Origin of the sequence: Brevibacterium daeguense (assembly GCF_021729135.1) — a bacterium.
GTDB lineage: Bacteria > Actinomycetota > Actinomycetes > Actinomycetales > Brevibacteriaceae > Brevibacterium > Brevibacterium daeguense.
On sequence record NZ_JAJTWW010000010.1, the window covers coordinates 1 to 100,307 of the forward strand.

The window sequence follows — 100,307 nt, forward strand, 5'->3', positions numbered from 1 at the left end:
GAGGCCGCCGACGTTCCTGTCGAGCTGCACCTGGTGATGACCGATGAGTCGCTGCTGGGCGGTGGTGCGGTCCCGGCGTGGATTCCCGGGGCACGGCCCGCTGCCGGCCGAGGCGGCCCGCCGGCTGGTCGCCGATACGCGGGCGGAGGTGTTCCTGCGGCGGCTGTTCACCGCGCCGGAGTCCGGGCAGCTGGTGGGGATGGAGTCTCGGCGTCGGGAGTTCTCCGGCTTGCTGCGGCGGATGGTGGTGCTGCGTGACGGGACGTGCCGGACTCCGTTCTGCGATGCCGCGATCAAGCACGTCGATCACGCCACGCCGCACCGGGATGGTGGCTCCACCAGCTGGCACAACGCCTCCGGATTGTGCGCGCGCTGCAACTACGCGAAGGAGAACCCCGGCTGGCAGCACCACGCCACCCCAGCTCAGCTGGAAGTGACGACCCCGACCGGCCATACCTACACCGGGCGCACTGGATCCCTGATCCCCGGCAGTACGTGTGACTCGGAAGAATTCTCGTCGGGTGCGACCGCGAAGGCACAGGCACCGCCAGGATCCGACAGCCCACCAGGCACGGATGGCTCAGCAGGCACGGATGGCCCGCCAGGGCCCCTACCCTGGACCAGCCTGCCCGAACCACACGGGTCCGAACCACACGGGTCCGACCCCGACGAAAGCGCGCTCGAATGCCTGCTGACGGACTATCTCGCCGCTTAGGTCAATCGGAATCAGGCCAGTGCAGCTCACACGGCCGGCCGGAAGAAGTAGCTCGTCCGCGTGGTGATCTGGCCGACGTCGTCGAAAGCGAAGAAATCAGCAAACCCGACGTGCGCTTCATCCCCTGTCTTGAGCACACCGTCGAAGCGACCCCGGACCGCGGCGCGATCTCCTTCGACCAGCACTTCGTCAAGGGTGTGAACCCCCGATTCGATGACCCGGGCACCGAGGTAGAACTCGCGAATCGCCGGACCGACGAGGGTGTCGTACCCGGGACGGTCATAGGTGCCGGCGGCTGCGAAGAGGTCCGCGGTCGCCTCGGGATCGCCGGCGTCCACGGTCGAGTAATACCGCCGGGCGAGCGCGGCCGTGTCCTGTGGTGCAGCGGTGTCCTGCGGCTTCGGATTGGTGGTCGTGTCCGGGAGCTTCGGATTGGTGGTCATGGATACTCCAGTGTTCCGGTGACGATGAGGTGCGCGGCGACAGTGGCGTGCGCCTATCTTTTGGCATCGATTCTATCGGCCGCGGCCTCCCGCGACGACTCCTCTTCGAAAGGCGCGACCACGAGTTTCCATCAGCCCGCGAGGTTCTCGTCTCACTGCGTGGACACTGCTGAGTCGGCCGTTTGCCCCGCGCTATGTGACCCGCATAACGTGGGCAGGGAACCTTCGAAGATGAGGAGCCACGGAAAATGTCGCATTACAAGGTTGTCAATCCTGCCACGGGTGAGACCGTCGAGGAATTTCCCACTGCTACTGATGATCAGATCAAGGACGCCCTGGCGCGTTCGCACAATGCTTTCTCGTCGTGGAAGAACACCCCGATCGAGGAGCGGACCGCGGTGCTGACGCGGGTGGCCGAGATCTATGAGCAGCGCTCGGAAGAGCTGGCCAAGATCATCCAGACGGAGATGGGCAAGGCCATTCCGGAGGGGCAGGGCGAGATCGCGCTGTGCTCGCTGATCTACAAGTACTTCGCGAACAATGCCGAGGCGTTCATCGAGGATGAGCCGCTGAAGGGCCCCAAGAACGCCGAGGCCTACATCGAGCGCCTTCCGGTGGGGTCGATCCTGGGCATCATGCCGTGGAACTTCCCGTACTACCAGGTGGCCCGGTTCGCGGCGCCGAACCTGGCGCTGGGCAACACGATCATCCTCAAGCATGCCCCGCAGTGCCCGAAGTCGGCTGCGGTGATGGAGGAGATCTTCCAGGAGGCCGGGCTCCCGGCCGACGCCTACATCAACGTGTACGCCACCAATGAGCAGGTCGCTGACATCATCCTTCCGGATCCGCGGAACCAGGGTGTGTCGCTGACCGGTTCGGAGCGGGCCGGCTCTGCTGTCGCCGCTGAGGCGGGCAGGAACCTCAAGAAGGTCGTGCTCGAGCTGGGCGGTTCGGATCCGTACATCCTGCTGGACACCCCGGATCTGGACACGACGGTCAAGACGTTCTTCGGCACCCGGATGGGCAACACCGGGCAGGCGTGCAACTCGCCCAAGCGGATGATCGTCATGGATGACCTCTACGACGAGTTCGTGGAGAAGATCGCGGTTGCTGCCCAGGAGGCGGCTCCGGAGGATCCGACCACGGACGGGTCGAAGCTGTCGCCGCTGTCGAGCGTGGCGGCCAAGGAGCGGTTCCTGGAGCAGGTCAACGCCACCGTGGCTGACGGGGCGACGATCCTGGCCGGTGAGGAGCAGTACGACGGGCCGGGTGCGTTCGTCAAGCCGGTCGTGCTCACCGACGTCAAGAAGGGCGGGCGCGGCTACTACGAGGAGCTGTTCGGTCCTGCGGTGATGGTGTTCAAGGTGTCCTCCGAGGAGGAGGCCGTTCAGCTGGCCAACGACACCCCGTTCGGGCTGGGGTCGGCGGTGTTCTCCACCGATGAGAAGAAGGCCGAGGAGATCGCCTCCCAGATCGACGCGGGCATGGTGTTCATCAACTCGCCGGAGCAGTCGCGGGAGTACCTGCCGTTCGGCGGCGTGAAGCGCTCCGGTGTGGGCCGCGAGCTCGGACCGCTGGCGATGGACGAGTTCGTCAACAAGCGCCTGGTCTTCAAGAAGAAGTGACCTGAAGCCCGCGAAGGGCATGATTCGCACGGCGAGGCGGGCAGGATTCCCTGTCCGCCTCGTTGCGTCCCGACAGCGAACCGGAGTGCGGAGATGAGGACGACGACATGACGTCGGGCGCGTGGCTGGTGCTCCTGGGCACGTGGCTGGTCGCGGTGGCCAGCCCCGGACCTGACTTCCTGGCAGTCCTGCGGACGTCGCTCAGCCGCGGCCGAGGTGCCGGCTGGGCTGTCGCAGCAGGTGTCACCGCTGGGATCGCGGTGTGGATTGCCGTGGCCCTGCTGGGCATCGTCGCCCTTGTGTCGTCGCATCCTGCTGCCGCGCTGGTCATGCGCTGGGCCGGCGTGGTGTTCCTCGTGATCTACGGCGGCTGGATCCTGTCGGGAGTCGTCCGGGAACTGCGCAGGCGCGCCCGTGTCGCCGAGAGCCCGGTGGGGAAGCCTCCTGCCGTGCAGACAGTGCCGACGATCTGGCAGTCCGTGCGCCTCGGGTTCCTCACGAACACTGTCGGGAACCCGAAGGCGGTGGTGTTCTTCGGTGCACTGTTCGCCTCGATCCTGCCGCCCGGGATCACTCTGGCGGAATCCGTGACTGTCGCGGCTGCGATGGTGCTGGTCGCGTTCCTGTGGTTCGGCCTGGTGGCGATCATCGCGAGCCGGCGGGTGGTCGTCGCCACGTATCAGCGGGCGCAGCTGTGGATCGATGGGTTCCTGGGAGTGTTCTTCGTCCTGCTGGGGATCCTGCTCATCCCGTGGCAGGGAGTCTGAGGCGGCTCCCGCTTGAGCAATCAACAGTCCGCCGCCGGGAGTTCACCCGACCGCAAGCCGCTCTTCGCGTGGCAATCGACTGCTCGTGCCCCTGCTTCGATAGCTTTTCCCAATGACTGCTCGCGAATGTCGCCGGATCGCTGAGATCCTGGCTGAAGAGGTTTCGCAGTTGGAGCCCGGAGCCAGAGTGGCCAGCGAACACGAGCTCATGGACCGATTCGGTGTGTCCCGCTCGATCGCGCGCAAGGCGATTGCCGAACTCGAATCCAGGTTCCTCGTGCGGCGGGTCAGAGGTTCCGGGACCTATGTGAACAATCGGGTGGACTATGTGATCTCCAATCGAAATCCGCCGTCGCTGCACAGCACGATCGCCTCGGCTGGAGGAGAGGTCCGGACCTTTCTCCTCAGTTCCGACGCTCAGGAAGTGCCCAGTGACATGGCCGAGCTCCTGGGCACAGCTCCGGGGGTCTCCGCGACCCGGCTGACTCGGCTGGGATACATCAATGGCGCGGTCGCGTCCTACTCCGAGGAATGGCTGGCACCCGGTGTCTCGGACTACGTCGACGTGAGCTTGGGCGTGATCGAGTCGCTGTACGAGGTGCTGCAGGCATCCGGGCATGCACCGCGTCGGGCGTGGAGCCGGGCGACCACGGCGAGTCCGCCTGCGCACATCGAACGGCGTCTGGAACTGGACTCCTCGGTTCCGACCTGGGTGGTCGAGACCCTGACGAAGGATGCGGACTCAGATGCCGTGCTCATGGCCAGCCGCACCTGGAGCCGCCAGGACAGCGTTCGGATGGTCTTCGAGTTCGCCGTCGAGGACGGCTGAGGCGCGCTTGTCCGCCAACTTGTCGAATCGTTTACGCGCACCGCACCGGACTTCACCTCGCGGTGGGGTTGCCGCCAGTTCCGATGTCCACACTCAGGGATGTCCTCGACGTTCTGCCCTGACAACGAAGGAATCCCATCATGGTGACAATCTCCCGCCGGTTCGCACTGGTCGCAGCCTCGGCTGCCGCCGTTCTGTCCCTTGCCGCCTGTGGCGGCTCCGCTGATGCCTCCACCGGAGGCTCCGACTCCGAGACCCTGACATTCGCCTCCATCCCCTCCGAGGAATCCTCGTCGATCACCGAGGAGTACGCCACCGTCATCGAGGTGATCGAGGCGGAGACCGGCGCGACCGTCGAGATGCAGAACGCCACCGACTACGCAGCCGTCATCGAGGCGCAGCGAGCAGGGCAGGTGCAGATCGCCAGATACGGACCCTTCTCCTACGTCACCGCAACCGATTCCGGCGTCGAGTCCGAGATCCTCGGCGTGCCGGTCGACACCCCGGACGAAGAGCCCGGCTACCGCTCCTACGGCATCGTCCCGGCGGGATCCGACATCAAGTCCCTCGAGGACTTCGAGGGCAAGAACGTCTGCTTCGTCGATCCCACGTCGACGTCCGGCTTCCTCTATCCCTCCGCCGGGCTCATCGAAGCAGGCGTCGACCCGGAGAACGACGTGAACCAGACCTTCGCCGGTGGACACGACGCCTCGGCGCTGTCGGTGGCAGACGGCACCTGCGATGCCGGCTTCGCCTTCGACACCATGGTCGACACCGAACTCATCGAATCCGGACAGCTCGAGGAGGGCGCCCTCGAGGTGATCTGGGAATCGGAGACCATCGCCGCCAGCCCCACCGTGGTCAGCACCGATGTCAGCGACGAGCTCAGGGAGCAGCTGCACGACATCTTCATCAACAAGCTCAACGTGGACTGGCTGACGGAGAACGGCTATTGCGATGATGCGGCCTCCTGCGGCCTGCCCGGCGAATACGGCTATACGCAGGTCGAGGACGACTTCTATGACGGTGTCCGCAAGGTCTGCGACATCACCGAAGCGGAATCCTGCGTCTCCTGACGTCGATCGGACAGCCGGGGTGTTCGGTGAGCTGCTGCTCTCCGAACACCCCACCCGCCTTGAAATCAGCTCTCGACAACGATGAGGATCACGATGCTCCCAGTTCACTCGGTCTCCCACCCGCACAGCAACGCCGAAGTCATCCGCTTCACCGATGTCACCAAGAGGTTCGGTGAGAACGTGACCGCCCTGGATTCGGTGTCCGCCGAGTTCCAGCCCAACCGGATCACCGTCCTGCTGGGACTCTCCGGTTCGGGCAAGTCCACCCTGCTGCGTCACATCAACGGCCTCCAGCGGCCCTCCGCAGGAGAGATCACCACGCTCGGCACCCGCGTCGACCTCGCAGGCACGGGACAGCTGCGCCGTCTGCGGCGCGACGTCGCCATGATCTTCCAGCACTTCAATCTCGTCGGCAGCATGACAGTGCTCGAGAACGTGTGCACCGGGCGACTGGGCTCCCTGCGCGGGCCGCGCATGGGCCTGTTCATGTTCCCCAGGACCCTGCGTGCCGAGGCGATGGAGCAGCTGGCCCGGGTGGGCCTGGCCGATAAGGCCTTCCAGCGCGCCGACACCCTCTCCGGCGGTCAGCAGCAGCGGGTGGCGATCGCCCGCGCACTCATCCAGCGGCCGAAGGTCCTGCTCGCCGACGAACCGGTCGCATCGCTGGACCCGGTGTCCTCGGCATCGGTCATCGATCTGCTCACCCGGATCTCCCACGAGGAGAACCTCACAGTCGTGTGCAGTCTGCACCAGGTGGAGATCGCGCTCGGCTTCTCCGACCGGATCCTCGGGCTGCAAGGTGGTCGGGTCGTACTCGACGAGGAGACCGCCGACATCTCTCCCGAGGATGCCTACTCCATCTATGACCGGGTCGCCAATCCTGCCTCCGTCGCGGACGAGAGCCGGTTCGAAGCGGCGCTGAGCTAGGGGCCGCGATGTCTGTCACCGCCACGCTCCCCAGGTCCGAGGAACCGTCGAACTTCACTCCGCCCGAGAAGCCCGCGCCTCCGGCTCAGAACGTGGCTGTCACCGTCGTGCTGCTCCTGGTGCTGGTCGCGGCGGTGTGGTCGGTCATCGATCTGAGAATCAACCTGGCGACCTTCATCGACAGCTTCCACAACGCCATCGCCTTCGTTTCGCGGATCTTCCCCCTGGACTTCCCTCCCTTCCTGGAAATCGTCCGGATGACCGTGCAGACCCTCGCGATCGTCGTGGTCGCCACAGTGCTGGCTGTCGTCATCAGCATTCCGCTCGCCCTGCTCGCGGCGGCCAACACGACACCGGGCGGGACCTCGCGGACATTCGGCCGCGTGGCCATCGTCATCGCGCGTGCCATTCCGGATCTGATCTTCGCCGTCATCCTGTTTCGCATCTTCGGTCTGGGTGCTCTGCCCGGAATCCTGGCGCTGGCCTTCCACTCCGTCGGAATGGTCGGCAAGCTCTATGCCGACGCCATCGAATCCATCGACGAGGGCCCGGTCGAAGCCATCCGGGCCTCAGGTGGGTCTCGTGCCCAGCAGATCATCAGCGGAGTCTTCCCTCAGGTCATGCCCCAGTTCATCGCGACGGCGCTGCACCGGTTCGACATCAACCTGCGCACTTCGGTGATCCTCGGCTATGTCGGCGTCGTCGGCATCGGCCTGGAGATCTCCAATGCCATGCGCACGATGAACTACGACCGCGGGGTGGCACTGGCGCTCGTCGTCCTCGTGCTGTGCATCATCACCGAACTCATCTCCGGTTCGATCCGTGCCAAGCTCATGGGTCACGAGGAGGCGAAGAAGAAGGGCGCCTACGGCCTCGCCTTCCGGATCGCCGATGCCTTCTCCCAGGGATGGGTCAGCAGCTCCCGCACCCGCAGTACTCCTGGACCCGACGGCCACACTCCGCAGACGATGCCGGACGGCGCCGTGCGCACCTCGCCGCCGTGGACTCTCGAGCGGATGCGCCGGAGTGCCTATCTCGGCCTGGTGCTGGTGGTTCTGGCAGTCTCCACCCTCGTCAGCGACATCTCCTTCGGGAGCATCGTCGACGGTCTCCGGGATCTGCCGCAGACCCTGAGCCTGTTCTGGCCGCCCTCGGCGGGCGACATGCTCGGCGATCTGGTGCACGGCATGATCGTGACCCTTCAGATCGGCCTGGCCGCCACCCTGCTGGGCGCCGTCATCTCGGTCCCGATCGGAGTCCTCGCCGCCCGCAATGCCGCCCCCAACCCATCGGTGCACAAGTTCTTCCGCATCACGATCGTCGCTGTGCGTGCTCTGCCGGACCTCATCCTGGCGATCATCTTCATCGTGATCACCGGGCTGGGTCCGGTGGCCGGCACCTTGGCTCTGGCGATCGGGTCCATCGGTCTGCTCTCGAAGCTGCTGGCCGATTCGATCGAGGAGACCGATGAGAGGGTCCAGGAGGCGATCCGCGCCAATGGAGCGACGCGCTCCCAGGTGTTCTTCGCCTCCACCCTGCGGCAATCCTTCCCGGCCTTCGTCGCCCACGTGCTCTACCAGCTCGACTCCAATATCCGCGCCGCCACTCTGCTGGGCATCGTCGGCGCCGGCGGCATCGGGTTCTACCTCATGGGCGCCTCGCGCGTCATGAGCTTCGACGTCGTGACCTTCATCATCATCATGATTCTGGTCGTAGTCCTGCTCGTCGAGGCGCTTTCGGTGTGGACCCGAAAAGTGATTCGGTGAGGCTCATTCGCCTCCGGCTTCACCTGCCGTTCACCTGAGCTGACAACTCCCCAACTGTTTACCTTCGCGTTCATTCCGCTTCCACCGCCCGGTGCGTTCGCCATCACCGCCGGTCACTCGAATGGGACATGAACCACCGACCACCGGACTGCACCGGGCCGCGCCCCGCGGCTTCGGCGAAAGGACCCCCATGACAACCCACGTGCACCCCCGCCGCAGCCGGGAGGAGCTGACCGAACTGCTCAGCGCTGCCGAGCCCGCCCAGATCATCGCTCTGGCAGACACGGTCATCGGCTCACTGGACGAGGACGAGCTCCACATCACCCGCCCGCCGGAGACCGGCACCATCGTGGCGCAGGTCCGCGAACCCCTCGCCGAGCAGCGCTTCATCCTCGGCGACCTGATCGCCTCCACCGCCGAGGTGGCTCTCGCCGAGGTCAGGGGCTGGGCGATGCGGCTGGGGGACGACCGACACGCCGCGCTCGCCCAGGCTGTGCTGGATGCCGAGGTGCTGCGCGCCGGCCCGGCGGCCGAGGAGATCCTGGCACTGGCCGACCAGGTCGCCGACCACAGGCATGCCCAGCGGGCCGCCGAATGGGAACGCCTGGTGCCGACCATCGTCGAATTCGAGGAGATCGCATGACGACTACAGCAGCTGCTCCGCACCCCACCCGGACCCGCCAGAACCTCGCTGTGCTCAGTCCGGCGACGGCTCAGCGGATCTTCCGGCAATGCCTCGAGGCTCTCGCCCGTCCCGGAGCCAGCTATGCTCTCAGCACTCCGGAGGCGCTCGCGGCCGCCGTGGCCGGCCGCCCAGCGGTGGTCGCCCCGGCGCTGGCGCTGGCCGACCTGATGACTCCGCTCGCGCCGGTGCCCACCGGCGCGCAGCTGGACCGGACCGGCGCGACCGCCCAGCAGCTGGTGACGGAGATCGTGCGTCTGACTGGTGCCCCGCGGGGCACCCTTCCCGAGGCCCGCCTGGCGCTGTCCCTGAGCGAGCCGGACCCGGCAAGCATCCGGCAGCTGGGTGTCGGCACGGCCTTCGCCCCGCACCACGGCGCGCTGCTCTTCCAGCACGTCGACGCGCTCGGTGAAGGCTCTGCAGCAGGAGGCGCAGCGATCCGTCTGCGCCTGAGCGGTCCCGGAGTCGACGGCACCGCGGAAATCACCGTCGACGGGGTCGGCTCCGACTTCTTCGCAGCCCGCGAAACCCTGGTCGCGAACTTCCCGACGGGCATCGACGTCCTGTTCGTCTCACCGGAGGGCACCGTCCTCGGTCTGCCCCGCACCACGAAAGTCGAGGTTCTCTGATGGGATACGCAGGCACCAACAAGGGCGGCACCTCGGCGATTCTGGCCGCCGAGGAACTCCTCCGCAGCAATCGCGAGGCGGCCGACGAGATCTCTGTGGACGCCGTTCTCACTGCCTTTCCGGCGATCATCGACCGCATCATGGGAGAGGGCGGGCTATGGCATGAGCGGACCGCCGCCGCCGCGTTCATCCAGGCCGGCGGAGACACCGCCGAGGCTGTTCACCTGCTGCGCGCCCACCGCTCGACGCTGCCGCGGCTGACCTTCAGCCTGCCGATCGAACCGGACGACATGGCGCTGTGCCGCCGTGTGGTCCCTGCTCACCGCAGCCCCGACGGGCCGCAGCTGCTGGGCGAGACGGTCGACTACTCGCCGCGCATCATCCGGCGCGGTGTCGGTGACCCGCTCGGCGGCGACGACTCGGATCTGGTCGTCGACGACGACCAGATCGGCCCCGCGAAGTACCCGGACCGCCCCGTCCAGCGCTACACCCGGTTCCTTGCCGCGCAGGGACTGCTGGTCGATCGCCGCGACGAGTCGGATCCCGAGCCTTACGACCTGGCACTCAACCCGATCACGCTGCCGGCCCCGCGTTCGGCGCGCCTGTCCGCGATGTCGCTCGCCGAGACCGGCGCGCTGGTCAACCTCTGGTACCGCGGCGTGATCGGCCCCGACGGCCATACCGATGAATCGGTGACCCTGGGCGAGGTCCGCTACGGCCGCCTCGGCGTCCGGGTCACTCACCCGCACACCGGCAACCCGGTGCAGGTGGGCGAGATCCGGGCCACCGAGTGCGAATCCATGGCCCACCTCGATGAGCGCGGAGAGGACGCCTCCCGCTTCGACGCCGGCTACGGCTTCGCGATGGGCCACAACGAGCGCAAGGCGATCGCGATGGCGAACATGGACCTGGCTGCCCAGCGCTATGCCTCCGGGCCGGCCGGCTGGCAGACCGAACAGGTCATCATGCACACCACCGACGGGCTGGCGGCCAACGGCTTCCTCGAGCATCTCAAACTGCCTCACTACGTCACCTTCCAGTCGATGATCGATCGAGCGCTCGCCGCGCGCGCCGAGGACGGGAAGACCTCCCAGCGCGAGCTAGCGGAAGACGCCGCGGAGCAGCCCGCGCAAGACGCCGCAGAGCAGCCTGCGGAAGACGCCACCAAGAAAGAGGTACTGGCATGAGCACCGCGTCCGTTCTGAGCGAGATCGACCGGGAACTCGAGCTCTCCGGCAGGCCGACGGTCCTTGACGAGCAGGCCAAGCGGGAAGTCCGCCGCGCCATGCTCTCGGCCGTGTGCATCCCCGGCTATCAGGTGCCCTTCGGATCGCGCGAGATGCCCGTGGCCCGCGGCTGGGGCTCCGGCGGACTGCAGGCGACCCTGGCCATGGGCGGGTCCGAGGACGTCGTCAAAGTCATCGACCAGGGCGACGAGGAGGGCGTCAACGCAGTGAACCTGCGCCGACTGATCCGCGGGACTCTGGGCTGCGGTACCACCGCCGACACCCGCGAGGCGTCGATCGTGCAGTCCCGCCACCGAATCCCCGAGGACCGAATGGTCGCCGGCCAGACGATAGTGCTCCAGGTGCCGAACTCCGAGCCGCTGCGAGGGGTGGAGAAATCCGTGCGCGAATGCAATCGCATGCACGCGGAGGCTGACTACTCCCGCATCTGGGTGGGCATGTACGAGGACCTCGTCACCGGGGGAGTCGTCAACACCGGTGCCGGCTATCCGGTGATGGTCAACGACCGCTACCTCATGGCACCCAGCCCCATTCCGCGCTGGGACGTCCCGCGGCTGAACGACAGCGATCATCTGACCATCCTGTCCCACGGTCGCGACAAGAAGATCTACGCCGTGCCTCCGCACACTCCGGTGGCGCCGGTGACATTCGACGACGTCCCGTTCGAAGTCGAATTCACCGAAGGCACCACGTGCGGGCTCTGCGGTTCCGCGGACACCTTCATGGTGCAGACCTCTGACGGCCGCTTCCTGTGCTCGGACGTCGAATGGTGCCGACGGGTCCGCGACCACGATGTCGATCCCGCCGAGCACCGCGTCATCGCCCCGCTGCAGTATCTGCCGGACGCCGGCAAGCGGGTGCGTGCCACGGCCGAGGACTACCTCGTAGATCCGGGCCTGCTGGCAGACGAATCCGCCGGCTTCCGGGACGCGGTCACCACCACGGCACCCGGCGCAGAATGGACGCTCAAGGTCTCCGGCCTGGGCAAGACCTATCCCGCCCGGCGCGGCTCCTCAGCCGTGGTCGCCGCCGCCGATGTCGATTTCGACGTCGCTCCCGGCGAGGCACTCGGCATCATCGGCGAATCGGGTTCCGGCAAGTCCACCGTCATGAAGTGCATCATCGGGGACGAATACCAGGCGCAGGGCGATGTGCGGCTGGCCGGCTTTGACGATGCCCGCACCAACATCCTGCAGCTCACACCCACCGAGCGCCGGAACCTGCGCATCTCCGCTCTGAGCGTGGTCTACCAGGACCCCGCGATGGGCCTGAACCTGCGCATCAGCGCCGGCGGAAACATCACCGAACGGCTCACCGCTGCGGGATGGCGCAACTACCGTGCGATCCGCCGCCGCGCGGCGGGTCTCCTCGACCGGGTCGAGGTGCCGCTGAACCGGATGGACGATGCGGTGGGGCAGTTCTCCGGCGGGATGCGCCAGCGCGTGCAGATCGCCAAGGCCCTTGCCACCGACCCGGACGTCCTGCTCCTGGACGAACCGACCACCGGCCTGGATGCCTCGGTGGCGGCGGGTGTGCTCGACCTCCTGCGCGAGCTCCTGGCGGAGCGCAATATCGCCGTCGTCGTGGTCAGCCATGACTTCTCGGTGATCGATGCGCTGACCGATCGTGCGATCGTCATGCACCGCGGCCGCGTCATCGAGACCGGGCTGACCGATCAGCTGTTCGCCGATCCCCACGAGGCCTACACCCAGCGGCTCGTGGCCGCCGCCCGGGGGTGAATCCGATGAGAGACAAGGAAACGACGATGTCCGACCCCACCGAGATCCTCACCGTCAGCAACCTGCGCAAGACCTTCACGATGCACGCCGTCGGCGGGCGCCGGGTCAGCTCCCTGCAGGGCGTCAGCTTCTCCGTCGGCGTGGGCGAGCACGTGGCGATCGCAGGCTCCTCAGGCGCCGGCAAGTCCAGCCTGCTGCGCTGCGTCTACCGCAACTACCTGCCCGATTCCGGGTCGGTCGTCCTGCACACGGCGACCGAGAGGATCGAGCTGACCGAACTCTCCGACCGCGCAATGGCACGGCTGCGCGGCCGCGAGTTCGGGTATGTCTCCCAGTTCCTCAGCGCGCCGCCCCGCACCGGGCCGCTGCAGCACGTCGTCACCGCGGCGCTGCGCCGCGGCCACAGCCGGGAGGAGTCCCGGTCCTTGGCGGAGACCGCGCTGCGCCGCCTCGGGATCGACGAGCTGCTGTGGGATATCGACTGCAGCGTGCTCTCCGGCGGAGAGCGCCAGCGCGTGAACCTGGCGGCCGGAATCGTGTCTCCGCCCAGGCTGCTGCTGCTCGACGAGCCGGTGTCCGCGCTCGATCCCGCCAACCGGGAGCGCGCACTCGAGGTCATCGACGAACTGGCGCACAGGAACGTCGCCGTGCTCGCCGTCTACCACGACATGCACATCATCCGCCGTCTTGCCCAGCGCGTCCTCGTGCTGTCCGACGGCAGCATCGCCGATGAAGGGCGCCCGGAGGACGTGCTCGCTGCTCGCCATGCCGCTCTCGGGGAGGTCGTGGCATGAACCCCACCGTCACCCGACACGCCCCCGACACCACGATCGAACCATCGGGCGCAGGGAAGACCGCCGTCACGGCAGCGCCACAGGTGTGGAGCCTGGGCCGACCGTCCGGAACGTACACCATCCGCAACGTCCGAGCCGTGCTGCCGGACCGCCTCGTGGACAACGCCAGCGTGTTCGTCCGGGACGGTCGGATCGACGGGATCACCGAGGGCGGGCGGAACGACTCGGCCGATGTCGACGGTGCCGACCTCCTGCTGACCCCGGGGCTCATCGACGTCCATTCCGACGCGCTGGAGAAGGAGCGGGCACCGCGGGCCAACGCCGAGGTGCCCCTCGACTTCGCGATGGCCTCCTTCGAAGGACGAACGGTCTCGGCCGGCATCACGACGATGTTCCACGGCGCCGGCTTCCAGCATCAGCTGGCTCGCGGCGTCGAGCGGTCGGTCGAACGCGCCCTGGAGACGTGCGGAGTGGTCGACGGCACCGCGTCCTACCGCGTCGACCACCGGGTCCTGCATCGCCTGGACATCCTCTCCGAAGGCGGCGCGGCAACCCTGGCGCGCCGCCTGGAAGGGCTGCCGTGGAGCGCCGCCGAGGCGCCGCCGCTGGTCTCCCACGAGGACCACACCCCCGGGCAGGGCCAGTACGCCGATGTGCAGGGGATGAAGAACACCTTGATCAGAGCCGATGGACTGTCCGAGGCCGAGGCGGAGGAGCGAGTGGCCCGGCTCATCGCCGAAGGGCAGGCCAACGCGCGAATCCGAGAGGACAACCTCGAATGGCTGGGGCGGCTGGCCGCGGAGGGCCGAATCCGCCTCCTGGGGCACGACCCCGACACCGCGCAGGCGATCGACGACCTGCACGCTCGTGCGGGTTCGGTGGCCGAGTTCCCCACCACCATCGAAGCCGCTCAGCGAGCCCGGGAGCTGGGCATGCTGATCGTCGCCGGTGCACCCAACGCCGTCCGGGGCCAGTCCCATTCCGGAAACGTGTCGGTGGCAGCCCTTGCCGCTGCCGGTCTGATCGACGCCCTGGCCTCGGACTACATGCCGACATCCCTGCTGGCCGGAGTCCATGTGCTGGTGGGCAGGGGACTCCTGACCCTGCCGGAGGGGATCTCCCTGATCACCTCGGGCCCGGCCGCGGTCGGTGGACTCGACGACCGCGGGGTGATCGCAGAGGGCATGCTGGCCGACTTCGCGCTGATCGACGACTCGATCGGCGCATGGCCGCGAGTGGTCACGACGCTCAAGGCTCAGCCATGAGCGCGGCCGGACAGGTGAGCGCGGTGACCGAGCGACACCGTGGCAACGACCTGGTGCCGTACCGGGCGCCCCGGCCCGTGATGGATCCGGAGGTGTCCCCGGTGCTCGCTGCGCTGGCCCACGCTGCCGTCGCCGGTGTGAACGAAGCCTGGGAGAACCACGGCCGCCGCGAGCTGGTGGAGGAGGTCAAGATGGGCGCTGACGGGACGGCGACCTATCGGATCGACGCCATCGTCGAAGACAGGATCGCGCAAGCGGCCACCGATCACCACGTGAATCTGCTCAGTGAGGAGATCGGCTTTCTGGACGGCGGGCACGCGGCGACACTGGTCGTCGACCCGCTCGATGGCTCGGCCAATGCGGCCGCCGGTGTCCCTCTGTCGTGCTTCTCCGCGGCACTGTTCGTCGACGGGGAGCCGCGCGAGGCGCTGAACGTGTGGCTGGAGAACGGACACAGTGTGTGGGCCAGGGCCGACACCCCGGTGCCCTACCGGACCTCGGGCACGTCCTCGCTGACGTCGGCGGCAGTCGGTCTGCTCCGGCCCAAGGTGCATTCCGGCGGAGACTCCACGGCGGCCTGGCTGCGGGTCAGCGCTGTGACGAGCCGCGTGCGGATTCTGTCCTCGAGCTGCCTGGAGGCGATGCTGGTGGCCGAAGGAAGCATTGACGCCTTCGCCGATCCCGGTTCCCAGACGCATCGCCTGATGGATCTGGCTGCGGCGCTGCTGTTCGTGCCGGCTGCCGGCGGTGCAGTGATCGACGCCTTCGGTCAGCAGATCGAGTTCGATACGGACCTGACTCGCCGCTGGTCAGGCGTGATCGCGGCGACTCCGGAACTTGCCGAGGAGATGGCGCAGGTGATCGTTGGGGAGTAGCTGCTGCCCGCTGGGTTTTCGGGTCAGCGATCCTTCGCCCACGCGTAGAGCGCGCGGTAGAGATCGACAAGTGAGCACCCGCAGTCCTCTGCCAGGGTCCGCATGGTCGAGATGTAGTGCGCGTAGTCCGCGCGAGCGGGGTTGCCCGAATCGAGGTGCCCGGCCGCATGCAGGGCGTCGGTGGCGCGGGCATCCATGATCGCGAAGCGCGTAGGGAACACTGCCGAGAGCACCGAGCTCGCCAGCGGCACTCCGACTCCGTCGAGGACTCGCAGCAGCGAGACCCGGAATTTGTCCGGAGTCTTCCGTGACACCGCCAGCGAGGTGATGAACTCGACGTCCTCGGCCGGATGCTGCTCCAAGCGGCTGAGCGCGGCCAGCCCCTTCCACTGCCCGATGCGCAGGAAGGCCTTGCGTTTCATCACGCCCTTCTTGAGAGCCCGCGGGCCGTCCTTGCGCAGCACACGGTCCTCCAGATCGGAAATCGGATAGCGCGGCGCGTACTCCTCGACGAACGCTCGATCGATTGTGAGCTGCTTTCCCGCTTTCCGAGCGCTCGCGGAACTGCGGGCAGAGCCGGACTTCGATGTGTCAGAGGTGGCATCCATGAACCGATTCTAGGTTCTCGGCGGACGGGCGGAAGCCCGATCAGCTCGGGCGGGTCGCCGGCGACTTGGTCAAGGACGGGTCGGTGACCGCGAGGTGACCGAGCGCGTCGTCGATCCGAGCGAGCACCTCGGCGTCGAGCGTGACACCGGCGGCACCCACGTTGTCCGCGATCTGCTCCGGCCGCGAGGCGCCCACCAGGGCCGAGGCGACGTTCTCCTGGGACAGCACCCACGCGATCGCGAGCTGCGCCATGGTCAGGCCGAGGTCCGCGGCGATCGGCTCCAGGCTCTTGACTCCGGTGAGGATCTCGTCGGTGAGGTAGCGCTTGATCGTCTCGGCGCCGCCGCGCTCGTCGGTGGCGCGGGAGCCGGGGGGCAGCTCGCCGCCCGGGGCGTACTTGCCGGTCAGCACGCCCTGCGCGATCGGCGACCACACGATCTGGGAGATGCCGAGCTCCACGCAGGTGGGCACCACCTCCGCCTCGATGACCCGCCACAGCATGTTGTACTGCGGCTGGGAGGAGATGAGCTGGAACCCGAGGTCCTTGGCCAGGGCGTGCCCGGCCCGGATCTGGTCGGCGGTCCACTCGCTGACGCCGATGTAGAGCGCCTTGCCCTGCCGGACGATGTCGGCGAAGGCCTGCATCGTCTCCGCGAGCGGGGTCTCGAAATCGTAGCGATGCGCCTGGTAGAGGTCGACGTAGTCGGTGCCCAGGCGGGACAGGGAGCCGTTGATCGACTCCATGATGTGCTTGCGGGACAGCCCGGAGTCGTTGTGTCCGCGGGGACCGGTCGGGTGGTAGACCTTCGTGAAGATCTCCAGCGATTCGCGGCGCTGCCCGCGGAGTGCCTCGCCGAGCACCGATTCGGCCCGCGTGTTGGCGTAGACGTCGGCGGTGTCGAAGGTGGTGATGCCTGCGTCGAGGGCCGCGTGGACGCACTGGGTGGCGATCTCGTTCTCGACCTGAGACCCATGGGTGAGCCAGTTGCCGTAGGTGATCTCCGAGATCTTCAGACCGCTGTTTCCGAGGTAGCGGAATTCCATGGTTTCTCCTGAGTTCGAGGCGGGCCGGACACTGTGTCCGACTCTAGTGCACCTCCTCGGAAGTGGGTCAGGGTCGATGCTGCGGGTCTCCAATCCCGCCGTCTGCCCGTGCCCGTCGCAGGCCCCTTTTCGGACGGAAGAGGCGAGCGAGCCCCGCATCGTTGACGGCGCTGTGGCGTGAACCTACGCTGAGAATCCGGATTCTCAGGACTGCCAGGTCAACGTCGATCCGAGCGAGGGGGTCCGTGCTGGACTCTTCGCCCGGTGGACGACTACGGGACGGGGTGGGTTGGCCCGAGGACCGGAACACTCGGCACTGGCTCGAGAGCAGGGGTCGATACCCGCGGTGGAGATTTCGGTCGACATCGTCGGGAGCGCATCAGGGAGCGCGCATCGTGAACGCGGAAGGGACCGCAAGAGTGGAACACATCAAGGAGAACGGGAAGGCGCTCCCGTGGTTTCAGCGATTCGCGTGGCCGTTCGTCATCGCCGGCGGCGTCCTGTCTTATGTCGCCCTGCTCCTGGTGATGGTGCTGACGCGCAACCCGGCGCTGTTCCCCGCACTGCTCGTGGTGGGGGCGCTGACGACGCCGTTGGCGGTTCTGCTGTTCGCGATGACCGGTCGCTACCGCACTCTCGCTCCGCCGTCGCTCATCGTGATGACGGTGCTCGTGGGTGGGGTCGTCGGAATCATCGGGGCCGGACTGCTCGAGGGCATCGCGGGTGCTTTCGGTATGGAGTCGGTGCTCTTGGTCGCAATCGTCGAGGAGACAGTGAAGCTCATCGTCCCACTCGTGGTGCTGATCCTGGCCTACCCCATGACGGCCTTCGGAGGAGTTGCGGTCGGAGTGGCATCCGGCACGGGATTCGCAGTGCTGGAGACGATGGGGTTCGGGTTCGTAGCGCTGCTCGAGCGTGGCGGAGGCATCGAAGCCGTCGATTCGGTGCTGCTGCTGCGCGGCGTGCTCGCTCCCGCGGGCCACGTCGCCTGGACGGGTCTGGTCTGCGCGGCGCTGTGGGGCATGCGGTCCTGGCGCAACCCGGCACTGGGGATCCTGGCCGTGCTCGGCGCCTACCTGAGCGTGATCGTCCTGCACGCGGGATGGGACACGGCGTTGTCGGAGGGTCCCCATGTGCTGATCGGCCTGCTGAGCGTGGCCGCGCTGATCACGGTGACTCTGCTGGCCAAGCGCCGCGCGACTCGGACGCAGGACGCCGTCGGGCCGGTCGCAGAGCGGGTGCTCTCGAAGACCATGGACCACGGCCCGACTGAGACCGAGCTGAAACAGGAGTGACATGGAACCCGTCGGAACCCTGATCATCCTGGGGGCAACCGGGGATCTGACCTCCCGATTGCTGCTGCCAGGGCTCGGACGGCTGCTCGCCGAACAGCCCGACAGACGGATCTGCCTGATCGGCGCCGACCGCACGGCGGTTGACGCGGGGCGGTGGGGCGAGGTCGTGCGGGCGGCCTTCACCGGAGTCGACGCTCGGGGACCGGCGGTCGAGTACGCTCTTGACCACTCCGACTACCTCGTCGCCGATGCTTCCTCCGCCGATGACCTGGCACGCGTGCTCGCCTCGGCCACCGGTGCTCCAGCCGTCTACTTCGCCCTGCCCCCGGCGGTGACGGCGCAGGCGATCCACGCACTGCGCGGCATCGGGGTGGGGGAGGGCACCGTGCTGGCTCTGGAGAAGCCGTTCGGGGTCGACGAGGCGAGTGCCGCCCAGCTCAACCGGCAGCTGACCGCGCTGGTGAACGAGAACCAGGTCTTCCGGGTCGATCACTTCCTGGGCAAGTCGACGGTCCTGAGTATCCTCGGGCTGCGGTTCGGCAACTATCTGTTCGAGCCGCTGCTGAACCGGGATCACGTCGCCGGGGTCGAAATCGTCTACGACGAGCAACTCGGGCTGGAACACCGCGCGGGATACTACGACCATGCGGGAGCCCTGGTCGACATGCTCCAGTCCCATCTGCTGCAGGTCATGGCCCTGGTCACCATGGAGGCGCCGCAGTCGGTGCATGCCACCGAGCTGCGCGGTGCCAAGACCGAGGCGCTGCGTGCGGTGCGTCCCTTCGGCGGGGATCCCGTGAGGGCCGGGCTGCGCGCCCGGTACATCAGCGGCACCATCGGCGGCCGGCGGCTCCCGTCCTATGTCGACGAAGAGGGCGTGGACCCCGCGCGTGGAACCGAGACGCTCGCCGAGGTGACCCTGGAGTCACGCACCTGGCGGTGGGCCGGCGTCCCGTTCGTGCTGCGCTCGGGCAAGGCGCTCGGATCCGCCCGGCACGAGATCGTCATCACCTTTCGCGAGGTGCCGCTGCTGCCCGCGGGGCTGACGGGGGCGGACACACCCACGGTGCTGCGGATCAGCCTGGACCCGGCCGCAATGGTGCTGGAGCTCAACGTCAACGGACCCGGCGACCCCTTCGTCCTGGACCGGGAGCAGCTCACCTCCCATTTCGGGCCGGGCCGGCTGAACCCCTACGGGGAGGTGCTGGGCGGTCTGCTGGACCGGGATCCCACCCTGTCGATCCAGGGCGAGGCGGCCGAGCAGTGCTGGCGGATCATCGATCAGTTCCGGGCTGCCTGGCGGGCCGGGGAGGTTCCGCTCGAGGAGTACCCGGCAGGTTCCTCGGGACCGGCGCACTGGCGTCCCTGACCGCATGCCCGCCGAACTGCCGGCGCATCGCCGCGATCATCTTCATCGCCGGCGAGTCGTCCTGACGCGAGGTGAACCGGGCGAACAGGGCACCGGCGATGCCCGGCACCGGAACCGCCAGGTCCAGGGCAGCCTCCACCGTCCACCGGCCCTCCCCGGAATCCTCGGCGAAGCCGCGCAGCCGATCCAGGTGCGCGTCCTCGTCGAGGGCATCCACCGCCAGATCGAGCAGCCAGGATCGGATGACCGACCCCTCGCGCCAGGAGTTGAACGTCTCCCGCGCCGAGGTGACGTGCCCTGCGGTCTCCAGGAGCTCCCACCCCTCGGCGTAGGCCTGCATGATCGCGTACTCGATGCCGTTGTGGACCATCTTGGCGAAGTGGCCTGCGCCGTGGTCCCCAGCATGGACGAAGCCGTACTCGCCGGGTGGTTTGAGCGAGTCGAAGATCGGCTGCACCTTGGCTACGGTCTTCTCCCGACCGCCGACCATGAGCGCATAGCCCTGGGTGATGCCCCACACGCCGCCGGAGACACCGCAGTCCAGGTACTCGATCCCGCGGTCCGACAGCCGCTGCGCCCGCGGGCCGTCGTGGGTCCACTTCGAGTTGCCCCCGTCAATGATGACATCGCCCGCACCCAGCTGCCCTGCCAGTTGGTCGATCACCGGGTCCACGGCCGTGTCCGGGACCATCACCCATACCACCCGAGGCTCGGTGTCGAGCTGCTCGACCATTGCGGGCAGGCTCTCGGCATCCGAGAGCGCGGCGTCCGTGTCGTATCCGATGATGGTGTGCCCTGCCTCCCGCAGGCGGTCGCGCATGTTGCCGCCCATCCTGCCCAGTCCCACGAGTCCCATCCACATGAGGGTCTCCATCCTTCCGTGCTCAGTCCTGGGGAGCAGAATGTGCCTCATTGTCCGTCCGCTCCGCCGTCGTCGTACCGCGTCCGACCGGAGCGGCAAGGGCAGCCGTCAGGTCCGGCGCCGCTGGATTGCGACCTTGAGCGCCTTGGTCTCGGCGGCGCGGCCGAAGGTGTCGTATGCGTCCAGCATTTCGTCGAGCGCAAAGTGGTGCGTCACGAACTTCTCCGCCGACAGCTTGTGCTGGGCGACGAGTTTCAGAAGCATCGGCGTTGTCGAGGTGCTGACCAGCCCGGTGGTCATCGTGATGTCCATGATCCACAGATCCTGCAGCGGCAGCTCCACGGCTTTGCCGTGCACGCCGACGTTGGCGACCGAGGCGCCTGGGCGGATGATCTTCAGGCAGGCGGCGAAGGTCTGCGGAATGCCGACGGCCTCAACGGCGACGTCGACGCCGAGCCCGTCGGTCATGTCTTTGACCTCGTCGATCCAGCCGTCACCGCTGCTGTTGTTGACCGAGTCTGTGGCTCCGAAGACCTTGGCCTGTTCGAGCCGGTTGTCATCGAGGTCGATCGCGATGATGCGGGACGCGCCGTACAGGCCGGCCGTCATGACAGCGGCCAGGCCGACCGGACCGGCTCCCACGACGGCAACGATGTCGCCGGGCTTCACCCGACCGTTGCGCACGCCGATCTCGAAGCCGGTCGGCAGGATGTCCGACAGCATGAGCGCGGCTTCGTCCGACACGCCCTCCGGGATCCTGTAGGTGGAGTTGTCGGCGAAGGGAACGCGCACCTTCTCGGCCTGGGTCCCATTGATCAGGTGGCCGAAGATCCAGCCGATCCCGCTGGCGCCTTCGTCGGCGAGGCAGTGGGAATACAGGCCCTGCTGGCAAAAGGAGCAGGAACCGCAGGAGCTGATGCAGGACAGCAGAAGGCGATCGCCTTCCTTGGCTCGTGAGACCGCCGATCCGACGTCGACGACTGTGCCGACGCCTTCGTGGCCGAGGATCCGACCGTCCGTCACCGCGGGGACGTCGCCCTTGAGGATGTGCAGGTCTGTGCCGCAGATCGTCGTGGTGTCGATCTCAACGATCGCGTCCGTCGGTTTGAGGATCTCCGGATCCGGCACGTCTTCCCAGGACTTCTGATCGGGGCCGTGATAGACGAGCGCTTTCATGGCTGTTCCCTCCGTGGGCGCAGCTGCATCATCGCAGCCAGGGGCTTCCAGCGTAGGACCGATTCCGGGGGCCGGACAAGAGCACCTCGGACCGCCCGCGGGCCGCGCATCGAGTGCGCCCTGTGGTGACGGCCGGATTGGAACGGCGGCGCTTCATCCGGTCACCGTCGCCAGGCGGATGCGTGCGCCGGCATCTGCCGCTTCTGCGGGTCTCCGCAAGGAGAATGTGGCAATGCGCAGGATCGCCCAGCGACCCTCTGGGGCAGCGCTTTCCATGCGTAACGTGGCAGACGCAGCCGAGCACTCGTGGCTGTGAGGAGCGATCGCCGGCGGAGCTGAGAGCGATCCCTGAGATCGACGGGTCGCGGCAACGGCGCCGCAGCCTGTCGATCCTCCGCCGGCGCAAGAACTGCTTCCCCAGGTTTCGTACGACAGGCGTTCTGCCGGGCCGGGCGCCGCACTGGTATTCAGCGCCCGGGTGAGACTCAAGGGAGAAATGTCATGACGTCCAATCGCGTGGTCGTGTACAAGGGACCGTTGGAGACAGCCATCGAAGACATCGACTATCCGAAGCTGGAGATCCCGGCGGAGGTGGCCGAGGGGATGGGCATCAAGCAGGCAGCACCGCACGCGGCGATCCTCAAGGTCGTGACGACCAACATCTGCGGCAGCGACCAGCACATGGTCCGCGGTCGGACGATCGCGCCGGTGGGGCAGTCGCTCGGGCACGAGATCACCGGTGAGGTCGTGGAGACGGGCGACGACGTGCTGTTCGTCAAGGAGGGCGACATCTGCTCGGTGCCGTTCAACATCGCCTGCGGTCGGTGCCGCATGTGCAATGAGGGCAAGACCGGCGTCTGCCTGAACGTCAACCCTGCCAGGCCGGGTGCGGCGTACGGGTACGTCGACATGGGCGGCTGGATCGGCGGTCAGGCCGAGTACGTGATGGTGCCGTTCGCGGACTTCAATCTCCTGAAGTTCCCCGACCGTGATCAGGCACTGGAGAAGATCCTCGACCTGACGATGCTCTCGGACATCTTCCCGACCGGCTACCACGGCGCGGTGTCGGCCGGCGTGACGACGGGCTCGACCGTCTATGTCGCCGGGGCCGGTCCCGTCGGACTCGCCGCTGCGCATGCCTCGCAGCTGCTCGGCGCCTCGGTCGTGATCGTCGGCGACATGAACGCCGAGCGACTGAGGCAGGCGGAGAGCTTCGGCTGCGCGACGGTCGATCTGTCGACGTCCGGGGAGCTGTCCGACAAGATCGCGGAGGTCGTCGGGGAGCCCGAGGTCGATGCCGCGGTCGACGCGGTCGGGTTCGAAGCCAGAGCCCACGGCGAGGGCGCCGGCGAACAGCCGGCGACGGTGCTCAATGACATCATGTCGGTGGCCCGCGTCGGAGCGGGGCTCGGCATCCCCGGACTGTACGTCACGGGCGATCCCGGTGCCGCCGACGACAATGCCAAGGTCGGCCAGATCGGGGTGAAGCTGGGCCTGGGCTGGGCCAAGTCGCATCACTTCCAGACGGGTCAGTGCCCGGTGAAGCGATACAACCGCAAGCTGATGAACCTGATCCTTGCCGACAAGGCGCAGATCGCCAAGGCCGTCAACGCGACGAAGATCAGCCTCGACGAAGCACCGGATGCCTATCAGCAGTTCGATCAGGGTGCTGCGAGGAAGTACGTCATCGATCCGCACAGCATGGTCGCCTGAACCGGGTGTCCACGGTCCGCAGACTGCGGAGATTGAAGGTCAGAGGCGATGACTGGTGAGACGGTGCGGCGGAAGCGGGACAGATCGCAGAGCGGTTTCTGGGGCGCGATCGTCGGCGAGATCCTCGGAACCTACATCCTGGTGCTCGGTGGCACCGGAACGGTGGTGGCAGTCCTGCTGGCGACGCCGGATGACGCCGCAGTGAATCGAACTGCGATCTCATTGGCGTTCGGATTGGCCGTCGTGGTCCCCGTGTACGCGTTCATCCACGTTTCCGGCGCTCATATCAATCCGACGGTGACCGTCGCGCTGGCAGCGATCGGCAGGTTCCCGTGGCGTGCGGTGCCTGCATACATCGTCGCACAGCTGGTCGGCGCTGTCCTGGCATCGCTGACCGTGTGGATGTTCTTCGGCGGCCAGGCGCGCAGCGAGTCGTTGATGCTCGGCGCCACCCCGGTCGGTGATCGCGGCTGGGTCATCGCATTCGTGGCGGAGGTGATCCTGGGCTTCCTGCTGCTGGTGGTGATTCTGTCCGTCGGGACCGACGACCGGGCCGCTCCCGGGATGACGGGGCTGACCGTCGGCGCGCTGGTCGCGGTCGGCATCTACGTGACGCTGACGATCTCGGGGGGTTCCTTCAACGCGGCGCGGACCCTGGGTCCCATGATCGTGTCGGGCCACTTCCCGGACTGGTGGCTGTACGTCATCGCCCCCACCCTCGGCGGCGTTCTGGGCGCGTTGTGCTACGAGCGCCTGGCACGTCCGGGGTCGCCGCCCGAGTAATGGTTCCATCGGACGGCGGTTCCTTCCTTCTCGGAGGGAACCGCCGTACGCTTGGTCCCCACCACCGTGGAGTTCCGAGGAGTGCGCCATGGTTGCAACATCCGCACAGTCACTGCCGGCTCGCCGTCCCCAGAGCCCCGCTGACACCGACCCGGACGTCGTCACACCGCCTCCTGCGAACCGGGCAGTGCCCGAGGTGCTCGCCAGCGCCGTCGGCATGATCCGGCTGCTGCGCGCTGGGCGACTGCACAGCCCACGGCAGAACATCGGCCGGACGCTGCGGTTCGCCGATGGCAGCAGCGCTGCGGTCTACCGGGAGACCCGGGTGGACGACGGCCGCGCAGCGGAACCGGCGCTGCTGGTGGTCGGATTCGTGCTGCGCGGCATCCGCGGTCGGGCCCATGTCGCGTTTCGCGTGGAGAGCTGGCTCAACACCCCGATGTTCGTCGGCTTCCCCGGTTTCGCCTCGAAGCTGTGGATGCGGCATGACGAGAGCAGTCGTTACCGCGGGATCTATGAGTGGGACGGCGCCGAGCGAGCCGCCGCCTACGTGAGAGCGCTCAGCTGGGTGCTCGGCGTGGTCAGCGTCCGCGGCTCGATCCGGGCCCACATCGTGCCGGGACTTCACCGGGACGATGTGCTTGCCCGCCCGGAGCTGCTGGGCGACGAGGGAGCGGACCGATGGTGGCGCCCGGCGACACCGGTCGGCGAGACATGAGCCGCCCCGATGTCCTCGTCGTCGGCGCCGGTCCGGTCGGCACCGCACTCGCGCTTCACGCGCAGCGACATGGCGCGGACGTCTGCCTGATCGAGCGGCGCACCCGGCTGGCACGGCCCTCCCGGTCCATGCTGCTGTGGCCGCGCACGCTGGAATCGCTGCATCGCCTCGGCGTCGCGGACGAACTGGTGGCGCACCCGGCCGCGCGCATGCCGACCCAGCTGCACCTCGGTGCGCGCACCGTCGACGTCGCCCTGGCGGAGCTCGCAGCCTCGGGGCGTGCGCGGCTGCCGCTGATGGTGCCGCAGGCGGAGATCGAATCGGTGCTGGACCGGGCGCGGGAGCGTGCCGGCATCCGGCTGGCGACCCGCACCGAGCTGGTGAGCCTGAGCCGCGAGGCCGAGGGGGTGCTGGCGCGCCTGCGCATACCGGGCGGGGAGCAGGGGCTGCGCTGCCGGTACCTCGTCGGCTCCGACGGCGCCGACAGCACCGTGCGCGGGCTGAGCCGGATTCCGTGGCGCGGGCACGTCTACGCGGAGGAAGCCGTGATCGCGGACCTGCGCCTGAGTGATCTGCCCCAGACCGCGGCCCACATCGGCGCGGGTCCGGCCGGCATCGGCTTCCTGTTCCCGGCCGGGGAGCACGGCGCGGACTGGCGCCTCGTCGCCACTCGCCGGGCCCGAGGCGCCGGGGCGCCTCCGGGACGCGACGGACCACCGGTCCCGGTGCCGGAGCTCCAGGGCGTGCTCGCCGGGGCCAACCTGCCCGGCATCGTCGACGACTCGGTGTGGTCCACCCGGGTCCGGCTGCAGCGCCGACGCGCGGGCCGGTACCGTGCCGACCGGGTGTTCCTGGTCGGCGATGCCGCCCACGTGTTCTCGCCTGCCGGCGCTCAGGGCATCAACACCGGCCTGCAGGATGCGGCCAACCTGGGGTGGAAGCTCGCCGCCGCCTGTGGCGGCTCCTCCGACCCGGAGCGGCTGCTGTCCTCGTACGAGGCCGAGCGGCGGCCGGTCGCCGGTCGGGTCGGCCTCCTCACCGAGGCGATCCTGCACGGTGAAGCCGATGAGCGGCTGCCGTTCCTGCTCGCCCGCACCCGGGTGATGCCGGTCCTGGCACCGCTCGCGCCCGCGCTGCTGCGCCTGCGGCCGCTGACGGCGATAGGGGGAGCGGTGCTGTCACAGGACTGGGTCTCCTACGCCGCGAGCCCGATCACGGCGCCCGGGACCGGCCGCGGGCCGCTGCGGGCGGGCAATCCGCTCCCGGACGCGGAAGCAGTGGTCCGCGGCCGGACTGTCCGGCTGCATGGGCTCACCTCCCCGCCGGGCATCCACGTGCTGCACGGCGCCGCGGTCCCGGCGCGGCCGGTGCTGGGACCCGTTCCTGTCACGTGCCACGAGCTCGACGGGTGGCCGCGGCGCCGGATCGTGGCCGTCCGCCCCGACGGCTACATCGGGTTCCGCAATGACTGGGCGGATCTGGAATCGCTGGATCGGTGGCTGGGAGTGGTCTGCTGTGGAGCGTGATCGCATGCTCGATCGAGTGAAAGCTCGCCCGACGCGTCATAATGAGGAAGAGACTCACCAGGAGGAGAATCATGACTGACACCATCGAGTTCAGAGCAGGAGCTCTCGGTCGGCTGGCCGTCGGCAGTGTGGCTGTCGGAGCGTTCGCCGCCGGAGCGCTTGCGGTCGGTGCCCTTGCGGTGGGCGCGCTCGCGATCGGACGATTGACGATCGGCAGGGCCGAGTTCAAATCGCTCAGGGTCCGACGTCTGGAGGTCGACGAGGTGGTGTGGGGGTCGCAGTCGACACCGGCCGAGGAGTCGCTCATCGGGGCCGAGGCGTCGACACCGGCCGAGGAGTCGCTCGGCAGCCGCCGCTGATCACTCGGCTCACGGCACGCTCCTCACCGGCACCACCAGCACCGGCGCGACGGTGTCGCCCAGCAGCGCGCGACTCACCGAGCCCAGCAGCAGACCGGCGAATCCGCCGCGTCCGCGCGTCCCGACGACGACCAGCGCCGCCGTCCGCGAGGCTTCGGCGAGAATGTCCGCGGGCGACCCGTCGACGAACTGCCGGCGGACCGGCAGCGACGCGTACTCATCGGCGATCACATCAGCGATGTGCTCGAGGTAGTCGGAGTACTGCTCGCGGAGTCGACCGAGTTCTGCGCGGTGCCGCGCGGGCAGCGGGAACCACGCATCCAAGGGGGCCGCGGCCACCAAGGTCAGGGGGCGCTCACACAGTTCGGCGGTTTCGGCTGCGGTCAGCGCGACCGTCGACGCGGCGGGGTGGCCGACGTCGATGCCGACCACGATCTCACCGCTGAAGTCCAGCTCGTCGTCGCCCCTCTCGCCGCACTCGAAGTTGTCGCCGGGTTCACGCGACGGCTTCTGCTCATCTCCGCGTGAGGTTTCCCCGGCGTCGGGTACCGCGGGGACGACGAGGGTCGGGCAGTGCGAATGCGCCGCCAGCTGAGCCGAAACGCTCCCGAGCTGCTGACCCGCGAAGCGGTTGCGGCCACGCTTGCCGACCACGGCGAGTCGGGCGTACCGGCTCTCATCGACCAGCACACCGCCTGCGCTGCCCTCGATCACGCGGGTGGCCACGTCGACCCCTGCCGCCGCCGCGCGCGCCGCGAACCCGTCGACGAGCGCCTGAGCGCCCTGCGTTGCCGACACCCCGTAGCTCTCCGAGAGTCGCGCATGGTGTGCGTCGGGAACATACGGGAAGGAGAAGGCCGTGACCACGCGCAGCGGCCAACCCTGAGACCTCCCGATGTCCAGCGCCAGCTCGAAGGCCCTCTCACTGTTCGCCGAGTCATCCACTCCGACCAGCACGACGGAACCGCTGGCGACGCTGCCATGAGCTGCGTGTTCCATGAGGCAACGGTAGGGGGTTCGCAGCGTTCCGGGGTACTGATCGGACGCGTGGAGTCCGCGGGGTGACACGACCGTGCGGTTTCCCGCATGTCGCCGCAGGAAACCGCAGCGACCGCCGAGAGGCGCTCGCGGGCTGTCGTTGTGCTTCACGTCACCGATACGGTGTGTGGGACCCCGGCACCTCGCAGTGCTCGGCCGTGTCAGAACAGCAGCAGAATCGGATGCGCGGAACCATCGGCGGGTCGCTGTCGACCGCATCTGGCCGCTCCGTTTCGAGGAAGAGCAAGAGGCACCGGATGAACCAGCTGAGAATCGGCACTGCGCCGTCAGCCGACCGCCACGAGGACCTGTTGACCGATCAGGACCTGTTGAACGATCAGGACTTGGTGAGCGATCAGGACTTGGTGAGCGCATGCATCGCCGCATGCCTGGAGTGCGCCAAGGTCAGCGAGGAATGCGTGGCGGCCAGACTGGCCGACCAGAACGCGGATCTCATGATCCTTCATCTTCACCGCGTCAGCACTGAGGCGTGCATCTCGGCGGCCAGCGCTCTGCGCCGATTCGGGCTCGGCGCGGACACTGCCCTGATCGTGCTCGAAGCATGCCGTGAGGCGTGCCGAGTCTGCGCCGAGGAGTGCGAGCAGACGGCGTCGGACGTCCGCAGCGAAATGTGCGCCGGCGCGAGCCACGGGTGCGGACGCCTGTGCGAGGATGTGCTCGACCGCCTCGGGAGGGCGAAGTGAGCGCAGGATGAACAGCACCGATGCGGCAGTGATCGCCCAGATTGCGCGGCAAGCACGCTCCGCAGTCCTCGAGGTCGGGGCGGCGGGATGCCGATCGGCAGAACGCCGACTGAGTCTGGTCGAGATCGATGCCGCTCACCACATGTGGTTCTTCACCTGGGCACCCGTCCGCCACCTCGCGGAAGAGCTCAGCGACCGCGAGGTGACGCTGACCTTCGGTGACGAGGTGCGAGGAGCGTCCATCGAGGGCCGGATCTGGGGCCATCGGGAAGTCGCAGCGAAGCTCGCTCGCTGGGGAATGGACCCACAGGCCGCCGAACAGCGCGCCGAACTGGTTCCGCTGGTGCTGGAGGTCGTACCCCTGGCGTTCCGCTGCTGGGGCGGTCGCAGGAATGCCGACTCCTTCGCGGACCGCCGGAGCCGCACCGCGCCTGAGGGCCACCCGGCCGATCCGTTCAGGGACCGGGTGACCAACGGGTTCGATGAGGATTCAGGACCGGGGCGGGTCCGGTGAGGGAAGCGTTTCGGAGAGTGTGACCACGAGCGCACCGGAGGCTCGGCCTCAGGCCGATCGCTATTCCCAACGCTGGTCCTCGATCGGTAACATCGTGATGTGGACAACATTCCTGACGGAACCGGAACGCGGCCGATCCTGGTCGGTTCCGACGGTTCCGAGAACAGCGAACGGGCATTCGAGGTGGCGCTGGCCATGGCGGTCAGACGGCAGCAGCCGCTGCTGCTCGTCGCGGTCCACTTCCTGTCCTACGAGGTCTACGGCTACAGCAGCTACCGACCGCCCGACACCTTGGAGAGCTATCGAAGAGCGGCGCTGGAGGAGACCGAGGCCCACGTCGCCGGACTCGTGGAGCGGGCGCGCGCCATGGGCGTCGACGTCAGCACTCGGATCGTCGAAGGGGACGCTGCCGGAGTGCTCATCGAGGACAGCCGCACAGCGTCCCTGGCGGTGGTCGGCAAACGCGGTCGCAATCGCTTCGCGGGCAGGTTCTTGGGCAGCGTGTCCGGCAGCCTTGCCGCCCACGGCCATTGCCCGACTTTGGTGGTGCCCGAGAAGTGGCAGAGAGCTGAGGCAGGCGCTCTGTTCGCCCCGCTGCAGGAGCGTCCAGAAGGAGCCGAGGCCGAACCGACGGAACTCGTCGCTGAGTCTTCGCATCCGAGGCCTGCACCCGGGCAGTTCGAGAACGTCGCCGATGAGCTGAATTTCGACGGCGAGGTCGTGTCCGGCATCGACCTCGGTCATGCGGCCTCGACAGTCGCCGGCCACGCCGCCGAGATGGCGGCGATGCTCGGCGCGCCGTTGACCCTGGTCGCGGCGATCCCGCTGAGCACCGGCGTCTTCTCGTATCCGATCCCCGCTCCGGACGACGCAGAGATCTCCCGGTTCAACGCCGAGAACGTCGAGCGGCTGGAGCAGGTCGCGCACGAAGTCGCTGCCGAGTTCGAGGGTCTGCAGGTGCGTTGGCGCCTGTTCGACGCGTCGGCGGCCGGTGTGCTGTCGGAGGCAACCAGGACAGCGGACCTCGTCGTCGTCGGCACCCGCGGGCGCGGAGGATTCACCGGTCTGCTCCTCGGGTCGGTGAGCCAGAAGGTGCTCAACCGCACTGCCTCGCCCCTCCTGGTGGTGCCCACCAGGAAGCACACGTAACCCGCCTGAACCGGCAGGCGAACCAGCCCCACAGACCGACCAGCCGCAGCGCAGTGCTGCGGAGGGCGAACTCGATGAGCAGACAGCAGAGAGGACGGGCATGAACCGGAAGAAGTGCACGAGGACCTGCCGGTGGAAGGATCTGAGCTCGGGTCAGCAGGCCGCGGTGCTGACCCTGGCGTCGGTCCAGGTCTCGCTGGCCGTGACCGCCTGGACCGACCTGGCCTTCCGGCCGTCCTCGGCGGTGAGGGGCGGCAAGGGCAAGTGGGCTGCGATCATCGCCGTCAACTTCCTCGGTCCCATCCTGTACTTCACCCGCGGCATCCGACGCTGACAGCTCGGCGGGCACCGATCGGGTGACCCGGCAGACCGGGCGTCGAGGACGCGACCGGAAAGGCAGACCGAGGTGAACACCACACGATCTCAGCCGACGGAGATCGCCGCCGGGGTGCACGTGCGGCGGACCGGCAGCGGCCGGTTCGCCTCGAACGTCTACTTTCTACGCTCCGCGGTGGGCTGGGTGCTCGTCGACACCGGCTGGCCGGGCTCGGAGCAGGCGATCGTCGCAGCGGCCGAGTTGCTGCACGGCACCGGCGCCCGTCCGGCGGCGATCGTGCTCACCCACATCCACCCGGACCACACCGGATCGCTGCCGGAGCTGGCCCGCCGCTGGGGAGTGGGGGTCCACGTGCACCCGGCCGAGGTGCCGCAGGCCCAGGGAAAGCTGCTCGACGAGTACGCCAATCCCCTGGACCGGCGGGTGCTGCGCCCCGTGATGCGCCTGCTGCCCTCCGGGGCGATGCAGGAGACCGACCTCTCCGATGTCGTCCGCACCTTCGACCCGGCCGCCGGCGTGCCTGGGCTGCCCGAGTGGCGGTGCGTGCCGACGCCGGGTCACACGCCTGGCCACATCGCCCTCCTGCGGGAAGCGGACGGCGTGCTCCTGGCCGGCGATGCGGTGCTGACCGTGGACGTGAATTCGCCGACCGGACTGGTGTCCGGCGCGCAGCGGGTCGGCGGTCCACCATGGATCACGACGTGGGATCGTCCGGCGGCCGAGGCATCGATCGTCGCTCTGGCGGACCTGCGGCCGCACGTGCTCGCTCCCGGGCACGGGCTCCCGCTCACCGGGCCCGAGGCGACGCGCCTGCTGTCGGACTTCGCCGCCGGGTTGCGCCGGACCGGACAGGGCAGGCACAGCCCGGGCAGTGTGGCCCGGAGCACACCCGGTTCGCCACGCCCGGCGCCGCTGACCGAGTACCGCCGGGTGTCCGCGGCGCGCCCCTATCTGGCGCTCGGCGGGTTGGTGATCTGCTACCTTGCCCTGATAGAGGTGACCAAGCGGATCTTCTTCCGTCCACGTGGCGAGACCGCGGTGACCCGGCCCGTAAGGGTTCCGCAGCATCCTTCGAAGCGGATCCGCCGTCGCGCGACCGGATTTGTGCTCCGGCAGGCTGCGCCGGCCCGCGTTCCGTACCTGTCGCGGGAGACGCCGACTGAGCCCTCGTCCCTGATCGATGCGGGAAGCTCCACACCTGCTCCCAATTCTGACCCGGACCCCTCGGGGTCCTCGTGATTCCCTCGGCACGCCTTTTCGGCCCCGTGCTGCGGGCCGGCGGCTGCTGGGAGCACGGGGCCTGCGCCGTGCCCGGCTGTGCCCACGAGCGCGACCGGCAGCGCAAGTGTCATGGGGAATCGCGGGACAGCAGCCGGCCGAGCCGCGGGATATCGGCGATGCCCTCCGCGTCCACGATGGCCAGGCCTTGGCTGGCAAGTGTGTCGATGCTGCCGACCATCACGTAACGGGGGACCCATGACGGCTGGTACTTCGCGTTGAATTTCCATAGCGATTCGATCGGGGCTCGGCGGGAAGCCTGCCGCAGGAGCGCCCGGGCCGCCCGTGCCGACCGCCGCTTGTTCTCACCGGCGACGATGCCTCGGAACAGGGCGAAATTCAGGCCGAGGCCGCAGCCTCCTTGGTCTCGAACATGGTAGATCGTCTCGGTGATGAGGAAGTCCATCACGCCGTTCGGCAGGTCGGCCTCGGTTCTTCGCCGCATCACGTCCAGCGACCAACCCTCGATGCCCTGCGCCGGCACCCATTGCACAAATGCCTGGACGCGCCCGGACGTGTCCCGGGCGATGCTGAGCAGCAAACCGGTGTCCTCCGGGTCGAACAGGCGGGAGAGCGTCATCGAGAAGCCGCGTTCGACGTCGCCACGGCGGCTCTGCGTCGATACTTCCCGCAGCTCCCGGCGCAGGTCCTCGTCCAATGCCGCCGGATCGTGGAAACTGGCAGAGTACCCGGCTCGCTGAACGCGGCGGTATGCGCGTCGGAGGCTCTTCATCGACGGTCCGTCCAGGGTGAAGGTGCGGCAATCGACGACAGCCTCGTCCCCCAGGTAGACACCATGCAGCCCGGTGGCCTCGTAGGTGGGCAACCACTGGGGAGAGGCACCCAGCACCGTCACGGACCAGCCGGAGCGCTCCGCATACGTCATGAATTCCATCCACACCTGTGCGCGCTCGGCCGGCGGGCCGATCGGGTCCGGGGACACCAGGCATACACCGCCGCGAACGATGTGCGCCACCAGGCTGTCGCCGGTGAAGAACCACTGCTTGTCATCACGCAGCGCGAAGTAGTCCAGCGTGCCCCCTCCATACCGTTCGACCACCACCCGAGCCCGTTCCCGCTCGGCGTGATGGGCGCTGCCGGTCAGGGGAGCGGGAAATCGTGGCGAGAGCAGCAGCCACAGCGCGCTGCCGAGGGCGCCGAGGCCGATGGCGACCAGCACCGGTGTCGCGAAAGGTCCGCCGAAGGTCACGGGCAGGGAGTTGTTCCCGCCCATCGTATGGACCAGGTCAGCGATGGTCTGGTCCACGTCGCGATGGTGGCGACGATCCACTCGCGCCGCCAATGCGACGGCGACGAGCAGTGTGACTGCGGTTCCTCCGACCCCGACCAGAATCGCCCGAGTGGTTGCCGCGCGACTGGGCAGCACAGGGAAGGCCCGATGGTTCGCGGCAAGCCAGACCGCACCAGCAGCCGCAAGCACCGCCTCCTCGATGTCGATGCCCTTCACGACGTGCAATACGACAGACGCCAGCAGGAGCACGAGCGAGGCAACCCAGGCCAGCCGGTGCCCCCGCCGCAGGCCCCGCGCCGCCAGCAGCAGCGCGAAGGATACGAACACCAAGGTCACAGCCGCCGTGCCCGGGACGATGAATGGCACCACCTGAAGGATCTCGGTCAGCATGCTGCGCAATGGCGAGGACGCCGCGGAGATCAACCCCACAAATGCCAGACCAGCGACCAGGTAGGCAGCGACACGTCGCGCACGGTCATGCCGATAGAACTCCGCCATGTCGTTCATCGTCCAACGCTCTCATGAGTCGGATTTCCTGGTGGGCACCACGAGAACCGGAGCGACGGCATCGCTCAGCAGCGCTCGGCTCACGGAGCCCAGCAGGAGACCCGCGAACCCTCCGCGGCCGCGGGTGCCGACCACCACCAGCACCGCGGTGCGCGATGCTTCTGTCAGGACATCCGCTGCCGAATGGTCGAAGAACTGCCGGCGCACCGGCAGTGTCGGGTGCTCCTGAGCGATCACGTCGGCGATGTGCGACAGATAATCCATGTATTTCCCGCGAAGTCGTCCGAGCTCCGCATCGTGCCGCCTGGGCAGGGGGAACCAGCTGCTGAGCGGGGCTGCTGCGACGAGGGCCAGGGAGCGCCCGGACGCCTGCGCGGCTTCGGCGGCTGTCAACGCGACAGTCGCAGCAGCACGATGGCCCACGTCGATCCCCACCACGATATCGGACGTGAAATCCGACCGGCTCTGGTCGCCCCCTGCAGCTTCACGCTGGTGCCTGTGCGGCTCCGCCGTTTCCCGCGCCCCGGTCCCCGACCGGTTCAGTCCCGGTTCCCCGGGAACCACAAGAGTGGGACAGTGCGAGTGGGCTGCCAGCTGGGCGGACACGCTTCCGGGACGCTGACCGGAGAAGCGGTTGCGACCCCGTTGCCCGACGACTACCAAGCGAGCGTCCCGACTTCCTTCCACCAGCACCGCGGCCGGGCCGCCTTTGACCGCTCGTGTCGAGACCGGCACTCCCGCTCGTGCCGCGCGCGCGGCGGCTCTGCCGAGGATCTCCTGCGCCGCCTGAGCGGCAGCGACGTCGTAGTTGTCCGACAGCCCGGGAAAATGCTCGTTCGGCACATATGGAAGTGAGAAGGCTGTGACAGCGCGCAACTGCCACCCGTGGGACTTCGCAGTCCTCAGGGCCAGCTCGAAGGCTCGTTCGCTGTCGGCGGAACCATCGATGCCGACGAGCACGACCGATTCGCGGGCATCTTCGCCCTCCGCTTCCTGTGCCATGGATCAACGGTAATGGAGGAGCGAGGCGAAGGGTAGGTAAGGGCAGACTCGGATGGGGCGGCCGAGGTCTATCCGAGCGGCAATGCGAGGGTGAAGCGAGTGCGCCCTTCGGGGGAGAGGCCTGCAGTCAGCGTCCCGCCGTGTGCCCGGGCGATCTCTCGGGAAACGTGCAGGCCGAGGCCGGAGCCGCCTGAGTCCCGCTGCCGGGAATCGTCCAGCCGCACGAACCGTTCGAACACTCGATCGCGATCTTGCGGCGGTATGCCCGCACCGTCATCGTCGACCTCGAGGACAGCGACCCCCGTACCCGCGTCCACTCCTGCGATCGCCGCGGCGGCATCGTCGGTCACAGTGAGGTCGTCGGCCTCAGCGGCCTGCCCGGAATCCCACGATTGCAGACGCACCGCCACGACCGAGTTCGCGTGACGGACCGCGTTGGAGAGCAGGTTGCTCACGATCTGTCGCAGGCGCCCGGGATCGCCGGTCACCCGTACCGGGGAGATGTGCACGTCGAATTCGAGGTTCCGATCGCCCTGCACGGCTTCGAGAGCGCCGGCGACGACATCGTCGAGGTCGGTGTCAACACGCTGGAAGCTCCACCCGCCTTCCTGTGCCTTTCCCAGGGTGAGGAGATCCTCGACCAGGCTTCCCAAGCGCTGCGTCTCCCCCAGGAGAGCGTCGTACCGCAGTGCTTCCGCAGTCTGCGCATCATCGGCACCAGCGGTCTGCTGCCCGGCAGCGATCTCGAGCGAAGTCCGGAGCCCGGCCAGCGGGGATCGCAGCTCGTGCGAGGCATCGGTGAAGAACTGCCGTTGCGCGCGGTCGGCCGCTTCCAGCCGACCGAGCATGCGGTTCATCGTCGTGGCCAGCGCCGCGAGTTCGTCCTGGGTGGGAGGAACCGCGACCCGATCCGTGAGCCGGGACGCGGTGATCGCATCGACTTCGGCAGCCATGCACCTCACTGGACGGAGCGCACGGCCGACCAGCCACCAGATCGCGGCAGTGCCCACGAGCCCGACGAGAGGAACGCCGATGAGGAGAAGAAAGGTGAGTTCCGAGAGAGTCCTGGCCTGCACCTCGGTCGAGACTCCGACGACCACCTCCACCGGGCGGCCGTCCAATGTCAGCGAGTGGCTCGCGACGACGAGCTGGTGCTCGTCGGTCGACTCCGTCAGCGGAGTCGTCTCGTACTCGGGGAAGGCGGCCTCCACGGAATCACCGGCGTCGACGACCTGCACGATGCTGCCGCGGGATCCGGCCTCCCTCAGCGCCTCGCCCAGCCGCTCCCGGTCTTCGATCGCGTCGGAGGGAGAACCTTCCGGGCTGTCCGAATCTCCGCCGTCGGATTCTGTGCTGTCGGATTCCGTGCCGTCCTCGTCCGTGCCGTCGAGGTGCGGTTGGCTCAGGCGATCGGCGATCTCCGTGGCCTGCCGGGCAGCCGCGTCGTGGGCTGCCGAGAGCATTGCCCGCTCAACGGCGATGTGGGTGAGAACAGCGGCGATTCCCAACGCCAGAACCAGGATGACTGCCCCGGCCAGCGCGGCCCGGACGCGGATTCCCCAGTGGTGCGGGCCCCGACGCCGTCGGCGATCGGACGGACTCTCCTGGGCTCCGGCTGAACCGCTCATGAATCCGGCTGCAGTCGATAGCCCATGCCGCGCACGGTCGTGAGCGTGGTCAGGCCGAACGGCACGTCGATCTTCTTGCGCAGGTAGCCGATGTACACCTCGACGATGTTCTCCGATCCCTCATACGCCGTGTCCCACACGTTGTCCATGATCTCGGTCTTGGACACGACCTCGTCGGCACGGCGGGCGAGGAACTGGAGGACCAGGAACTCCTTCGCCGTGAGTTGGATGGGCGTGTCGCCGCGGTGCACCGTCTTGCGGACGGGATCGAGCCGCAGCGAGCCCACTCGGATCTCGACGGGACGCTGTGGGGCACCGCGACGAATCAGGGCGCGTACGTGAGCCAGCAGCACGTTGAAGTTGAAGGGCTTGGTGAGGTAGTCGTCGGCACCGAGGTCGAAGGCATCGGTCTGGTCGTACTCGCCGTCCTTGGCAGTGAGCATGAGCACCGGCACCCAGTTGCCGGCTGCACGGAGGTCCTTGAGCACGTCGTACCCGTTCTTTCCCGGCAGCATGAGGTCCAGGACGAGGACGTCGTAGGGGTTCTCCGCGGCCAGCCAGGACCCGGTGATCCCGTCTTGGGCGAGGTCGACGACGAAGCCTTCCGCGGTCATCCCCGAACGCAGCGCTTCGCCCAGGACGCGCTCGTCCTCCACGATGAGCACACGCACGCTTCTCTCCGTCCGCGAGGCGCCGCGCGTCCGCCGATGGCCGCGGGCGAGTTGAACAGAATTCTAGGCGCTGGAGCGGTCGGATGCCGAGCGGTCCGGCTCCGGTTTCCGCCTTGTCAGGTGGAGCGCCAGCGCAGGACAGGCAGCCGCAACAGTCCGCTCATCGCGGCGCGAGGCGAACTCGCCGATGATCGGGTACCCCCATTCGTCGAGAGTGACGGCCTCGGGGAACAGACCGGCGCAGACCCCGTGCGCCCGACAGGCGGTGCGGTCGATCTCGATCATGGTCGCGCCTCGTGGAAAATCGCCCGTGCGGGCGCGGCCGCCTCGGCCGCGCAGCGCCCGCGGTGATGGCGGGCGATCTCGTCCGGGAAGGCGCGCAGCGCGCTTCGCGTCATGGCGGCCACGCCGTCGGGAAAGCCGCAGGCGCCTCGGCCGTCGATCTCCGCCAGAAGCGTCTGCAGACGCGGCAGCGTCGTGTCGCCGGTGCTGAGGCCGGACCAGTGGGATGCGAGCGAGTCGAGGCCGAACATGCACGGCCCGCACTGGCGCGCGGACTGGCGGGCGGCGTACCGGAGCCAGGCGGCGATCTTCGAGACCGGGCATCTGTCGGGCGGGAGTACGGTGATTGCTCCGGACCCGACTCCGGAGGGCGGACGTCCGCATCGGACCGTCGGCCCGGCGCCCGCCTCGGGAATGCCGCCGAGGCGTGCCAGCCCCTCGGGTGAGAGCACGGCGGCCGCCGCTTCTGTCGGATTGGCCCAGACTCCGCCGAGGCCCCCGATGCTCGTATTGGACACGGGAGCACCGGCGCCGGCGAGCAGTTCGGTCAGGCGGACCCCGGCTGTGCTGTCGAACACGGACACGATGCCGTTCCACGCGACGCTGAACAGCTGTGGGCCGGGGGCCGAGGGGGTTCCCAGCGAGCGGAACCACTCGGGGCCGTGCTCGGCAATCTGCGCAATCCGCCACACCGTCTCGGCATTGAGCACCAACGTCGGCGGGACGGTGACCCGGCCGCGGTCACGTCCGGTCGTGATCGCCGGCTCTCCCAGGCGACGTCGCTGCGTCAGAGGCCTGCTGTGATGCACAGGCCGGGCATCGGCTCCGGCGGCTGCCGCGGCAATGGCGGACGCTTCCGAAGCGACGTAACGATCCGGCACGGTCAGGACGTCGGTCCCGGCGGCGGCGAGCTCGTCGAGCGCGGCTCGGCGCGCCGGCGTGAACGTGGGGTGATCGGGATCGCCCGCGCGCAGCGAGCTCGCGTGGATCGCGAGCAGCGGCGGGAGTCCGCCGCTCCACGCCCGGATGAGGTCGATGCCGTGCTGGAGCTCAGCAGTCCGGTGATCGAGGACCCAGCGGTCCTTCGCCGCGCCGATCTCGCCGTCGCAGGCGTTCACGATGAGGCGGGCGTGAGAGGAGCGGGCGGCGTCGAGCTTGCGAGCTGCGGGGAACCCGCCGCCGCCGCGACCGCCGAGACCGGCTGCGGCGACCGCGCCGGAGAGTGTGCCCTGCCGCGGTGTCATGTCGGGGTCCTCTCGGCAGTGCGGCGGGTGACGTCGGCAGCGCGGCGCGTGCGTCCGGTGTCTTCCGCAGAGCGGTGGGGTGGGCGGAGTTCGAGCAGGCCCGGATAGCCGGCACGCGCCTGCCGGTCGCGATCGCGGTGGACGAGCCGGTGGATGAGAGCGCCGCCGAACACGCCGCCGCTGACCACGCATGCTGCGACTGTCAGTCCGCTCGCCGCCATGGCGAGACCATGGATGACCGCGAAGGCGAATGCGGCGTAGGTCAGGAAGTGGATGCCGCGCCACCAGCGTTCAGAGATGCGGTGCCGGACCAGCGACACCACGACGACGGTGATCGCAATGTCGAGAGCCATAGTCCCCAGCCCGACCCAGACTCGCTCATAGCCCGAGGCGAACGGCGCCACAGCTGCGATCCAGCCGATGTCGACATAGTCGTCGACCACAGCGGTGATCACATGGACGGCGAGGAACACGATGGCGCCGAGCGCGAGCGTCCGGTGGACGCCGGCGACCACGGCAGCCGCGCCGCCGGCGCGGCCGTGGACGGTCCGAGCCGCGGTGAGCATGCCGAGCACCATGACCGAGGTGAGCAGCACGAGAGCGACGAGCCCGGCGGAGCGGGAGATGAACCACAGGAGCTCTCCTGTCATGCCGCTGCCTCCTCGGTCGTGACTCCGTCGCAGCGGTTCGGGACCGCCGTGGTGGGCCACCTGATGGCGGTGCGTCGGTCGGCGCCGACCAGCAGTGCGTGCACATCGCGCCCTGCCAGCCAGTCCGGGGCGGCGTCTCCGAGCACGATGGCTGCGGTGCTGGCAGCGTTCGCCGCCACCGCGCTCGCGGCCGTGACGGTGGCCGTGTGCCATACCGGAAGGGCCGGCTCACCGCTGCGGGGGTCGATGATGTGATGCAGGCTGCGACCGTCGCGCTGCCAGCGGCGCAGCTGCGTGGACGAGGTCGCCATTCCGCCGGCGCTGAGCTCCACGGCGTCGACGAGCCGGTCGTGCGCGTCCATGATGCCGAGCGGGACACCGGAGCTCGGAGCGAGGCCGGCCAGTGCGATGTCACCACCGCAGTTGACAACGAACGCGCCGGGCAGCTGGGAGTCGCAGCGGGCTGCGATGGCGTCGGCCGCGAAGGCCTTTCCGATCGAGCCCACGTCGAGCAGGGTCCCCGCCGGGAGCGTCAGGCGCCGTCCGCGAAGCTCGACGTTCTGCCATCCGGAGGACCTCTCCGACGGAACCGGCGGCACCCAGGCCGCCCACTCGTGCGGGGCCCTGGAGCGCACCGCGTCGATGTCCACGTCGTATCCGGCGGCGAGCAGCCCGGCTCCCAGCGTGGGGTCGTTGAGACCGCCGGTGTCCGCCGCCGCCCACAAGGCTGCCCGGAGAACTTCGGCCAGCAGGGGACTGATTTCGGCGGTGACCGGCCCGTGCAGTGCGGCGCGATTGAGACTGTCGAGCTCGGAGACGTGGAAGCGAGACGCAGCCGAATCGAGTTCGGCAAGGAGGTCTTCGGCGATGGCGACAGCTATGGGACGCGCGGATTCCTCGCTGCACAGAATCTCGTGCTCAGCTCCGATCGCCCGGAAGCGCGCTGCGTGGAAGGTGGGAGCAGGGTCGCGCATCATGATCCGCTCGAAGAGGTGACGGGCGCCCGATGCGTGGAGCGGGGGGCGGTGTCGGTGGTGGTTCCGGGGGTGTGGGTCGAAGCCCTGCCCGAGGTGCCGGCGTCCTCTGGCCTCTCGACATCGGAGTGGGACCTGGCGGAGTCTTGCGAATGGTCCGATTCGTACTCCTCGTCCGACCCGTGCTCGTGGTCGTCGTACCTCTCGGTCCCGTGATCCTCGTCGGACCCGGACGACTCTGCACGTGACTGCGAGCCGTGGTCGGAGGCGCTCTCTGCTCCCGGTGCGGGAGCCGATTCAGCTGCATCATCATCGAATGACGTGCCCGTGCCGCCTGTGGTGGCCGCGAGACCGGCAGTCAGCCCGCCCGACAGGAGGGCCGCGACCGCGAGCACCCCGAACGTGGTGCGACGGATGGCGCGAGCTGCAGGCGAGTTGTTCATTGTCGTGTTCCTTCCGCTGGATGGTGCTCCAACGGTAGGACGCAGGACCTGAAGCAGACCTGAACCTGCAGGGCGGGAATCGAGGAGTGACCCGATATCGCGGACCCGTCACGGCTGTCCGTACCCGGAGGAGGGCATTCGTCGGTGGTCCTTCCGCGCCGGACTTCTGGGGCCCAGTGCCACCTCCCACACCTGGCCGGGACCGAGTGTTCTCGTCATCCCCTCGGCGCAGACCCGGATGGGGGCGGCCGAGCCCGAATGGAGTCGGATGTGCATTCGGCGGCTCGTCACGTCGATGGTCACCGGCTGCCCCCGATAGCTCAGTTCGAAGGAGGCGGAGTTCAGCTCGTCCGGCAGCGCCGGGTGCAGCCACAGAGCGTTGTCCCGGGTCTCCACGCCTCCATAGCAGCGCATCACCATGTCCGCGGTGCCGGCCATCGCGCCGAGGTGAACGCCCTCCCGTGTCGTACCGCCCTGAGTGTCGGCCAAGTCCGCCTCCAGCGCCTCGGTGAGGAGCGCCCAGGACCCGGCCCGGTCAGTGCGAGCAGCCACCCACGCATGGACGACCCGACTGAGCGTCGAGCCATGGCTGGTGCGCTCCAGGTAATAGCGGACAGTGCGCGGGATCAGTGCAGGAGGCAGCTCATAGCCGAGGCGGGCGAACAGACGGCTGGAGTCTGCGTCTGGTGACGGCGTTCGCCGGGCCGGTCCCCGACAGCGGCGGCGGACGGTGGTCGAACGCCTACCGACAGGCGGTGTCCGAAGCGGTCGATTCGGTGGTCTCCGGCCTGCTCGAGCGCGCCGAAGATGCAGGAGTCGACGCCACCGCCCGGACAGTCGAGGGCGACGCCGGAGGAGTGCTCGTCCAGGCGAGCCGATCGGCTCGCCTGATGGTCGTCGGCAGGCACGGACGGAATCGGTTCGCCGGCCGTTTCCTGGGGAGCGTGTTCGGCAAGCTCGCTTCGCATTCCCGGTGCCCGACGCTGGTGGTTCCGGAGACGAGGCACTCCTCCTCAGCCAGAGCGCCGGCGCCGGAACAGGAACAGGAACAGGCGCACACCGGTGCGCATGACGACGAACACTTTGCGCTGCTGGCGGAGTCGGGGCAGCGGTCACCGGAGCGCCGACCCTGCACCAACGTCCACCCTGTGATGAGCTTCGACCCCGAAGTGGTGGCAGGAATCGACGTCGGCGACAGCGGCCTCCCGGTCGCCCTCCAGGCCGCCGAGGCAGCGCGGGCGCTGGGCCGCCCGCTGACCCTGGTCTCGGCGGCACCGCTGAACGTCGAAGGTCATTGGTTCCCGAATCCGGTCGAATACAGCTTCGGCATTCCGGTCATTCAAGCGCGGTTCACGGGCCGGTCCTCATCGTGCCGATGGGGAAGAACGATCACAGCCATCCGACTCGTTTGAACACCAGGTAGAGCAGCAGACTGCCGGAGAGCATCAGCCCCAGCGCGAACGGGTATCCCAGCAGCCAGTGAAGCTCCGGCATGTGCTTGAAGTTCATTCCGTACGCGCCGGCGATCAGCGATGGGAAGAAGAAGATGCCGGCCCATGCGGAGATCTTCTTCATCTGCTCGTTCTGCTGGATCGACAGCTCGTTCAGCTGCCGCATGTCGTCGTTCTGCCGCTCGGCGATCAGCGTGGCATTGACGCTGAAGATCTCCCGGACCACGGTGCGCAGCCGCTCCAGGCGCTCGATCGCCGTGTGGATGTGGTCGGTGACATCGCGCATTCCCCGGAGCAGATCCTCGGGTGGGCGGTGACGATCCAGTGAGACGTGCAGCGAGGCCGCGAGGCCGCCCAGCGGATTCACTGCGCGACCGAGCTCGATGAGCTCGCGTGACAGGTAGTAGACGTCCCGCGACGGGACCGGGCCCGTTCCGAAGATGCGCTCCTCGAGGGAGTCTCCGTAGTCCTCCAGGGCGCTGAGCAGGGGCTCGTAGCCGTCCACCACTTCGTCCATGATCCGGTAGAGAGCAGACAGCTGCGGGAACTCGAGAAAGCGGGGGTCGCGCTCGAAAGCTCTGCGCACAGCCGGCAGGTCCACCGAGTCCGTATGGGCAACCAGGATGACGAACGCGGCACCGACGAACACGTGGAGTTCGCCGACTCGGACGTCGATGATCGCGGGATCTCTCGCGACATCACTCTCGGAGGGAGTCGGAGCGGCCTCGGCCGGGCGCAGCACCACGAAGTCGGTGGTGCCGTAATGCTCGTACTTGGGCCGCTGATGCGCCTCGGCCGCATCCTCGACGGCGAGCGGATGCAGATCGAAGCGCGCAGCGAGTTCAGCGAGGTCCTCCCGGCTGGGTCGCAGCAGGTCGATCCACAGGAAGGGCTGCTCGTTCGAGTGCTGGTCGAGCGCGAGATCGAGGGCGTCTGCCGCCTCGGCGACGCTCCGGGGATGGGCGACCGCGTCCGCCTCGATGTAGAGGACGAAGTGGTCGCCGGCATTGCAGCGGGTGGGCCGCTCCGAGTGTTGGTTGAGGTAACGCGGATCTGCCACTGCGATCTCCCGGTCCGGCGAACGTGTCTGCTGGAATTGTCCCAGATCAGACAGGAGTCAGGCTTCCTTCCGTCGTTCGACGGTTCTACTCTGGAAGGACCTGATCCGGTACTCGACGAAGAGGTCCACGATGAGAGTTCTGATCGGATACTCCAGTGCCCATGGGTCCACTGCAGAGATCGCCCGGCGGATCGCCGCCGTCCTGCGCGACACGCCGAAGGCCGAGGTGCGCGACCCGCTGACGGCCGAGGTGCGCGAGACGCTGACGGTCGAGGTGCGACCGCTTGAGGACGTGCACCGCCTGGAGGGGTTCGACGCCGTCGTCCTCGGCAGTGCGATTCACAGCCAGTCGTGGCTGCCGGAGGCCGCCGAATTCGTGGAGCGCCACTCCGCAGAGCTGCGTGCGCGCCCGGTGTGGCTCTTCAGCGTGGGGATGAGCGGCGCGCTGCCGCGCTTCCTGCGCGCTCCGGCGAAGGCGGCGCAGAACCGGAAGCTGGCCGAGGCACTGCGAGAGCAGGCTCGCCCTCGCGGCCACGGACTGTTCTCCGGAGTGGCCGCCGCCGAGGAGTTTCCCCGCTGGGTCAGGATCGTCCTGCGCGCCATCGGCGGGCGGTTGGGCGACCTGCGCGACTGGGAGGAGATCGACGATTGGGCCCGCGGCGTTCGCACTGAGGTCACCGGCCGAGGCGAACAGAAGGTTGGGCAGACCGGATAGCCGGCGGCAGGCCGCGCGGCGTGAATTCCCAGCGAAAGGTGTCGCAATGACCACGATGGCAGGACCACCACCACCGTATCCGCCCGCCGCTGCGGGCCGTGTCACCGCCAATCCCGGGCACTGGGTGCTGCTGATCCTCGGAACAGTGCTGACGATGGTCGGCCTGGGTCTGATGGGCGGCGGCATCGGCCTCTTCGCGTATCTGGCCGGCGGCCGCCGGCAGCAGTGGCAGCGGCCGACCGATGCGGATCTGCCGAACCCGGCGCAGCAGGAAGCACTCACATCACTGGCGCCGGGGCTGCTGATCGCCGGGCTCGTCAGCCTGCTCGTCGGGATCCCGCTGCTGCTGCTCGGGGCCAGGAGCCTCGGACGGAACCTCGACGAGCAGCAGCGAGGTGTGGCCCCGTTCGCCGCCGACGGAGGGCGGCCGGTCTACCCGGTGCGGCTCACCGGCTTCCTCGACCCGCAGCTGTCAAGGGCCCTGTGGCTGATCAAATGGCTGCTCGCGATTCCCCACTACTTCGTCCTGGCGCTCCTGTGGTTCGCCGCTCTGGTCACGACGATCGCCGCCGGCCTCGCCATTCTCTTCACGGGCCGCTATCCGCGCTCCTGGTTCTTCTTCTGCGTCGGAGTAGCGCGCTGGTCGTGGCGGGTGGGATTCTACGGATACTCAGCACTGGGAACGGACCGGTACCCACCGTTCTCGCTGGCGCATGCCGAGTATCCGGCGGACCTGGACGTCGCCTACCCGGAGCGGCTGTCCAACTGGATGGTGCTCGTGAAGTGGTGGCTGCTGGCGATTCCGCACCTGCTGATCGTCGGCATCATCACGACGCCGGGTGGCGGCTGGAGCTCCGGAGATGGCGACGGTCAGATGTCGTCGGGGTGGGGCTTCTCCCTGCTGGGGCTGCTCGTGCTCATCGCCGGCGTCATCGTGCTCTTCACGGGTCGCTATCGGCCGGAGCTCTTCGCTTTCATCATGGGGCTGAACCGGTGGGTCAACCGGGTGGGCGCCTATGTTCTGCTGCTGCGCGACGAGTATCCGCCCTTCCGCCTCGACCAGGGATCCGATGAGCCGCAGCCCATTGCGGGCTGGACGGCGCCCGGAGCGCCGGGCCGGGCAGGAGACCCAGGCGCGCCGGGAGGCCCAGGCGCGCCGGGTGGTCCAGGTGGTCCAGGAGCGCCGGGTGGCCCAGCGGCACCTGGAGGTCCAGCCGCACCTGGAGGTCCAGCCGCACCCGGAGGCCCAGGTGCGCCGGGAGGCCCAGGGGTTTCTGGAGGACCGGCCGCACCGCGCCCGTGAGACCGCCGGCCTGCCGCAGATGCCGTTGACCAGCAGGCGGTGCGCGGAGTCCGAGAGGTCGGCAGTACGGATTGTGAGACATCTATGACGGCAATCTTCCTTGCTGTGTAATATCCCTTTCGGAAGCAAGGTGCATTGCCGCTGAGACCAGCGGATTCGGCCCATCGGAACGGGAACCTCAGGAGCATCATGACTCAGCAGGACACGGCGAACCTGAAGAACCAGCTCCAGATCGTCGTGCACGCCGACCCCAGCAGCACGGAGATCGCCATCGAAGCCGAGGGGAGCCTGACCGTGGAGACCGTCGGTTCCCTGCTGCGTACCCTCGAGCGGGCGGTGATGCTCATCGGCTGCACCGGCATCGACGTTGATCTGTGGAAGCTCGACCGGCTGGACCCGGAGGCCTGGTCCGCGCTGGAGGGGTTCGCCGCGGCCGTCGGCGAGCATCCGCCCATCCGGCTCGACGAGTCCTGCCGTCCCAGCAACCTCCTCGGCGCATCGCAGGAGGCGCAGAGCCTGCCCAGGGAGGAAGCCCAGCGGCAGCTGCTCGGCAGCTGACTGGAACGCGGCAGCTGACGGGCTCGCCGCACCTGGCTGATCGCGGCAGCTGACCGGAGCACGGCACCTGACTGGAGCTCGGCAGCTGACCCGTATACTCGCTGAGCGTGACCACGCAGAATCAGCAGGGTGCTCAGCAGACCGCCACGCCGGTGCTCGAGGCGACGAGTGCCCGCCACCCACAGGTGCAGGCGCAGTACCAGCACGACATCGCCGCGGAGCGGAAGGTCTTCCCGGACCGGCGCCCGTGCCCGATGGGCAAGATGATCCGCAAGGCCCGGGAATCCGGTGTCACCGACCCGAGCGAGCCGATCCTCGGCGAGAACATCTATCCGTACGTGCACTTCGCCGACCAGCAGGTGCTTCGCCATCAGCTGCTGACTCCCAGCTACCACGTCGCGGATGTCGACCAGCTGCTCGAGATCGACAAGGAGGCGTGGGAGCGGTTCTACCTCCGGCAGGGCCGGCTTCGGCGTGACGGTCACGCGATCTTCATCCACGGCCTGGGTTCCTCGGCGATGTCGGTAGCAGGGCACGTGCATGCCCACGTATTCACCCTGGGCCCCAAGATCAACCTCTTCGACTACGACCAGGAGGCGGCTCGCGTGCGCATCCGGGCCGGTGAGTGCTGGCTCGTCGACACCGAGACGCAGGAACCGCTCGCAGCGCCGGAACAGTGGGCGCCCGAGGAGAGCGTGTGCGACCACGTCTACCAGGAACGGTTCGGCTGGGCGTAGGGTTTCGGCAAGGCCACCCGCGGCTGACGGGCATCCCAGTCCCGCCGGCGGCCGCGGAAGGGGAGGTGTCGGAGTGGAGATCGACTTTGTGAGCGATACTCTGCTGACCGAGACGGTCCTGCTCCTGTGCGCTTTCGTCCTCTCCGGGATGGTCGGCCTCGAGCGGGAGCTGCGCAACAAGAGCGCGGGAGCGCGCACCCACATTCTCGTCGGTCTTGGATCGGCGCTGTTCACACTGGTCTCCGCCTACGGCTTCACCCGAGTGATCGGCAGCGACGTGGTTCTCGACCCGTCCCGGATCGCCGCTCAGATCGTCAGCGGCATCGGCTTCATCGGCGCCGGAGTGATCTTCGTGCGCCAGAATATCGTGTCCGGATTGACCACTGCGGGATCCGTCTGGGTCACCGCAGCCGTGGGAATGGCCTGCGGCGCAGGGATGCCGCTGACCGCGGCCGTCACCGTTGCCCTGTATCTGCTGGCGACGACCTTGGTCACGCTGGTGATGCGGCGGATCCCGCGGGCCAGCCGGGACCGGATCTACGCAGTCCGGTACGCCGACGGCAAGGGCGTCCTGCGGCAGGTGCTGCGGACGGTCTCGGAGCGCGGATTCGAAGTCGCGTTGTCACACACCCGACGCGCAGAAGGGCCTGACGGGCCGGCCGTGGTCGCGACGTTGAGATTCACACCGCAGAAGGGCGCGGACGACGGCGACCTGTTCGAAGCGCTCTCGGAGATTCCTGGCGTGTTCAACGTCGAAGCCGCTCACGAGGAGAACGACTGACAGGTGCTCGTGCGCGCTGCCGAACTCACGGCATACTTGTGCCATGTCGTCTGATATCGAGATCGCCTCGCAGGCCACGCTGCGGCCCATCGCGGACATCGCAGCCTCCGTCGGGCTGACGGTCGAGGACATCATCCCCTACGGGCACTACGCGGCGAAGGTGCCGCTGGCCCACATCACCTCTGACGCCGAGGCGCCGGCCGGCCGCCTTGTGCTCGTCACCGCGATGAGTCCCACCCCGGCAGGCGAGGGCAAGACGACCACCAGCATCGGCCTCGCGGACGCCATCAATCAGGTGGCCCGAGCTGACGGCTGGGAGCCGGTGCCCGGCAAGCAGCCGGCCGTGCTCGCGCTGCGGGAGCCCAGCCTCGGACCAGTCTTCGGGATGAAGGGCGGGGCTGCCGGCGGCGGCTGGGCCCAGGTGCTGCCGATGGAGGACATCAACCTCCACTTCACGGGCGACTTCGCCGCCATCGCGCTGGCCAACAACCTCGCGTGCACGATGCTCGACAACCACCTGCACTTCGGGAACGAGCTCGACATCGACCCGCGCCGGATCTCGATCCGCCGGGTGATGGATCTCAACGACCGCGCCCTGCGGCAGACGGCCATCGGGCTGGGCGGCTACAACGGCGGCATTCCGCGTGAGGACTCCTTCGACATCGTCGTCGCCAGCGAGGTGATGGCGATCTTCTGCCTGGCGACCTCGCTGTCGGACCTCAAGCGGCGGATCGGGCGGATCGTCGTCGCTCAGACTCGCGCCAAAGAGCCGGTCACCGTCGACGATCTCGGGGCTGCCGGGGCGATGACGGCGCTGCTGAGGACTGCGCTTCAGCCCAACCTCGTGCAGACGATCGAGCACACCCCGGCATTCGTCCACGGCGGGCCCTTCGCGAACATCGCCCATGGCTGCAACAGCGTGCTCGCGACGACGGCGGCGCTGCGGTTCGGCCAGTGGGCGGTCACGGAAGCCGGTTTCGGCGCCGACCTGGGAGCGGAGAAGTTCCTGGACATCAAGTGCCGTGCCGCCGGTCTGCGGCCGGACGTCGCGGTCGTGGTGACCACGGTGCGGGCGCTCAAGTACCACGGCGGGGTGGCCAGGGCAGACCTCGAGACCGAGGACGTCGCGGCCGTCGAGGCAGGATTGCCCAACGTGCTCCGCCACCTCGAGAATTTGCAGGAGGTGTACGGGATCCCCGCCGTTGTGAGCATCAACCGGTTCCCCTCGGACACTGATGCAGAGGTCGCCCGGGTGATCGGAATGCTGGCTGAGCACGGCGTGACTGCGGTGGAGGCGAACCACTGGGCGCACGGCGGTGCCGGCGCCCTCGATCTGGCCCGCGCAGTCGTCGCCGCGGGGGAGCGAGGCGGCGACCAGCCGGGGGCGGCTCGGTACTGCTACGAGCTCGGGATGTCGCTGGAGGCCAAGATCGAGGCGGTGGCCACCCGGATCTATCGCGCCTCGGGAGTGGACATTCCGCCCAAGGTGCAGCGCAAGCTCGACCAGTTCCGGGACGAGGGGTACGGCGAGCTGCCCGTGTGCATCGCCAAGACGCAGTATTCGTTCTCGAACGATCCGGCGGCGCTCGGCGCTCCCACCGGTCATCGACTTCAGGTGCGGGACGTGCGGCTGTCAGCGGGTGCCGGCTTCGTCGTGGTCATCTGCGGCGACATCATGACGATGCCCGGTCTGCCGCGCCGACCTGCTGCGCTGCAGATCGACGTCGACGAGGCCGGGAACATCATCGGGCTGTTCTGATTCTCTCAGAGTGCTGTTGAACTTCAGAGTGCTGTCGGCTTCGGAGAGGTCTTCCGCCGTGCCTTCTTCGCCGGAGCGTGCGGGACGGCGGAACGCCGCTCTGCTGGTCCTGCAGTGGGTGCGGAGTCGGTGCTCCACGAGTTGACGATTCGGATCGGCGGCTGGCGCCCGAATGCCTGCACATACTCCTCCAGCGACGCCCAGGCCTCCGGGTCTGTCCGTTCCAGCCTGCGGAGATCCAGATAGATCCCGGAGCACCCCTGAAGCATGCCGGCGCGCGCGATTGCTCGCAGCAGTGAACCGACGGTCTTCGCTGTCAGCGCGCCCTCCGCTTGGATCACGATCGAGGTGGTGCTGGTCTCGGCGCGAACAAGAATCTGCAGCTGATCTTCCATTTCGTTCTCCCCATTGAGAATTCCGGCGACGATCCTCTCGCCGCGGCGAGGTTCCAGTATTCTACCTGACAAGGTATCTTGATAATCAACAGGCGCGGTCCACGTGCGGCTGAAAATGGGAACGCCCTGGTCAAGGGGGGTGGTGGGTAGCCGGTTCCACTAGTAGATATCCGCTCGATTCTCGAAGGAGATAGAGAATGTCTGCCACAACACCGACCCGTACTCGCTCGCCGATCCAGTACGTCGCACTTCTGTACGGCGTCGTGTTCCTGCTCGCCGGGCTCTTGGGATTCATCCCGGGCGTCACGACCAACTACGATGCGTTGAGCATTGCGGGCCATGATTCCGAGGCCATGCTGCTGGGCATCTTCCAGGTCTCCATTCTGCACAATGCCGTCCACCTGCTCTACGGCGTCGTCGGCGCCATGGTGTGGCGCAGCTCGCGCAGCTCTCGCACCTACCTGCTCTGGGGCGGCTTGATCTACGCAGTGCTCTGGATCTACGGGCTCATCATCGATCTCGATTCGCAGGCGAACTTCGTGCCGCTCAACACCGCGGACAACTGGCTGCACCTGGTTCTTGCGGTGTCGATGGTGGCGCTGTCCTTCCTGCCCGTCAAGGAGGATCCGCCGGCCGGAATCGTGTGACAGCGAAGCTGCCTCAAGCTGCCTCAGCAGGGGCCGGCACCGGGAGGGGCCGGGCCCCTGCCCTGTTTCCGCTGACTCCGGTACGGTTCAGAATGAGGGCGTTCGACGATGAGCGCTTCGAACGAAGGGACCTGATGTGTACAAGCTCATAGCCTGCTGGTCCGCGCCCCGCGCGGAGGACGAAGCGTCGTTCGAGCAGCACTACCGTGACGTTCACGCACCGGCAGCCGCAGCTGTGCCGCGCCTCCGTCGGCTCGTGACCACGCGGACCGCGATTGGACTCGAAGGCGGTGACCCGGCCTTCTACCGTGTCGCAGAGCTGGTCTTCGACTCGCAGTCGGACCTGGAGGCCGGCGAGCACTCCAAGGAGTGGGCTGCAATGCGAGCCGACGCCGGCGCCATGATCGAGAGGTTCGGTGTGAGCCTGACCGTCGGCACCGGTGAAGAGGTCATCGTCGATGTGGAGGATCGATGACGGTTCTGGTGACGGGCGGCTCCTCGGGAATCGGCCGAGCGATCGCAGAGCATTGGGCAGACCTCGGCCACGATGTGATCATCAACTATCACGCGAATGACGAGGCGGCGAGTGATGCCAGGAGCGCCGTCGAGGCGCTCGGGCGGAGGGCCATACTGGTCAAGGCTGATATGGGGACGCACGACGGAGTCGACTCGCTGCTCAGCAGTGTGCTCCGGGAGACGGACGACCTCGCGCTGTACGTCCACTGCGCCGCGCTGGCCGTCACCGGTGGAGCGCTCGATGTGGATCCTGAGCAGCTGGCTCGTGCCATCGCAGTCAACGGCACCTCGCTGATCCCGCTCACGCAGGGGCTGCTGCCCGTGCTCAAGCCCGGCAGCAGCGTGATCTACATCAGCAGCCGAGGCGCACGAAGCTTCGTTCCCGAATACGTGGCGCTGGGCCCGTCGAAGTCTCTGGGTGAGGCGCTGATTCGCTACCTGGCCGTCGAGCTCGCCCCGCGCGGGGTCCGAGCCAATACTGTCGCCGCCGGTGCTCTCGACACGCCGGCGTTCCGCACGGTATTCGGGGAGCAGGCCCAGACACGGCTCGAGCGCGCGGCGGCCGCGAACCCCAGCGGCCGTGGACTGCGCTTCGCTGATGTGATCGCCGCCGTGGAGGCCCTCACGGGAGCCGAGACCGCCATGGTGCAGGGGCAGACGCTGATGGTCGACGGAGGTGCTTCACTCTGATTCGCGACGGGTTTCGGCGGGGCATCGCCGGCACGGCGCCGGGCTCACCGGCCGGACTGCAGCCTCTTCAGCGCGGTCGCCAGGTCGGTCGGAAGACCCCGAGCAGCACGAGCACTCCCGTCACCTGAATCGCGCCGATGCCGAAATACAGGGGCTGCAGGAAGAAGTAGACATCGACCACCAGCAACTCGCCGACGATCCACGTCATCATGGTGAATCCGGCGAGGGCGTGCGCGGCCGCCGTCCATCGGCTGCGCAGCAGGTGGGCGATCACCGCGAGCAGCTGCACTGCCCCGACGAGGGCGAGCAGCGCCGCTCCTGCTCCGTACATGCCCGCGAACCGCGTGCCCGCCAGGATGTCGACCCCGAACAGTTCGGCTCCTCCCGCTGCCAGTCCCCAGGCGCCCGCGGCGCACCCGAGGACATTCAGAACTGCGATGACGAGCAGGATGACTGCGATGATCCGGTCTGCGCGGGCGGACCGATACGACTGGACGGGCGCGCTGGTCTCAGATGTCTTGTCGTCGTGCTCGGGAGCGGTGCCAGCGGGTACAGGAGTCATCGTCGAGTTCTCACTTCCTGTTCGGGAGAGCTGCTGATGCTGTCGACACCAGTATCGCCGGGAACCTCACGTTTCACCTCGCTGCCACGTCTACTGTGTGATGAAGAGATCGAGCGGGTGAAGAGGATGAAGGAACCATTCGAGCAGGTCGTCCGGCGGCATGGCGCCTCCGTGTTCCGGGTCTGCCGCGCACTGCTCGGCGCAGGGGCCGACGCCGAGGATGCGTGGTCCGAGGTGTTCCTCGCCGCCCTGCGCTCCTGGCCGGAGCTGCCGGAGGGCATGAATGTGGAAGCCTGGCTGGTGACCGTGGCGAAGCGCAAGGCGATCGATATCATTCGAGCACGCGACCGGCGCGCGGTACCCGCCGCCGAACTCCGGGAGGGCCACTCGCCCCACGGCAACCCGGGTGGCGAGCACCTGGGTCTGTGGCAAGCGGTCGCTGCCCTGCCGGAGCGTCAGCGGCTGGCTCTCGCGTATCACTACCTCGGCGGTCTGCGGCACACTGAGACTGCTCAGTTGATCGGCAGCACTCCTGACGCAGTCCGCAGGGCAGCCGCTGACGGGCTGAAGACGCTGCGCCGCAGCTATCACGACCGTGAGTCCCCGGCAGAAGCGTTGCGAGCCGATGACATGCCGGCCGGAAGGTTCGACGCCGGTGAGAGACCAGAAGGAGCGCAGATATGAATCCGACGCACTGGAGCGTCCGTGACGCATCCGACTCGGATGCACTGTTTCCAGTCACGGAAGCGGAGATGGCCAAGCTGCACGATCGGCTCGCGGAGAGCGCGGTCGAGCAGGCGTTGGTCGACGTCGCCTATCGCACCGTCGATTCTCCGATCGGCCCGATGCTGCTGGCAGTGACGGAGAAGGGCCTGGTGCGGGTCGCGTTCGAGAATGAAGGCTTCGACGCAGTGCTGGAGCAGCTGTCCGCACGAATCAGCCCCCGTGTGCTGGAAGTTCCCCGGCGGTTGGACCGGGTGGCGCAGGAGCTGGATGAGTACTTCGCCGGCTCCCGCCGCAGCTTCGACATCCCGCTGGACTACAGGCTTTCGGGTGGGTTCCGACAGCTCGTGCAGCGACATCTGCCGCAGATCGAATACGGCCAGACCCTGACCTACAAGCAGGTTGCCGAGCTGGTCGGCAGGCCGACAGCGGTGCGGGCCGTCGGCACCGCCTGCGCCACCAACCCGCTCCCGGTCGTGGTGCCCTGCCATCGAGTGCTGCGCACGGACGGCGGCTTGGGAGGGTACCTCGGTGGTCTGGAGGCGAAGTCGGCACTGCTGCTGCTGGAGAAGGCGGCATGACTCTCTTCGGCGACGATCTCGTCGCACGCCCCGTGCCTGAGCTGCCGGAGGGGGCCCATCTCCTTCCCGGGTGGCTGTCGTTCGAACAGCAGCGGTGGATTGTCCGTCGGTTCTGGGATTGGACTGCGGGTCCAGTGCCGTTGCGCGGGGCGAAGATTCGGGGCCACGAGATGAGCGTCAAGACGGTCTGCCTGGGCTGGCATTGGCGCCCGTACGAGTACACACGCGAAGCAGTGGACGTCAATGGCAGCAGAGTGCTCGACTTCCCGGACTGGATGGTGCGCCTCGGAAGGAAGGCGCTCGTGGCTGCCACCGGGAATCCGCGCGCGGGCGACGACTACACGCCGGACACAGCGCTGGTGAACTTCTACGACGAGCGGGCGCGGATGGGCATGCACCAGGACAAGGACGAGAGATCGCACGCTCCCGTGGTGTCGCTGTCGATCGGGGACACCTGCAGGTTCCGCTTCGGCAACACGGAGTCGCGGAACAAGCCCTACCAAGACCTGGACCTGGCCTCCGGGGACCTGTTCGTGTTCGGCGGCCCATCGCGGCTGGCGTACCACGGAGTGCAGAAGGTGTACCCCGGCAGTGCTCCGGACGGCTGCGGACTGGAACGGGGAAGGATCAACATCACGATGAGAGTCACGGGACTGGGGGAGTGAAGTGAGCGTCAACGACGGTGTGTCGAACCAGGACAACCGAACCGACACCGGCCTCGTCATCGGGGAGGACGGGTTGGTCCGACCGGTCTGGGCCGCGACGGATCCGCTGCTGCGGGAGTACTACGACACCGAGTGGGGAATGCCCGTTCGGGACGAGCAGGGGATGTTCGAAAGACTCAGCCTCGAAGCGTTCCAGGCTGGGCTGTCCTGGGTGACGATCCTGCGCAAACGCGAAGCCTTCCGTGAAGTGTTCGCGCACTTCGACCCGGACCAGGTTGCACAGTTCGGTGAGGACGACGTCGCGCGATTGATGTCGGACGCTCGAATTGTGCGCAACCGGGCGAAGATCAATGCGGCGATCACGAACGCTCAGGCCACGCTGGAACTCCGCGACGCCGGCGGCCTGGCGGATTTCGTGTGGTCATTCCAGCCGGAGGAGACACCTCGACCGCGGTCCATCCACGAGGTTCCCTCGACCTCGCCGGAATCGGTGGCACTGTCGAAGGCGCTGCGCAAGAAGGGATTCGCCTTCGTCGGACCGACCACGATGTTCGCATTGATGGAGGCCGTGGGCATCATCGACACCCACGTGCTGGGATCACATCGGCGCGGGTCCTCAGGGGTCTGGCGTCACCACAGATCACCCGCATAAGGGCGGGACCACAGCACGAGCGTGACGGTGACGGCCTTGAACCACGCCTGGTGCATCGCCTCGACTTCGTCACGATCCGATTCGGCCTGCACCAGGAACTCCTTGACCGACAAGGTCACGGGAACCACCAGAGCGAACAAGTGGCTCATGGGCACGTGCGCCACCGGCGAGTCGACGTTGTCGGTCTCGTTCTTCTTGGACGTGTGGCGGAGCCCGATCTCCTCCTGGTAGGCAAGCCATTGCTCGTCGAAATCGCGCGTGCACAGGTCGACCACCCAGCGTTCGAACCTCGCGCGAACCCGTGCGAGGTAATCGGCGTCCGGCTCACCGTCCGCGCCGCGGAAGACGGTGACCAGATGCGGCGTCGAGCCGATGAAGTCATACCAGGCGTCGAGGATTTCCGAGACGCGGGGCGTGAGAATATCCCCGGCTCTGCGCAGTGCGGCTGCGTCCTCGTCAGTCCACATGACGTCGGTGAGCAGTTCGTCCAACTGGGATCTCGTCACGGGGGACGAGGGCAGATTCTGATCGTAGGTGTAGCCGGCCGGCGTGGTGTTCATCATCGAACCTCATTCCGATCATCAAATTTTCACCGGGCTTCCACCATAGGCCGTCGCCGGGTGTCTGCCAATCGCCGCCGCGGTTGATTATCAACCGGGTCAGGAGCCACGATGGAGGTCAACCGCAAGCGGCCGAGGAGCAGAACAGTGGTCACCGTCGACATCGCAGAATCCGACTTTCTTTCCACCATCCAGGACAACGACATCGTCCTCATGGACTTCTGGGCCGGCTGGTGCGGCCCGTGCCGCATGTTCGCTCCCACCTACGAATCCGCATCGGAGAATCACCCCGACGTCGTCTTCGGCAAAGTGGACACCGAGGCGGAGCAGCAGCTCTCCGGGTCGCTGGGCATCAGCTCGATTCCGACCCTCATGGCGTTCCGGGAAGGCGTGCTCGTGTTCTCCCAGCCGGGTGCGCTGCCGCCACCGGCCTTGGAACAGGTCATCACCGCCGTGAAGAATCTCGACATGGAAGAAGTCCACGCCGAGGTGGCCAAGCAGCAGGCGGAACAGGGCGAGTCGCAGCCCGAATAGGGACAGCCAGCCGCCGCCGCTCGCTGAGCGACGACACCGAGGCGCCGCGCAGCTCACAGCTGCGCGGCGCCTCGGCAGTGCCGGATGATCGATTCCATCCCGGCCCTCAGTTGAGAATGACGAGGGCCGACCGAACGCACCCGACCGAATCCGACCGATCGCGGCCAGGCGATCAGTTCGCCGGGATGACCTCGCCCTCCGGCCAGGTCTCGGTGATGAAGTTGGCGACCTCTTCGGAGTGCGCCAGCTCGGCCAGCGTCTGGATCGCCTCGTTGTTCTCGTCCCCGGCGCGGACGACCAGGATGTTGGTGTACGGGTTGCCCTCCGGCGACTCCACGAGGATGCCGTCCTTCTTCGAGGACAGGCCGGCGTTGAGCGCATTGTTGCCGTTGATCACCGAGGCGTCGGTGTCGGCCAGAGTGCGCGCAAGCTGCGCGGCCTCAGCCTCCACGAACTCGATGTTCTTCGGGTTCTCGGCGACGTCGTTGACCGTTGCGGTGATCGGGTCGACGCCCTCGGCCAGGGTGATCAGGCCGTTGTCGGCCAGCAGCTTGAGGGCGCGGCCCTGGTTGGCCGGGTCGTTGTTGATGCCGACAGTGGCGCCGTCGGGCAGATCCTCGACGCTGTTGTGCTTCTCCGAGTACAGGGCGAAGGGCTCGATGTGGATGCCCTGCTCGAAGTGGTAGAGCTCGTAACCCTGGTTCTCCCGCTCCGATTCGAGGAACGGCAGGTGCTGGAAGTAGTTCGCGTCGATCTCGCCGTCGACGAGCGCGCGGTTGGGCAGAGAGTAGTCGGTGAACTCCTGCACCTCGATGTCGATCCCCGCGTCGGGGGCGAGGTTCTCGTCGATGAACCGGAAGATGTCACCGTGCGGGGTCACGGAGGTGCCCACGGTCAGCGTGGTCACGCCGTTCGATTCGGTGCCGACTTCCTGTTCGCCGCCGCCGGTCAGGCCGCAGCCGGTGAGGGTGAGAGCGGTGGCGGCAGCGGCTGCCGCAGCAAGCTTGAGCTTCATGATTCTCCTTCTTCGTTGAGTCTGTGAGTGATGGCCGGTGAGCGCGCAGGCGCATGAGCGTCCGGGCACCGGCCGAAGGGTCTCCGGGGCTCGGCCGGGTGGGTCCGCGATACCTACCTGTGGTCGAATGCTCGCGACAGCAGGTCGCCTGCGAGCTGGATGATGCCGACGAAGACGACGAGCAGCACGATGCACACGATCATCACGTCGCCCTGGTAGCGGTGGTAGCCGTAGGAGATGGCCAGGTCGCCCAGGCCACCGCCGCCCACCGCGCCGGCCATGGCGGTGTAGTTGACGAGCGCCACCGAGGTCACGGTGGCCGATCCGATGAGGGCGGGCATCGCCTCGGGAACGAGCACCTGCCGGATGATCTGGCCCCGACTCGCACCCATCATCTGGGCGGCCTCGACCTTGCCGGCCGACACGTCGTGCAGGGCGGTCTCGACCAGCCGGGCGTAGAACGGGATCGCGCTGATCGAGAGCGCGACCACGGCGGCCTGCCAGCCGAGTGCGGTGCCCACGACGAACCGGGTGAACGGGATGAGCGCGATCATCAGGATGATGAACGGCACGGACCGGACGATGTTGACGATCACGCTGAGCACCTGGTGCACGACGGGGTTCGGGGCCAGCGAGCCCTTGGTCGTGACGAACAGCCAGATGCCCAGCGGCAGGCCGAGGATCACCGCGATCGCCGACGACCAGAAGGTCATGGCGATGGTCTCGACCAGGGACGGCCACATCTCCTGGGTGATGGCGGGGTTGTTGAACCAGGTCTGCTCGGTCATGCCGCCACCTCCGCATGGATGCCCTGGGCTCGCAGCGCATCGACCAGCCGGTCGGCCTCGGCCCGGCCGTCGAGGTTGACCTGGAGGCGGCCCACGGGGGTGCCGGAGATGGTCTCGATGGAGCCTGCCCCGACCGAGGCGCCGGGCGCCGTCGCTTCGATGGCGTCGAGCGCGGAGCGCAGGGGAGTGTCGGTGAGCAGCGCCTCGACGACCGTTCCCGAGGTGGCACCGGTCGGGGGCAGGGGCAGCAGCTCCCGGCTGAGTGTGGAACCGGCGTCGCGGATGACGTCGAGCAAGGTGCCGCTGCGGGTGATCCGGCCGTCTTGCAGCAGGGTCACGGAGTCGCAGGCCTCACGGACCACGGACATCTCGTGGGTGATGATGAGCACGGTGATCCCCAGGCGTTCACGCAGTGAGCGGATCAGCTCCAGGATCTGCCGCGTGGTCTGGGAGTCCAGTGCCGACGTCGGCTCGTCGCACAGCAGGATCTTGGGGTTGGCCGCGAGCGCGCGGGCGATGCCCACGCGCTGCTGCTGGCCGCCGGACAGCTGCGCGGGATGGTTCTTGGCGCGGGGTCGCTCAGGCCCACGATCTCCAGGAGCTCCAAGGCGCGGCTGCGGCGCTCGGACCTGCCGACCCCGGCGATCTCGAGCGGGTGCTCGACGTTGCCGAGGGCGGTGCGCGAATCGAGCAGGTTGGCGTGCTGGAACACCATGCCGATGTTCCGCCGTGCCCTGCGCAGGCCTTCGCCCTTCTGGGCGGTGACGTCGACGCCGTCGATGCTCACTGTTCCGGCGGTGGGCTTCTCGAGGCCGGTCAAGCACCTGATGAGTGTCGACTTGCCCGCACCCGATCGGCCGACGATGCCGTGGATCTCACCGGCTCCGACCGACAGGTCGATGTTCTCGAGTGCCACCGTGCCGGAGAATTCCTTGCGCAGTCCGCGCAATTCGATCACGTGCTTCTCCTTGTGCAAGATGGACGGACCCGGGTCCGGGCCGCGTCCATTCTCCGCCGTGGGCCAGGACCACGAGCAACAGAATGCAACATTTCGTCACATTGCTTCATAAAAGTGGTCTTGCGCACAGTTGCGGGTCGCGGGAGGGCGGGAGCACGCCGAACCCCGGGACAGCCTCGACGAGTCGGAGGACCGCGTCCACGTCGCGTCATCACCCGGGGCACGTCCGATCTCCTGGACTACGGGCATATTCGGCTGCAGCGCTGCCGCGAGTACGGCCGCTCAATGCAGTCAAGGGCAAGAAGGCGTTCTTCACCTACGAGGACCGGAAGAACATGCTGGAGGCGATCCGCTTCGTGGACCTCGTGATCCCGGAGGAGAACTGGGAGCAGAAGCTCGCCGACGTGGAGCAGTACCACGTCGACACGTTCGTCATGGGTGACGACTGGACCGGCGAGTTCGACTTCCTCAAGGACGTGTGCGAAGTCGGGCACACGATCAGCTCCCGGCGTTCTCCTGTGATTCGTCGAATGGCCCGAACATGTCTTCCAGCTCCTCGATGAGCTTCTCCGCGCGATCCTCATCGGAGCTCGCGCTGGCGAGCGCTCTCAACTGGTCGAACAGAAGCGGTGCTGGAATCTCCCGCTGCTCGGCATCCCACGATTCGCTCCACGTGTTGCCCTCGAAGCGGCTTCCTTCAGCGAAGATCATGTATTCGACGTCGTCGATGCGAATGTCGTGCCCGAAATTCTCGTCAATCGCCTCGGCCCACTCGGTCAAGCTGTCGAGGAAGGTCTGGTAGCTCCGTGTGTCCCAATCATTGACGACGATGCGCCGGCCAGGGGCATGCGTTCCGAACCAGCGGTCGACCACCGCGTCCATGACGGGAGCGGGTTGAAGTTCAGGATGCTTAGCTGTGACGAAGTAGATGTACTTCGTGCCGAAGGCGGGACCCAGCCACTTCAGGAACTCGCGGGATTGCTGTCTACGCTCCGCTACCCGCGCAAACGCAGCAAGGCCGCCCTCTTGCTGCGCCACTTGGGCTACTTCAAGCAGCTCCGCCTTCGCTTCGGGACGATCAAGAATCCGCTTCGTTCTGAACGGGCCGTAGCCGGCTCTGCCGTAACCCCACAGCATTGCGAGCAGGAACACGCGCACTGCGGTCTCCTCGTCGACGACTTCGGGCGACTTCTCGACCGCTTGAACACGATCGAGACCTTCGGAGCCCAGGTCCTCGAAAAACTCGGCATACTCCGGGAGCCCTCGAATCCAGATCTCTGGGTTCCAGGTAGAAGCAACCTGTGTGGGTCGGCCGGCGCGGTCCCAGCGCTTGTATGTCTCGATGAGAGCTTCAGGCATCGTCGTATGTCGACCTAATCACAATCTGCCGAGTTTCGCACCGCTGGTTACCCTCGCGTTGAGGAGGCTGCGATGGTGCGAATCCACAGTGTGCCCCGGGCAGTGCCGTGACACGCCCTGCACTCGCGCCACCGCGCATTGCAGCGGGTCGCTCCGACGGCGCCAGCGCAGATCTTCCCGCCTGAAGCATCATCGCGAACAACACCGGCAGAGGCACCGGTCGCAGTGCCCAGCCCGGCTCGCGCAACAGCCCGAACGCCGGCTGCTCACCGCCGGTTTGGCACGCCCTCCCGTGCAGTCGGCCGCGCGGCCGTGCCGGTGCCGAACACAGCGGCGTGGAACTCGCCGATCACCTCGGCGTTGTAGGCGCCCCCATCGAAGGGTTCGGCTCGAACCTCGCCGCGAATGAACGACCTCATGCCTTCCGCCAGGGCTTCCACGTCCTGGCCGACGATCAGGCCTCCGCCGCCCGCCATGGCGCTGTGCACTGACCCGAAGTGCGTGGTGACCACGGGCAGCCCGAGCACCCGCGCCTCGAGGATGACGTCCGGCTGGCCCTCGTAGTTGCTCGACATCACGAAGCAGTCGCATTCGGCCATGAGCGCGAAGGGGTCGCGCAGCCAGCCCGTGAAGACCACCCATTCCGCAATGCCGAGGGACTGTGTGAGGGCGGTGAGCTCTCCTCGCAGCGGTCCGTCCCCGATGATGAGGAGCCGCGTGTTCTCGTTCTGCTCGTGCACCCGCGCGAATGCCCGGATCAGGCGCGCATGGTTCTTCTCCGGGGACAGCCACCCGACGGTGACGAAGGTCGTCCAGTTGCCGCGGGAGATGAAGGTGCTGACCAGCTGCTGGCGGGAGGCTTCCGCCACCACGGTGTCGTAGGAGTACAGGCGACCCAGCTCGGCGATGACGTCGGTGAGCCGATTCAGGCTCATGGTCGGGGCATCGGAGGCGGAGAACCTGATCTGGTCCGTCCCGGACAGTACTCGCTCCACGTCGATCGTGTTCCGGGCGCTGACGAACTTCGCGGCCGGCGCGAACTCCTGCAGGCTCTCTGCGTTGATCCGGCTGAGGCCGGGAGAGACGGACACCAGTGCGTCGAATCCGCGGTAGAGCTTGAACACACCGTAGAGATTGTCCCGGTGCGGTCGTTCGCCATCGATCTCACGTTCCGCGTCGGCCCGGAGGTCGTCGTGGAGCCAGATCGCCTTCCGGGGCGCGGAGCCGTGCAGCATGAGCCTGGTCCAGTAGTTCGAGTACCCGCTGAAGTCGATCGCGGCGTCGAAGTCCGCATCCCCGAAGAGGCGCCGCCACTCCCACTGCCACAGACCTGCGTCGGCCAGGTGTGCGTTCCGCCAGTCGTCGGGGGCCTTGACCAGCTCGTCCATGCTGGCCTGCAGCGCGTACTGCAGCAGGCCCGGATCGCGGACGACGTGCCGGACGTGGTCGGGGATCAGGGCGGCGTTGGCTCGGTAATCCGGGCTGTCGGAGCGGCAGTACAGGGCGGTGACGTCGTAGGTGTTGGGATCCAGTCGGCTCAGGAGGTTGAGCGCGGAGGAGGTGATGCCGTTGGTGATCATCCCTCCCAAATAGATCGCCAACCGGGTCCGGCCGTCGCGGAAGCCGCGCCGGACGCGGTACCCGTCCTCGTTGCCGTTGAACACCACGTCGATGATCCGTCGGCTGACGTCACCGTCGTCGTGCGGGGTGAACCGCGCGGCGAGCTGCCGGTAGCGGTGGGCGGCCGCGGGGAACGGCTCGTCCAGACCGCCCCCGGCCAGGATGCGCGTCACGTTGTCGAGCAGCTCCGTCGATGTCGTCGACACCGGTCCCGGCATCTGCTCGATGTCGAGGTAGAGTCCGCGGCTGTCGGAGTAGCTGTGCACATCCGGGATGTGCAGGGCCAGCGGCCGGCCGCTGGCGAGGTAGTCGACGAAGATGCTCGAGTAGTCGGACACGAGCAGATCGCTCAGCGCCAGCACCTCATTGGCGGGCACATCGTTTGGGACGAGCACGCTGGCCAGGTCCGGGTCGTCCTTGAGCTGCTCGTACACGACCTGGTGCGCCTTGAGCAGGATCACCCAGTCGCGCAGCTGCGGATGCCTGCGCAGGGCCCCGATCGTCTCCCGGAGCGCCTGGACGTCGACGTCGGGACGAGAGAACGATTCGCCGCGCCACGTGGGTGCGAACGTGAGCACCTTCCGGCTGCCGGCGTCGATCCCGCGGTCGCGCAGCACCTGACGGGCGTGGACCCAGGCACCGGGACCGAACATGTGGTCAGTGCGCGGGTAGCCCTCTTCGATGATCGCGCCTTCGAATACGTTGCGCAGCCGGTACGCCGACAGGTACATCTGCTCGGTCATGAAGGAGTTCTGGGCGAGGAGGTAGTCGGCGGACATGAAGTTGCGGAGGATGTTGCGGGAGTCGACGGCGCCGTCGGCGATGTCGTAGCCCATCTTCTTCAGCGGCGTGCCGTGCCAGGTGTTGAGGTAGGTCTGCTCGGGCCGCTTGATGAAGTCGGTCGGGAAGGTTGCGTTGTTGACCAGGTACTGGCTGGTCTCCAGCACGCGGTAGTACTCCGGGGTCTTGTGGTCGACGAAGTGCACGCGCGGGTGTCCGGCGAACTCGGTGAGGAAGGCGGAGTCGGAGGCCTTCCGCGACAGCACCCAGGTGTGGGTGAACTCCGCGTAGCGAGGGCCGTCGATCATGGCGCGGAAGAGCGCCTCGGGATTGCACAGTGCCCCGTTGCCGGCGAAGGATTCCCAGACCACCGTCTTCGGCCTGATCGGGGATCTCAGGGCGCTGGTGAAGGCGCGGGCGCTGAGTGCATTCGCCACGTATGACTGATTGCGGCGCAGGTGCTTCTTCCACGCCGGCAGCTCCTGGCGCAGATACGACTGGGCTGCGGACGGCAGCACCTTCTTGGCCTGCTCCCTGGCGACTCTGCCCAGATCCATCCTCGCCTGCCTTTCCCCACCGGTGGCGCTCACCGTGCGAGACGATGGTAGGCGGCCATCGTACTCCGAGATCGCGGGAAGAACCCAGGACGCCGGAAGAGCGGTTCAGTTCTCGCGCCGCCGTCACTGGTGCGCAGATATCTGAAGACGGTGTGAGCTGCTGGTGGAGGCGTGCCGCTCACCGCACGAGGGAGCGACCCGGGAACGCAGCCTTCGCTGTCGTCTCCCGTGCCGCTCCCTCGAACACAGGCCCACCGAATGGCGGCCTTGAGGTGTATCAGTGGTTGCGGACAGTTTCGCTGTCGCGTGTGTGGCTGTCGGTGCGCTCGTCGTCGTCGCCCTCGATCTCCTTGGCCAGCAAGGCAGAGCCGATGGTCCAGATCAAAGCGGAGATGAGTGCGAACCATACGCCGAACTCGACGGAGAGATCATCACCGCGCTCGAGTCCACCCATCGGGTCGATGGCGAAGGCCAAGCACTGCAGGGTGGCAGCGATGCCGACGGCCATCGAAACCAGGGTCAGTCCACGATGCTGACGCCGCCGCGCACGCGCCGCCGCATAGATCATCGCGATGAGAAGACCTACGCCGAGGTAGGCGATGAAGGGCACTAGGGAATCAGTTTCGTAGCCGGACCGGGGGTCAGAATCGCCCCCGGGATTCACCCAGTTCAGGAATGGGGCGATGTTGAACAGGACGATGCCGATTGCGGCCACGATGAGTCCTGTGGTCTTGGCCCGACGTGGTGCGTGAGCCGTAGGTGAGGCGCCGGTGTGTTCTGCGGTCATGTCTACTCCGATTCACAATGGTGCACGAGAAGTACGATGACTGCACTCCGAATCAAGCAAGGTTCCTTGTTGATCTGATCCATAGACTACAGCACGTCGCCAGGGGAGAAGTTCACCGGCGGTCGGGCATGGTGCTTCTGATTTCGGCCTCGCGGTGCGCGAGCGGATAGTTCAGCGGTTTTCCACATTTCAGCGTGAAGCCGCACGTTCCGAACCCGCCGATCATTGAGCAGGGGTCTCGCGGGCTCTTACGTTGATCCGGTGCAGCGAAAATTCCGCCCTGAGATCCAGCTCCTCCGAGCTGTCGCCGTTCTCGCGGTCGTGATCTACCACATCTATCCGGACCGGTTGCCTGGCGGCTTCGTCGGGGTGGACGTCTTCTTCGTGATCTCGGGGTTCCTCATCACCTCGCACATCCTCCGTGAGGTCGAGACCAAGGGTCGGCTGTCCCTCCTGGAGTTCTGGACGAACAGAGCCAGGAGGATCCTGCCGGCCGCGACGGTCGCGATCGTGGTGATCGCGGTGGCCGCGCCCTTCTTCCTGCCGAACACCCAATGGACCAGTACTGCAATCCAGGGGATCGCGTCTGTGTTCTATGTGCAGAACTTCCTCCTGGCCGCCGGTTCGGTGGACTATCTGCGACAGGACGCCGCCCACACGCCTTTCCAGCACTTCTGGTCACTGTCGGTCGAGGAGCAGTTCTACCTCTTCTGGCCGCTCGTGGTGGTCGCCGCCCTCGTGCTGGCTCGCCTGCTGACTGCAGGCCGTCGGGACTCCGACCGAGGCGCGCTTCCCAATCCTCGGGTGTTCCGCTATCTCGTGTTCCGACTCTTCGTGATCATTGTGGTGGCCTCGTTCGTCTACGGCGTGATCCAGGTCAACGCGGGCGATCCGCAGGCCTACTTCGTGACGCCGGCGAGGGTGTGGGAGCTGGGACTCGGCGGCCTCCTGGCGTGTGTTCTCAGTGATTCGCAGCGGTTCCCCCGTCTCCGTCGCGGACTGGCACTCGCCGGCATTGCCGCCATCGCCATCTCCTGCGTCTTCTACGACGAGAGCACTCCTTTCCCGGGTGCGTTCGCGCTCGTTCCGACTCTGGGCGCGGTGGCCGTGATCATCGCCGGCAGGACGGAGGGACCGGGATCCCTCACGCCGGTCGTCGACTGGAAGCCGGTGCAGCTGGTGGGAATGTGGTCGTATTCGCTGTATCTCTGGCACTTCCCGGTGATCACCTTCTTCGTCGCGACTCGTGGCCGGCCCGGTCTTGTCGAGGGGGTGGCACTCGCTCTGCTCTCGCTGGGATTGGCGATGGTGAGCTTCTATCTGGTCGAGGAGCCAGTCCGGAGGAACGAGCTATTCAGGAATCGACGTTGGATTGCGGTGCGGGCCAGCGCCGTCGCGATGGCCGCCGCGGCCGCGGTCGCGGTCGTGCCTCAGGTGGCCTTCGAGAGATACATGTCTGTCGAGCAGGAGCGGGTGGACAGGCTGGTCGCCCTCGCGCCGCCGAGCATGGGCGCCGGGGAGATCTCGGACTCGTCGTTCCAGACCTACGCGGATGGCCAGTCGGTCATCATCCCGCTGCCTGCGGAGGCGCGTGAAGACGAACCCGAGTACCCGGGCTGTGAGGAACCGACCGCCGCCGCTGATTCCCCGATCACCCATGAGTGCGTGGCCGCGAATCCCGAGGGGAGCAAGACCCTCGTGGTGGTGGGTGATTCCCACGCGAGTCAATGGGTCCCGGCGCTCCAGGAGATCGTCGAGGGCACGGACTGGAAAGTCGTGACCTTCCTGCACAACTCCTGTCCCTTCAACATGGAGAAGCGGCAGTTCGAGCTCGACGGGGGACTCGAATGCACTGAGCCGAACACTGCGACGCTCGAGCGGATCCTTGAGATGGAACCCGAGAAGGTATTCATGACGAATTACGCGGCCGAGGACATGGCTCCGGACAGCGATGAGGAGTACGGGGGAACCCAGGGGTACGTCGAAGTTCTGGAGCCGATGGCCGAGGCCGGCATCGAGGTGATCGCCATGCATGACACTCCGATCCCGGGTGACGAGCTTTCCGTGCCCGACTGCGTGGCCGCGAACGAGGAGAGCCTTGACGAATGCGGATTCGACCGGGAATCCAGCCGAGAGTCCGAGGAGACGAATGGTGCGCTGGAAGCAGCCGCCGACCAGGTCGAGGGAGTGCGGTTCGAGAGCCTTGTCGACGAGTTCTGCACCGAAGACATATGTCCGGCGGTGATCGGCTCGGTGCTGGTGTATCGCGATAACAATCACGTATCCGCAACGTACATGAGGACGTTGGCAGGACCGCTGTCCGAGGTGCTCGATATCGGCTGAAAATCGGACGTCCTCTGACCGGTGATGAGCGCTGTCAAGCCTCGACCCGTAGAATGGCGGAGGATTTGGAAGCCCGCGAATCGGCCGGGCCGACTTCGACTCAACTGCGAAACCGAGGACTCTGGATAAATGGTGTCGTTCAACGACAGGGGATCGCTGCGCATAGCAGCGATCGTGCCGTGCCACAACGAGGAGATCACTGTCGAGAAGGTGGTCTCTGACCTCAAGGCAGCAGTGCCGGGCATGACGGTCTACGTGTACGACAACAACAGCACCGACCGCACAGCGGAACTCGCGGCGAAGGCCGGTGCGATCGTGCGGCACGAGTCCTTCAAGGGCAAGGGCAACGTCATCAGGCGTGCGTTCGCTGACATCGATGCCGACCTCTACGTCACCATCGACGGCGATGACACCTATGAGGCCGCCGACCTCCCCGGCATGATCGATCTGCTCCTGTCCGGCCCCTACGACCACGTGCTGGGCGTCCGCCAGGACACGCAGGAGACGTCGTCGTATCGACCCGGCCACGAGGCTGGGAACAGGATGTTCAACCGGCTCACCGGGTGGCTCTTCAAGTCGAAGGTCACGGACATGCTGTCCGGTTACCGCGTGTTCTCGCGCCGATTCGTCAAGTCCTTCCCTGCCATCAGCAAGCAGTTCGAGATCGAGACCGAACTGACGGTCCACATGATGGCGCTCCGGTTGCCCAATGCCGAATATCCGATCGGCTTCCGGGATCGCCCCGAGGGCAGCGAATCGAAGCTGTCGACGTTCGGTGACGGCTTCAAGATCCTCAGTCTCATCGTGCAGCTCGTCCGGCACGAGCGGCCGACGCTGTTCTACGGGCTCCTCACAGTGTTCTTCGCACTGATCTCGCTGGCGCTCGGCATCCCGCTCGTCGTCGAGTTCTTCCAGACCGGTCTTGTCCCGCGGCTGCCGACTGCCATCCTGGCGGCAGCCTTGATGGGACTGGCAGTTCTCATGGGCTGCGTGGGCCTCGTCCTCGACGGTCTGCGCAGAGCCCGGCGCGAGGCGTCGCGCCTGCGCTACCTCTCACTCGATCCGGCCGTGGAGACGAACCCGGACCCGGTGGCCGTGTCCGCGATGCTCCCCGGCACCTTCGTGGAAACGGATGTCACCGGTCCGCGCAGCGCGGCGGTCAGCGCAGAGCCGGAGGGATCGAAGGGGCCGAAGGTCACTCCATGATCGACCGGGTGCCGGCTCGATGGCGGATCTTTGCCGTGGAGGTGTTCCGTTTCCTCACTGTCGGCGGGCTCGGCTACATCGTTGATGTCGGCTTGTCGAACCTGCTGGTGTACGGGTTCTTCGGGCTAGTCCCTGCCGTGATGCCGGGCAGCCCTCTCAAGGCCAAGATCATTTCGACGATCGCTTCGGTGGTCGTTGCTTGGCTGGGCAACCGGCTATGGACCTATGGCGACCGACATGTCGGATCGAACCTGCGCGGGATGACCCTGTTCTTCGTGGTGAACGCGATCGGCATGGTCATTGCGGTGCTGCCGTTGGGATTCACCTGGTACGTTCTCGAACTGCGCGATCCGGTCAGCTACAACATCTCGACGAACATCATCGGAATTGGACTGGCGATGATCTTCCGGTTCTACGCGTACCGGACCTGGGTCTTCAAGAAGCGGCCGCAGGTGGAGACGGTCGTATTGGAAGGACTGTCGAGCTCCAAGGCGGTAGAGCCAAAGGAAAACCTGAATTGACGATCTCTGTGGTCAACGGCAATAAGACCGAAAGGCGCTGAAGAACTTCTCCGGCTTCTCACTTTAAATCCACAGCTACGGGGCATCCGGCCGGTATATTCGGTTCTGGAAAAACAACGTACGTGTCCGGTAAGTGTGCACGTTTGTTCACCCGGCAGGCTGTGGTCTGCCCCAAGTCGGAAATGAGCCTCATTTATGGTGTCTTGGACATCAGCATTTACGATGACTTCCCTCGTAGCGGCTTCAGTACTCATCGCCCCAATGGCCCAGGCCGCTGATCCTTTGCCCAAACTGGAACTTCCGAGCTACTCGGGAAATGTTCAACCGGTCGACAATTCCGACGCCGAGGTGCACCGCTTGACCGAATCCGCGGAACTCGGCGAGACGGTGAGTGTCGATCTCGACGCGACATCGGTTGTTGGCGTCACATGGGACGGAGACGACCCGAAAAGCGAGTATCGAGTCAAGATCGGCGGCGAATGGCAGGCATGGGAACAGATGCCGGTAGAAGACGGGGCAGGTCCTGAGCCAGGATCGACTGAAGCTGAGCAGGCTAAGGACGGAACTGAGCCTCTCGCAGTTACCGACGCCGAACAGATCGAGTTTCGTGCGGAGAATGCCAAAGCCGATACGACTGACATAAGGATCGAGGTGTTCTCCACGGAGAAGACTTCGGCTGATGTAGAGATTGCACGGGATTCTGGCACTGAACCCGCTCCGACCCCTTCAGAGCCAATCCTCCCGAGTCCGGATGCGCCCACGGAAGACAATGAACTTGAAGAACGAAGAGCTCCTGAGCTTGGTTCTACTAGCAACAACTCGTATGGCGAGACTGCAGATACCCTTGCGCAGCCTGTGGCACCGGACGCCGCCTCTGTCTACACGGCCGCATCCACTACCGGCCTCGGGCGCTACACATCACGAGCGGAATGGGGCGCGAACGAGTCAAAGGTCCGCTGTAGCCCTTCGACGGCCAGTGAGAACAGGGCCGTCACAATCCACCACACGGCTGGTTCCAATAGCTATTCTGAATCCGAAGTCCCCGGCATTCTTCGTGGTTATTTGGAGTACCACACGTCGGGACGAGGCTGGTGCGATCTGGGCTACAACATGCTTGTTGACAAGTTCGGAAATATCTATGAAGGCCGAGCAGGTGGCTTCGACAAGGCAGTTGTCGGAGCTCACGCTGGCGGGTTCAACACGGGGACTTTCGGCGTATCCGTAATGGGAACTTACTCTTCCTCGCCATCCACTGCAGCGCTTGACGCACTGGAGAAGATTATCGCCTGGCAGTCGGCAACTTGGGGTTACGATCCCACCGCTAAGGTCACCCTTACCTCCGGCGGCAGCACTCGATATGCAAGTGGACAGAAGGTTTCGTTGCATCGCGTGTTCGGGCATCGCGACGTATCCACGACGGAATGTCCCGGCAATGGATTGTACGACAAGCTGTCGTCCTTGCGATCGGAGGGCAAGAAGCAGCAGGACAGCGTATTGCCGTTTGACGTCCCGGGACCGATTGGGGCTCATTACCGAGCGATCGACGGCACCAATGTATTGGGGATGCCGACGAGCAGCCAGCACGGTGGCCTCCGAAATGGAGGGCGATATCAGAGCTTTGAACGCGGTGACATCCATTGGTCTGAGAGCTTCGGCGCTCATTCGACTCAGGCTGGTCCCATTCGCAACCTCTGGAAGGCGCAGAAATTCGAGAACGGTCGACTGGGGTATCCGAAAACCGAACAGCATGGCGGATTGCGGAATGACGGCAGCTATCAGAGTTTCGAGGGTGGTGACGTTCATTGGTCGGACGCAACCGGCGCTCACGCGACGTGGGGAGACATTCGCGTTACCTGGGGAGCCCACGGCTACGAGAACGGCAAGCTCGGCTATCCCACCTCCCGTGAACATGATGGTTTGCGCAACGGAGGGGCGTACCAAAGCTTCCAAGGTGGTGACATCCACTGGACTTCTGCGACAGGTGCTCATGCGACATGGGGCGGAATTCGGACCGAGTGGGCTCGAACGGGATTCGAAAATGGGTCACTCGGGTATCCCACGTCGCGTGAGCACCAGCTGCGTGACCGAGGCGCCTACCAGAGCTTCGAGGAGGGCGATATTCACTACAGCCCTGCCACGGGTGCGAATGCCACTAGGGGGGCGATCCGCGAAACCTGGGGCGATACCGGCTACGAGAATGGCAAGCTCGGATACCCGAAGACTCGAGAGCATACTGGTTTGCACAAGGGCGGGGCATATCAGGGATTCCAGGGCGGCGATATTCACTGGTCTCCAGACACGGGAGCACATGCCACTTGGGGAGGCATTAGATCTGCCTGGGGCAAGACCGGGTGGGAGAAAGGCAAGCTTGGCTATCCGACTTCTAACGAGTACAAGAAGAACGGTGTGACCCGCCAGGATTTCCAAGGGGGATACATCGAGTGGCGCGACAGTAAAGCGCATGTCGTTTATCGGTGATTGAACTAGGGGTGTCCCGGTCCCTGGAGGAGCCGGGGCACCCCTCTCTTTATCGGTGATTAAGGAATCGCACGAGCCGACGTAACGGCTTAACAGCTGTTCGATATCCGCGCACTAATTGCGCCGGCGCCTTAGTGCGCAATTCTGCCCGCAGACGACGAAAGTCCTGTACGCGGGCGGCGCCGCGAAGATCCGGCAATTGGCGTTCGCGCGAGCGAAGTGCGAGCAGTTCGAAAGAGTCAGTCAGCTCGCAGTTGGGTTCCTGGAAATAATTCTCGACGAGCCAATTGCGGTTTGGGAAGCCGATGCGGCCATCAATCATATCGGCTAGCGACCCAGTGACACCTGACTCCTCAAAGGCGATGTTGAGCATCTCCCGGCTCACACCGAAGTCGTCGATGATAAGAGTTGGCAGCCCCCGGTCGATCGACTCTAGCGCGGCCGTCGATGAAACTGTGACCAAGGCAGTCCCGGGCGTCAGGAACAGTGACATCGCCCCCACTGCCACAGTCAACTCGCCCTTGGCAATCAACCCGTCAGCGATGAGCTGGTCAAGCAGCGAAATGTAGGTGAACTCCTCGTGATGCGTCTCCTGCTCACCGGGACGGGACCGCACCTTAATAATCACTTCGCAACCGGGGTGGCGTCTCGCGTACTCGGTCAGGGACAAAAGGATCCGGATCCGGTCTGCCCGCTCGACAGGCACCTTCGCCTGGGTCGCGAAGACGATGCGCTCTGGAGGAGTTCCCCGTGGGAACTGCGGCTGAGGCGGCGCCGTTGATTCCAACAGTGGTAGTCGCGCGACGATGAGCTCGACCGGTATCCCGAGCTTCTGCGCAACGGCCAAGTATTCGGCTCGCTCGTGCTCCGAGTGCGTTATAAATGCATCGCCGATGCGCCGGTACCGCATTCCCTTTGACGTGGCGGGTAGCCCGACACCAGGCAGTCCGGACACGAGTGCGGGCCGGCGCTCGAGGTGAGCGCCTGTGGCAAAGATTTGTTGCACCACTGGACCAGTTGCGGCCGCGAGAACGATATCCGGCGTCACGCGTTCGAGTTCGGATTCGAGCTCGGAACGATTGACTATTGGGATCTCCCGGTGCTCCCATGAAGAACCGGCGGTTGCGTGTGTGACTTGTTCGGGTGTGGGCAGGATCGGATTGTCGATGAGCCAGACGTGAGCGTCGATGTCAGGCCCGAGGGCGTCAAGGGTGCGACAAGCCCACTTGAGGTAGGACTCGCTGTCGGAAACTGACACGACGGTGTATTTGCTCACCGCGTCATTGTAGCGAGGCGCTGTCATGGTCCTATTCAGCTCCCGGCGAAGAGAATCACGAGCATGCCCCGTCCACCAGGTTCGTGGAATCTCTGTCATGGTGATTCGAGGATCGTCCATGACTAATGGCAGTGTTGCAACTGCTGTGGTCGGTAGACTGAAGATCTCCGCGCTGTGCGGAGCGTGGGCCAACCGAAGTTCTACGGGCAGTCCAGCTCGGCGAACAGTGACTGAATCCAGGGCATCGAGTTGGCACAGATCCGAATCCAATTCGCGCCGATGAGCAAAGTAAACACTAGGGGATCCAGCCGTTACGCGCGAGACCCAGTCCACATAGTCACGGCGGCGGATCAGACCGTCGGCAACCATGGCCGATCCGAGGACGATACGACCCGGCACCCGATGTTCCAGCTCGGGCAATGACTTCAACCATGAGAACTCGTGACGCCGAATCGACCCACCAGCCGCTAAGAATCTCTGCTCTGTCTTTCCGGCCGCGGCAGGAAGCGCGGTTACCCACGTCAATCGACCCGCGTGGAGTGCAGCGCGCAAGCTGATAGCAGTGGCCAGCGCGGCTGCCCTGCGAGGAGGAGACAACTGCTGCTGTCGAGCACGGCGCAGGGGAACCGGGTATTTGGCGGTCAGCTGTCGGATGACCTCCTTGGTGGCCAGTCCGTCGTCGATGAGGACCAGGTACGAATTCCTGTGGAGCCCGTCGCGCAGCATCGCTCGCTGGAACTCGCCTGAGCACGGATCTCCAACGAGAAGGCGATCAGCGCTCGCGCTGAAGAAGTGAGCTGGAACTCCGCCGGCAACTTCGATCCAGACACCCGGTGGAAGCCAACCCCAGTCCAATTGGGCGAGGAAATCCTCCATTCCCTTTGCACTGCTTCGCGCATAAATGACGAGTTCCTCGCGGGGTCGATGGGCTTCAATTGCCGATATGACCTGGAGTGGCGATTCAACCCATGCCAGGGAGCGAGTCATGCGAGCCTTCCACCGCCAAGTCTTAGAACCAATCTTTGCTTTGTGAGCCGAAGGAGACGCCCAACGTGCTTTCGCAATCGATACCTGCGACTGCGCCCGCCTTCAGGAAGGGCAGTCGTGAAGTCCATCGGGAAGTAGAGGAGGCCATTATCGAAAAGGTAGCGGCGGGAAATACCGGCCGATGCGAATGGATAGTCAACCATCGTCGTATCGCGAACTGGCAAAGTTTCGGATCGTGGAGGTAGAGCATGATTCCTGATCGCCATCAGCGCACGCCGGAGTTCGCGCTTGACCCCATCGACTTGGACGTGGTCGCAACGAACGAAATCCACTTCGAGGCGGTTCATGGAATCAGGCATGTGCCGGAGGTGATTCGGCAATAACCGGTCGTCGCCGTCGAGAAACGCAATGTACTCGCCCTCTGCTGTGTTCAGGCCGCTGTTCCTGCTGTTCGCCAGGCCGATCGTGTGTGGCATAGTAATGAAGGTCTCCTGAGGAAATTGGAACAAGCGGTATCCTACCGGCGCCTCGACCCTGCCAGTGAATCTGCGTCATCTTCGCTATTGTGTATGTGGTCGAATCGATGACTCGCATTGGAGATTTATGACGGTCTTGGTAACCGGTGGTGCTGGATATATCGGCTCACACGTCGTGCGTCTACTGGAGAATCAGGGGCGAGATGTTGTGGTTGTAGACGATCTTTCCACTGGCGTAGCAGACAGGGTTCTGAACTCGCCGCTCGTCGCGATCGACTTGGCATCGAATGACGCGGAGCATCGTTTGGTCTCCACCTTTGAGACCCACAACGTCAAGTCAGTCATACATTTCGCTGCGAAGAAGCAGGTCGGCGAGTCCGTGGAGCGACCCATTTGGTACTACCGGCAGAACGTCGGCGGCCTCGCTAATTTGCTTGCGGCGATGCAAACGTGTCAGGTGAATTCGATGGTCTTCTCCTCTTCCGCGGCGGCGTACGGTAATCCAAACCAGCGAGTCGTAGCGGAGTCCGTCGAGTGTCGGCCGATCAACCCGTACGGGCAGACGAAGCTCATCGGTGAGTGGATGATTAGCAACGCCGAGGTGGCGGGGTTGAAGGGAGCCAAACTTCGCTACTTCAACGTCGCTGGCGCAGGATGGGCCGATTTGGCCGACACAGCGATTATGAATTTGATCCCGATCGTGATCAATCAGGTGGCGAGCGGTGGAACTCCGGTGATCTTCGGAAACGACTACCCAACTCCGGACGGAACCTGCATACGTGATTATGTACACGTCAAGGACTTGGCGGAGGCACATCTGTCCGCCCTGGACTACGTAGAAGCCGGTGGGGCTAGCAACTCCGTCTTCAACGTCGGCACTGGCCGGGGAGCCTCTGTTTCCGAGGTGATCGATGTCGTCGGGCGCGTCCTAGGTGTTCCAATTCAGCCGGAAATGGGCGAGAGGCGCGCTGGCGACCCGGCAGAGCTCGTTGCCGATGTGAGTGCCATCCGCACGGAGCTCGGTTGGAAATCTGAGTATGAACTAGAGGACATCGTGAGAAGCGCTATTGAAGCGATGGGTACCCCGCGGCCGTGAAGAATCGACGACCCAAGCAGCTACCTACTGCAATGACACCCAGTACCGTGAAAAGTTACCCATGACGGAGCAAGACCGCGCAAGCGAGCGAGACTTGCCCGAACTCAGTGCTTCGTCTGCCGGTGCTGCTTCCCCGCGCATGTCATCGCGATTTGCGCCTTTGTGGCGGAGCGCCGAAACCACGCCTGCACCTGCACTCGATGCCCGCGAAAAGCGGTGGTTCGCTGCCTTGGTAGTCCTCGCTGGTCTTTTTGCAGCATTCCTCTTCCGGGCGATCGCACCTGGGGCAATGACCACCGACACCTTCTTCCAACTCGATCAGGCTCTCGGGCGAGAACCGTTCAACGACTGGCACCCCGTCGTCATGAGTCTGGTCTGGAAATGGCTGATCGCCGCTACTGGAGAAATAGGTTCGATGGCGGCTCTTCAGGTCGGATTCGCTTGGCTAGCGTCCGTTCTGACCTGCTATTACATTCTGAAGACTACTCGGAATCGATGCTTGTCGCTCCTTGGGTTCCTGATTCTCGTCCTGCCCAATTCAGCGAACATTGTGGGTGCGGTATGGAAGGACACCCACATGGCCCTTGCCATGTACTTGGCAGTGGTCTGTATCCTCGTGTTTCGTCTGCGCGGCAGATTTCAGTGGGTGTTTTTAGGCATGGCGATTCTCGCCCTGCTGTACGCGACCCTGGTGCGCAAGAACGCTGCAGTTGGAGTTGTACCGCTACTCTTCCTGGTGACGACAGTCTTGCTGGTGAACCGCAGTTCGTTCTCGGTGAAGAAGGCGGTAGCAGTGTTCGCCGTCGCGATAGCAGTCTTCGGGGGCGTGGTTCTCGTTATTGGAAAGAGCATCAACGTCGCCACCGGCGCGACCAGCAATAGTCAGGTCACTCAGATTATGCTCGATGATCTGATTTTCGCGGTGCCGCAATCCGCTATCGAATCGAGTGAGACGGCACCTCCGGCTTTGAAGAGCAAGATCGCAGATGCGCGGCAGGAGTGTGAAGATGTCGGAGCGTTCTGGGATGCCTATTGGAAGTGTTACGGGCGCGGAGCATCAGGGGAAGCCTTTACCGAGATTGCTCACCCCGATGCGGTGAAGTCTCTGTGGATCGAACAGGTTCCCAGAAACTTTCCGCGCTACCTCGACTACCGTGCGATGACCACAGCTAAGTTCTTATTTACCTCGAACCTGCAGTTTGCTTCGACCGAAGAAAAAGAAGATCTCGGAGTGTCACAGTATGCCCCAAAGCTGAACGATGCGCTGCGGTCCTATGTCGTCGACCTGGGATTGAAACAACTGCCTTGGCTATTCCACGGCTGGTTTTGGTTGGCTCTGGGCGTGGCCGGAGTAGTTGCCTCGGTACGCGGCTCCAGGCCCTCAATCACCGCGACAGCGATCTTCATTGCTGGACTACTGTATTTGGTTAGTTTCTTTCCGACGGCTCCAGCATCGGATTATCGGTACATCTACTGGTCCGCGCTTTCAGTGGTAATCGGGCTGATAACGCTCGTGGCTGAGCGAACCAGCGCACGACGACGCACGCCCGTGAAGAACAGCCGAACCGATCCCTAAGTCAGGCGCTCGACGTCGGCCGGTTGCGAAGCGCGACCAATAATCTCATTGGCCTCGGCTCAACTTGCGCGTCGAAACTCGACCCTTGATGCTTCGCGCGTATCGGAGTCCGGTGCGCATCGCTTTTTGTCTAAGGCTCGGCGCAGGAAGCTGTCCGGGCAGACGGAGTTTGGTCAACCGTCGCCGCTTGAAGTAGCGACTAACCGCCGGCCCCCTATCGGAAAGATACGCAACGGCGTCCTTGCGCAGGTGCGGGTAAACCTTGGCCTGCATGCAGTAGGAGACGGTCTTGACGAGTTGAGCGAGATCATCGGAAGATGTACCCGCGTCGGCATCCTGCCCGAAGAGATAGTCGCAGATTGTCACCGGAATACGGTTGCTGTTCTCGTACGGGGCGAATTTCTGTAGGGCTAGCTCGGTGCCGAAAGCTGAGGCAGTTGCGTCGAAAAGACGCCACGTGGTGACCATCCCCGTGGAGAAGCAACTGATGACGTGGGCAGGGCGAATAATCGATGCACAGATCTCCACCGGGAGCTTGGCCTCGATGAGTTCGAACTCCGTTCCGCTGAGCTGCGCTTGATGGGCGAGGATGCTATTCACTGACGCCGACGCTGCCGGGTGTGGCTTGAAAAAGATCTTGCTGGGATCCAGCTTGATCGCTTCTTCGAGCATGCGTTGGTACAGCGCAATCTCTTCCTCCATCGTGAAAAGCTCCACGTCGGACAGATACTGTCCGATAATCATCACCGAGTCTGGATCAGGTGCGAAAGTGCGATCGTCAAGGGCTTCGGCCGAGATCTCGACCTGCTTGCGTAGTGCCGCTGGACTGACTTTCAAGAGTGGAACGTCCTTCTCGGAAAGAAGCACTGGATCGACACCAGGGACGAGATCCATGTACAGCAAGCCCATGATCCGCTGAGAGATCATTGGTGCAATGACCGAGCGCGTAGGGCCGTACGACATCAGACCATCTGAGTGGACGAAGATATCGGCCCGGTGAAGTATCTTGGCCAGAGCAATTGCAGGATGACCCTGAAGGGACTCAACGAAAAGCTGAAGGTGGTGACCCTCTAGCCCCCACGCAACCTCAACTAGGTGGCTGATTACAGGTTGGTCATAATTCGAAGGACCCCACTGATTCGGGTGATACGGCCAAATCCACTCGTTAAGGGAGATCATGCGGTCGAAGTTGAGCAGCAACGGCCGCACCATGTCGGATTCCGCAAAAGAGGGCCCGACTTCATTAATTACTCGGTTGTCAGAGGCCACCAGAATTCGTTCGTCGGCTTCGACAATTAGCCCCTCGTCAATCGCGGCGCAGAGGTTCATCAGCTGGAGGTGGGACGACACGACGAATACTTGCTTCATTTGTTGAATCCTCTGCGGCGGTTGATCTTCGTTGTAATCGGCTTCAGAATTTCTGCCCGTGCTGGCTTGAAAGAACCGAATATTTCGCGAAGATTATCGTCAGGGATCAATTCCGAACTCTCCACAACTCGATCGACCAGAGTCTGGTAAATGTCACGACTCATCTCGTGTCTACGTTGCAAGTGGGTATCTGTAAGGGCGAAGAGGTTATGGCCTGCCTTCGCAGTAAAGCGGTGGAACCGAGGCTCAGACCGTGTCAGGCGAATCGATTTCGCACAGCTGTCGATATAGAACAGCTGTTTCGAATTGTAAACCGCAGTGATCGAAGTCTCGACTCCCCTGCGGTAGATGGGACCAGGTGAATCGACTACGGCGAACGACTCAGTTCCCAGAAATATCCGCCAGTTCCATTCGCGATCCTCAGCGCTCCAAAGCGATTCGTCGAACAGTAGGACGCCCGACTCTAGTAATTCGCGCTTATAGATGCCAGCGAAGGCGTTGGGGAAATCCACCATCGTGTGATTCCAGCCGTCCACGACGAAGTCGAGGGGATTGAGCTTCCTATCGCGTAGGGCACATGGCGCGACCATGAGTTGCCGGCGCTTCCCCGCGGCACGAATGACATCGGTTCGGACGAAATCAACGTCTAGGGATTGGATTGCATCCACCAGCACTCGTAGATGTCCGTTCGCGAACCAGTCATCGCTGTCGATAAAAGTGATGTAGCGTCCAGTGCAATTCTTCATGCCCTTGTTCCGCGCTGCAGGCAATCCAGTGGGAGACGGATTGTGAAGAAGTCGGAAGTTTGGAAACCGGTATGCGAAACGCTCTGCGATCTCCGCCGTTGAATCGGTCGACCCATCGTTGACGACCACGACTTCTAAGTCCTTTGGAGGAATCTGTTGATACAGAAGGCAATTAAGGGTTTCAGCGATATAGGGTTCGACGTCTTTAGCCGGGATTACGACGCTCAGTAGAGGCTGATTCGACAAGAAGCAGTCCTTAGTGGTTAGGCGAGGGGTACCAACAATTTGGGTGGGTTACGAGCAGAATACTCGTAACCCAGCCAAAACTGCTTTAGCGGCGCACTGCTTACTTCACGACTCGCAGGGACTCGATCTTCGACTCCTCGCCGGGCATGACGCGCTTCTTGCCGTCGCCCAGGGCGATCTCCACGGTGCGGATGTCGGCGACGAGCTTCTTGAACTCGTCAGGCTCCATGGAAGCCTTCTGATCCGAGCCCCACATGGTGTTGTCCAGCGTGATGTGGCGCTCGACGGTGACGGCTCCCAGCGCCACTGCGGCCACGGAGATGGCGGTGCCGATCTCATGTCCCGAGTAGCCCACCGGGATGTTGTACCGCTCGCGCAGCGCCGGGATGGCCAGCAGGTTGACCTCCTCCGGCGGCAGCGGGTACGTCGAGGTGGCGTGCATCATGACGAGGTTCTCGCTGCCGAGGGTCTGCACGGCCTTGTCGATCTGCTCGAGAGTGGACATCCCGGTCGACACGATGACCGGCTTGCCGGTGGCCTTGACGGCTTCGAGCAACGGGATGTCAGTGATCGAGGCGGAGGCGATCTTGTAGGTGACCGCGTCGAACCGATCGAGGAAGTTCACGGAGTCGATGTCCCACGGCGAGGCGAACCACTGCAGGCCCTTCTCCTTGGCGTAGGCGTCGATCTCGTTGTACTCGTCGTCTTCGAACTCAACCCGGAACTTGTACTCCAGGTAGGTCATCTCACCCCAGGGGGTGTCACGCGGCTTGGACTTCTGGTCCTCGGGCACCGCGACGTCGGGGTTCCGCTTCTGGAACTTGACCGCCTGTGCCCCCGCCTCGGCAGCCACGTCCATGAGCTGCTTGGCGATCGCGACATCACCGTTGTGGTTGATGCCGATCTCGCCGATCACGTAGACCGGCTGGCCGGGTCCGACGAGGATGTCGCCGATGGCCACCGGCTTGATCTCGTTCACAGTCATGCGACCTTCTTTCTGGTTTTGGGTACGGGTCAACGAACGTTTCACTTGGCCTGGATGAGGTCGCAGACCTCGCGCACAGCACCATGACCACCGCGACGGGACAATACCAGTCGTGCCGCAGAGATCACTGAGGGTTCAGCGTCGGCCACTGCGATCGGCCATCCGACCACGGAGAACGCCTCGATGTCGTTGATGTCATTGCCGACATAGGCGACTCGGTCCGGGTTCAGGCCCTTGGCGCTGATCCACTCCATGAGCACTTCCGCCTTGTTGTCGATGCCCTGGGCGACCTCGACCTTGAGCTTCTCCGCCCTGCGGGTGACCACGGGGTTGCGCTCCTTGGACAGGATGAGGAAGGGGAAGTCCGCCTGGACCAGGCGGCCGATCCCCAGGCCGTCGCCGCGGTGCACGCGCACCTGCTCCACACCGTTCTGGTCGACGAAGGTGGAGTCATCGGTGTGCACGCCGTCGAAGTCCGTGACGAGGGCGTCGACGTCGATCGGGGTCTGATGCTCACCCGTCGCGGCGATCGCGCGGATCAGGGTGAGGTCGGCCATGGTGTCGATCTCGCGGGCGTGCTCGGCGGGCACCTCCTCGATCTCGATCCGGCCGAAGAACCGGTGCCGGCTCTCGACCAGTCCGGCAGTCCGCATCACGTAGAACGCGCCGGTCTCGTTGTAGTGGATCTTGCGGTCCTGGCGCCGGGGCCGGTAGGCGGCGTCGTGGCCGACGGCCACGGCCTGCTCGGCGTCGTCGAGAGTCCACAGGAAGCTGTGGTCCTCCACGGCGGAGAAGACGACGTCCGCCTCGCCGGCGGCGACCCTGTCGATCGCGTTGTCGATGGTCTGCGGGTCGATGAACGGCGAGGTGCACTGGATGAACGCCGTGACGTCGTAGGTCTCCGGCAGCTGCTCGAGGGTGTAGAGCAGCGCGTCCTCGCTCTTGGCCTGGTCCCCGGCGAGCTCGTCGGGACGCCACACCACAGTCGCGCCGGAGCGCTCCGCTTCCTGGGCGATGCCGTCGTGGTCGGTGGAGACGACGACGAGGTCGACGCCGGTGGTCGCCTGCGCCGCTTCGACCGCTCGGGCCAGAAGCGTCTTGCCCGCGACCTTCTGGAGATTCTTGAGCGGGATGGCTTTGGATCCTCCGCGCGCCGGGATGATGGCCACCGTCCGCGGGGACTTCTGAAGAAATTGATCAGTCACAAGGCTTCCGATGCTACCCCGACCGGCTGAGCGATTCCGGTCGGACACCCGAACGCAGGACACCGTGTGGTGAATTGACGGTGAACTCCGACGGCCGCCGCCTTAGCGTTCGCGCGCTTCCCGGAGGTGACTCTGTGTCCCCACCAGGTGTGGGCAAGTTCACTCCGGCGGAGGGGAGCCATGCACAGAGATCTACACCCAGGTGGGGTTCCACATACGGCGGTGCCAGTGCTCGTAGGGGATGACTTCGCCCGTGTAGACGGGCCAGAACCAGGCGAAGGCAGCCACCGCAAGCGCCACGACGAGGCCCACGGTGAGCCGTCGGGCGAGCATCTCGGTGCCCGGCCAGGACCGGTCGCCGCGCGTCCGGCCCCACAGGAGCCCGAGGCAGTACGCCAGCCCCAGCACCACGAACGGCACCATGACGATGGTGTAGAAGGTGAAGATCGTCCGCTCCTGGTAGAAGAACCACGGCACCCACGTCGCCAGCAGGCCGGCGACGATCGCGCCGGCGCGCCAGTCCCGGCGCAGCGCCCAGGCGCCGACCAGGATGACGAGGACCACCGGGGCCAGCCCCCAGATCACCGGATTGCCCACCGAGGTGATGGCCGACGAGCACTTCTCCACAGCACAGCCCGCCTCGCCGGCGGCGTAGGACTCGTAGTAGAAGGAGGTGGGCCGCCACTGCACGATCCAGCCCCACGGGTTCGACATGTAGGGGTGCTCGGAGTCGAGGCCGACGTGGAAGCTGTAGGCGGTGTAGTGGTAGTGGGCCAGACCCACCAGCCAGTCCGGCAGGAAGTCCCACCAGCCCGAGTTCTCCGCGGCCCACTGCCGGTCCCAGCCGCCCGGAGTGAGGATCCAGCCCAACCAGCAGATCACGTAGACCACCAGCGCGACGGGCACCATGGACACGAAGGCGGGGACGGCGTCCTTGCCCAGCGCGGCCAGCCACGGCCGGCGGATCCCTGCCCGGCGCCGGGCGTTGACGTCCCACAGCACGGTGAGCAGCCCGAACACTGCCAGGGCGTAGAGGCCGGACCACTTGACGCCCGTCGCGCAGCCCAGGCTGATGCCGGCGGCGATCCGCCACGGCCGCAGGCCCAGCGAGGGCCCGAACGCGGCGGGCATGAGCCAGCCCCTCATCTGCGCGGTGATGCCGCCGGCCATCCGGTCGGCCAGCCTGCGCCTGGCCCATTCGCGGTCGAGGAGAAGGAACCCGAAGGCCAGCAGGATGAAGAACATCAGGAAGATGTCGAGCAGGCCGGTGCGGGAGTGCACGAAGTGCTCGCCGTCCACCGTGAGCAGGAGTCCGGCGATCGCGCCCAGCCACACCGAGGAGAACAGCCGGGTGGCGATGCGGGCGATGAGGAAGATCGACAGGGCGCCGATGGCCGCCGCGCCGAACCGCCAGCCGAAGGTCGAGTCGGCGCCGAAGATCTCGATGCCCGAGCCCAGCAGCCATTTGCCCAGCGGCGGGTGCACGACGTAGGAGGGGGAGTCGAGGATGATCTCGGGATTGCCCGCCTCGAACGCGCGGTTGGGGTCCTCGGGCCAGTCGCGCTCGTGGCCGAACCGGGTGAGCGAGTAGGCGTCCTTGACGTAGTAGGTCTCATCGAAGACGAGATTCGGCGGGAAGCCCAGCCGGTAGAACCTCAGTGCCCCGCCGATCACCGCGAGCACCGCCGGGATCACCCAGGCCAGCAGGGGGTGCGCCGCCCGGGGCGTCAGCAGTCGGGTCTCGAGGGTCGAAAAGCTCACACGCTCCAGGATATGCGGAAGGTGCGCAGGTGGTTGATCCACCGAGTCCGGACCCCGGAGGCGGGAGATTCGCTGAGCCGGGAGCCTGGAGGAGCCCGGAACCGGCCCATAGGGTGAGTCCATGAGGAAGCTTTCCTGGCCGGGACGCGACGGGCTCAACAGATTCTGGATGCTGCCGGCGCTATGCGTGGTTGCCGCCGCGGTGCTGGCCCAAGTGATGGTGGCCGTGGACCGGGTGCTCCCCGACGATCTCTCCTCACCCTGGATCTCGTGGATCTACACGGTGGGCATCGACGGATCCCGCTCGATGCTCTCCTCCATCGGAGCTTCGATGCTGGGGGTGGCCGCCACCGCGTTCTCGATCACGATCTCGGTGATCGCCACCACCAGCTCGACCTACGGGCCGCGGCTGGTGCGCAACTTCATGGCCGATCGCGGCAACCAGCTGGTGCTGGGCGTGCTGGTCTCCACCTTCGTCTACACCCTGCTGGTGCTGCGCACCATCCGCTCGGCGGAGGATCCCGCGGCCGTGTTCCTGCCGCACCTGGCGGTGAACTTCGCCCTGGTGCTGGCGGTGGCCGATGTGGCGGTGGTCGTGTACTTCATCCATCACATCGCCTCCTCCGTGCAGGTCGACACGCTCGTGCGCGGGGCACAGCGCCGCTTCGGCGCCGTCATCGAACGCTGGCATCCGCGTGAACCGGTGCCGACGACGGAGCCGCGCTCCGGTGGTGGTGAGGTCACCGCCGATGCGGTGGGGTACGTGGTGAGCGTGGAATTCCAGCGACTCAGTGCCCTGACCGATGAGCAGGACGTGGTCGTGGAACTGGCCCCACGAGTCGGCGACCATGTCCTGGCTTCGACGGTGCTGGCCCATGTCTGGCCGGCCGGCCGAGCTCAGGTGCTGACAGACCGGCTGCGGCAGTGCGTGAGGATTGCAGACTCTCGCTCTGCCGACCAGGACGTGCGCTTCGCCGAGCAGCAGCTCGTGGAGCTGGCCGTGCGCGCACTCTCGCCGAGTACCAACGACCCGTACACCGCGATCAACGCCGTCGAAGAAGTCGCCGAGGGCATCGCAACGGCAGTCTCCCGGCCGAGACCCGGCAACACCATCGTGGAGGGGGGCGTGCCTCGGGTGCGCTACGGGACGGTGGGGCTGGAGGAGATCGTGGACATGCCGTTCGACCATATCCGTCCATACGCCATCAACCACGTGCCCGTACTCCAGGCCCTGACCGACCTGGCCGCGCGCATCGAGATCGCCAGCATCCACCCGGAGATCACGGCGCGGGCGCGCAGGCATGTGGAGGTGCTGCTGGAGCAGCTCCGCGCCTCGGACCCGCCTCCGCACGATCAGCATCGCATCGAGCAGCACGTCGCGGCCCGACGAACCGCGGTCGACGACCACGAGCGGCAGATGACCGACGAAGGGTGATCGTCGGTCATCTGCCGGTCCGGTGCCGACCGGGTCCGGCTGACCTTGTTTTCGCGATGCGTCTCATGAAGACTGGAGGCGTCGGAAACGCTGAGATTGGCAGGCAGCATCAATGACGTACGTGATCGCCGAGCCCTGCATCGACGTCGTCGATCGGGCCTGCGTCGACGAGTGCCCGGTGGACTGCATCTATGAAGGCCGGCGGATGCTGTACATCCATCCCGACGAATGCATCGACTGCGGCGCCTGTGAACCCGTATGCCCGGTGGAAGCCATCTACTACGAGGACGACCTGCCGGAAGAGCACGTTCCGTACCTTCGGGACAATGCACTGTTCTTCTTCGACACCCTTCCTGGACGGCAGGCGCCGCTGGGGTCACCGGGTGGTGCCGCCCATCTGAGCCCACTCGGCGTCGATACAGAGCTGGTGGCTTCCCACCCACCCCAGGGCTGAACCGAGACGCCGAGGAGCACACAATGAAGAAGGCCGTTCCCCTCCGAGAAGGCGCCGTCCTCGCAACCAAGCGAATGGAGGGCACCGACGGGACAGCGTTTCCGAAGCACACGGCATCGCTTGAGTCGGCCCTGGTCATACTTGAGGGCACCTGCACCATCACGTTCCCGGATGCAGCCCACGAGCTGCGCGCCGGCGATACGTTCATCGTCCCTGCTGACGAGGTCCACCAGATCGTCGGCACTCCAGACTTCACCGCCATCCACATCATGCCGACGGACATCCGCTTCAACTTCGACGTCTGATAGGAGCTGAGCCCGGTCGCATCGCCCTGACCCCGTCACCGGTGGTGAGCGTCTCCGGCTCATGTGCCAAGTTCGTGACAAAGCGCGGTACCGGATTGCCGGTCCGGTGTCCAGGTTCTACGGTGGTCTCAGACGACACACCCAGCAGAAGGCGTGACACCCATGTCCTACCCCGGATACGGCCAGCAGAACAGCTACGGCGATCAGCCCGGCGATCTCTCAAATCCCTACGATCAGCCTGCGGACCGCTACACGCCGGCCGGTGCCTACGACCCTGCAGGCGCCTACGACCCTGCCCCCGGCTATCCGGGTGGTCAGGAGGCGGCCTCCGTCTACAGCAGCGCCCCGGGCGGCTACAGCGTTCCGGGTGGCTACGGCAGCGGACCTGCCGGCTATGCCGCACCGGTCAGCTACGGCTACGGTGCTCCGGTCGGCTATGTCCAGGCCCCGCCCACCAACACGATGGCGCTGATCTCGCTGATCATGTCGATCGTGGGCTTCATGTCGGGCGGACTGTTCTCGATCGCCGGCATCATCATGGGGCACATCGGCAGGAACCAGATCAAGCGCACGGGCGAGAGCGGCAGCGGGCTGGCCACCTGGGGACTCATCCTCGGCTACGGATCGCTCGTGGTGTGGGCGCTGTTCTGGATCGTCTACATCCTCTTCATCCTCGGGTTCCTGGCGCTCGGCATCTTCGCCGGCACCGCCGGCTACTGATCGCCTGGCCCGAGGCCGAACCCGCGACCACCTCTCCCTGAAGAATCGACTCCCGCTCAATGACGGCTGACTCCGGCTGCCTGGTGCTGGTCGGCACCCCGATCGGCAACATCCACGATGCCTCCCCGCGGATGCGCAGCGAGATCGAAGCCGCCGACCTCATCGCCGCCGAGGACACGCGCCGCTTCCTCGGCCTGGCCGACCGGCTCGGGCTGACCCACACGAACAGGATCATCAGCCTGTTCGACCACAACGAGCAGGCCAAGGCCGCTGAGATCGCCGAGGCGGTCGCCGCCGGCCAGCGCGTCGTCCTCCTCACGGACGCCGGGATGCCGGCGGTCTCCGACCCCGGTTACCGCGTCGTCAGGGAGGTGACCGGCCGGAACCTGCCGGTCACCTCGGCGCCGGGCCCGTCGGCCGTGTTCACGGCTCTCGCGCTGTCGGGCCTGCCGACGGACCGGTTCACGTTCGAGGGATTCCTGCCGCGCAAGGCGGGGGAGCGAGCGCGGATGCTCGGCGAACTCGCCCACGAGCCGCGGACCATGGTCTTCTTCGAGAGTCCCCACCGGATCGCCGACACGATGGCCGCGATCGTCGAGTCCTTCGGTGCCGACCGGCCGATGACGATCTCACGTGAGCTCACCAAGACCTACGAGGAGGTGCTGCGCGGCACGGCGGGCGAGCTCGTCGACGCGGCCCGCGCGGGGCTGCGGGGCGAGCTCACCCTGGCCATCGCGGGGCACTCGGGGCGGGCCACCTCGGCGGCGGACCACATGGCCGAGCTGGGACGGCTGGTCGACGGCGGGATGCGCGCCAAGAAGGCTGCCGCGGAGATCGCCGCGCGCCACGGGCTGTCCACTCGGGACGTCTACGAGGAGTACCTCGCGACCAAGGAGTGAGCGCGGACGCGCGCTGGCAGCGGCGTCACAGCGTGCACTCGGTGTGGGCAGCGGCGTCGCAGGGTGCAGATGCGTCACAGCGTGCAGCCGGTGGCGGCGGCGTAGACATAGGGCACCTGCACACCGAGGTTGATGACCGTCAGGGTCACCAGGGCCGTGGCGATGCCGATCGCGTGGAGCGCACCGCGGCGTGCCGGCGGAGGGCTCACGAGGTGCTTGATCCGGCTGGGTCCTGCAGCATTCAGCGCGACCACCTGGGGTGCGGGCAGATACTCGGGGTGGGCGGGGCTGCCGAGCTTGAGCAGAGCCGCGGCGAGCGCCGGCGTGCCCGTGCACGAGCGGGCGGCGTCGTCGGCGGCGACCTCGAGGTAGTGCGGGAGCGCGTCCGCCGCCGCGGCGATCAGCGGGATCCACCTCAGGTGGCGGGTCAGGGAGGCGACTGCGGCGACGATGAGGTGATGGCGCTGTCGCAGGTGTGCTGCCTCGTGCTCGAGCACCGCGACGAGCTCGTCGCGTTCCAGCTGGGCGAGGGCTGCCTCGGACAGCACGATGCCGCCGGCCCGGGACGGCAGGGCGAAGGCCAGTGGTCGGGGATCGCGGATCAGCAGCACGGGGTGACCGTGGACGGTGGCGGATTCCCCTTCGGCACGCAGCAGGTCCGCCGCCAGCCGCGTGCTCCGCGCGCGGCGCCGGAGTTCGACGATGGCGCCGGCGGCCAGCCCGATGCCTGCGGTGGCCGGGATCACCAGCAGGGAGACCGCCGGCAGCGACGTCTCCAGGACCACTTCCCCGAACGGGCTCGCCGATGCCAGGCATCTCCGGCAGACTGCCGCAGCTCCTTCGGGAAGCAGGCTGGGCCCGGAGATGAACCAGGCGAGGATCGGGCCGACGGCGAGCAGGGCGATGATCCACATCAGGATCCCGCCGAAGAGGATGACCGCGGCCAGCCGCGGTGCGCGGGCCAGCGTCGGGGCGGCTCCGCGCAGCAGCAGCGGGCCGAACAGCGCCGCGGCCAGCAGTCCGACGGTCAGCACCAACACCCAGATCACGGACGTCACCGGTCACCTCCGCTGTCGTGCTCCCGCAGGTACTCCCGGAGCAGCGCGACGTCCTCGGTAGGCATGCCGTCGACGAAGTGCAGGATGGAGGCCGCACGGTCGCGGCTGGCTTCCAGCGCCTGCTCCATGAGCACCGCGGCGTGCTGCTCGCGGCTGATGCGCGGGAAGTAGCGCACCGACCGGCCCTCGCGGGTCGAGTCCACGAGGTCCTTGCGCGTGAGGTTCGTCAGCACGGTGGCGATCGTGGTGTACGCCGGCGCGCCGCCGAGCCGGTTGATGATCTCGCGGATGGTGGATGCGCCGTCGTCCCAGAGCACATCCATGACCTGCGCCTCGAGCGCACCCAGCCGGACCGGGCCGGTGTGCCGGTTCGCTTCCGCGGCGCTCATGCGGCTGGCACCTTGACCGGACAGGAGACCTGCCCGCGCAGCCGCACCGCGAGCGCCCCGCCGGTGAGGACGAGCGCCGCGACGGCCAGCGCCGGCTGCAGGGGCGCGAACCAGGTCAGCGCTCCCGTGTAGCCCAGGGCCAGCAGCGCGATCTTGTTGCAGACCGGGCAGCCGACGGCGAACCAGGCGAGCACCGCGCCGACCATGCCGAGGCGGCCCTCCCGCCGGCCTTCCGCTGAGTCGGCAGGCGCCTCGGCGGGCGCCTCGGCGGTTGCCTCGGCAGGGGCGGCGCCGGTTGCTTCGGCCCGGGATGCGGTTGCGATGCCGGGGCCGCCTGCTGGGCGCACGTACGTCGCGATCAGCATGCCGGACAGCAGCGAGGTCAGGAGCCATACCGGATAGTTCCACCAGACCGTCGGGATGTCGCGGGCGAACAGGGAGTTGGGGATCAGCACGGTGGCGACGCCGATGAGAACGGCGATCACCAGACCGGACGCCATCGCGATCCCGATCTGGCGCGGGGTCCACAGGCGCAGCGCGCGCACGGCATGTCCGCCGGTGGTGGTCACGGAGGACAGCACTGTCGTTGACGAGCTCATGAGTCCCAGTATGCCGCACTGTCTACTATGTGTCATAGTCGACTATGCAAGATAGTAGATGGGGCCTGCCGCGGCGGATGCCGCGGGAAGTCCGTCCACGGTGTTTCACCGGGCCGCAGCGGCCCGGCGACAGGAGGATCAGGTGAAGCGAGAGAGAACCGGCAGGGCGTGGCTCTTCCCGGTGATAGTGGCAGCGGTGGTGGTCGCCCTCGTGGTGGTCGTCATCTCCCTGCAGCGCGGTTCGGGAGGCGGTTCGGAAGACGGATCCCCGCAGGCAGAGAACGCCGCAGCCGGTGGGAGCGCCGCGGAGGCCGGCGGCGAGCAGGACTCCGGTCCCGTCGAGGTGGTCGACCCCGGTGAGCAGGCGGACCTCGGCGACGTGGAGCGCCGCGACCCGGACGACCCGCTCGCCGTGGGTCCCGAGGACGCCCCGGTCGTGCTCGTCGTGTTCTCCGACTACCAGTGCCCCTTCTGCGCGCAGTGGAGCCATGAGACCCTGCCGCTGATGCTGGAGCATGTCGAGGCCGGGGACCTGCGGATCGAATGGCGCGACGTCAACGTCTTCGGCGAGGCGTCGACCCAGGCGGCACGTGGGGCGTACGCGGCGGCGCTCCAGGACGGGTTCCTGGAGTACCACGAGGCGCTGTTCGCCGACGGCCGGCCGCGGGACGCAGGTCAGCTCACGGAGGAGGGCCTGGTCGCCATCGCCGAGGAGGTCGGCCTCGACGCCGAGCAGTTCGCCTCGGACATGGTCTCGTCGTCGACGGATGACGCGGTTGCGAAGAACGAGAAGCTGGGCTTGGATATCGGGGCGTTCTCGACGCCGTCGTTCGTCCTGGGTGGCGCCCCGATCGTCGGCGCCCAGCCCTCCGAGGTGTTCACCGAGGCGTTCGACACCGCGCTGGCGGAGAGCGCGGGCTGAGCATGGAGCTCGGCCTCGTCACCGCCTTCCTCGGCGGAGTCCTCGCCCTCCTGAGCCCGTGCGGGGCATTGCTGCTGCCGGCCTTCTTCGCCTCGACGGTCGGAGCCGGGCCGAGGCTGTGGCTGCACGGCGCAGTGTTCTACGGCGGCCTCCTCGTCGTCCTGGTCCCGCTCGGGATGGGTGCGGGAGCGCTGGGGGCGCTGTTCACGGCACATCGGGAGGCGGTCATCGTCACCTCTTCGGTGCTGCTCATCGTGTTCGGGATCGTGCAGGCACTCGGGTTCGGCTTCGATCCGACCCGGATGCTGCCCGGCACCCGGAGCCTCCAGCAGCGCGCCGGCAGCAGGTCCGGTCTGGTGAAGACCGTGATGCTGGGAGCCGTCAGCGGTGTGGCCGGGTTCTGCACCGGACCGATCCTGGGTGCGGTGCTGACTCTCGCGGCGGCGCAGGGCAGTGTGCTGACCGCGGGCGTCCTGCTCGGCATCTACGGTGCGGGAATGGTCGTCCCGCTGCTGCTGGTGGCCACGCTCTGGGGCAGGATGGGCACCCGCGGTCGTGCTCTCATGCGAGGGCGGACGTTCCGGTTCCTCGGCCGCGACCTGCACACGACCTCGGTGGTCACCGGCCTGCTCATCGCCGGGGTGGGAGTGGTCTTCTGGGCGACCAACGGGTTGGTCGGCGTGCCCGAGCTCGTGCCCAGCAGCACCCAGGCCTGGCTGCAGCAGCGCAGCGGCCTGCTGGCCGGACCCGTCGTGGACGTGCTCGCCATTCTGCTCGCGGCCGGACTGGTCCTGCTGATCTGGGCCCGGGCGCGCAGGCCCCGGACCGCGGCGTCGACCGGACGCGGCGCGAATCCCGCCACCGAGATGACCGAAGGGGCCACGAGCCCCGACGGCGGAAGGAAGAACTAGCGCATGCCACATCGGAAGATCGGCCCGGTGCAGAAGCTGGCAGCCGCAGGCGTGCTGTCGGCGCTGCTGCTCGGCGGCTGCTCGCCCGGCCAGGAGCCGGACGCCGACCTGCAGCGAGCTCCTGCAGTCACCAACGAGGAGCTGCCGGAGGTCGAACTGGAGGGCTACCGCGTGCCAGGCGCGTTCGCTGACCTGCGATTCGTCGGGGCCGACTGGGACATCGCCCCGCAGGAGCGCGGCGGCGTATTCGTCGGCGCCCGCGACGAGGGCGAAGCCCTGGAATTCAGCGCGGTCGGCTCGGACGGCTCGATCCTCTGGTCCGCCGAGCGGCCCATCCTCTGCACGGGCTTCGCCCTGGTCGCGGGTGACGAGGGCCGGGACCTGGCGGTGCTGACCGACATCTCGACCTCGGAGGAGGCGATCGCCGCCACCACCGCGACCGCCTACGACCTGCACACCGGCGAGGAGGTCTGGGGACCGGTCGAGGTGCCGGGTCCGCTGCAGGGGCCCGGGCTGGTGTTCGGGGCCGCGCCGGAGGGGTACATGGGTGAGGCGGGACCGCAGACCGCGCTCGACCCCACCACGGGTGAGGTCACAGCTCAGGACGACGAGGAGGGTCGGGTCGTCGGTGAGTACGCGGGTCTCGTGGTGACGGCCGAGGACGACGCGCTCGTCGGCGAGGACGGGCAGACCGGGCAGCGGGTCTGGAGCGTCGACGCGGGAGAGCTGGGCTGGGACCCGGCTGACGCCTCGGCGGCTCCCGGGAGCGAGCCCGGCGCCGGGCTGGCGCTGGTCACCGGTGGGGAGGGCGCCTCGACGCTCATCGACACGGAATCCGGCGAGGTGGTCGCCACCGACGTGGTCGAAGCCGCGAGCGATCCGACGGCAGGTGCCCGGGTGGTCGTCGGACCGGCCGACGTGCGCGCTGTGGGCGAGGACAACGAGGAGCAGTGGGCGCAGTCGACGGGGGAGGAAGCGACGATCGAGGCGATCGGCACCGGCCTCGTGTACCTGAGGATCGGCGACACGCTGCGGGTCCACAACGTCTTCACCGGAGACGTGGCGCGCGCGTACGACCCGCAGGGGTCCGGGCGGCTGCTCGTGCCGGAGATCATCACCGACACCGGCGGGGCCGTCTTCGCGGACGAGTCGCGCTACCTCATCGCAGCGGTCTGAGGTGCGGGATTCCTCGCGACGGCTGAGGGGTGGGATGCTCGGGTGCGATGGCTCGGTGCGATGCCTGGGTGCAGTGTCTGACCGGAGCAGTGAGTGCTGCCGCACTGCCGCACGCGACGAGCGACCGGTGGCGGAGGGCCGAGGCGCTGGTCCACAATGAGCGACATGAGCAGCCAGGAGATGTGGGAGTCGCGCTATCGCGATGAGGACGGCCACCACCCGGATGGAACCGAGCCGCACCCGATCGTCCTCGAGCAGGCCGAATCGGTCGCTGCGCGCGCTCGGGATGCGGGGATTCCCGTCAGCCGCGTACGTGCTGCCGACCTGGGATCCGGTTCCGGACGGCACGCGCTGGCGCTGGCCGAGCTGGGGATGAGCGTGACTGCGATCGATTTCGCCGCCTCGGCCCACGACCTGCTGCGGCGGGAGGCCGCCCGGCGAGGCATCGTCGATCGCATCACGCCGGTAGTCGCAGACGTGTCGTCGTGGCAGCCCGCCGATAGTCCCGGATTCGATCTGATCGTGGCGGCCTATCTGCACACCGATCTGGAGGTGCTGACCCGCAGCGCGCGCCTGCTGGCACCGGGCGGGCGGCTGGTCTGGATCGGACACGCCCCGGACAGCCCGCACGGGCCGCCGCCGGAGGTTCGGCGCGACAGCCTTGTCGACTATCGTCGGCAGCTCGAACCCTTGGAAGCCGAGGGCGGGCGGGTGCTGCGCCTGGACGAGGACGCACTCTCGCCCGAGTTCCTCGACATCATCGCGGTCGTCGAGCAGCCGCTGCGCTGAGCTCCGAGCTCCGAGTCGACTGCGGGGTGATCCCCGGAGCCGGCAGCGTCGTCAGCGTGATTGCGGCGCTGTCGGGCTGACTTTGCCGCCATGCCTGCAGCGCTAGCGGGCAGCGGCGCTAGCGGGCGGCGGCGTCCAGCTCGTCGTCGATGTAGCTGCGGCGGCTGGCGCGGAAGCCGGTGGCGGCCATGGCCGCGGTCGCGACGACCAGGCCGAGGAGGATGGCGGACCAGCTGCCCGTCGCATCGTAGATCATGCCGACGAGCAGCGGACCCACGGCGGCGATGAAATAGCCCAGCGGCTGGACGAACCCGGAGAGTCGGGCGGTGACCAGCGGGGTGCGGGTGCGGGCCGGGATCAGGGCGAGCGCCGTCGGGAAGCAGAAGCCGCCCAGGCCGAGCAGGAAGGCCCACAGCAGCGGCCAGGTGTCGGCGGCGAAGCACAGCCCCAGATACCCGCCGGCGGTCAGCAGCGAGAACATCACCGGGAAGATCCCCAGATGCCGTGCCCGGTGGATGATCGACGGCATCGCCAGGCCGCCGACGATGTTGAGCGCGCCGACCATGGACAGGGCGACGGACCCCACGGTCGCGGAGGCGCCGCTGTCGAGGTAGATCTGGGGCAGCCAGCCCATCTGGACGTAGGCGTTCATCGACTGCAGCCCGAAGAACAGCATGAGGAACACCGCGGTCGGGGCTCGCCACAATGACGCGCCCCGCCGGGCGGCAGCCGTGTCCGCCGAGGTGTCACCCCGCCGGGCGGCGGCCGTGCCCGCCGAAGTGTCACCCTGCCGGTCGGCAGTCGTGGCTGCGGCGGGGAAGTCGTAGCCGGTGCGGGCGACGACGAAGATCCAGACGAGGATCTGGACGGCGGCGAAGGCGGCCCACACGGCCAGTGCCCAGCGCCACCCGTCGGCACCGTCGAAGAGCAGGGCGCTCAGCGGGCCGATCGCCCCCGACAGCCCCAGCACCGAGGTGTAGATGGTCATCAGGGCGACGATGTGGCGGCCGCCGTGATTCTTGATCCAGGCCGGCAGCAGCACATTGGCCAGCGCGATGCCTGCCACCACGCAGGCGGTCAGGACGATGAAGATCCAGATCCCGCCCACCCACGGCCGCAGCGCCAGGCCGATGAACGTGAGCACCATGCCGGCGGTGAGCGCTCCGCCGAGCCCGAGCCGCGACGCGATCGGGACCGCGGCCAGGCCCATGAGCGCGAAGAAGAGCCCGGGGATGGCGGTGACCACCCCGGCCAGCCAGCCACCGGCCCCGAACGCCTCGACGACATCGCCGAGCACCGGACCCAGGGATGCGATGCCGGCCCGGAGGTTGACCGCCGCCACGAGGACGGCGGCGAAGGCCAGCAGCACCGGCACGGTCCGGAGCCCGGGGCGCCGACCCGGCCGGACCGGAGTCGCCGGCCCCGTGCGCGAGTTCGCTGGCCCGGGGCGCGGATCCGTTGACCCGGGGCGCGGGTTCGCCGGCCCCGGGCGCGGAGTCGCTGGATCGGTCATGCTGCCTTCCTCGGACGGTCTGGCGCGGGAGGATGTGGCCTCGACGCGCGCATTCTCCGTGAGCCTAGTCGCACCTTCGACTGTCTGCTTGCGGCAGGGGAACCGGCAGGGTAGGTATGAGGTGGTGAGCAGCCAGAGTGAACCGAATATGAGCCAGGACCAGCGCCGGATCCTGGTCATCGCACTCGTCCCGCTCTTCATGTCGCTGCTCAGTGTGTCGATCGTCAACGTCGTGCTGCCGTCGATCGAGATCTCGATCGGGGCGGGACCGTCGGGACTGCAGTGGGTGCTCGCCGGCTACACCCTGGCCTTCGGAGTCATGCTGGTGCCGGCCGGGCGGGCGGGCGACCTCTTCGGCCGTGCCAAGCTGTTCGTCCTCGGTGTGGGCCTGTTCGGCCTCGCCTCCCTCGTCGCCGGGTTGGCGCCGGATGTCGTGGTGCTCAACATCGCCCGCGTCTTCATGGGATTCGGCTCCGGCTTCCTCAACCCGCAGACCGTCGGGTTCATCCAGCAGTACTTCAAGGGTGAGCAGCGAGGCCGGGCGTTCGGACTGTTCGGCTCCGTCGTGGGCATCTCCGTGGCGATCGGACCGGTGCTCGGCGGAGCGCTCATCGCCATGTTCGGGCCCGAATGGGGGTGGCGAGCATCGTTCCTCATCAACGTGCCGATCGCGGCGATCGCCATCATCACCGCTCTGCGCTGGCTGCCCGAATCGGCCTGGCACGCCCTGCCCGAGGCGCTGGAATCCGGCTCCCACCGGAAGCGGCCGGACCTGGACCCGGTGGGAATCGTGCTCCTCGCCTCGGCGACCCTGGTCATCATGCTGCCGTTCCTGCAGGGGAACGCCGGCGGCTGGATCTGGGCGCTCCTGCCCCTGGGCGCGGTGCTGCTGTTCGCCTGGCTCGGCTGGGAGTCCCGCTACAAGCGGCGCGGCGGCTTCCCGATGGTCGACCTGGCGCTGTTTCGCATCCGATCCTTCGCCAACGGCTCGCTGCTCATCGGGCTCTATTTCACCGGCATGACGAGCGTGTGGGTCGTGATCGCGATCTTCCTCCAGACCGGCCTGGGCTACACCGCCCTGCAGGCCGGGTTCGTCGGCCTGCCCTCGGCGATCTGCTCCGCGATCTCCGCCGCGATCGCGGGACGGTACGTCGTCGCGGTGGGACGGAAGCTCGTGGTGTGGGGGATCGGCGTGCTGCTGCTGGGACTGGCCGCCAGCATCGGAGTCATCGTCCTGCACGAGACCACCGGCAGCAGCATCTGGTGGCTGCTGCTCACCCTGTCGTTCGTCGGGATGGGCCAGGGCGGCGTGGTCAGCCCCAACCAGACCCTCACCCTGCGCAGGGTGCCCATGCAGCACGCGGGCGCCGCCGGCGGCATCCTGCAGACCGGGCAGCGGATCGGGACCGCGATCGGCATCGCCGTGATCACCGCGCTGTTCTTCACCGTGCAGGCCGTCTACGGGTGGACGGCCGCCGTGGTCACCGCGCTGACCACCATCGGCGTCATCATCGTGCTGTCCGGGGTGGTGGCGGTAGTGGACCTGGTCCAGGACCGCAGACACCGGGAGTAGGGCGGCGGTGCCGGTGGGCGCCGGGGGATGCCGACGAGTGCCGGGTGGCGCCCGCTCAGAACAGCTGGTGCCGGCACGGGCCGGCTGTCAGGCTCAGATCTCTGCCGCCTCAGATCTCTGTCGCCTCAGATCTCTGCAGATTCAGAACAGCTGCCGGAGATTGGTGCGGGCCAGGTCGACGAGCTCGTCGCCTCTGCCGCTGAGCACCGTGCGAATCGCGTACAGGGCGAAGCCCGAGGCCTGCGCCGCGGTGATCGTCGGCGGCATCGAGAGCTCCTGGCGTTCGGTGACCACGTCGAGCAGCGCCGGGCCGTCGTGGGCGAAGAACTCCTGCACAGCCGCCGGCAGCTGCTCGGACTTCTCCACCCGGATGCCCTTGATGCCCATCGCCTCGGCGATCTTCGAGAAGTCGGGGTTGACCAGTTCGGTGCCGAAGTTGACGAACCCCGCGGCCTTCATCTCGAGTTCGACGAAGTTGTAGGAGGAGTTGTTGTAGACGACGGTCTTCACCGGCAGCTGGTTCTGCGTCAGCGTGATCAGCTCGCCGAGCAGCATCGTCAGCCCGCCGTCGCCGGCCAGCGCGACCACCTGCCGGTCCGGCTGGTTGGCCTGCACGCCGATGCTCTGGGCGAGGGCGTTGGCCATCGAGCCGTGGGTGAAGGAGCCGAGGAGGCGCCGCCTGCCGTTCATCGTCAGGTACCGGGCGGCCCAGGTCACCGGAGAGCCGACATCGGGAATGAAGACGGCGTCCTCGGCAGCCCCCTCATCGATGAGCCGGGTCAGGTACTGCGGATGGATGGTCCGCGGGGAAGGCGTGGCCAGCTCGTCGAGGTCCTTGCGGGTCCTCCGATAGTGCTTGAGCAGCGACGTCAGGTGGGAATCGTCCGCGTGCGGGGACAGGCGGGGCAGCAGCGCCTCGATCGTGTCCTTGACGGTGCCGACCAGCCCGATGTCGACCCGGGTGCGGCGGCCCACCTGCTCGCCGCGCACATCGACCTGGATCACCGTAGCGTCCTCCGGATAGAACTGCTGATATGGCAGGTCCGTGCCCAGCATGAGCAGGGTGTCGCAGCTCTTCAGCGCGTGATAGCCGGAGGAGAACCCGAGCAGTCCGGTCATCCCGACATCGAACGGGTTGTCGTATTCGACGAACTCCTTGCCGCGCATCGCGTGGACGGTGGGCGCCTGCAGCCGCTCGGCGATCGCCAGCAGCTGGGCGTGCGCGCCCCGGGTGCCGGCGCCGGCCAGGATGGTGACCTTCCTGGCGGCGTTAAGCGCCTCGGCGGCGGCGTCGAGCTGGGATTGGGCGGGGATGACCCGCGACGGCTGGCTGCGGATCACCTCGGGTTCGGCGCGGATGTCGGTCAGCCCGATGTCGCCGGGGAGGACGAGCACGGCAACGCCGCGCTTCTCGAGGGCCTCGCGCATCGCGATCCGCAGCAGCCGGGGCATCTGCGCGGGGTCGGCGACGTGCTCGACGTAGACGCTGCACTCGCGGAAGAGCTCGGTCGGATGGGTCTCCTGGAAGTAGCCGGAGCCGATCTCGTCGCTGGGGATGTGGGCGGCGATGGCCAGCACCGGCACGCGGGAGCGCTGCGCGTCGAACAGGCCGTTGATGAGGTGCAGGTTGCCGGGCCCGCAGCTGCCGGCGCACACAGCGAGCTCGCCGGTGATCCCTGCCTCGGCGCTTGCAGCGAAGGCGGCGGCCTCCTCGTGGCGGACCTGCACCCAGTCGAGCGCACCGCATTCCCGCAGGGCGTCGGTGAAGCCGTTGAGAGAGTCACCGGGTAACCCGTAGACGCGTTTGACGCCGCTGGCGGCGAGTGTGTCGACGATGTTGCGTGCAACCGTGGGCAAGGAGATCCCCTTCCGCTCGATGAGCGATCGGGAAGGCTGTCCGACCGCAGAGGTTCGGTGGTGCTGTCCGCTTCGAGTCTACCGACGAGCCGCGCCCGGGCCAGGGGCGATCCGAGGGGCTGGAACTGATCGATGGCGGCGCTGGAGGCTGGTCGACGGCGGCGTGAGACTGCAATCGGACTTGCCAAAACACAGCGGGCACCGCAGACTGCAGGAAAATTCCACTGATCGGGAACGCGCCCGGTTCGAGTGTTCGCACCGAGTGCTCCCGATTGTCGGCACCGTCGCGGGTTCGGGGAGAGTGATTCAGCGATGACGTCAGACTACGACGCACCTCGCAAGCAGGACGAGGACCCGAGCAGCGACTCCGTCGACGAGCTCAAGGTCCAGCAGCGCCAGCCGCAGGCCGGTCTGGTGGATGAGGACGAAGCCATCGCTGCCGAGGGAATCGAGCTTCCCGGCGCCGATCTGTCCGATGAGCAGCTGACCGTTCGAGTGCTGCCCGAGCTCGACGACGAATTCACCTGCATGCAGTGCTTCCTGGTGCGGCACCGCTCCCAGCTGGCGAGCGACGAGGGTGGCTTCCTCCTCTGCACGGACTGCTCCGCCTGAACTGCGAACGAGGGACGCCTCGGCAGGTCCGGGAGTGCCGCGCCGGCCGGGCCTGGGACACCGCCTCGACAAGCCCCTGGACGCGGCCCAGCCAGGCCCGGGAGCGCCGCCCGGCCAGGCACTGACGCCGGGGAACCGTGCGGCAGGTCACACCCGACCGATGCGTAGACTTGGTGCTCATGAGCTTCTTCATCACCACTGCCATCGCGTACCCCAATGGCACCCCGCACATCGGGCACGCATATGAGTACATCGCCTCCGACGTCATCGCGCGCTTCAAGCGCCTGGACGGCCAGGACGTGTTCTTCATGACCGGCACCGATGAGCACGGGCTGAAGATGCAGCAGACGGCCGAGCGCCTCGGCGTCACCGCCCACCAGCTCGCCGACACCAACTCCGCGAAGTTTCGGGCGCTCGACGACATGCTCGGGATCTCCTACGACCGCTTCATCCGCACCACCGACGAGGACCACCACCGCTCCTCGCAGGAGCTGTGGCGCCGGATGGAGGCGAGCGGCGACATCTACCTCGACAGCTATACGGGCTGGTACTCGGTGCGCGACGAAGCGTACTTCACCGAGGACGAGACCGAGCTGGTCGACGGCGTCCGGGTGGCGAAGTCCTCCGGCGCCGAGGTGACCTGGACCGAGGAGGAGTCGTACTTCTTCCGGCTGTCGAAGTACCAGGACCGGCTGCTCGAGCACTACCGGGAGCACCCGGAGTTCATCGGCCCCGATTCCCGCCGCAACGAGGTCGCCTCCTTCGTCGCCTCCGGGCTGAAGGACCTGTCGATCTCCCGGACGACCTTCGACTGGGGCATTCCCGTGCCCGGCAACGACAAGCACGTGATGTACGTGTGGGTCGACGCCCTGACCAACTACCTGACCGGCGCCGGCTTCCCCGAGGACGACGGGGAGTCGTTCCGCAAGTGGTGGCCGGCCGACGTCCACATCATCGGCAAGGACATCGCCCGCTTCCACTGCGTGTACTGGCCGGCCTTCCTCATGAGCGCCGGAATCGAGCTGCCCCGCCGGGTCCACGTCCACGGCTTCCTGTTCAACAAGGGCGAGAAGATGTCCAAGTCGGTGGGCAACGTCGTCGACCCCTACGACCTCGTCGACGCCTACGGCCTGGACACCGTCCGGTTCTTCCTGCTCCGGGAGATCTCCTACGGCCAGGACGGCTCCTACTCCCACGACGGCATCATCACCCGCAAGAACACCGACCTCGCCAACGAGTACGGCAACCTCGCCCAGCGCTCGCTGTCCATGGTCGCCAAGAACTGCGGGGGAGCCGTCCCCGAGCACGGCGAGCTCACGCAGGAGGACGAGGCGCTGCTCGCGCAGGCCCGCGGTGTGCTCGCCCAGGCGCGATCCCACATCGACACCCAGAGCCTCCACCTCTACCTCGAGGCATGCTGGAAGGTGCTCGCCGCCGCGAACAAGTACTTCAGCGTGCAGGAGCCGTGGAAGCTCAAGAAGACCGACGAGGCGCGCATGGCCACCGTGCTGTGGGTGACCATCGAGGTGGTGCGGATGATCACGCTGCTCGTGCAGCCGGTGATGCCCACCTCGACCGGTAAGATCCTCGACCTGCTCGCCGTGCCCGCGGACGCCCGCGACCTCTCCGCGCTGGAGACCTCGCTCGTGCCCGGCACCGAGCTCCCCGCACCCGTTCCCGTGTTCCCCAAGTACCAGGAGGACTGAACCACATGGCCTCGCGTGCCGCCGGCACCTATCCCGAGGTGCCCCAGCCGCTGCCCAGCCCCGGCGTGGACACCCACACCCACCTCGACATCTGCACCGGCGCCCGCGGACCCATCAAGTCCGGTGAACCGGCCCCGGAGGTGGAGCCCGAGGCGGACGAGGAGTTCCCCGAGCTGTCCTTCTTCCATGACACCGCTCAGCAGGCAGGGGTGACCCGGATCGTGCAGATCGGCTGCGAGATGTCGGCGGCCCGGTGGACCGCGAAGGTGGTGGCCGAGGAGGCCGCCGCCGGACGCGATTGGATGCTCGGCGGGGTGGCGATCCACCCCAACGAGGCACCTCGGCTGAAGTCGGCCGGGCTGCTCGAGGAGTCCGTCACGGAGATCGAGCAGCTGACCGCCGGCGACCGGATGCGCGTGGTGGGGGAGACCGGGCTGGACTACTTCCGCACCGAGGGCGAGGGGATCGCAGCCCAGCAGGAGTCGTTCCGCTGGCACATCGAGATCGCCAAGCGGCGGGGCCTGGCGCTGCAGATCCACGACCGGAACGCCCACGAGGACGTGCTGCGGATCCTGCGCGAGGAGGGCGCCCCGGACGTCACTGTGTTCCACTGCTTCTCCGGGGATGTGGCCATGGCCCGGGAGTGCGCCGAGCATGGCTACTACATGTCGTTTGCGGGCAACATCACATTCAAGAATGCCGCCGGGCTGCGGCATGCGGCCTCGATCGTGCCGCCGCACCTGCTGCTCAGCGAGACCGATGCGCCGTTCCTCACTCCTCACCCGCACCGCGGCAAGCCGGGCGGGCCGTACCTGACCGCGGTGACGCTGCGCAAGCTCGCTGAGATCCGCGGGGAGCCGCTGGCCGAGCTGTGCAGGCAGATCACCGCGAACGCCGAGCAGGCCTTCGGGTCGTGGGCGCTGGAGCGGTCGGTGACGCCGGCCCGGTGACGCCGACCCGGCGACGCCGGTCGGGTGAGGCCGGCTCGATTATTGGGTCGGCCCGGATTCCTGGCCCGCGCCGAATGTAACGGAGAACCACGCGTTCACCAGCGCCTTCATCAACGGTTCGTTACAAGATTGCGGTCTTGGTAACGAATCGGTTACGCTGAACCCGTTCTTCTCTTCGCGCTCGGATAGCGCAGTCTCCACACCGACCCGATTGGATTCTTTTCCATGAACTCATTCCTGCGGAATCGCAAGGTGCAGATTGCCGGCCAGGCAGTGGTGATCACTGCCCTGGTGGGCGGCACCAGTGCCTTTGTCGCGATGAATAAGCCGGTGAACATGACCGTCGACGGTCAGGCCGAGCAGGTGCGGACATTCGGCGGCACCGTGGGTGACGTGCTGGAGGCCCAGGGCCTCGAGATCGACGAGCGCGACCTGGTCCAGCCGGGCGCCGGCGCTCCGATCGAGCGCGATATGAATATCGTGGTCAACACCGCCAAGGACCTCAACCTCACCGTGGACGGTGTGGCCCTCGACGAGTGGACGACCGCGAACACCGTGGGTCAGGCGCTGGCGGATCTGGGCATCGAGGCCGAGGGCGCCGAGGTGTCGCTGCCTCTCGATGAGCCGCTTTCCGAGGACGGCGCCGAGCTCGACGTCGTCACCCCCAAGGGTGTGACCGTGGTGGCCGACGGCAAGAAGCATGTCGTGGACTCCGCGACTGCAACGGTGTCGGACGTGCTGGCCGAAGCCGGTGTCGAGGTGGGCGGTGAGGACATCGTGTCGGTGCCCGTCAGCGCCCCCGTGTCCGACGGTCAGGTCGTCAACGTGCTGCGCGTGAAGAACGAGACGAAGACGGTCGAGGAGAAGATCGAGAAGAAGGTCACGGTCAAGGAGACCGCTTCGCTCGACC

At 66.7% G+C, this 100,307-nt stretch carries 100 protein-coding genes; 62 read left to right on the forward strand and 38 right to left on the reverse strand.

What is annotated here, in order from left to right; genetic code table 11:
• Nucleotides 1-43 precede the first annotated feature (43 nt).
• Nucleotides 44-715, forward strand: coding sequence for an HNH endonuclease (locus LXN01_RS09940; RefSeq protein ID WP_236864623.1), 672 nt, complete (start codon nt 44-46; stop codon nt 713-715).
• Nucleotides 716-741: 26 nt separating this feature from the next.
• Here the strand turns inward: LXN01_RS09940 and LXN01_RS09945 are convergent, their stop codons facing one another.
• Entirely contained in the window at nt 742-1,158 is a 417-nt protein-coding gene (locus LXN01_RS09945; RefSeq protein ID WP_236864624.1) for a nuclear transport factor 2 family protein, read from the reverse strand.
• 248 nt (nt 1,159-1,406) lie between these two features.
• On the opposite strand from LXN01_RS09945, the gene LXN01_RS09950 reads away from it, so the two are divergent.
• From LXN01_RS09950 to LXN01_RS10010, 13 genes are all read left to right on the forward strand, one after another.
• Nucleotides 1,407-2,783: an NAD-dependent succinate-semialdehyde dehydrogenase gene (locus LXN01_RS09950; RefSeq protein WP_236864625.1), complete on the forward strand. Its 1,377-nt coding sequence runs from the start codon at nt 1,407-1,409 to the stop codon at nt 2,781-2,783.
• A gap of 107 nt (nt 2,784-2,890) precedes the next feature.
• Entirely contained in the window at nt 2,891-3,550 is a 660-nt protein-coding gene (locus LXN01_RS09955; RefSeq protein ID WP_236864626.1) for a LysE family transporter, read from the forward strand.
• 112 nt (nt 3,551-3,662) lie between these two features.
• Nucleotides 3,663-4,379 carry a GntR family transcriptional regulator gene (locus LXN01_RS09960; RefSeq protein ID WP_236864628.1) on the forward strand — a complete coding sequence of 239 codons (717 nt, stop codon included), beginning with the start codon at nt 3,663-3,665 and terminating at the stop codon, nt 4,377-4,379.
• A gap of 140 nt (nt 4,380-4,519) precedes the next feature.
• Entirely contained in the window at nt 4,520-5,455 is a 936-nt protein-coding gene (locus LXN01_RS09965; RefSeq protein WP_236864630.1) for a phosphate/phosphite/phosphonate ABC transporter substrate-binding protein, read from the forward strand.
• A gap of 93 nt (nt 5,456-5,548) precedes the next feature.
• Nucleotides 5,549-6,382, forward strand: coding sequence for a phosphonate ABC transporter ATP-binding protein (gene phnC, locus LXN01_RS09970; RefSeq protein WP_236864632.1), 834 nt, complete (start codon nt 5,549-5,551; stop codon nt 6,380-6,382).
• 8 nt (nt 6,383-6,390) lie between these two features.
• Nucleotides 6,391-8,148 carry a phosphonate ABC transporter, permease protein PhnE gene (gene phnE / locus LXN01_RS09975; RefSeq protein ID WP_236864634.1) on the forward strand — a complete coding sequence of 586 codons (1,758 nt, stop codon included), beginning with the start codon at nt 6,391-6,393 and terminating at the stop codon, nt 8,146-8,148.
• A gap of 190 nt (nt 8,149-8,338) precedes the next feature.
• Entirely contained in the window at nt 8,339-8,791 is a 453-nt protein-coding gene (locus tag LXN01_RS09980) for a phosphonate C-P lyase system protein PhnG (RefSeq protein ID WP_236864636.1), read from the forward strand.
• Nucleotides 8,788-9,459 carry a phosphonate C-P lyase system protein PhnH gene (gene phnH / locus LXN01_RS09985; protein WP_236864638.1) on the forward strand — a complete coding sequence of 224 codons (672 nt, stop codon included), beginning with the start codon at nt 8,788-8,790 and terminating at the stop codon, nt 9,457-9,459. The genes LXN01_RS09980 and phnH overlap by 4 nt, the downstream gene beginning before the upstream one ends.
• Nucleotides 9,459-10,646 (forward strand): carbon-phosphorus lyase complex subunit PhnI, encoded by a 1,188-nt coding sequence (locus tag LXN01_RS09990; protein WP_236864640.1) that lies wholly within the window; start codon nt 9,459-9,461, stop codon nt 10,644-10,646. The genes phnH and LXN01_RS09990 overlap by 1 nt, the downstream gene beginning before the upstream one ends.
• Nucleotides 10,643-12,445, forward strand: a complete 1,803-nt coding sequence (locus tag LXN01_RS09995; RefSeq protein WP_236864642.1) for an alpha-D-ribose 1-methylphosphonate 5-phosphate C-P-lyase PhnJ — start codon at nt 10,643-10,645, stop codon at nt 12,443-12,445. The genes LXN01_RS09990 and LXN01_RS09995 overlap by 4 nt, the downstream gene beginning before the upstream one ends.
• 26 nt (nt 12,446-12,471) lie before the next feature.
• Nucleotides 12,472-13,239, forward strand: coding sequence for an ATP-binding cassette domain-containing protein (locus LXN01_RS10000; RefSeq protein WP_236864644.1), 768 nt, complete (start codon nt 12,472-12,474; stop codon nt 13,237-13,239).
• The gene (locus LXN01_RS10005; RefSeq protein ID WP_236864647.1) at nt 13,236-14,504 is read left to right on the forward strand and encodes an alpha-D-ribose 1-methylphosphonate 5-triphosphate diphosphatase; all 1,269 of its coding nucleotides are present in this window, start codon (nt 13,236-13,238) and stop codon (nt 14,502-14,504) included. The genes LXN01_RS10000 and LXN01_RS10005 overlap by 4 nt, the downstream gene beginning before the upstream one ends.
• A complete protein-coding gene (locus tag LXN01_RS10010; protein ID WP_236864648.1) occupies nt 14,501-15,379 on the forward strand; it encodes an inositol monophosphatase family protein in 879 nt (292 codons plus the stop codon). The genes LXN01_RS10005 and LXN01_RS10010 overlap by 4 nt, the downstream gene beginning before the upstream one ends.
• 23 nt (nt 15,380-15,402) lie before the next feature.
• Here the strand turns inward: LXN01_RS10010 and LXN01_RS10015 are convergent, their stop codons facing one another.
• A complete protein-coding gene (locus tag LXN01_RS10015) occupies nt 15,403-15,987 on the reverse strand; it encodes a hypothetical protein (RefSeq protein WP_236864650.1) in 585 nt (194 codons plus the stop codon).
• Between the two features lie 40 nt (nt 15,988-16,027).
• A complete protein-coding gene (locus tag LXN01_RS10020) occupies nt 16,028-17,032 on the reverse strand; it encodes an aldo/keto reductase family protein (protein WP_236864652.1) in 1,005 nt (334 codons plus the stop codon).
• A 419-nt stretch (nt 17,033-17,451) separates the two neighbouring features.
• Here LXN01_RS10020 and LXN01_RS10025 point away from each other — a divergent pair, with 419 nt between their 5' ends.
• Both LXN01_RS10025 and LXN01_RS10030 read left to right on the forward strand, forming a co-directional pair.
• Complete coding sequence (locus tag LXN01_RS10025) at nt 17,452-18,327, forward strand: PrsW family intramembrane metalloprotease (protein ID WP_236864654.1); 876 nt, start codon at nt 17,452-17,454, stop codon at nt 18,325-18,327.
• Between the two features lies 1 nt (nt 18,328).
• Nucleotides 18,329-19,696 carry a glucose-6-phosphate dehydrogenase gene (locus LXN01_RS10030; RefSeq protein ID WP_236864656.1) on the forward strand — a complete coding sequence of 456 codons (1,368 nt, stop codon included), beginning with the start codon at nt 18,329-18,331 and terminating at the stop codon, nt 19,694-19,696.
• On the opposite strand, the gene gnd is transcribed toward LXN01_RS10030, so the two are convergent.
• Together gnd and LXN01_RS10040 are read right to left on the reverse strand one after the other, a co-directional pair.
• Nucleotides 19,602-20,570, reverse strand: a complete 969-nt coding sequence (gene gnd, locus LXN01_RS10035) for a phosphogluconate dehydrogenase (NAD(+)-dependent, decarboxylating) (protein ID WP_236864659.1) — start codon at nt 20,568-20,570, stop codon at nt 19,602-19,604. The genes LXN01_RS10030 and gnd overlap by 95 nt on opposite strands.
• A 96-nt stretch (nt 20,571-20,666) precedes the next feature.
• A complete protein-coding gene (locus tag LXN01_RS10040) occupies nt 20,667-21,734 on the reverse strand; it encodes a zinc-dependent alcohol dehydrogenase family protein (protein ID WP_236864661.1) in 1,068 nt (355 codons plus the stop codon).
• Between the two features lie 501 nt (nt 21,735-22,235).
• Between LXN01_RS10040 and fdhA the strand changes: the two genes are divergently transcribed.
• The 5 genes from fdhA to LXN01_RS10065 all read left to right on the forward strand — a co-directional run bounded on the left by fdhA (nt 22,236) and on the right by LXN01_RS10065 (nt 26,833).
• On the forward strand, nt 22,236-23,447 hold the full coding sequence (gene fdhA, locus LXN01_RS10045; protein ID WP_236864663.1) for a formaldehyde dehydrogenase, glutathione-independent: 1,212 nt from the start codon (nt 22,236-22,238) through the stop codon (nt 23,445-23,447).
• A gap of 48 nt (nt 23,448-23,495) precedes the next feature.
• Nucleotides 23,496-24,230, forward strand: coding sequence for an MIP/aquaporin family protein (locus LXN01_RS10050; protein WP_236864665.1), 735 nt, complete (start codon nt 23,496-23,498; stop codon nt 24,228-24,230).
• A gap of 88 nt (nt 24,231-24,318) precedes the next feature.
• Nucleotides 24,319-24,948: a hypothetical protein gene (locus LXN01_RS10055; protein WP_236864667.1), complete on the forward strand. Its 630-nt coding sequence runs from the start codon at nt 24,319-24,321 to the stop codon at nt 24,946-24,948.
• Nucleotides 24,945-26,474: an FAD-dependent oxidoreductase gene (locus tag LXN01_RS10060; protein ID WP_236864669.1), complete on the forward strand. Its 1,530-nt coding sequence runs from the start codon at nt 24,945-24,947 to the stop codon at nt 26,472-26,474. The genes LXN01_RS10055 and LXN01_RS10060 overlap by 4 nt, the downstream gene beginning before the upstream one ends.
• Nucleotides 26,475-26,545: 71 nt before the next feature.
• Nucleotides 26,546-26,833 (forward strand): hypothetical protein, encoded by a 288-nt coding sequence (locus tag LXN01_RS10065; RefSeq protein WP_236864671.1) that lies wholly within the window; start codon nt 26,546-26,548, stop codon nt 26,831-26,833.
• A gap of 9 nt (nt 26,834-26,842) precedes the next feature.
• On the opposite strand, the gene LXN01_RS10070 is transcribed toward LXN01_RS10065, so the two are convergent.
• Nucleotides 26,843-27,832: a universal stress protein gene (locus LXN01_RS10070; protein WP_236864673.1), complete on the reverse strand. Its 990-nt coding sequence runs from the start codon at nt 27,830-27,832 to the stop codon at nt 26,843-26,845.
• A gap of 296 nt (nt 27,833-28,128) precedes the next feature.
• On the opposite strand from LXN01_RS10070, the gene LXN01_RS16540 reads away from it, so the two are divergent.
• From LXN01_RS16540 to LXN01_RS10095, 5 genes are all read left to right on the forward strand, one after another.
• Nucleotides 28,129-28,575, forward strand: coding sequence for a four-helix bundle copper-binding protein (locus LXN01_RS16540; RefSeq protein ID WP_500676685.1), 447 nt, complete (start codon nt 28,129-28,131; stop codon nt 28,573-28,575).
• Between the two features lie 7 nt (nt 28,576-28,582).
• Entirely contained in the window at nt 28,583-29,089 is a 507-nt protein-coding gene (locus tag LXN01_RS10080; RefSeq protein WP_236864677.1) for a PIN domain-containing protein, read from the forward strand.
• 99 nt (nt 29,090-29,188) lie between these two features.
• Nucleotides 29,189-30,238, forward strand: a complete 1,050-nt coding sequence (locus LXN01_RS10085) for a universal stress protein (RefSeq protein ID WP_236864679.1) — start codon at nt 29,189-29,191, stop codon at nt 30,236-30,238.
• A 100-nt stretch (nt 30,239-30,338) separates the two neighbouring features.
• Nucleotides 30,339-30,572 (forward strand): PLDc N-terminal domain-containing protein, encoded by a 234-nt coding sequence (locus LXN01_RS10090; RefSeq protein ID WP_236864681.1) that lies wholly within the window; start codon nt 30,339-30,341, stop codon nt 30,570-30,572.
• Nucleotides 30,573-30,644: 72 nt separating this feature from the next.
• The gene (locus LXN01_RS10095) at nt 30,645-31,814 is read left to right on the forward strand and encodes an MBL fold metallo-hydrolase (RefSeq protein WP_236864683.1); all 1,170 of its coding nucleotides are present in this window, start codon (nt 30,645-30,647) and stop codon (nt 31,812-31,814) included.
• Nucleotides 31,815-31,923: 109 nt separating this feature from the next.
• On the opposite strand, the gene LXN01_RS10100 is transcribed toward LXN01_RS10095, so the two are convergent.
• The 10 genes from LXN01_RS10100 to LXN01_RS10145 all read right to left on the reverse strand — a co-directional run bounded on the left by LXN01_RS10100 (nt 31,924) and on the right by LXN01_RS10145 (nt 41,172).
• Nucleotides 31,924-33,612 (reverse strand): bifunctional lysylphosphatidylglycerol flippase/synthetase MprF, encoded by a 1,689-nt coding sequence (locus LXN01_RS10100; protein WP_236864691.1) that lies wholly within the window; start codon nt 33,610-33,612, stop codon nt 31,924-31,926.
• Between the two features lie 12 nt (nt 33,613-33,624).
• Entirely contained in the window at nt 33,625-34,614 is a 990-nt protein-coding gene (locus LXN01_RS10105; protein ID WP_236864693.1) for a universal stress protein, read from the reverse strand.
• A 68-nt stretch (nt 34,615-34,682) separates the two neighbouring features.
• Nucleotides 34,683-36,242, reverse strand: coding sequence for a sensor histidine kinase (locus tag LXN01_RS10110; RefSeq protein ID WP_236864695.1), 1,560 nt, complete (start codon nt 36,240-36,242; stop codon nt 34,683-34,685).
• Nucleotides 36,239-36,913, reverse strand: coding sequence for a response regulator transcription factor (locus LXN01_RS10115; protein ID WP_236864697.1), 675 nt, complete (start codon nt 36,911-36,913; stop codon nt 36,239-36,241). Before LXN01_RS10115 ends, LXN01_RS10110 begins: the two co-directional genes overlap by 4 nt.
• 63 nt (nt 36,914-36,976) lie before the next feature.
• A complete protein-coding gene (locus LXN01_RS10120; RefSeq protein WP_236864699.1) occupies nt 36,977-37,198 on the reverse strand; it encodes a ferredoxin in 222 nt (73 codons plus the stop codon).
• Nucleotides 37,195-38,439, reverse strand: a complete 1,245-nt coding sequence (locus LXN01_RS10125) for an NADH-ubiquinone oxidoreductase-F iron-sulfur binding region domain-containing protein (RefSeq protein ID WP_236864701.1) — start codon at nt 38,437-38,439, stop codon at nt 37,195-37,197. Before LXN01_RS10125 ends, LXN01_RS10120 begins: the two co-directional genes overlap by 4 nt.
• Complete coding sequence (locus LXN01_RS10130) at nt 38,436-39,089, reverse strand: ferric reductase-like transmembrane domain-containing protein (RefSeq protein WP_236864703.1); 654 nt, start codon at nt 39,087-39,089, stop codon at nt 38,436-38,438. The genes LXN01_RS10125 and LXN01_RS10130 overlap by 4 nt, the downstream gene beginning before the upstream one ends.
• Nucleotides 39,086-40,066 carry an FAD:protein FMN transferase gene (locus LXN01_RS10135; RefSeq protein WP_236864712.1) on the reverse strand — a complete coding sequence of 327 codons (981 nt, stop codon included), beginning with the start codon at nt 40,064-40,066 and terminating at the stop codon, nt 39,086-39,088. Before LXN01_RS10135 ends, LXN01_RS10130 begins: the two co-directional genes overlap by 4 nt.
• The gene (locus tag LXN01_RS10140; protein ID WP_236864714.1) at nt 40,063-40,506 is read right to left on the reverse strand and encodes a transcription initiation factor TFIID subunit 7 family protein; all 444 of its coding nucleotides are present in this window, start codon (nt 40,504-40,506) and stop codon (nt 40,063-40,065) included. The genes LXN01_RS10135 and LXN01_RS10140 overlap by 4 nt, the downstream gene beginning before the upstream one ends.
• Before the next feature lie 108 nt (nt 40,507-40,614).
• Nucleotides 40,615-41,172 (reverse strand): glycosyl hydrolase family 65 domain-containing protein, encoded by a 558-nt coding sequence (locus tag LXN01_RS10145; RefSeq protein ID WP_236864831.1) that lies wholly within the window; start codon nt 41,170-41,172, stop codon nt 40,615-40,617.
• Between the two features lie 20 nt (nt 41,173-41,192).
• Here LXN01_RS10145 and LXN01_RS10150 point away from each other — a divergent pair, with 20 nt between their 5' ends.
• The gene (locus LXN01_RS10150) at nt 41,193-41,918 is read left to right on the forward strand and encodes a universal stress protein (protein WP_236864716.1); all 726 of its coding nucleotides are present in this window, start codon (nt 41,193-41,195) and stop codon (nt 41,916-41,918) included.
• Here LXN01_RS10150 and LXN01_RS10155 read toward each other — a convergent pair.
• Nucleotides 41,896-43,017: a magnesium and cobalt transport protein CorA gene (locus tag LXN01_RS10155; RefSeq protein ID WP_236864718.1), complete on the reverse strand. Its 1,122-nt coding sequence runs from the start codon at nt 43,015-43,017 to the stop codon at nt 41,896-41,898. The two genes, LXN01_RS10150 and LXN01_RS10155, sit on opposite strands and share 23 nt — an antisense overlap.
• Before the next feature lie 130 nt (nt 43,018-43,147).
• Between LXN01_RS10155 and LXN01_RS10160 the strand changes: the two genes are divergently transcribed.
• The 6 genes from LXN01_RS10160 (at nt 43,148) to LXN01_RS10185 (ending at nt 48,870) form a co-directional block, all read left to right on the forward strand.
• Nucleotides 43,148-43,732: a flavodoxin domain-containing protein gene (locus LXN01_RS10160; protein ID WP_236864720.1), complete on the forward strand. Its 585-nt coding sequence runs from the start codon at nt 43,148-43,150 to the stop codon at nt 43,730-43,732.
• Between the two features lie 46 nt (nt 43,733-43,778).
• The gene (locus tag LXN01_RS10165) at nt 43,779-45,035 is read left to right on the forward strand and encodes a DUF4389 domain-containing protein (RefSeq protein WP_236864722.1); all 1,257 of its coding nucleotides are present in this window, start codon (nt 43,779-43,781) and stop codon (nt 45,033-45,035) included.
• Nucleotides 45,036-45,224: 189 nt separating this feature from the next.
• Nucleotides 45,225-45,593 (forward strand): hypothetical protein, encoded by a 369-nt coding sequence (locus LXN01_RS10170; RefSeq protein WP_236864724.1) that lies wholly within the window; start codon nt 45,225-45,227, stop codon nt 45,591-45,593.
• Between the two features lie 107 nt (nt 45,594-45,700).
• Entirely contained in the window at nt 45,701-46,330 is a 630-nt protein-coding gene (locus LXN01_RS10175) for an HIT family protein (RefSeq protein ID WP_236864726.1), read from the forward strand.
• A gap of 88 nt (nt 46,331-46,418) precedes the next feature.
• Entirely contained in the window at nt 46,419-47,111 is a 693-nt protein-coding gene (locus LXN01_RS10180; protein WP_236864727.1) for an MgtC/SapB family protein, read from the forward strand.
• A 43-nt stretch (nt 47,112-47,154) separates the two neighbouring features.
• A complete protein-coding gene (locus tag LXN01_RS10185; protein WP_236864728.1) occupies nt 47,155-48,870 on the forward strand; it encodes a formate--tetrahydrofolate ligase in 1,716 nt (571 codons plus the stop codon).
• Nucleotides 48,871-48,893: 23 nt separating this feature from the next.
• Here the strand turns inward: LXN01_RS10185 and LXN01_RS10190 are convergent, their stop codons facing one another.
• Complete coding sequence (locus tag LXN01_RS10190; RefSeq protein ID WP_236864729.1) at nt 48,894-49,265, reverse strand: hypothetical protein; 372 nt, start codon at nt 49,263-49,265, stop codon at nt 48,894-48,896.
• Nucleotides 49,266-49,462: 197 nt separating this feature from the next.
• Here LXN01_RS10190 and LXN01_RS10195 point away from each other — a divergent pair, with 197 nt between their 5' ends.
• The 3 genes from LXN01_RS10195 (at nt 49,463) to LXN01_RS10205 (ending at nt 51,118) form a co-directional block, all read left to right on the forward strand.
• Nucleotides 49,463-49,912: a DUF4383 domain-containing protein gene (locus tag LXN01_RS10195; protein WP_236864733.1), complete on the forward strand. Its 450-nt coding sequence runs from the start codon at nt 49,463-49,465 to the stop codon at nt 49,910-49,912.
• Between the two features lie 136 nt (nt 49,913-50,048).
• Complete coding sequence (locus LXN01_RS10200) at nt 50,049-50,387, forward strand: EthD family reductase (protein WP_236864734.1); 339 nt, start codon at nt 50,049-50,051, stop codon at nt 50,385-50,387.
• Nucleotides 50,384-51,118, forward strand: a complete 735-nt coding sequence (locus tag LXN01_RS10205; RefSeq protein ID WP_236864735.1) for an SDR family oxidoreductase — start codon at nt 50,384-50,386, stop codon at nt 51,116-51,118. Before LXN01_RS10200 ends, LXN01_RS10205 begins: the two co-directional genes overlap by 4 nt.
• A 67-nt stretch (nt 51,119-51,185) precedes the next feature.
• Here LXN01_RS10205 and LXN01_RS10210 read toward each other — a convergent pair whose 3' ends face one another.
• Nucleotides 51,186-51,680, reverse strand: a complete 495-nt coding sequence (locus LXN01_RS10210; RefSeq protein WP_236864736.1) for a hypothetical protein — start codon at nt 51,678-51,680, stop codon at nt 51,186-51,188.
• A gap of 126 nt (nt 51,681-51,806) precedes the next feature.
• Between LXN01_RS10210 and LXN01_RS10215 the strand changes: the two genes are divergently transcribed.
• From LXN01_RS10215 to LXN01_RS10230, 4 genes are read left to right on the forward strand one after another with little or no spacing between them, the layout of a single operon-like run.
• Nucleotides 51,807-52,364 (forward strand): RNA polymerase sigma factor, encoded by a 558-nt coding sequence (locus LXN01_RS10215; RefSeq protein WP_236864739.1) that lies wholly within the window; start codon nt 51,807-51,809, stop codon nt 52,362-52,364.
• Entirely contained in the window at nt 52,361-52,984 is a 624-nt protein-coding gene (locus LXN01_RS10220) for a methylated-DNA--[protein]-cysteine S-methyltransferase (protein ID WP_236864740.1), read from the forward strand. Before LXN01_RS10215 ends, LXN01_RS10220 begins: the two co-directional genes overlap by 4 nt.
• A complete protein-coding gene (locus LXN01_RS10225; protein WP_236864741.1) occupies nt 52,981-53,649 on the forward strand; it encodes an alpha-ketoglutarate-dependent dioxygenase AlkB family protein in 669 nt (222 codons plus the stop codon). Before LXN01_RS10220 ends, LXN01_RS10225 begins: the two co-directional genes overlap by 4 nt.
• A gap of 1 nt (nt 53,650) precedes the next feature.
• Nucleotides 53,651-54,301: a DNA-3-methyladenine glycosylase I gene (locus LXN01_RS10230; protein ID WP_236864742.1), complete on the forward strand. Its 651-nt coding sequence runs from the start codon at nt 53,651-53,653 to the stop codon at nt 54,299-54,301.
• Here the strand turns inward: LXN01_RS10230 and LXN01_RS10235 are convergent.
• Nucleotides 54,280-54,864, reverse strand: a complete 585-nt coding sequence (locus LXN01_RS10235; protein WP_236864745.1) for a protoglobin domain-containing protein — start codon at nt 54,862-54,864, stop codon at nt 54,280-54,282. The genes LXN01_RS10230 and LXN01_RS10235 overlap by 22 nt on opposite strands.
• A gap of 144 nt (nt 54,865-55,008) precedes the next feature.
• Here LXN01_RS10235 and LXN01_RS10240 point away from each other — a divergent pair, with 144 nt between their 5' ends.
• Nucleotides 55,009-55,395, forward strand: a complete 387-nt coding sequence (locus tag LXN01_RS10240; protein WP_236864833.1) for a thioredoxin family protein — start codon at nt 55,009-55,011, stop codon at nt 55,393-55,395.
• Between the two features lie 172 nt (nt 55,396-55,567).
• On the opposite strand, the gene LXN01_RS10245 is transcribed toward LXN01_RS10240, so the two are convergent.
• The 3 genes from LXN01_RS10245 to LXN01_RS16545 all read right to left on the reverse strand — a co-directional run bounded on the left by LXN01_RS10245 (nt 55,568) and on the right by LXN01_RS16545 (nt 58,022).
• On the reverse strand, nt 55,568-56,410 hold the full coding sequence (locus LXN01_RS10245) for a MetQ/NlpA family ABC transporter substrate-binding protein (protein ID WP_236864747.1): 843 nt from the start codon (nt 56,408-56,410) through the stop codon (nt 55,568-55,570).
• A 113-nt stretch (nt 56,411-56,523) separates the two neighbouring features.
• A complete protein-coding gene (locus LXN01_RS10250; RefSeq protein WP_236864749.1) occupies nt 56,524-57,198 on the reverse strand; it encodes a methionine ABC transporter permease in 675 nt (224 codons plus the stop codon).
• Nucleotides 57,195-58,022 (reverse strand): ATP-binding cassette domain-containing protein, encoded by an 828-nt coding sequence (locus tag LXN01_RS16545; RefSeq protein ID WP_500676686.1) that lies wholly within the window; start codon nt 58,020-58,022, stop codon nt 57,195-57,197. The genes LXN01_RS10250 and LXN01_RS16545 overlap by 4 nt, the downstream gene beginning before the upstream one ends.
• A gap of 469 nt (nt 58,023-58,491) precedes the next feature.
• On the opposite strand from LXN01_RS16545, the gene LXN01_RS10260 reads away from it, so the two are divergent.
• Complete coding sequence (locus LXN01_RS10260; RefSeq protein ID WP_336885264.1) at nt 58,492-58,719, forward strand: nucleotidyl transferase family protein; 228 nt, start codon at nt 58,492-58,494, stop codon at nt 58,717-58,719.
• Here the strand turns inward: LXN01_RS10260 and LXN01_RS10265 are convergent.
• The 3 genes from LXN01_RS10265 to LXN01_RS10275 all read right to left on the reverse strand — a co-directional run bounded on the left by LXN01_RS10265 (nt 58,655) and on the right by LXN01_RS10275 (nt 63,259).
• Nucleotides 58,655-59,515, reverse strand: coding sequence for an 8-oxoguanine DNA glycosylase OGG fold protein (locus tag LXN01_RS10265; protein WP_236864751.1), 861 nt, complete (start codon nt 59,513-59,515; stop codon nt 58,655-58,657). The genes LXN01_RS10260 and LXN01_RS10265 overlap by 65 nt on opposite strands.
• Nucleotides 59,516-59,781: 266 nt before the next feature.
• Nucleotides 59,782-62,472, reverse strand: coding sequence for a glycosyltransferase (locus LXN01_RS10270; protein ID WP_236864753.1), 2,691 nt, complete (start codon nt 62,470-62,472; stop codon nt 59,782-59,784).
• Nucleotides 62,473-62,749: 277 nt separating this feature from the next.
• Nucleotides 62,750-63,259 (reverse strand): hypothetical protein, encoded by a 510-nt coding sequence (locus LXN01_RS10275; protein ID WP_236864755.1) that lies wholly within the window; start codon nt 63,257-63,259, stop codon nt 62,750-62,752.
• 261 nt (nt 63,260-63,520) lie between these two features.
• Between LXN01_RS10275 and LXN01_RS10280 the strand changes: the two genes are divergently transcribed.
• The 4 genes from LXN01_RS10280 to LXN01_RS10295 all read left to right on the forward strand — a co-directional run bounded on the left by LXN01_RS10280 (nt 63,521) and on the right by LXN01_RS10295 (nt 69,807).
• Nucleotides 63,521-65,602: an acyltransferase family protein gene (locus tag LXN01_RS10280; RefSeq protein WP_236864757.1), complete on the forward strand. Its 2,082-nt coding sequence runs from the start codon at nt 63,521-63,523 to the stop codon at nt 65,600-65,602.
• A 129-nt stretch (nt 65,603-65,731) separates the two neighbouring features.
• Entirely contained in the window at nt 65,732-66,808 is a 1,077-nt protein-coding gene (locus tag LXN01_RS10285; RefSeq protein ID WP_236864758.1) for a glycosyltransferase, read from the forward strand.
• Nucleotides 66,805-67,329 carry a GtrA family protein gene (locus tag LXN01_RS10290; RefSeq protein ID WP_236864760.1) on the forward strand — a complete coding sequence of 175 codons (525 nt, stop codon included), beginning with the start codon at nt 66,805-66,807 and terminating at the stop codon, nt 67,327-67,329. The genes LXN01_RS10285 and LXN01_RS10290 overlap by 4 nt, the downstream gene beginning before the upstream one ends.
• Nucleotides 67,330-67,551: 222 nt before the next feature.
• Nucleotides 67,552-69,807 (forward strand): N-acetylmuramoyl-L-alanine amidase, encoded by a 2,256-nt coding sequence (locus tag LXN01_RS10295; protein ID WP_236864762.1) that lies wholly within the window; start codon nt 67,552-67,554, stop codon nt 69,805-69,807.
• Between the two features lie 49 nt (nt 69,808-69,856).
• Here the strand turns inward: LXN01_RS10295 and LXN01_RS10300 are convergent, their stop codons facing one another.
• Nucleotides 69,857-72,070, reverse strand: a complete 2,214-nt coding sequence (locus tag LXN01_RS10300) for a DUF6716 putative glycosyltransferase (protein WP_236864764.1) — start codon at nt 72,068-72,070, stop codon at nt 69,857-69,859.
• The gene (locus tag LXN01_RS10305) at nt 72,067-72,546 is read right to left on the reverse strand and encodes a glycosyltransferase (protein ID WP_236864766.1); all 480 of its coding nucleotides are present in this window, start codon (nt 72,544-72,546) and stop codon (nt 72,067-72,069) included. Before LXN01_RS10305 ends, LXN01_RS10300 begins: the two co-directional genes overlap by 4 nt.
• A 127-nt stretch (nt 72,547-72,673) precedes the next feature.
• Between LXN01_RS10305 and galE the strand changes: the two genes are divergently transcribed.
• Nucleotides 72,674-73,642: a UDP-glucose 4-epimerase GalE gene (galE, locus tag LXN01_RS10310; protein WP_236864768.1), complete on the forward strand. Its 969-nt coding sequence runs from the start codon at nt 72,674-72,676 to the stop codon at nt 73,640-73,642.
• Between the two features lie 61 nt (nt 73,643-73,703).
• On the forward strand, nt 73,704-75,218 hold the full coding sequence (locus LXN01_RS10315; protein WP_236864770.1) for a hypothetical protein: 1,515 nt from the start codon (nt 73,704-73,706) through the stop codon (nt 75,216-75,218).
• 45 nt (nt 75,219-75,263) lie between these two features.
• Here LXN01_RS10315 and LXN01_RS10320 read toward each other — a convergent pair whose 3' ends face one another.
• From LXN01_RS10320 to LXN01_RS10340, 5 genes are all read right to left on the reverse strand, one after another.
• Complete coding sequence (locus LXN01_RS10320) at nt 75,264-76,586, reverse strand: polysialyltransferase family glycosyltransferase (protein WP_236864773.1); 1,323 nt, start codon at nt 76,584-76,586, stop codon at nt 75,264-75,266.
• The gene (locus tag LXN01_RS10325) at nt 76,583-77,578 is read right to left on the reverse strand and encodes a glycosyltransferase (protein ID WP_236864775.1); all 996 of its coding nucleotides are present in this window, start codon (nt 77,576-77,578) and stop codon (nt 76,583-76,585) included. Before LXN01_RS10325 ends, LXN01_RS10320 begins: the two co-directional genes overlap by 4 nt.
• Nucleotides 77,579-77,678: 100 nt before the next feature.
• Nucleotides 77,679-78,563: an N-acetylneuraminate synthase family protein gene (locus LXN01_RS10330; RefSeq protein WP_236864777.1), complete on the reverse strand. Its 885-nt coding sequence runs from the start codon at nt 78,561-78,563 to the stop codon at nt 77,679-77,681.
• 41 nt (nt 78,564-78,604) lie between these two features.
• Entirely contained in the window at nt 78,605-79,768 is a 1,164-nt protein-coding gene (locus LXN01_RS10335) for a cytidylyltransferase domain-containing protein (protein ID WP_236864779.1), read from the reverse strand.
• 192 nt (nt 79,769-79,960) lie between these two features.
• The gene (locus LXN01_RS10340) at nt 79,961-81,529 is read right to left on the reverse strand and encodes a dolichyl-phosphate-mannose--protein mannosyltransferase (RefSeq protein WP_236864788.1); all 1,569 of its coding nucleotides are present in this window, start codon (nt 81,527-81,529) and stop codon (nt 79,961-79,963) included.
• A 121-nt stretch (nt 81,530-81,650) separates the two neighbouring features.
• On the opposite strand from LXN01_RS10340, the gene LXN01_RS10345 reads away from it, so the two are divergent.
• The 5 genes from LXN01_RS10345 to rsmI all read left to right on the forward strand — a co-directional run bounded on the left by LXN01_RS10345 (nt 81,651) and on the right by rsmI (nt 85,342).
• On the forward strand, nt 81,651-82,964 hold the full coding sequence (locus LXN01_RS10345; RefSeq protein WP_236864790.1) for a DUF2254 domain-containing protein: 1,314 nt from the start codon (nt 81,651-81,653) through the stop codon (nt 82,962-82,964).
• A 112-nt stretch (nt 82,965-83,076) separates the two neighbouring features.
• Nucleotides 83,077-83,418, forward strand: coding sequence for a ferredoxin (gene fdxA, locus LXN01_RS10350; protein ID WP_236864792.1), 342 nt, complete (start codon nt 83,077-83,079; stop codon nt 83,416-83,418).
• A 23-nt stretch (nt 83,419-83,441) separates the two neighbouring features.
• Entirely contained in the window at nt 83,442-83,723 is a 282-nt protein-coding gene (locus LXN01_RS10355; protein WP_236864793.1) for a cupin domain-containing protein, read from the forward strand.
• Between the two features lie 162 nt (nt 83,724-83,885).
• Entirely contained in the window at nt 83,886-84,443 is a 558-nt protein-coding gene (locus LXN01_RS16175) for a DUF4190 domain-containing protein (protein ID WP_272902397.1), read from the forward strand.
• A 59-nt stretch (nt 84,444-84,502) separates the two neighbouring features.
• Nucleotides 84,503-85,342 (forward strand): 16S rRNA (cytidine(1402)-2'-O)-methyltransferase, encoded by an 840-nt coding sequence (gene rsmI / locus LXN01_RS10370; protein WP_236864795.1) that lies wholly within the window; start codon nt 84,503-84,505, stop codon nt 85,340-85,342.
• A gap of 74 nt (nt 85,343-85,416) precedes the next feature.
• Here rsmI and LXN01_RS10375 read toward each other — a convergent pair whose 3' ends face one another.
• Genes LXN01_RS10375 through LXN01_RS10385 form a run of 3 tightly spaced genes read right to left on the reverse strand, consistent with a single transcriptional unit; the run spans nt 85,417 to nt 87,388 of the window.
• Nucleotides 85,417-86,400, reverse strand: a complete 984-nt coding sequence (locus tag LXN01_RS10375; RefSeq protein WP_236864797.1) for a M56 family metallopeptidase — start codon at nt 86,398-86,400, stop codon at nt 85,417-85,419.
• Nucleotides 86,397-86,789 carry a BlaI/MecI/CopY family transcriptional regulator gene (locus LXN01_RS10380; RefSeq protein WP_236864799.1) on the reverse strand — a complete coding sequence of 131 codons (393 nt, stop codon included), beginning with the start codon at nt 86,787-86,789 and terminating at the stop codon, nt 86,397-86,399. Before LXN01_RS10380 ends, LXN01_RS10375 begins: the two co-directional genes overlap by 4 nt.
• The gene (locus LXN01_RS10385) at nt 86,786-87,388 is read right to left on the reverse strand and encodes a hypothetical protein (RefSeq protein ID WP_236864801.1); all 603 of its coding nucleotides are present in this window, start codon (nt 87,386-87,388) and stop codon (nt 86,786-86,788) included. The genes LXN01_RS10380 and LXN01_RS10385 overlap by 4 nt, the downstream gene beginning before the upstream one ends.
• A 142-nt stretch (nt 87,389-87,530) precedes the next feature.
• Here LXN01_RS10385 and LXN01_RS10390 point away from each other — a divergent pair, with 142 nt between their 5' ends.
• From LXN01_RS10390 to LXN01_RS10405, 4 genes are all read left to right on the forward strand, one after another.
• Nucleotides 87,531-88,310: a DsbA family protein gene (locus LXN01_RS10390; RefSeq protein ID WP_236864803.1), complete on the forward strand. Its 780-nt coding sequence runs from the start codon at nt 87,531-87,533 to the stop codon at nt 88,308-88,310.
• A 2-nt stretch (nt 88,311-88,312) separates the two neighbouring features.
• Nucleotides 88,313-89,221, forward strand: coding sequence for a cytochrome c biogenesis CcdA family protein (locus tag LXN01_RS10395; protein ID WP_236864805.1), 909 nt, complete (start codon nt 88,313-88,315; stop codon nt 89,219-89,221).
• Between the two features lie 3 nt (nt 89,222-89,224).
• Nucleotides 89,225-90,397, forward strand: coding sequence for a PQQ-binding-like beta-propeller repeat protein (locus LXN01_RS10400; protein ID WP_236864807.1), 1,173 nt, complete (start codon nt 89,225-89,227; stop codon nt 90,395-90,397).
• 165 nt (nt 90,398-90,562) lie between these two features.
• The gene (locus tag LXN01_RS10405; RefSeq protein WP_236864809.1) at nt 90,563-91,186 is read left to right on the forward strand and encodes a class I SAM-dependent methyltransferase; all 624 of its coding nucleotides are present in this window, start codon (nt 90,563-90,565) and stop codon (nt 91,184-91,186) included.
• A gap of 118 nt (nt 91,187-91,304) precedes the next feature.
• Here the strand turns inward: LXN01_RS10405 and LXN01_RS10410 are convergent, their stop codons facing one another.
• Nucleotides 91,305-92,699: an MFS transporter gene (locus LXN01_RS10410; protein WP_236864811.1), complete on the reverse strand. Its 1,395-nt coding sequence runs from the start codon at nt 92,697-92,699 to the stop codon at nt 91,305-91,307.
• Nucleotides 92,700-92,847: 148 nt separating this feature from the next.
• Between LXN01_RS10410 and LXN01_RS10415 the strand changes: the two genes are divergently transcribed.
• A complete protein-coding gene (locus tag LXN01_RS10415; protein ID WP_236864813.1) occupies nt 92,848-94,272 on the forward strand; it encodes an MFS transporter in 1,425 nt (474 codons plus the stop codon).
• A 141-nt stretch (nt 94,273-94,413) separates the two neighbouring features.
• Here LXN01_RS10415 and poxB read toward each other — a convergent pair whose 3' ends face one another.
• Nucleotides 94,414-96,129 carry a ubiquinone-dependent pyruvate dehydrogenase gene (gene poxB / locus LXN01_RS10420; protein ID WP_236864815.1) on the reverse strand — a complete coding sequence of 572 codons (1,716 nt, stop codon included), beginning with the start codon at nt 96,127-96,129 and terminating at the stop codon, nt 94,414-94,416.
• Between the two features lie 312 nt (nt 96,130-96,441).
• Between poxB and LXN01_RS10425 the strand changes: the two genes are divergently transcribed.
• From LXN01_RS10425 to LXN01_RS10440, 4 genes are all read left to right on the forward strand, one after another.
• A complete protein-coding gene (locus LXN01_RS10425; RefSeq protein WP_236864817.1) occupies nt 96,442-96,741 on the forward strand; it encodes a DUF4193 domain-containing protein in 300 nt (99 codons plus the stop codon).
• Between the two features lie 179 nt (nt 96,742-96,920).
• Complete coding sequence (metG, locus tag LXN01_RS10430; protein WP_236864819.1) at nt 96,921-98,447, forward strand: methionine--tRNA ligase; 1,527 nt, start codon at nt 96,921-96,923, stop codon at nt 98,445-98,447.
• 5 nt (nt 98,448-98,452) lie between these two features.
• Nucleotides 98,453-99,397, forward strand: coding sequence for a TatD family hydrolase (locus tag LXN01_RS10435; protein ID WP_236864821.1), 945 nt, complete (start codon nt 98,453-98,455; stop codon nt 99,395-99,397).
• A gap of 225 nt (nt 99,398-99,622) precedes the next feature.
• A partial coding sequence (locus LXN01_RS10440; RefSeq protein ID WP_236864829.1) for a resuscitation-promoting factor occupies nt 99,623-100,307 on the forward strand: 685 nt, incomplete at its 3' end.

Excerpts from the sequence above, each read along its gene's own strand:
- LXN01_RS09940 (WP_236864623.1), top strand. The coding sequence starts at position 44 with ATGAGTCGCTGCTGGGCGGTGGTGCGGTCCCGGCGTGGATTCCCGGGG.
- LXN01_RS09945 (WP_236864624.1), bottom strand. The coding sequence starts at position 1,158 with ATGACCACCAATCCGAAGCTCCCGGACACGACCACCAATCCGAAGCCG.
- LXN01_RS09950 (WP_236864625.1), top strand. The coding sequence starts at position 1,407 with ATGTCGCATTACAAGGTTGTCAATCCTGCCACGGGTGAGACCGTCGAG.
- LXN01_RS09955 (WP_236864626.1), top strand. The coding sequence starts at position 2,891 with ATGACGTCGGGCGCGTGGCTGGTGCTCCTGGGCACGTGGCTGGTCGCG.
- LXN01_RS09960 (WP_236864628.1), top strand. The coding sequence starts at position 3,663 with ATGACTGCTCGCGAATGTCGCCGGATCGCTGAGATCCTGGCTGAAGAG.
- LXN01_RS09965 (WP_236864630.1), top strand. The coding sequence starts at position 4,520 with ATGGTGACAATCTCCCGCCGGTTCGCACTGGTCGCAGCCTCGGCTGCC.
- phnC (WP_236864632.1), top strand. The coding sequence starts at position 5,549 with ATGCTCCCAGTTCACTCGGTCTCCCACCCGCACAGCAACGCCGAAGTC.
- phnE (WP_236864634.1), top strand. The coding sequence starts at position 6,391 with ATGTCTGTCACCGCCACGCTCCCCAGGTCCGAGGAACCGTCGAACTTC.
- LXN01_RS09980 (WP_236864636.1), top strand. The coding sequence starts at position 8,339 with ATGACAACCCACGTGCACCCCCGCCGCAGCCGGGAGGAGCTGACCGAA.
- phnH (WP_236864638.1), top strand. The coding sequence starts at position 8,788 with ATGACGACTACAGCAGCTGCTCCGCACCCCACCCGGACCCGCCAGAAC.
- LXN01_RS09990 (WP_236864640.1), top strand. The coding sequence starts at position 9,459 with ATGGGATACGCAGGCACCAACAAGGGCGGCACCTCGGCGATTCTGGCC.
- LXN01_RS09995 (WP_236864642.1), top strand. The coding sequence starts at position 10,643 with ATGAGCACCGCGTCCGTTCTGAGCGAGATCGACCGGGAACTCGAGCTC.
- LXN01_RS10000 (WP_236864644.1), top strand. The coding sequence starts at position 12,472 with ATGTCCGACCCCACCGAGATCCTCACCGTCAGCAACCTGCGCAAGACC.
- LXN01_RS10005 (WP_236864647.1), top strand. The coding sequence starts at position 13,236 with ATGAACCCCACCGTCACCCGACACGCCCCCGACACCACGATCGAACCA.
- LXN01_RS10010 (WP_236864648.1), top strand. The coding sequence starts at position 14,501 with ATGAGCGCGGCCGGACAGGTGAGCGCGGTGACCGAGCGACACCGTGGC.
- LXN01_RS10015 (WP_236864650.1), bottom strand. The coding sequence starts at position 15,987 with ATGGATGCCACCTCTGACACATCGAAGTCCGGCTCTGCCCGCAGTTCC.
- LXN01_RS10020 (WP_236864652.1), bottom strand. The coding sequence starts at position 17,032 with ATGGAATTCCGCTACCTCGGAAACAGCGGTCTGAAGATCTCGGAGATC.
- LXN01_RS10030 (WP_236864656.1), top strand. The coding sequence starts at position 18,329 with ATGGAACCCGTCGGAACCCTGATCATCCTGGGGGCAACCGGGGATCTG.
- gnd (WP_236864659.1), bottom strand. The coding sequence starts at position 20,570 with ATGGAGACCCTCATGTGGATGGGACTCGTGGGACTGGGCAGGATGGGC.
- LXN01_RS10040 (WP_236864661.1), bottom strand. The coding sequence starts at position 21,734 with ATGAAAGCGCTCGTCTATCACGGCCCCGATCAGAAGTCCTGGGAAGAC.
- fdhA (WP_236864663.1), top strand. The coding sequence starts at position 22,236 with ATGACGTCCAATCGCGTGGTCGTGTACAAGGGACCGTTGGAGACAGCC.
- LXN01_RS10050 (WP_236864665.1), top strand. The coding sequence starts at position 23,496 with ATGACTGGTGAGACGGTGCGGCGGAAGCGGGACAGATCGCAGAGCGGT.
- LXN01_RS10055 (WP_236864667.1), top strand. The coding sequence starts at position 24,319 with ATGGTTGCAACATCCGCACAGTCACTGCCGGCTCGCCGTCCCCAGAGC.
- LXN01_RS10060 (WP_236864669.1), top strand. The coding sequence starts at position 24,945 with ATGAGCCGCCCCGATGTCCTCGTCGTCGGCGCCGGTCCGGTCGGCACC.
- LXN01_RS10065 (WP_236864671.1), top strand. The coding sequence starts at position 26,546 with ATGACTGACACCATCGAGTTCAGAGCAGGAGCTCTCGGTCGGCTGGCC.
- LXN01_RS10070 (WP_236864673.1), bottom strand. The coding sequence starts at position 27,832 with ATGGAACACGCAGCTCATGGCAGCGTCGCCAGCGGTTCCGTCGTGCTG.
- LXN01_RS16540 (WP_500676685.1), top strand. The coding sequence starts at position 28,129 with ATGAACCAGCTGAGAATCGGCACTGCGCCGTCAGCCGACCGCCACGAG.
- LXN01_RS10080 (WP_236864677.1), top strand. The coding sequence starts at position 28,583 with ATGAACAGCACCGATGCGGCAGTGATCGCCCAGATTGCGCGGCAAGCA.
- LXN01_RS10090 (WP_236864681.1), top strand. The coding sequence starts at position 30,339 with ATGAACCGGAAGAAGTGCACGAGGACCTGCCGGTGGAAGGATCTGAGC.
- LXN01_RS10100 (WP_236864691.1), bottom strand. The coding sequence starts at position 33,612 with ATGAACGACATGGCGGAGTTCTATCGGCATGACCGTGCGCGACGTGTC.
- LXN01_RS10105 (WP_236864693.1), bottom strand. The coding sequence starts at position 34,614 with ATGGCACAGGAAGCGGAGGGCGAAGATGCCCGCGAATCGGTCGTGCTC.
- LXN01_RS10110 (WP_236864695.1), bottom strand. The coding sequence starts at position 36,242 with ATGAGCGGTTCAGCCGGAGCCCAGGAGAGTCCGTCCGATCGCCGACGG.
- LXN01_RS10120 (WP_236864699.1), bottom strand. The coding sequence starts at position 37,198 with ATGATCGAGATCGACCGCACCGCCTGTCGGGCGCACGGGGTCTGCGCC.
- LXN01_RS10125 (WP_236864701.1), bottom strand. The coding sequence starts at position 38,439 with ATGACACCGCGGCAGGGCACACTCTCCGGCGCGGTCGCCGCAGCCGGT.
- LXN01_RS10130 (WP_236864703.1), bottom strand. The coding sequence starts at position 39,089 with ATGACAGGAGAGCTCCTGTGGTTCATCTCCCGCTCCGCCGGGCTCGTC.
- LXN01_RS10135 (WP_236864712.1), bottom strand. The coding sequence starts at position 40,066 with ATGATGCGCGACCCTGCTCCCACCTTCCACGCAGCGCGCTTCCGGGCG.
- LXN01_RS10140 (WP_236864714.1), bottom strand. The coding sequence starts at position 40,506 with ATGAACAACTCGCCTGCAGCTCGCGCCATCCGTCGCACCACGTTCGGG.
- LXN01_RS10160 (WP_236864720.1), top strand. The coding sequence starts at position 43,148 with ATGAGAGTTCTGATCGGATACTCCAGTGCCCATGGGTCCACTGCAGAG.
- LXN01_RS10165 (WP_236864722.1), top strand. The coding sequence starts at position 43,779 with ATGACCACGATGGCAGGACCACCACCACCGTATCCGCCCGCCGCTGCG.
- LXN01_RS10170 (WP_236864724.1), top strand. The coding sequence starts at position 45,225 with ATGACTCAGCAGGACACGGCGAACCTGAAGAACCAGCTCCAGATCGTC.
- LXN01_RS10185 (WP_236864728.1), top strand. The coding sequence starts at position 47,155 with ATGTCGTCTGATATCGAGATCGCCTCGCAGGCCACGCTGCGGCCCATC.
- LXN01_RS10190 (WP_236864729.1), bottom strand. The coding sequence starts at position 49,265 with ATGGAAGATCAGCTGCAGATTCTTGTTCGCGCCGAGACCAGCACCACC.
- LXN01_RS10195 (WP_236864733.1), top strand. The coding sequence starts at position 49,463 with ATGTCTGCCACAACACCGACCCGTACTCGCTCGCCGATCCAGTACGTC.
- LXN01_RS10205 (WP_236864735.1), top strand. The coding sequence starts at position 50,384 with ATGACGGTTCTGGTGACGGGCGGCTCCTCGGGAATCGGCCGAGCGATC.
- LXN01_RS10210 (WP_236864736.1), bottom strand. The coding sequence starts at position 51,680 with ATGACTCCTGTACCCGCTGGCACCGCTCCCGAGCACGACGACAAGACA.
- LXN01_RS10215 (WP_236864739.1), top strand. The coding sequence starts at position 51,807 with ATGAAGGAACCATTCGAGCAGGTCGTCCGGCGGCATGGCGCCTCCGTG.
- LXN01_RS10220 (WP_236864740.1), top strand. The coding sequence starts at position 52,361 with ATGAATCCGACGCACTGGAGCGTCCGTGACGCATCCGACTCGGATGCA.
- LXN01_RS10225 (WP_236864741.1), top strand. The coding sequence starts at position 52,981 with ATGACTCTCTTCGGCGACGATCTCGTCGCACGCCCCGTGCCTGAGCTG.
- LXN01_RS10235 (WP_236864745.1), bottom strand. The coding sequence starts at position 54,864 with ATGATGAACACCACGCCGGCCGGCTACACCTACGATCAGAATCTGCCC.
- LXN01_RS10245 (WP_236864747.1), bottom strand. The coding sequence starts at position 56,410 with ATGAAGCTCAAGCTTGCTGCGGCAGCCGCTGCCGCCACCGCTCTCACC.
- LXN01_RS10250 (WP_236864749.1), bottom strand. The coding sequence starts at position 57,198 with ATGACCGAGCAGACCTGGTTCAACAACCCCGCCATCACCCAGGAGATG.
- LXN01_RS10260 (WP_336885264.1), top strand. The coding sequence starts at position 58,492 with ATGCTGGAGGCGATCCGCTTCGTGGACCTCGTGATCCCGGAGGAGAAC.
- LXN01_RS10265 (WP_236864751.1), bottom strand. The coding sequence starts at position 59,515 with ATGCCTGAAGCTCTCATCGAGACATACAAGCGCTGGGACCGCGCCGGC.
- LXN01_RS10270 (WP_236864753.1), bottom strand. The coding sequence starts at position 62,472 with ATGGATCTGGGCAGAGTCGCCAGGGAGCAGGCCAAGAAGGTGCTGCCG.
- LXN01_RS10275 (WP_236864755.1), bottom strand. The coding sequence starts at position 63,259 with ATGACCGCAGAACACACCGGCGCCTCACCTACGGCTCACGCACCACGT.
- LXN01_RS10285 (WP_236864758.1), top strand. The coding sequence starts at position 65,732 with ATGGTGTCGTTCAACGACAGGGGATCGCTGCGCATAGCAGCGATCGTG.
- LXN01_RS10290 (WP_236864760.1), top strand. The coding sequence starts at position 66,805 with ATGATCGACCGGGTGCCGGCTCGATGGCGGATCTTTGCCGTGGAGGTG.
- LXN01_RS10295 (WP_236864762.1), top strand. The coding sequence starts at position 67,552 with ATGACTTCCCTCGTAGCGGCTTCAGTACTCATCGCCCCAATGGCCCAG.
- LXN01_RS10300 (WP_236864764.1), bottom strand. The coding sequence starts at position 72,070 with ATGACTCGCTCCCTGGCATGGGTTGAATCGCCACTCCAGGTCATATCG.
- LXN01_RS10305 (WP_236864766.1), bottom strand. The coding sequence starts at position 72,546 with ATGCCACACACGATCGGCCTGGCGAACAGCAGGAACAGCGGCCTGAAC.
- galE (WP_236864768.1), top strand. The coding sequence starts at position 72,674 with ATGACGGTCTTGGTAACCGGTGGTGCTGGATATATCGGCTCACACGTC.
- LXN01_RS10315 (WP_236864770.1), top strand. The coding sequence starts at position 73,704 with ATGACGGAGCAAGACCGCGCAAGCGAGCGAGACTTGCCCGAACTCAGT.
- LXN01_RS10320 (WP_236864773.1), bottom strand. The coding sequence starts at position 76,586 with ATGAAGCAAGTATTCGTCGTGTCGTCCCACCTCCAGCTGATGAACCTC.
- LXN01_RS10330 (WP_236864777.1), bottom strand. The coding sequence starts at position 78,563 with ATGACTGTGAACGAGATCAAGCCGGTGGCCATCGGCGACATCCTCGTC.
- LXN01_RS10345 (WP_236864790.1), top strand. The coding sequence starts at position 81,651 with ATGAGGAAGCTTTCCTGGCCGGGACGCGACGGGCTCAACAGATTCTGG.
- fdxA (WP_236864792.1), top strand. The coding sequence starts at position 83,077 with ATGACGTACGTGATCGCCGAGCCCTGCATCGACGTCGTCGATCGGGCC.
- LXN01_RS10355 (WP_236864793.1), top strand. The coding sequence starts at position 83,442 with ATGAAGAAGGCCGTTCCCCTCCGAGAAGGCGCCGTCCTCGCAACCAAG.
- LXN01_RS16175 (WP_272902397.1), top strand. The coding sequence starts at position 83,886 with ATGTCCTACCCCGGATACGGCCAGCAGAACAGCTACGGCGATCAGCCC.
- rsmI (WP_236864795.1), top strand. The coding sequence starts at position 84,503 with ATGACGGCTGACTCCGGCTGCCTGGTGCTGGTCGGCACCCCGATCGGC.
- LXN01_RS10380 (WP_236864799.1), bottom strand. The coding sequence starts at position 86,789 with ATGAGCGCCGCGGAAGCGAACCGGCACACCGGCCCGGTCCGGCTGGGT.
- LXN01_RS10385 (WP_236864801.1), bottom strand. The coding sequence starts at position 87,388 with ATGAGCTCGTCAACGACAGTGCTGTCCTCCGTGACCACCACCGGCGGA.
- LXN01_RS10395 (WP_236864805.1), top strand. The coding sequence starts at position 88,313 with ATGGAGCTCGGCCTCGTCACCGCCTTCCTCGGCGGAGTCCTCGCCCTC.
- LXN01_RS10400 (WP_236864807.1), top strand. The coding sequence starts at position 89,225 with ATGCCACATCGGAAGATCGGCCCGGTGCAGAAGCTGGCAGCCGCAGGC.
- LXN01_RS10405 (WP_236864809.1), top strand. The coding sequence starts at position 90,563 with ATGAGCAGCCAGGAGATGTGGGAGTCGCGCTATCGCGATGAGGACGGC.
- LXN01_RS10410 (WP_236864811.1), bottom strand. The coding sequence starts at position 92,699 with ATGACCGATCCAGCGACTCCGCGCCCGGGGCCGGCGAACCCGCGCCCC.
- LXN01_RS10415 (WP_236864813.1), top strand. The coding sequence starts at position 92,848 with ATGAGCCAGGACCAGCGCCGGATCCTGGTCATCGCACTCGTCCCGCTC.
- LXN01_RS10425 (WP_236864817.1), top strand. The coding sequence starts at position 96,442 with ATGACGTCAGACTACGACGCACCTCGCAAGCAGGACGAGGACCCGAGC.
- metG (WP_236864819.1), top strand. The coding sequence starts at position 96,921 with ATGAGCTTCTTCATCACCACTGCCATCGCGTACCCCAATGGCACCCCG.
- LXN01_RS10435 (WP_236864821.1), top strand. The coding sequence starts at position 98,453 with ATGGCCTCGCGTGCCGCCGGCACCTATCCCGAGGTGCCCCAGCCGCTG.